At 64.0% G+C, this 115,343-nt stretch carries 98 protein-coding genes, 1 tRNA gene, 2 pseudogenes and 1 riboswitch (1 of these 102 running past the window's edge); of the genes and pseudogenes, 54 read left to right on the plus strand and 47 right to left on the minus strand.

What is annotated here, in order from left to right; translation table 11 throughout:
* The 8 genes from B4383_RS18295 to B4383_RS18330 form a co-directional block, all read right to left on the minus strand.
* Nucleotides 1–2,631: Eco57I restriction-modification methylase domain-containing protein (locus tag B4383_RS18295; protein WP_078321082.1), on the minus strand; the 2,631-nt coding region annotated here is incomplete at its 3' end.
* Entirely contained in the window at nt 2,618–6,283 is a 3,666-nt protein-coding gene (locus tag B4383_RS18300; RefSeq protein ID WP_078321083.1) for an SNF2-related protein, read from the minus strand. The genes B4383_RS18300 and B4383_RS18295, both read right to left, overlap by 14 nt.
* A gap of 251 nt (nt 6,284–6,534) precedes the next feature.
* Nucleotides 6,535–7,023 carry a DUF4411 family protein gene (locus tag B4383_RS18305; RefSeq protein ID WP_078292832.1) on the minus strand — a complete coding sequence of 163 codons (489 nt, stop codon included), beginning with the start codon at nt 7,021–7,023 and terminating at the stop codon, nt 6,535–6,537.
* Nucleotides 7,023–8,192 (minus strand): ImmA/IrrE family metallo-endopeptidase, encoded by a 1,170-nt coding sequence (locus B4383_RS18310; RefSeq protein ID WP_286150675.1) that lies wholly within the window; start codon nt 8,190–8,192, stop codon nt 7,023–7,025. Before B4383_RS18310 ends, B4383_RS18305 begins: the two co-directional genes overlap by 1 nt.
* A gap of 138 nt (nt 8,193–8,330) precedes the next feature.
* The gene (locus B4383_RS18315; RefSeq protein WP_078292831.1) at nt 8,331–8,975 is read right to left on the minus strand and encodes a hypothetical protein; all 645 of its coding nucleotides are present in this window, start codon (nt 8,973–8,975) and stop codon (nt 8,331–8,333) included.
* Nucleotides 8,976–9,150: 175 nt separating this feature from the next.
* A complete protein-coding gene (locus B4383_RS18320; protein ID WP_078292830.1) occupies nt 9,151–9,357 on the minus strand; it encodes a hypothetical protein in 207 nt (68 codons plus the stop codon).
* Nucleotides 9,358–9,396: 39 nt separating this feature from the next.
* On the minus strand, nt 9,397–9,765 hold the full coding sequence (locus tag B4383_RS18325; protein ID WP_078292829.1) for a hypothetical protein: 369 nt from the start codon (nt 9,763–9,765) through the stop codon (nt 9,397–9,399).
* 100 nt (nt 9,766–9,865) lie between these two features.
* A complete protein-coding gene (locus B4383_RS18330; protein WP_139360867.1) occupies nt 9,866–11,395 on the minus strand; it encodes a hypothetical protein in 1,530 nt (509 codons plus the stop codon).
* Between the two features lie 174 nt (nt 11,396–11,569).
* Here B4383_RS18330 and B4383_RS26740 point away from each other — a divergent pair.
* Nucleotides 11,570–11,637, plus strand: a tRNA-Phe gene (locus tag B4383_RS26740).
* Between the two features lie 90 nt (nt 11,638–11,727).
* Here B4383_RS26740 and B4383_RS18335 read toward each other — a convergent pair.
* Complete coding sequence (locus B4383_RS18335) at nt 11,728–12,171, minus strand: DUF2628 domain-containing protein (RefSeq protein ID WP_078292849.1); 444 nt, start codon at nt 12,169–12,171, stop codon at nt 11,728–11,730.
* 168 nt (nt 12,172–12,339) lie between these two features.
* On the opposite strand from B4383_RS18335, the gene B4383_RS26745 reads away from it, so the two are divergent.
* The gene (locus B4383_RS26745; RefSeq protein WP_176126681.1) at nt 12,340–12,513 is read left to right on the plus strand and encodes a hypothetical protein; all 174 of its coding nucleotides are present in this window, start codon (nt 12,340–12,342) and stop codon (nt 12,511–12,513) included.
* Between the two features lie 199 nt (nt 12,514–12,712).
* On the opposite strand, the gene B4383_RS18340 is transcribed toward B4383_RS26745, so the two are convergent.
* The gene (locus B4383_RS18340) at nt 12,713–14,170 is read right to left on the minus strand and encodes a PPE family protein (protein ID WP_078292828.1); all 1,458 of its coding nucleotides are present in this window, start codon (nt 14,168–14,170) and stop codon (nt 12,713–12,715) included.
* A 214-nt stretch (nt 14,171–14,384) separates the two neighbouring features.
* Nucleotides 14,385–15,275: an alpha/beta hydrolase gene (locus tag B4383_RS18345; protein ID WP_078292827.1), complete on the minus strand. Its 891-nt coding sequence runs from the start codon at nt 15,273–15,275 to the stop codon at nt 14,385–14,387.
* Nucleotides 15,276–15,382: 107 nt separating this feature from the next.
* On the opposite strand from B4383_RS18345, the gene B4383_RS18350 reads away from it, so the two are divergent.
* The 5 genes from B4383_RS18350 to B4383_RS18370 all read left to right on the plus strand — a co-directional run bounded on the left by B4383_RS18350 (nt 15,383) and on the right by B4383_RS18370 (nt 18,837).
* Complete coding sequence (locus tag B4383_RS18350) at nt 15,383–16,126, plus strand: 3-oxoacyl-ACP reductase family protein (RefSeq protein WP_078292826.1); 744 nt, start codon at nt 15,383–15,385, stop codon at nt 16,124–16,126.
* Nucleotides 16,127–16,154: 28 nt separating this feature from the next.
* The gene (locus B4383_RS18355) at nt 16,155–16,592 is read left to right on the plus strand and encodes an SRPBCC family protein (protein ID WP_078292825.1); all 438 of its coding nucleotides are present in this window, start codon (nt 16,155–16,157) and stop codon (nt 16,590–16,592) included.
* A 69-nt stretch (nt 16,593–16,661) separates the two neighbouring features.
* Nucleotides 16,662–17,261, plus strand: a complete 600-nt coding sequence (locus B4383_RS18360) for a TetR/AcrR family transcriptional regulator (RefSeq protein ID WP_078292824.1) — start codon at nt 16,662–16,664, stop codon at nt 17,259–17,261.
* The gene (locus B4383_RS18365; RefSeq protein ID WP_078292823.1) at nt 17,258–18,028 is read left to right on the plus strand and encodes a glucose 1-dehydrogenase; all 771 of its coding nucleotides are present in this window, start codon (nt 17,258–17,260) and stop codon (nt 18,026–18,028) included. Before B4383_RS18360 ends, B4383_RS18365 begins: the two co-directional genes overlap by 4 nt.
* Nucleotides 18,025–18,837, plus strand: coding sequence for an enoyl-CoA hydratase/isomerase family protein (locus tag B4383_RS18370; protein ID WP_078292822.1), 813 nt, complete (start codon nt 18,025–18,027; stop codon nt 18,835–18,837). The genes B4383_RS18365 and B4383_RS18370 overlap by 4 nt, the downstream gene beginning before the upstream one ends.
* On the opposite strand, the gene B4383_RS18375 is transcribed toward B4383_RS18370, so the two are convergent.
* The 7 genes from B4383_RS18375 to B4383_RS18405 form a co-directional block, all read right to left on the minus strand.
* Complete coding sequence (locus tag B4383_RS18375; protein WP_078292821.1) at nt 18,834–19,478, minus strand: TetR/AcrR family transcriptional regulator; 645 nt, start codon at nt 19,476–19,478, stop codon at nt 18,834–18,836. The genes B4383_RS18370 and B4383_RS18375 overlap by 4 nt on opposite strands.
* On the minus strand, nt 19,475–20,260 hold the full coding sequence (locus B4383_RS18380; protein WP_078292820.1) for an enoyl-CoA hydratase-related protein: 786 nt from the start codon (nt 20,258–20,260) through the stop codon (nt 19,475–19,477). Before B4383_RS18380 ends, B4383_RS18375 begins: the two co-directional genes overlap by 4 nt.
* Nucleotides 20,257–21,411 (minus strand): thiolase domain-containing protein, encoded by a 1,155-nt coding sequence (locus B4383_RS18385; protein WP_078292819.1) that lies wholly within the window; start codon nt 21,409–21,411, stop codon nt 20,257–20,259. Before B4383_RS18385 ends, B4383_RS18380 begins: the two co-directional genes overlap by 4 nt.
* Nucleotides 21,408–22,481 carry a thiolase domain-containing protein gene (locus B4383_RS18390; RefSeq protein WP_078292818.1) on the minus strand — a complete coding sequence of 358 codons (1,074 nt, stop codon included), beginning with the start codon at nt 22,479–22,481 and terminating at the stop codon, nt 21,408–21,410. Before B4383_RS18390 ends, B4383_RS18385 begins: the two co-directional genes overlap by 4 nt.
* A complete protein-coding gene (locus B4383_RS18395; protein WP_139360869.1) occupies nt 22,474–22,950 on the minus strand; it encodes a Zn-ribbon domain-containing OB-fold protein in 477 nt (158 codons plus the stop codon). The genes B4383_RS18390 and B4383_RS18395 overlap by 8 nt, the downstream gene beginning before the upstream one ends.
* Complete coding sequence (locus B4383_RS18400) at nt 22,947–23,402, minus strand: OB-fold domain-containing protein (protein ID WP_078292816.1); 456 nt, start codon at nt 23,400–23,402, stop codon at nt 22,947–22,949. The genes B4383_RS18395 and B4383_RS18400 overlap by 4 nt, the downstream gene beginning before the upstream one ends.
* A 113-nt stretch (nt 23,403–23,515) precedes the next feature.
* Nucleotides 23,516–24,478, minus strand: a complete 963-nt coding sequence (locus B4383_RS18405; RefSeq protein ID WP_139360870.1) for an ABC transporter substrate-binding protein — start codon at nt 24,476–24,478, stop codon at nt 23,516–23,518.
* 239 nt (nt 24,479–24,717) lie between these two features.
* Here B4383_RS18405 and B4383_RS18410 point away from each other — a divergent pair, with 239 nt between their 5' ends.
* The 6 genes from B4383_RS18410 (at nt 24,718) to B4383_RS18435 (ending at nt 30,786) form a co-directional block, all read left to right on the plus strand.
* Entirely contained in the window at nt 24,718–25,704 is a 987-nt protein-coding gene (locus B4383_RS18410; protein WP_078292814.1) for a hypothetical protein, read from the plus strand.
* 163 nt (nt 25,705–25,867) lie between these two features.
* Nucleotides 25,868–26,719 (plus strand): hypothetical protein, encoded by an 852-nt coding sequence (locus B4383_RS18415; RefSeq protein WP_286150679.1) that lies wholly within the window; start codon nt 25,868–25,870, stop codon nt 26,717–26,719.
* The gene (locus B4383_RS18420) at nt 26,716–27,480 is read left to right on the plus strand and encodes a hypothetical protein (protein ID WP_078292813.1); all 765 of its coding nucleotides are present in this window, start codon (nt 26,716–26,718) and stop codon (nt 27,478–27,480) included. The genes B4383_RS18415 and B4383_RS18420 overlap by 4 nt, the downstream gene beginning before the upstream one ends.
* Nucleotides 27,477–28,511, plus strand: a complete 1,035-nt coding sequence (locus B4383_RS18425; protein ID WP_078292812.1) for a hypothetical protein — start codon at nt 27,477–27,479, stop codon at nt 28,509–28,511. The genes B4383_RS18420 and B4383_RS18425 overlap by 4 nt, the downstream gene beginning before the upstream one ends.
* 43 nt (nt 28,512–28,554) lie before the next feature.
* Nucleotides 28,555–29,646, plus strand: a complete 1,092-nt coding sequence (locus B4383_RS18430; protein ID WP_078292811.1) for a CaiB/BaiF CoA-transferase family protein — start codon at nt 28,555–28,557, stop codon at nt 29,644–29,646.
* Between the two features lie 69 nt (nt 29,647–29,715).
* The gene (locus B4383_RS18435; RefSeq protein WP_078292810.1) at nt 29,716–30,786 is read left to right on the plus strand and encodes an alpha/beta hydrolase; all 1,071 of its coding nucleotides are present in this window, start codon (nt 29,716–29,718) and stop codon (nt 30,784–30,786) included.
* On the opposite strand, the gene B4383_RS18440 is transcribed toward B4383_RS18435, so the two are convergent.
* From B4383_RS18440 to B4383_RS26750, 3 genes are all read right to left on the minus strand, one after another.
* Entirely contained in the window at nt 30,775–31,953 is a 1,179-nt protein-coding gene (locus B4383_RS18440; RefSeq protein WP_078292809.1) for a pyridoxal phosphate-dependent aminotransferase, read from the minus strand. The genes B4383_RS18435 and B4383_RS18440 overlap by 12 nt on opposite strands.
* 54 nt (nt 31,954–32,007) lie before the next feature.
* Nucleotides 32,008–32,415 (minus strand): hypothetical protein, encoded by a 408-nt coding sequence (locus B4383_RS18445; RefSeq protein ID WP_078292808.1) that lies wholly within the window; start codon nt 32,413–32,415, stop codon nt 32,008–32,010.
* Between the two features lie 103 nt (nt 32,416–32,518).
* Nucleotides 32,519–33,001, minus strand: a complete 483-nt coding sequence (locus B4383_RS26750; RefSeq protein ID WP_286154545.1) for a hypothetical protein — start codon at nt 32,999–33,001, stop codon at nt 32,519–32,521.
* 183 nt (nt 33,002–33,184) lie between these two features.
* On the opposite strand from B4383_RS26750, the gene B4383_RS18455 reads away from it, so the two are divergent.
* The 6 genes from B4383_RS18455 (at nt 33,185) to B4383_RS18480 (ending at nt 44,279) form a co-directional block, all read left to right on the plus strand.
* A complete protein-coding gene (locus tag B4383_RS18455; RefSeq protein WP_078292807.1) occupies nt 33,185–34,393 on the plus strand; it encodes an acetyl-CoA C-acetyltransferase in 1,209 nt (402 codons plus the stop codon).
* Nucleotides 34,394–34,408: 15 nt separating this feature from the next.
* A complete protein-coding gene (locus tag B4383_RS18460; protein WP_078292806.1) occupies nt 34,409–36,574 on the plus strand; it encodes a 3-hydroxyacyl-CoA dehydrogenase NAD-binding domain-containing protein in 2,166 nt (721 codons plus the stop codon).
* A gap of 567 nt (nt 36,575–37,141) precedes the next feature.
* Complete coding sequence (locus tag B4383_RS18465) at nt 37,142–38,533, plus strand: condensation domain-containing protein (RefSeq protein ID WP_078292805.1); 1,392 nt, start codon at nt 37,142–37,144, stop codon at nt 38,531–38,533.
* Between the two features lie 51 nt (nt 38,534–38,584).
* Entirely contained in the window at nt 38,585–39,784 is a 1,200-nt protein-coding gene (locus B4383_RS18470) for a serine hydrolase domain-containing protein (RefSeq protein WP_078292804.1), read from the plus strand.
* Entirely contained in the window at nt 39,781–41,145 is a 1,365-nt protein-coding gene (locus tag B4383_RS18475; RefSeq protein ID WP_078292803.1) for a hypothetical protein, read from the plus strand. Before B4383_RS18470 ends, B4383_RS18475 begins: the two co-directional genes overlap by 4 nt.
* Nucleotides 41,146–41,147: 2 nt before the next feature.
* Complete coding sequence (locus tag B4383_RS18480) at nt 41,148–44,279, plus strand: MMPL family transporter (protein ID WP_078292802.1); 3,132 nt, start codon at nt 41,148–41,150, stop codon at nt 44,277–44,279.
* On the opposite strand, the gene B4383_RS18485 is transcribed toward B4383_RS18480, so the two are convergent.
* Complete coding sequence (locus tag B4383_RS18485) at nt 44,206–44,874, minus strand: TetR/AcrR family transcriptional regulator C-terminal domain-containing protein (RefSeq protein WP_078292801.1); 669 nt, start codon at nt 44,872–44,874, stop codon at nt 44,206–44,208. The genes B4383_RS18480 and B4383_RS18485 overlap by 74 nt on opposite strands.
* A 65-nt stretch (nt 44,875–44,939) precedes the next feature.
* Between B4383_RS18485 and B4383_RS18490 the strand changes: the two genes are divergently transcribed.
* From B4383_RS18490 to B4383_RS18510, 5 genes are all read left to right on the plus strand, one after another.
* Complete coding sequence (locus B4383_RS18490) at nt 44,940–46,421, plus strand: FAD-dependent monooxygenase (protein ID WP_078292800.1); 1,482 nt, start codon at nt 44,940–44,942, stop codon at nt 46,419–46,421.
* A gap of 22 nt (nt 46,422–46,443) precedes the next feature.
* Nucleotides 46,444–47,424, plus strand: a complete 981-nt coding sequence (locus B4383_RS18495; RefSeq protein WP_078292846.1) for an LLM class F420-dependent oxidoreductase — start codon at nt 46,444–46,446, stop codon at nt 47,422–47,424.
* A 397-nt stretch (nt 47,425–47,821) separates the two neighbouring features.
* Entirely contained in the window at nt 47,822–48,307 is a 486-nt protein-coding gene (locus tag B4383_RS18500) for an SRPBCC family protein (RefSeq protein ID WP_078292799.1), read from the plus strand.
* A gap of 23 nt (nt 48,308–48,330) precedes the next feature.
* Nucleotides 48,331–49,680: a PA14 domain-containing protein gene (locus tag B4383_RS18505; RefSeq protein ID WP_176126683.1), complete on the plus strand. Its 1,350-nt coding sequence runs from the start codon at nt 48,331–48,333 to the stop codon at nt 49,678–49,680.
* Between the two features lie 27 nt (nt 49,681–49,707).
* Nucleotides 49,708–50,823: an acyltransferase gene (locus B4383_RS18510; protein WP_176126685.1), complete on the plus strand. Its 1,116-nt coding sequence runs from the start codon at nt 49,708–49,710 to the stop codon at nt 50,821–50,823.
* On the opposite strand, the gene B4383_RS18515 is transcribed toward B4383_RS18510, so the two are convergent.
* Nucleotides 50,820–52,472 (minus strand): DNA repair helicase XPB, encoded by a 1,653-nt coding sequence (locus tag B4383_RS18515; protein ID WP_078292845.1) that lies wholly within the window; start codon nt 52,470–52,472, stop codon nt 50,820–50,822. The two genes, B4383_RS18510 and B4383_RS18515, sit on opposite strands and share 4 nt — an antisense overlap.
* Before the next feature lie 64 nt (nt 52,473–52,536).
* On the opposite strand from B4383_RS18515, the pseudogene B4383_RS18520 reads away from it, so the two are divergent.
* Nucleotides 52,537–52,934 (plus strand): annotated as a pseudogene (locus tag B4383_RS18520) (DUF2628 domain-containing protein).
* An 18-nt stretch (nt 52,935–52,952) separates the two neighbouring features.
* Here the strand turns inward: B4383_RS18520 and B4383_RS18525 are convergent.
* On the minus strand, nt 52,953–55,178 hold the full coding sequence (locus tag B4383_RS18525) for a helicase-associated domain-containing protein (protein ID WP_139360873.1): 2,226 nt from the start codon (nt 55,176–55,178) through the stop codon (nt 52,953–52,955).
* 63 nt (nt 55,179–55,241) lie between these two features.
* On the opposite strand from B4383_RS18525, the gene B4383_RS18530 reads away from it, so the two are divergent.
* The 4 genes from B4383_RS18530 (at nt 55,242) to B4383_RS18545 (ending at nt 56,825) form a co-directional block, all read left to right on the plus strand.
* Nucleotides 55,242–55,415, plus strand: coding sequence for a hypothetical protein (locus tag B4383_RS18530; RefSeq protein WP_099051525.1), 174 nt, complete (start codon nt 55,242–55,244; stop codon nt 55,413–55,415).
* Between the two features lie 80 nt (nt 55,416–55,495).
* The gene (gene moaC / locus B4383_RS18535) at nt 55,496–55,930 is read left to right on the plus strand and encodes a cyclic pyranopterin monophosphate synthase MoaC (protein ID WP_286143828.1); all 435 of its coding nucleotides are present in this window, start codon (nt 55,496–55,498) and stop codon (nt 55,928–55,930) included.
* The gene (locus B4383_RS18540; protein ID WP_078292794.1) at nt 55,915–56,400 is read left to right on the plus strand and encodes a MogA/MoaB family molybdenum cofactor biosynthesis protein; all 486 of its coding nucleotides are present in this window, start codon (nt 55,915–55,917) and stop codon (nt 56,398–56,400) included. Before moaC ends, B4383_RS18540 begins: the two co-directional genes overlap by 16 nt.
* Complete coding sequence (locus B4383_RS18545) at nt 56,397–56,825, plus strand: molybdenum cofactor biosynthesis protein MoaE (RefSeq protein ID WP_078292793.1); 429 nt, start codon at nt 56,397–56,399, stop codon at nt 56,823–56,825. The genes B4383_RS18540 and B4383_RS18545 overlap by 4 nt, the downstream gene beginning before the upstream one ends.
* A 67-nt stretch (nt 56,826–56,892) precedes the next feature.
* Here B4383_RS18545 and B4383_RS18550 read toward each other — a convergent pair whose 3' ends face one another.
* The 5 genes from B4383_RS18550 to moaA form a co-directional block, all read right to left on the minus strand.
* The gene (locus tag B4383_RS18550; protein ID WP_078292792.1) at nt 56,893–57,600 is read right to left on the minus strand and encodes a class I SAM-dependent methyltransferase; all 708 of its coding nucleotides are present in this window, start codon (nt 57,598–57,600) and stop codon (nt 56,893–56,895) included.
* A 5-nt stretch (nt 57,601–57,605) separates the two neighbouring features.
* Nucleotides 57,606–58,400 carry a class I SAM-dependent methyltransferase gene (locus tag B4383_RS18555; RefSeq protein ID WP_078292791.1) on the minus strand — a complete coding sequence of 265 codons (795 nt, stop codon included), beginning with the start codon at nt 58,398–58,400 and terminating at the stop codon, nt 57,606–57,608.
* Nucleotides 58,401–58,526: 126 nt separating this feature from the next.
* Nucleotides 58,527–59,633, minus strand: a complete 1,107-nt coding sequence (locus B4383_RS18560) for a transglycosylase family protein (protein WP_078292790.1) — start codon at nt 59,631–59,633, stop codon at nt 58,527–58,529.
* 10 nt (nt 59,634–59,643) lie between these two features.
* A riboswitch (cyclic di-AMP (ydaO/yuaA leader) is annotated at nt 59,644–59,821 on the minus strand.
* A gap of 291 nt (nt 59,822–60,112) precedes the next feature.
* Nucleotides 60,113–60,361 (minus strand): MoaD/ThiS family protein, encoded by a 249-nt coding sequence (locus tag B4383_RS18570; RefSeq protein ID WP_078292789.1) that lies wholly within the window; start codon nt 60,359–60,361, stop codon nt 60,113–60,115.
* On the minus strand, nt 60,362–61,354 hold the full coding sequence (moaA, locus tag B4383_RS18575; RefSeq protein ID WP_078292788.1) for a GTP 3',8-cyclase MoaA: 993 nt from the start codon (nt 61,352–61,354) through the stop codon (nt 60,362–60,364).
* Between the two features lie 92 nt (nt 61,355–61,446).
* Here moaA and B4383_RS18580 point away from each other — a divergent pair, with 92 nt between their 5' ends.
* Together B4383_RS18580 and B4383_RS18585 are read left to right on the plus strand one after the other, a co-directional pair.
* Entirely contained in the window at nt 61,447–61,860 is a 414-nt protein-coding gene (locus B4383_RS18580; protein WP_078292787.1) for a cold-shock protein, read from the plus strand.
* Nucleotides 61,861–61,888: 28 nt separating this feature from the next.
* Nucleotides 61,889–62,581 carry a DNA alkylation repair protein gene (locus B4383_RS18585; RefSeq protein ID WP_078292843.1) on the plus strand — a complete coding sequence of 231 codons (693 nt, stop codon included), beginning with the start codon at nt 61,889–61,891 and terminating at the stop codon, nt 62,579–62,581.
* Here B4383_RS18585 and B4383_RS18590 read toward each other — a convergent pair.
* Entirely contained in the window at nt 62,578–63,087 is a 510-nt protein-coding gene (locus tag B4383_RS18590) for a DUF2771 family protein (RefSeq protein ID WP_078292786.1), read from the minus strand. The genes B4383_RS18585 and B4383_RS18590 overlap by 4 nt on opposite strands.
* The gene (locus tag B4383_RS18595; RefSeq protein WP_139360875.1) at nt 63,084–64,751 is read right to left on the minus strand and encodes an MFS transporter; all 1,668 of its coding nucleotides are present in this window, start codon (nt 64,749–64,751) and stop codon (nt 63,084–63,086) included. Before B4383_RS18595 ends, B4383_RS18590 begins: the two co-directional genes overlap by 4 nt.
* Before the next feature lie 37 nt (nt 64,752–64,788).
* Here B4383_RS18595 and B4383_RS18600 point away from each other — a divergent pair, with 37 nt between their 5' ends.
* Nucleotides 64,789–65,526 (plus strand): DUF3027 domain-containing protein, encoded by a 738-nt coding sequence (locus B4383_RS18600; RefSeq protein ID WP_078292785.1) that lies wholly within the window; start codon nt 64,789–64,791, stop codon nt 65,524–65,526.
* Here B4383_RS18600 and B4383_RS18605 read toward each other — a convergent pair.
* Both B4383_RS18605 and B4383_RS18610 read right to left on the minus strand, forming a co-directional pair.
* Nucleotides 65,523–65,984 carry an SRPBCC family protein gene (locus B4383_RS18605; RefSeq protein WP_078292784.1) on the minus strand — a complete coding sequence of 154 codons (462 nt, stop codon included), beginning with the start codon at nt 65,982–65,984 and terminating at the stop codon, nt 65,523–65,525. The genes B4383_RS18600 and B4383_RS18605 overlap by 4 nt on opposite strands.
* 41 nt (nt 65,985–66,025) lie before the next feature.
* A complete protein-coding gene (locus B4383_RS18610) occupies nt 66,026–66,271 on the minus strand; it encodes a DUF2530 domain-containing protein (RefSeq protein WP_078292783.1) in 246 nt (81 codons plus the stop codon).
* Between the two features lie 80 nt (nt 66,272–66,351).
* Here B4383_RS18610 and B4383_RS18615 point away from each other — a divergent pair, with 80 nt between their 5' ends.
* From B4383_RS18615 to B4383_RS18630, 4 genes are read left to right on the plus strand one after another with little or no spacing between them, the layout of a single operon-like run.
* Nucleotides 66,352–66,783 (plus strand): MarR family transcriptional regulator, encoded by a 432-nt coding sequence (locus B4383_RS18615; RefSeq protein ID WP_078292782.1) that lies wholly within the window; start codon nt 66,352–66,354, stop codon nt 66,781–66,783.
* Between the two features lie 34 nt (nt 66,784–66,817).
* On the plus strand, nt 66,818–68,140 hold the full coding sequence (locus B4383_RS18620; RefSeq protein ID WP_078292781.1) for an MFS transporter: 1,323 nt from the start codon (nt 66,818–66,820) through the stop codon (nt 68,138–68,140).
* Entirely contained in the window at nt 68,141–68,953 is an 813-nt protein-coding gene (locus B4383_RS18625) for an RNA methyltransferase (protein WP_078292780.1), read from the plus strand.
* The gene (locus B4383_RS18630; protein WP_078292779.1) at nt 68,950–69,261 is read left to right on the plus strand and encodes a DUF2537 domain-containing protein; all 312 of its coding nucleotides are present in this window, start codon (nt 68,950–68,952) and stop codon (nt 69,259–69,261) included. Before B4383_RS18625 ends, B4383_RS18630 begins: the two co-directional genes overlap by 4 nt.
* A gap of 13 nt (nt 69,262–69,274) precedes the next feature.
* Here B4383_RS18630 and sepH read toward each other — a convergent pair whose 3' ends face one another.
* The 4 genes from sepH to B4383_RS18650 all read right to left on the minus strand — a co-directional run bounded on the left by sepH (nt 69,275) and on the right by B4383_RS18650 (nt 71,579).
* Nucleotides 69,275–70,093, minus strand: a complete 819-nt coding sequence (gene sepH / locus B4383_RS18635) for a septation protein SepH (protein ID WP_078292778.1) — start codon at nt 70,091–70,093, stop codon at nt 69,275–69,277.
* A gap of 269 nt (nt 70,094–70,362) precedes the next feature.
* Complete coding sequence (locus B4383_RS18640) at nt 70,363–70,839, minus strand: lipoprotein LpqH (protein WP_078292777.1); 477 nt, start codon at nt 70,837–70,839, stop codon at nt 70,363–70,365.
* A 90-nt stretch (nt 70,840–70,929) separates the two neighbouring features.
* A complete protein-coding gene (locus B4383_RS18645; RefSeq protein ID WP_078292776.1) occupies nt 70,930–71,238 on the minus strand; it encodes a DUF202 domain-containing protein in 309 nt (102 codons plus the stop codon).
* Nucleotides 71,235–71,579, minus strand: a complete 345-nt coding sequence (locus B4383_RS18650; protein ID WP_078292841.1) for a DUF202 domain-containing protein — start codon at nt 71,577–71,579, stop codon at nt 71,235–71,237. Before B4383_RS18650 ends, B4383_RS18645 begins: the two co-directional genes overlap by 4 nt.
* A 474-nt stretch (nt 71,580–72,053) precedes the next feature.
* On the opposite strand from B4383_RS18650, the gene B4383_RS18655 reads away from it, so the two are divergent.
* Nucleotides 72,054–73,277 (plus strand): bifunctional glycosyltransferase family 2/GtrA family protein, encoded by a 1,224-nt coding sequence (locus B4383_RS18655; protein ID WP_078292775.1) that lies wholly within the window; start codon nt 72,054–72,056, stop codon nt 73,275–73,277.
* Nucleotides 73,274–75,133 carry a glycosyltransferase family 39 protein gene (locus B4383_RS18660; RefSeq protein ID WP_078292774.1) on the plus strand — a complete coding sequence of 620 codons (1,860 nt, stop codon included), beginning with the start codon at nt 73,274–73,276 and terminating at the stop codon, nt 75,131–75,133. Before B4383_RS18655 ends, B4383_RS18660 begins: the two co-directional genes overlap by 4 nt.
* Before the next feature lie 60 nt (nt 75,134–75,193).
* Here the strand turns inward: B4383_RS18660 and serC are convergent, their stop codons facing one another.
* Complete coding sequence (gene serC / locus B4383_RS18665; RefSeq protein ID WP_078292773.1) at nt 75,194–76,309, minus strand: phosphoserine transaminase; 1,116 nt, start codon at nt 76,307–76,309, stop codon at nt 75,194–75,196.
* 213 nt (nt 76,310–76,522) lie between these two features.
* Here serC and B4383_RS18670 point away from each other — a divergent pair, with 213 nt between their 5' ends.
* Nucleotides 76,523–77,578 (plus strand): diiron oxygenase, encoded by a 1,056-nt coding sequence (locus B4383_RS18670; RefSeq protein ID WP_078292772.1) that lies wholly within the window; start codon nt 76,523–76,525, stop codon nt 77,576–77,578.
* Nucleotides 77,578–79,260 carry an FAD-dependent oxidoreductase gene (locus tag B4383_RS18675; protein ID WP_139360876.1) on the plus strand — a complete coding sequence of 561 codons (1,683 nt, stop codon included), beginning with the start codon at nt 77,578–77,580 and terminating at the stop codon, nt 79,258–79,260. Before B4383_RS18670 ends, B4383_RS18675 begins: the two co-directional genes overlap by 1 nt.
* A 13-nt stretch (nt 79,261–79,273) precedes the next feature.
* Here B4383_RS18675 and B4383_RS18680 read toward each other — a convergent pair whose 3' ends face one another.
* A complete protein-coding gene (locus tag B4383_RS18680) occupies nt 79,274–79,738 on the minus strand; it encodes a VOC family protein (protein ID WP_078292770.1) in 465 nt (154 codons plus the stop codon).
* Between the two features lie 46 nt (nt 79,739–79,784).
* Nucleotides 79,785–80,921 carry a citrate synthase 2 gene (locus B4383_RS18685; protein ID WP_078292769.1) on the minus strand — a complete coding sequence of 379 codons (1,137 nt, stop codon included), beginning with the start codon at nt 80,919–80,921 and terminating at the stop codon, nt 79,785–79,787.
* A 110-nt stretch (nt 80,922–81,031) separates the two neighbouring features.
* Here B4383_RS18685 and pdxH point away from each other — a divergent pair, with 110 nt between their 5' ends.
* Both pdxH and B4383_RS18695 read left to right on the plus strand, forming a co-directional pair.
* Nucleotides 81,032–81,679, plus strand: a complete 648-nt coding sequence (gene pdxH / locus B4383_RS18690) for a pyridoxamine 5'-phosphate oxidase (RefSeq protein WP_078292768.1) — start codon at nt 81,032–81,034, stop codon at nt 81,677–81,679.
* 5 nt (nt 81,680–81,684) lie between these two features.
* Entirely contained in the window at nt 81,685–82,338 is a 654-nt protein-coding gene (locus B4383_RS18695) for a GAP family protein (protein WP_078292767.1), read from the plus strand.
* Between the two features lie 20 nt (nt 82,339–82,358).
* Here B4383_RS18695 and B4383_RS18700 read toward each other — a convergent pair whose 3' ends face one another.
* The 4 genes from B4383_RS18700 to B4383_RS18715 are packed head-to-tail and all read right to left on the minus strand — an operon-like array spanning nt 82,359 to nt 89,839.
* The gene (locus B4383_RS18700; protein ID WP_078292766.1) at nt 82,359–84,128 is read right to left on the minus strand and encodes an AMP-binding protein; all 1,770 of its coding nucleotides are present in this window, start codon (nt 84,126–84,128) and stop codon (nt 82,359–82,361) included.
* Nucleotides 84,129–84,142: 14 nt separating this feature from the next.
* Nucleotides 84,143–85,309 carry an acyltransferase PE gene (pe, locus tag B4383_RS18705; RefSeq protein ID WP_078292765.1) on the minus strand — a complete coding sequence of 389 codons (1,167 nt, stop codon included), beginning with the start codon at nt 85,307–85,309 and terminating at the stop codon, nt 84,143–84,145.
* A 51-nt stretch (nt 85,310–85,360) separates the two neighbouring features.
* Nucleotides 85,361–88,384: an RND family transporter gene (locus B4383_RS18710; protein WP_078292764.1), complete on the minus strand. Its 3,024-nt coding sequence runs from the start codon at nt 88,382–88,384 to the stop codon at nt 85,361–85,363.
* Between the two features lie 33 nt (nt 88,385–88,417).
* A complete protein-coding gene (locus B4383_RS18715) occupies nt 88,418–89,839 on the minus strand; it encodes a condensation domain-containing protein (protein ID WP_078292840.1) in 1,422 nt (473 codons plus the stop codon).
* A gap of 299 nt (nt 89,840–90,138) precedes the next feature.
* On the opposite strand from B4383_RS18715, the gene B4383_RS18720 reads away from it, so the two are divergent.
* The 9 genes and pseudogenes from B4383_RS18720 (at nt 90,139) to B4383_RS18755 (ending at nt 108,615) form a co-directional block, all read left to right on the plus strand.
* Entirely contained in the window at nt 90,139–101,307 is an 11,169-nt protein-coding gene (locus B4383_RS18720; protein WP_078292763.1) for a type I polyketide synthase, read from the plus strand.
* Between the two features lie 88 nt (nt 101,308–101,395).
* Nucleotides 101,396–102,694: an MFS transporter gene (locus B4383_RS18725; protein ID WP_139360878.1), complete on the plus strand. Its 1,299-nt coding sequence runs from the start codon at nt 101,396–101,398 to the stop codon at nt 102,692–102,694.
* 10 nt (nt 102,695–102,704) lie between these two features.
* Nucleotides 102,705–102,920: a hypothetical protein gene (locus tag B4383_RS27210; RefSeq protein WP_286143821.1), complete on the plus strand. Its 216-nt coding sequence runs from the start codon at nt 102,705–102,707 to the stop codon at nt 102,918–102,920.
* A gap of 12 nt (nt 102,921–102,932) precedes the next feature.
* A pseudogene (locus B4383_RS18730) lies at nt 102,933–103,424 on the plus strand (DUF2252 family protein); the annotation flags it as partial.
* Between the two features lie 182 nt (nt 103,425–103,606).
* Nucleotides 103,607–104,584 carry a GlxA family transcriptional regulator gene (locus tag B4383_RS18735; RefSeq protein WP_078292761.1) on the plus strand — a complete coding sequence of 326 codons (978 nt, stop codon included), beginning with the start codon at nt 103,607–103,609 and terminating at the stop codon, nt 104,582–104,584.
* Nucleotides 104,581–105,360: a DJ-1/PfpI family protein gene (locus B4383_RS18740; RefSeq protein WP_078292760.1), complete on the plus strand. Its 780-nt coding sequence runs from the start codon at nt 104,581–104,583 to the stop codon at nt 105,358–105,360. Before B4383_RS18735 ends, B4383_RS18740 begins: the two co-directional genes overlap by 4 nt.
* Before the next feature lie 78 nt (nt 105,361–105,438).
* Nucleotides 105,439–106,716 carry a citrate synthase gene (locus B4383_RS18745; RefSeq protein WP_078292839.1) on the plus strand — a complete coding sequence of 426 codons (1,278 nt, stop codon included), beginning with the start codon at nt 105,439–105,441 and terminating at the stop codon, nt 106,714–106,716.
* 74 nt (nt 106,717–106,790) lie between these two features.
* A complete protein-coding gene (locus B4383_RS18750; protein WP_078292759.1) occupies nt 106,791–108,203 on the plus strand; it encodes a DHA2 family efflux MFS transporter permease subunit in 1,413 nt (470 codons plus the stop codon).
* A gap of 28 nt (nt 108,204–108,231) precedes the next feature.
* Nucleotides 108,232–108,615 (plus strand): MarR family transcriptional regulator, encoded by a 384-nt coding sequence (locus B4383_RS18755; protein ID WP_078292758.1) that lies wholly within the window; start codon nt 108,232–108,234, stop codon nt 108,613–108,615.
* Here the strand turns inward: B4383_RS18755 and B4383_RS18760 are convergent.
* The 3 genes from B4383_RS18760 to B4383_RS18770 are packed head-to-tail and all read right to left on the minus strand — an operon-like array spanning nt 108,608 to nt 112,991.
* Nucleotides 108,608–110,077: an NAD(P)/FAD-dependent oxidoreductase gene (locus B4383_RS18760; protein ID WP_078292757.1), complete on the minus strand. Its 1,470-nt coding sequence runs from the start codon at nt 110,075–110,077 to the stop codon at nt 108,608–108,610. The genes B4383_RS18755 and B4383_RS18760 overlap by 8 nt on opposite strands.
* A 26-nt stretch (nt 110,078–110,103) precedes the next feature.
* Nucleotides 110,104–111,423: an aspartate aminotransferase family protein gene (locus B4383_RS18765; protein WP_078292756.1), complete on the minus strand. Its 1,320-nt coding sequence runs from the start codon at nt 111,421–111,423 to the stop codon at nt 110,104–110,106.
* Nucleotides 111,420–112,991, minus strand: coding sequence for an APC family permease (locus B4383_RS18770; protein ID WP_078292838.1), 1,572 nt, complete (start codon nt 112,989–112,991; stop codon nt 111,420–111,422). The genes B4383_RS18765 and B4383_RS18770 overlap by 4 nt, the downstream gene beginning before the upstream one ends.
* 258 nt (nt 112,992–113,249) lie before the next feature.
* Here B4383_RS18770 and B4383_RS18775 point away from each other — a divergent pair, with 258 nt between their 5' ends.
* The 3 genes in view from B4383_RS18775 to B4383_RS18785 are tightly spaced (at most 25 nt apart) and all read left to right on the plus strand, a layout consistent with a single transcriptional unit that may run on beyond the window.
* Nucleotides 113,250–114,266 (plus strand): phosphotransferase, encoded by a 1,017-nt coding sequence (locus tag B4383_RS18775; RefSeq protein ID WP_078292755.1) that lies wholly within the window; start codon nt 113,250–113,252, stop codon nt 114,264–114,266.
* A 23-nt stretch (nt 114,267–114,289) separates the two neighbouring features.
* The gene (gene fabG / locus B4383_RS18780; protein ID WP_078292837.1) at nt 114,290–115,066 is read left to right on the plus strand and encodes a 3-oxoacyl-ACP reductase FabG; all 777 of its coding nucleotides are present in this window, start codon (nt 114,290–114,292) and stop codon (nt 115,064–115,066) included.
* 25 nt (nt 115,067–115,091) lie between these two features.
* On the plus strand, nt 115,092–115,343 hold the beginning of the coding sequence (locus B4383_RS18785; RefSeq protein WP_078292754.1) for a GntR family transcriptional regulator. 570 nt of this gene lie beyond the right edge of the window; only the first 252 of its 822 coding nucleotides appear in the window; its start codon is at nt 115,092–115,094; the stop codon falls past the right edge of the window.

The following is a 115,343-nucleotide window of genomic DNA, read 5'->3' on the forward strand; positions in this document are numbered from 1 at the left end:
CGGTTTAAGGTGCTCGAATGATTGCTCGCCATGAGGGAAGACAAAGACGGGCGTGTTGACTGCGGCAGTGACGGTAGGAAACTTGGCCTTCCAGCCACGCGTTAGTCGGTCGATCCCGGTAATGATTCCCTGATTTATAGATACGGCTGCTATGTTCCCGAGTGGCTCACCGGCGCCTGAGATTTTCCCTAGCGCCAGCTTGATGGCATCGACGTCGCTTACGAATCGAATGTACTTAGCATCACCGTCAAAAAGTTCAGCAACCGCGACATCCCTGTTACTCGCGAGGGTCGAGTTCGAGGCGAGGATCTCGTTGAGCTGCTTCTGATCAATCGCACCTACTGCGTTCGCAACCACCTGGTGACACTTGTAATCGTTATTATTCGAGCTCTTTTGGAGAACCGTGACCAGATTATGCTGGCCCAGAGCTGACTCGAAAACTTTCAGTTCATTGAAATTGATAAGCTGTAGTAGCTTAGTCCGCGAAGCCATGTCCTTACGAAGGCTGGACCCAAAAGTTGCCGTTGGATAGTAATTCGTCGTAATGAAGACAAGGACGCCTCTATCCCCTAGTACGTCAATGCCAAGGTGAAAGAAATAGTGCAGCATATCCGCGCGACCTTGATAGAACCGCTCGAAGATGCTGGACCCTGTTAAGGCATGGAACGTTGCCTTGTTCCCTTTCTCGCCGATGTAAGGCGGATTCCCAACGACGATGTTAAATTCCTTGATCCCAAATGTCTGCTTCGGGTGAAAGAACTGGGCAGGCTGAGAGAACTTGAACGGGTCGAAGCTACTGAGTTGGCGCGTCCGACGATCGACGTCGGATGCGAAAGACGGCTGGGTGAGCTTGTAATATTCACTTTTAAGTCTGGCCTTCTTTGAGGGCGACGATGTCTCGAAGAACGATGCCCGAATGTCTGCAAGCTTCTCATCCAGTTTCGGATCAACGCCAAAGTCGAAACCTTCATGCTCGACCGCGAGTGACATCAAGCTGTTGGCACATACAAACTTGAAGTCCAAGTTAGGTAATGGGTCGACGGTTTTGAGATCTGACTCGTCGACGGCAAGGGCCAACCAGGTCCGAAGTTTTGCAATTTCGACCGCCATTGGCTCGATGTCCACGCCGTAGATGCTGTTCTTGATAATACCGAGCTTGGTCTTGTACGGATCGAAACGAGTATCGAGGCGCTCCAGCGTTCGGGTAAGAAGTTGGACCATGCCGAGCGGGAACGCCCCTGATCCACATGCAGGGTCAAGAATCTTGACGTCGTCGATCGCGGCGAGGATTTGTGGCACAACAATTTTGACGTTGTCTTTGCCCCAGAGGTCGCGCTTGAAGTTGCTGTGCTGCTGCGCGACGTACGCGTCGGACGAATCCAGGAGCTTGTCAACGCCGGAGTTCCAAGACTCGTTGTCGAGCGTCGTGTACAGGTACTGGCGAAGCGCTTCCTTGCACATATAGGTAACGACTTCACGGGGCGTGTAGAAGGTCCCTTTCGCCTTGCGGGCGGACTCGCCAGTCTCTGTCCGCTGAGTAGCCAGAAGACTTTCAAAGACGAGGCCGAGCATCTCGGGGTCGATCGCGACCTGCTCGTAATCGGGGCTCGATTCGTCCGTCGTGAAGTTAAATCGATCAAAGTGCTCGTAGAGTCGTCCAAAAAAAGATTCAGGGAATACAACTACCTGGTCGGGCCAGTCGTTCGTGTGATATTCGAAAAGGCCGCCGTTCAAGTACGGGGTATCTACATCCACAATCGACACTCGGTCTTTGACAGGTGTGTTCAGGGTGTTGAAGAAGAGCTGTTTGAGAACTTCGTGGTAGTAATTCGTCGCCGTACGGCCGTCGACATCGAAGTACGCGGGGCCGTCTGCAATGAGTCCCTTGCGTCTTAGGAACCAGACGAACAGAAGTCGGCCAATCAGCCGGCTCGAAAAGAGTTTGGCATCTTCCTCGGGTCGCTCGGCTTCGATCAGCTTCTCTCGCAACTCGTCAAAGAACGCGGCAACGCCTTGGTAGAACTCCCTGTTGACCTCACGGATTTCGAGGGACTCCCACAGGGTCGTGTGAACGGCTTCATGGGTGGGGAGGTCGCCTGCACCCGACACCTTGGCCAGGATTCCTGCTTGCGTTGAAGTGAGCCGCTCACTCAACTCGACGACACGGAGGTTCCCCTCAAAACTCAGGACTACGAGTAGCGCCCTTGCGTCCCGGGTGAGGAAGAAGTCGATGCCAACCCGCCAGTCGCCGTTCTGTGTAAGCAGGCTGCTGTCCTCCCAATTGGGAGTGAGATGAACCGCGCCCGCGATGAGCTGCTTGCTGACGCGTTGACTCAGCTGATAAAACTTTGCCTCCACAAGTCTCGACGCGTCATCGAACAGTTGGAACGCCGCGTAGTGCCCTCCCAAATAGGGGTGGGGGACAAACCATTTGTCCATCTTGGAGTTCCCCAAGCCGAGGACGTCGAGGACCCTCGAATCTTGAATCTCGTCGAGGTCGATGTCTGCTGCTGCGGGCGTCACCAAGCCCATGAACATCTTCGCCAAGCGGAGTCCAGCGGCGAGCGACCCGCCTTGATCCATCTCGGCCAATAGTTCGTTGAACCCGCCAATCACGTCACTGTTGTGCATAGAACAAGACTCCGGTGATCTCGTCGATCTGGGTGTCCTCAATCTGCTTGTCCGCGAGCGCGGCGCTCAGCGCATCCATCGCGGCAATTGTGGCGCCGAGCAGTTGGCCGTGCTGCTTCATTTCAGAGCGAGCTTTTCGTGACAGGGCCTGCAGGTCGCGAACTTCCTTCTTGTTCGTCACCTTGGTCACGACTAGCTTCAGCAAGCCTCGTCCGGGCAGAACTGCTTCGAAGTAGCCGAGGGCCTCTTTCTCGAAGGGCTTCGGGCTGTAGGCGATAACCGTCTTACCCGCCTGAGCCTTGGCGGCCGCGTTGACTCGACGGCTAACCAATACGCGATCAACGCCGATCTTGTCCTGCCGACGCGCATTGTCGTCAGGCGCGACACGAAGTCGCTTGAGCGCTTCCGAGTCTCCGATCGATAGAGTTCGGTAAACGGGGGCGGCAGTATCTACGACCACGAAATGAGTGTCGGCAACTTCTGTGCCGGTCAACGTGGTCTGTCCCTGCACCTTGGCCAAGCCAAGCACGTGTCCGCTGCCATCCAGAGTCACCCCTTGTGGCAAGTAGCCCCACTTGCCGATAGGGATGGCCTTCACCCGCTCCACCTCATCGGGCTGATCCGCGTTGGCAGCTAGGAAAGCTCTGAGATCGTAGATGAAGTCGTCCTCGACGAAGAATCGGTCCTCTTCTTTCTCTAGCTTCTCCAGGGCATCTCCGGCACCGGACCCATACAGATCAGCAGTGTCGAACTCCGTAGCCTCCTGGGAGTTAGCGTCACCTTCCTCTTCGACTTCCAATATCTTGAGAAGCTCGGATTCGTCGTGGTGCTCAACAAACTCCTTGGCGTTGACTTGACCCTTCTCAAGGATGTCTTGGTCAAGCCCAATTGTGTGTCTGATTGTGTTGATCTTGCGATTAAGCCGGTTGAGCAGTTTGAGGTAGGCCTCAAGGTTGTCCTCCGGCTTCATGTTCGACACATAAACCTCGTCGAACTGTGACCCGAGGCGATTGATGCGTCCGTTGCGTTGGATCATGCGAACGGGGTTCCAATGAAGGTCGTAATTCACTAAGCATCCAGCGTCCTGCAAGTTCTGACCCTCACTAAGCACGTCCGTCGCAAAAAGATAGTTCAGCTCCGTTTCGCCTTCCTTGAGTTGATGTTTCTTAGCCTTCGGTGCAAACCTGCGTGTGACCTGATCGATGCCGGGCATGCCCCCGACGACGAAAGCGGCACCTTCGAGGAAATTCCTGTCTTCCAATAGCGGCGGTAGGGCGCCTTCGAGGTACTTGATTGTGTCGGAGAAGTAGCTGAATATCAGCACTTTCCTCTTGGCCGGATCGTCGCTCTTGGCAGTCTCGTCAAGGAAGGCTGCGAAGGCCTTCAACTTGTCGTCATCTGCAGCGATGGAGTTTAGGACTTCACTCAGCCGTCCGGCGATGGCGCGGTCGCGAGAGATGTCACGCTTCATCGCATCGAGGTCGTAAATCTCCGGATCTGCATCGATGAAGGCCGCCTCCAAGTTAAGCCCCGCTAGCTCAACGTCCTCGCCGTATTCTCCGATGATCGCGTCAATCTCTTTGAAGCTCAATATCTTTCCCTCGGCGAGGAACTTCTCGAACCGTGTTAGCCGGGTCAAATAGTTCCCAATACTTTTCCGGAGCGCCGCCTGGCTAGATTCCAATCGCTTCAGCCAGCTCACACGAAGGAGGTTATGAATGGCGAGTTGGCTTTGCACTCGGAACGACTCGTCGCCTTTGAGTCCCAAGGAGCGGATGTCTTCCACGGACTTGCCGTGTATCCGATGCTGGTAAATCTCGGGGCGATACGGCGTGAAGCCAAGCAGCAACACAATCTGAAACATATTGGCAAAGACGTTGCGCAGGTATTTGTCAGTTGTCGGAACACCACCCTTGGGTAATGCGTCGAGAGGATGCTCTGACCGCTGAGTCTGATCGAGGAGCGCATCGAGATCTAAAGTTCGGGGGTCGTAGCTCTCGAATGTAGTTAAAGCAGCCTCGATCGCGTTGTCGGCCGCGCTTTGTGCGTCGGCGCTGTAGTGATAGCCAATCTGCTCAACGACCGTCTCGGGAAAGTCGTGGTGGGTGCCGTCGGGGAGGACGATCCCGCCCATCTGCTTGACGCCCTGACGCGTCGTGCGTACGAGGTAGTGGCGCAAACCGGAAGCAACTACCGCGGAGATCGCATGCCAGTCGAACGGTTGCCCCTGCTGCTCGGCCCGTCGGATGCGACTCTGAATTTGCGCGAGTGCGTAGAAGAAGTCGGTCTTCTGTAGGTTGCCGTTGTCGTCGCGATAGTCGACGTTGATCGATTCGAGGCTACCTTTGCTGGCAAGCTGGATTTGGTTTACAAAGTCCATGAGGCTGTTGTTGATCGGCGTTGCTGTCAGCATGAGGACCTTGCTGTCTGGATTGGCGATGAACCACTCCAAAATTTGTTGATGCCTCTTCCCGCTCGCATTGCGCAGGTTGTGAGCTTCGTCGATGACGAACAGGTCGACTGACTTGTATTGGTCAAGTTCCCGTGCGCGGTCGATGGCGCCTGGATCCTGTAGGGAAATAACGTCGAACCCCTGGACTAGTCCAAATCTCTCGGCGAGATCTTGAACCCACTGAGTCTTCAGACTGGCGGGGGCGATCACATAGATCCGGGTTGCGCCCTTCTGCTTGTAGTGGTTGATGACTGCCCCCGACGTGATGGTCTTGCCGAGGCCGACGGAGTCGGCGAGCATCGCGAGGCCCATGCGTTCCAACTTGTTGATCAGTATCTGAGCATTTCGATACTGAAAGGAGAACAGCACGTCTTTCACGTCGGTGGCGAGCGCCTCGGGCGGTAGCAGCTCATCGGGATACACCTCCATCAGCGTCTTGATGTAGGTGTCGTACGCGCCGAATGTCAGGTCTCCGACAGGGGAATCGCCAAGCATCTCGGTGAAACGGCCATCCCACACTTCCGTCAGCTCGTCGCTCCAGAGGCTATCGAACCAGCTCAGATGTCCATGTTCGTCGGTATCCGCATACGGCTGAAACTTGACGAGCATGTGGTTGTCTTCGAGCGCATTTAGTTCTGTGTTGGTTGTTAAACCAGCCTTTGTGAAATTCGACGAGCCAATGATTCCCACGGCTCCGTTGCTGGAGTAGTCGCCAAAGATGTACGCCTTCGCATGGAGGAAAGACCGACGGTAGACCCGGACTTCGAGTCTTCCGTCAGCGATGAGCTGTTTGATCGCAACGACAGTGGAGCGTAGAGCGTCGTCGTTGAACTGGGTGAGGTCAAACGTGAAGTCCTCATCCGGGAATCCGGGATCTGGTACCTGGATCTTGAGCCGCTTGGCATTCCTGGGACTCAGCGGCTCTTGGCCTATGAGGAGGCGAATCCGCTCGAAGCCCTCGATAGCTGGGAGGATCTCTCGGGTACCGGGGAGATCCCAGTACCCAGTTGCGATAGACAGGTGATTGAAGTCACCTGCCACTTCGCGCAGGGTGGCAGCCAGTTCGACGCGACTGTTATCGATGATCCGCTTGTGTGTCACTGGTAGCCCCATCAATGCTTCGACGACGGTGTTGCCGCCCGAGGTCCAGCCTATTGGCGGACTGCGACAATGTCGGCCCGCCACGCGATCGCTGCTCATTCCTGCAGACCGCCCACGTCTGAGAAGTGAGCGACCGTGACCTCGGCCTGGCCTCGAACCATTGAGGACTGACAGCCCGCTACGCCAAGGCCTGCGAGATCAAACTAAATCCGAATGCGACAACCTGGCTCTAATGCCGGGTCAAGTCAATTTCGGGCTCTCGTCATAGACATTCGATGAGATGACCGGACTGCATGTCGGACAGTGACGCGTCGGCCGGTATGGCCACACGCGGGCTGGGCCACCCCAGGTCAGGTGCCTAGTTCCAACTTCGCTCCGGTGCGTCGCATCATCTCGAACGGGTCTAGGCACGTCGCACCGATCGCAGCGCAGGCGTCAGGGATCTTCACCCGCTTCCGCGAATTGGGATCCGGGCGTTCGTGCGTCACCAGGACGTGATTATGACCGCGCGCGTGGGCCACCAGCTGATAGTCGGCCTGGTTGCCAGCGAACCCCGCAAGCGCGGCAGGAGTGAACGGGCGAGACGCCGCCCACATGGTAAGCGCCGGGAAATGCGCCGTCGTGGCCTCATCGATTGGTTGAAAGAAGGAACCGTGCCCCTGCGCCCAGGCCGAGAGTTCGTCGGCTCCGCCAACCAGTTCCGTCTTCACCGCCTCGATGCTGCCCACCTCACCGGCGGCATGCGCGGCCTCAAGCCACTCCCAGAACCCCGGCGCAATGTCGAAGGCGTAGTAGCGATTTTTAGCTTCGATGAGGACGTTTGAGTCGACGAGGTACATCACCCGACCCCGATCTCGTCAGCCAGACGGGCGAATGTTTCGTGCTTCTTGGTTCCGAGGAGCTGGAAGGCGTTCCGGAAACTGGTATTCCCCTGGTAGGTGCTGGCGATCACCGCCCGGGCGAACTGGCGACTCAGGCGCAGTGGCTGGGTGTTGTAGTAGTTCCCCCCGGAGCTCTCTCCGCGGCGGTGCTTCGCTAGTTCGATGACGGCCTCCCGCTCTGCTTCGTATCGCTCCCGATAGTCGTCCCAGCCCAGGAAGCGTGCGTCGAACAGTCGCTTGAGAATCACCAGCGTGCTTACCCGGTACCGACGGGCTAGGCGCGTCAGCTCCTGGGGAGTCGGCTCGCCCTGATAATCGCGGCGGAGAGCCGCTTGTGGGACCAGGACCTCGGCGGCGACCCGGTTGCACCACAGCTCCTCGGTGACACCGTCTCGCGCCACCATCGCGGCGTCAGACAGGGCGCTGCCGCCGAGCCAGACATGGGCGAGTTCGTGGATCAGGGTGAAGATTTGCGCGGCCTTGGTGTCGGCGCCATTGACAAAGATCAGAGGCGCGATGGGGTCGGCCAGCGCGAAGCCGCGGAACTCCTCCGGGTCCAGGGCGCGGTGGGTGTCACCGCCGACAATGCCGTTCACCATCGCAAGCACACCGATGCCCTCGATGCGGTCGATCAGCTGCCGCAGCGCATCGTCGGAATTGGTGAAAACGCCTCGCCCAGTCAGTTCGAAGTCAAGGGCCTCACGAATCGCACGGGCGGCGTCCGCCGGGGGCGTATCGGTCGTCGCGGAACCAACGAACTCCAACTGGGGAGCGCCGTGATCGAGGGCATAGTCGCGGTACCAATCCTGCCGGGTCTGACAGACGTAGATCGTGTCCAGCAGGTCGACGGAGGGGCGGGGCACCGTGGCGTTGCCGACCGTACGCATGTCCGGGATGGGCACCGGCTCATTCGGTGGTTCAGGTAGGAACAGCAAGCCGAACGGGGTATGCGTTGCCTGCGCGAAGCTCTCCAGTTGCTTGAGGGTCGGTTGACGCTCACCGCTGATCCACTCGTCGAGCTTCGGGGCGCGGCGTTGGGTGGTCGCGTCGTCCCAGCCTGCGCGGTCAACGGCCCACTCCAGGAGGCTGGGGGCAACACTGATGCGTACTACCACGGTGCCCGCCACCTCCTTCCGTGCACGATGCCAGTGTGCCGCAGCCGACACAGCGGAGCGCGTCGACCCCGCCGATGAAATGCAACCGAGACGACTGACGTCGAAGTCCCAACCCACGCATCTCGCAGCGGGTCACGGTGACGTCGCCGGTCACGACAGCAGCGGTAACGCCGCTTCGATGATCGCTTTGCCGGCCTCGGTGCCGGCCGCCGTCGCGATCGCGGTAATTGCCGTGGTGGCCAGTGTCTTAATCCGGCCTGGAGACGGGGAGTCCGAGTTCGACTCGCCGCGGATCTCCGATACCAGCTCTTCGGCGTCGGCGCCGACCTCTTCATTGGCGATCGCGGGGAGTGCCTTTTCGATCGCGTCGGCCAGTGAGCGTGCCTGTTCCACCTTCTGCTTAATGTTGATGGTCTGAATGGCGCCCGGACTGTTAAACGCGATGGCGACACCGCTACTGCCCACGACGTGCAAGTAGGGATTCTCGACATCGGCTACGCCGGGCAGATCACGCACCGATTTGCCCGACGCCGCGTACTTTTCGCCGTAGGGAGTTAAATGCGGCCGCACAACGATCCTCTGCATGGTGCCGGTGCCGTCGACGTAGCTCTCATCCATGAGCCACTCCAGCGCGGCGTTCAACTCCTCGCGGGTGACCTCGGTGTCGGACCAAGAAGTCGCGGTCATGAACGGCTCGGGTAACGCCTCGGCGATGGTGGTCCCGGCGATGCGCAGCTCGTACAGCCACGCCAGCACGCCGTCCCGCAGATTCCAAAGACGCTCGGCCTTATTCATCCCGGTCCTCCTCCATGTGGTTCGGGGTCAGCATAAATGGGGGGTCCGACAACAGACGAGCCCCAGGACGGGGCGTCGCGACGCCGTCAACGCTACCGATTGGCCACATCCCACTGGTTGCCAAGCGCCCGGCATTCGCCCCTCGCGGTCGACCCGAGTTCCTCTTCCGCAGGTACTAACAGGCTGGCGTGAACCGCAAGGTCATAACTTCTTCCCTGTCGACCATTACCCATCCTCCTTTTACTCTGTCACCGTTGTTGCGCATCACTTTTGCTGCACCAAGCAGTGCCGCATTGAGGTTGGCGGAGAGGAGTGCCGTTCGTCCCTCGTCGTCGTAAAGCGCCCATCCCTCTGGGGTTTCGCTCAGCAGGTAGGTCACCATGACGAGAAGCTACTGCGCCACACCGACAATTGCCCGACTCTAGTCGCGACTAACACGTTCGGCGCCAGCGGCTTTCAGCAGCTGGTCCCGTGCGTCATAGAGCCCGTCTAGAGCAGACCTCAAGTCGAGAGCAGCATCAGCTAGTTGGTAGCGGGCCGCAGGATTGCCCTGTGTGGCGAGTATTGCGGTCGTAAACCTGAGCCTCTCCACGTACCGCAGAGCATCAACGGTGTAGCGGGCGGTTTGCATCGGGGTGGCGCCACCGGATCGTTCGAGGTGGATTGACATCAGCGCTGTCCAGTCGTCGATCGTGCGTACGTCGAAATTGTGCAGTGCGTTGAGCACCCATCCTTGCCAGGCCGGCGGCCGTTGTGCCGGTGAATGAAATTGTGCTGGGGCAGTAGTCATGTTGGGAACCCTAAAATCCGGACCTGCAGAGTAGCTACGCCCCAAACGATCAGAATTCTCGTGAGCTGACGCCAACAGTGCGGATATGTTCGGCGGCGTTTCATGATGGACGGATCGCAGACAATGCCGCCGCAAGCTGGGACGCGAATGCCGGGCCGTCATTCACCAGCGCGTAACCACCGGCCAGCCCGCCTTGATTGCAAAGAGTTCTTCGTCGCCGCACCCGCCGATAGGTTACGACGCCGGTATTGCGATTGACGCGGGGAACCCGACGAACAGCAGTGCGCGGCACCACCGCAGTGGGGAAGCGGCTCGCTGAGTCGCCATACACCGCTTGGCTGCGTGACCAGCGCCGCACGATTCGACGAGCCGCGATGTAGGCGTCCTGAGCGACCTCGACAACGGCGATGGCTTTCTTGAGTCCGTACACACCCCAGAATCGGCCAGGTCCGCGTCCGAGTAGTCGCCACTCTTCCGGCACGATGTGTTGATACTCTTTGTCGCCATTGAAGTTTGGCGATGAGTGCTTTGTGAAGTAGATGGCCAGGCGTTTCGGGTCGCAGGCCTTCAGGCCGTTGCGCACGTCGATGGCGGTCCCGGCGAGTAGATGGCGAGCCTTTTGCTCCGGGTCGGGGTGGTCGACGATCTGTGCCCAGGACTCGGACAGCCATTGGGCGAAGCCGCGCCCGGAGCGGCCCGGTGATGTTGGCGGCGCCATCCACAGGTGAATGTGCGGCGCACCGCGTCGCTGGAATTCGAGCTTCCAGATGTAGCGCGCCGGCTCTCCGTACTCACGTTGAAAGCGTTTGCGCCACAACACCATATGCCGTTTCACGCTGGCCCCATCTGGGGCCACGGCTTCCCAGTCGCCGGGGTAGGTGAGCGTGACCATCGCTGGGACACGGCCAGATTCCACCAGTGGGCTGTAGTCGAGTTCCGCGAAAGTGCGGCACATGGCCGACCGTGACTTTCGGGACCACTCGGTGATGACACCGCCGGAACTGCGCTGGTCGTTTTCCGTAGGACTCCGTCGCGTCAAAGACACGACGGCCTGATCACCGTCCCCGGCTGCGACAGCGATGTCACTTCTCACATGCAGCTTGGCGTCGTCAACCTCACGTTGGTGATGACCGACTGCTCGCTCAGCGGTTTTCTCGGTTCGGACGGGATTGGTCCATCCGAGCCGTACGACACCAGGACCGACGGTGATGCGGAAGCGTCCGGATTCAGGTTCGGTTCCTCGGCGCCCAGGACCACAGGCCCACGGTGCCGCTGGCTCGAACAATGCCGCAGCCGCACTGACCATCTCGGGGCTCGGGAACCGCAGCCCCAGAGCGTCGAGCGCTCGCAGCTCCCCGATCGCGATCCCGTCGAGCAAGGGGTCGCGGACATTTTCGGCACATATAACAAGCCCGCCGTCCACAGGCGGGGTGAGGTCCGGTGCCCCGGTCGACATCCGGCCGACCACTGCCGCTCTCGCGCCCTGCGGCCTGGCGGCCTCGGGCGCTCGCGGCCTCCCGTCAACCGAGGCACCGGCAGAACTTTGCCGAACTGCGGGATGTTTTGATGCCGGGTTCGAGCCCTGCGTCGAGGATGGCGATCCAGTGGCTGATGATGCGATGCTGGGCATCGGGATGCCTGCTCCCCGGAACCCCCGGAGCTGCCCACAACGCAAGCGGCAGCACGGAAGCTCCTGGTCGGGAGTGCAAGTACCGTGTCCGGTTTATGTCCGTTCGCCGGACAGACTGAGTACGTCAGCCCTGCTCAATGCGGCGCATAAGACGCATAGACGCAGATAAACCGCAGGTCAGTGGCTATCTCGTCCGCCTGAAAAGCGGAAGGTCGCCGGTTCGATCCCGGCCCTGGCCACCATGAGAGCCCGCTGGTGACAGCGGGCTTTTCTCGTATCTGGGGCATGCACGTCTGTGGGGCGTACACGGTCTTTTTCCGCTGTGGACAGACCTACTTGCGGCGCTGCGCCCAGGCTTCGCGCATCTCACGGTTGAACCGCCAGCCGATGCCGTCGAGCGGATTCCACGACCGGCTGCCCTTGACCCGGTGGCGGTAGTAGGCCGGGCCCGCCAGAATCATGTACACCGCGCCATTGGTGCCGAATCCTCCGAATCCCAGCCCAGGGAAGGCGAGGTACACCACCACCCCAAGGAACAGGCCTAACAGCATTATGGTTATGGCTTTCCGCCACATGCCCTTCACGGAGAAGTAGATGGGCCCGAAAAACAGTGCTGGCAGATTGATGGCCGACCGCATCCTGACCGCGAAAGGACGGGCTCTGGCCCCCGCGACCGCTTCCGGGGTGAACCGGGTGCCGTAGCGGTCGTAGAAATCGAACTTGAGCCGCCAGTAGGCCGAGAGGTCGCTGCGGTCATCGGTCGCCGTCACGGTCAGCAACCTAGCAAATTCGTACAGGTTGTTGCATAGTGCTGCGCTCTGTCACCGAGTCAGGCGCGCCGGCTCGCGCCGATTAGCCATAGGTCAGGTTGGACGCCGCAATGGTGTGCCTGTACGCCCCTTGTCTCCCGGCATGGCCCACACCCGTGATGTTTGCTGCCGCCTTTGAGTGCACTGGGCGGCGGTATCAAGCTCGCAGTGCGGGGCGCCACTTCAGTAACCGTCGTGGAGTTCGATGGCTCGATGAAGCGGTTCTCGGAGCCGGTGCTCGCGGTAATCGCTGCGCTTGGAGTTGTTGCCGGGGCCGTTGAGCGTGTGTTGGCTTCTCGTGGCGGCTAGAACAGTTGGTGGCAGCAGCTGAACGGGGGCCGCAGAGGTCGCTGCCGCTTGGGTCCCAGTTGTTCCTTCTGGAGCTGGCTCAGCTGCGGAACCGGCGCCAGTGCCTCGCGGTGGCGATTGCGGTGTGTGTGCCGCCAGCGATTATCGAGACTATCCTGCGTCGAATCGTTCTCAATGACCGTGGTCGCGGCGGTGGTGTTCAGCGCGGATCGATGCCATCCGGATCCCAGGTGTTCGGAATCATCGGCGCACGAGCCCCCTCGCTGAGATCATCACTGCGGCCCAATGTCGCCAATCCCGCGGCTGCCCTGTCTTGTCTGGATGCAGTACCGGTGAACCCCATTGGTCCGGCACCGCGGTGTGAAGCCGTCGCGGAAGGCTCATCCCTGTCAAAGGTTACGGTGGCGTCCATGTCCATGTATTCGACAGCGCGACCTTCCTGCTTGCTCCGATCGTGTCGTCGGCGTGCCTGTCGAGCTGCCGCTGTCGCAGCAGTCGCCGCCCGTTCTGATGCTGAGTTCCTGGCTGCAGCACTGGATCTCGTGTGAACCTGGCTCGCCAATGCCAATTCGGCGCCGATGCGGGGGCCGCCGCCGACGGCATAGGGGAAGGAGAAGCCTGGATCGCCGACAGGTGGTGGAGGCGACGGCGCGGGCGCGGTGCTGGTGACGGTTGACGCCCCGGTACCAGCGGGTGCCGGAACCGGAGCCGATGGCGATGGGCCGCTTGTCGGGGCCGTCCCTGCCGCCGCCGCTGTCTGAGGTTCCTCAATGGGACTCGGTTCGGCGACAAGAGCATCCGGAGACGGTTGGATGCCTGCCAGCCCGGCCAGCCCGGCCACCGAGGCAAGGCTGGCGATCGCCAGAGCCAGCGCGGGCTGGATCAGGGCGGGGGCGAACTGACCGATTGTCGAAGCTAGTTGTGCGGCATGAAAAGCCACGTCCGCCAGCACTAAAGGAAGGTTGGTCAACAGCGCGGCCGGATCGGTCAGCAGGTTGTTCCACAGCAGCTCAATATGTTCAACCATCTCACCGGCGACGTGCACCCACCACTCCGGGTCGGTGGGGTCCAGGTCCCCGTGACCGTGACCGTGGTCGTCGTCGTGCTCGTGCTCGTGGCTGTGCAGGATCGGCGGTGGCGGCGTAGCGGGCGGTGTGGACGCCAGCGCGACATCGGAGGCGGTTTGGTACGCCGCCATCGTGGTGGCGGCCTGGACCCACATGCGGACGTAGTCGGCCTCGGTGGCCACGATGGGAATGGTATTGATACCAAAGAAGTTTGTGGCCATCAACGCCGCGTGTGTGGCGTGGTTGGCGGCCAACTCGGCAAGGGTCGGCATGATCGCGAGTGCCGAGCTGTAGGCGCCGGCCGCGGCCCCGTGCTGAGCGGCCCGGCCACTGCTTTCGATGGCGCCTTGGGTCAGCCACTCCAGGTATGGAACGTGCGCCGCCACGTACATGTCCGCACTGGGGCCCTGCCACGCCGCCGCATGGGTAGCGGCCAGAATTGCGCGAAGTTCGTCGGCGGTCGCGGTGTAATGCGCACTCAGCGAAGACCATTCGGCAGCGGCGGCGAGCAGAGGCCCGGGGCCCGGACCTCCGCTGAGCAGGGCCGAATGCACCTCCGGCGGAGACGCCATCCACACCGGCATAGCCATCCCGCACCCTCCGCAGCACTAATGACAACGATAACGATATTCATTTATATTAGCGTGCGGGGTTCTAGGTCATGCCGGTACCCCGTAGGCGTTCGGTGCATTCCGTCCCAGATTCGACAAATCTGAAGCCTCGAGTATTAGAGAGCTGTTGTGGGCCAGCGATATTCAGAAATTCAGCAGATCGTTATCGCCGGCAGACACCGTTAGGCGTCGTTCAGACGAGCGCTTGCCGCAGGCTTCGGCAGGCCTTGGCCACGAAGTCCTTCGATACCTGCGCCCACGGTGCGAATCTGTCGAAACCGTGGAAGGCGCCCTCGACCACTTCCAGCTCGCACGGCACCCCGGCAGCTCGTAGGCGTTCGGCGTACGTGAGGTCCTCATCGTGGAACAGGTCTGCGGTCCCGATGCCCAGCCATGCCGGCGCCAACCCCGCCAGATCGGGGCGGCGGCCCGGCACCGCGACATCGGGGTCTGCGTCGCCCAGATATGAATCCCAGCCAAACCGGTTGCTTTTGTTGGTCCACATCCGCAGCGTGGTTTCGTCGACATCGGTGCGCGCGGCGGTGCGATCATCGAGCATCGGGTAGACCAACAGCTGCATGGCGGGGGCAACCTCTCCGCGATCGCGTGCCAGCAGCGCCAGTGCCGCGGTCAGTCCGCCCCCGGCGCTGGCGCCGCCGATGGCGATACGGGTCGGGTCGATCCAGCCCTGCACGGATAACCAGCGCAGCGCGGCATAGCAGTCCTCGATGGGGGTGGGGTAAGGATGTTCGGGCGCGAGCCGATAGTCGACGGATACGACGGGAAGCCCCGTCTCCCGCATCACCTTGCGGCAGAAGAGGTCGTCCTGGCGGGCGGTGCCCATCACGTAGCCGCCGCCGTGAATCCACAGCAGGGCCGGGGACGGTTCGTTGAGGTTCTTGGGCACGTGTGCGCGGACGGTCACGTCGTCGTTGACCGTCATGGTCCGTATCCCGAATCGCGGAAGCACCCCCGAGGCGCGGATAACAGCGCGTAGCGTCGACAGCGTTCGCGGAAGGCCGACCTGCCGTGGAAACACCTTGGCGGCCAAGCGGAGATTGGGATGAATGTCAGGGGACGACACACAGCGAGTATGCCGGGGGTATGGGCATACCGTGCACGAATCGGACAGGTGGGAATGTTTCGGACCCCGGTCCTCTTGTCTTGTGAGTACCGACCGAAGGGATCGACATGACTCAGCCACTCAAGGGCCGCCGCGCCTTCGTCACCGGTGGATCGCGCGGAATCGGCGCGGGCATCGTGCGCAGGCTCGCCGCGGACGGCGCGGAGGTCGTCTTCACGTTTTCCAGTTCCCCACAGCAGGCTGCCGAGGTGGTGGCCGAGATCGAGAAGTCCGGCGGGCGTGCCAAAGCCATCAAGGCCGATGTCGCCGACCCCGATCAACTTGCGGGCGCCGTCAACGAGGCAGCGGAACACCTTGGGGGGCTGGATATTCTGGTCAACAACGCCGGGATCGCCAGTTTTGGTGATATCGACACGGCCACCTTGGAGGACTTCGACAAGATCGTCGCGGTGAATGTGCGGGCCGTCTTCGCCGCCATCAAGGCCGCGTCCCCGCACCTGCAGGATGGCGGCAGGATCGTCACCATCGGAAGCATCAACGGTGACCGCTCGCCCACGGCCAACGCGTCGCTGTACTCGATGTCGAAGGCCGCCGTCGCCGGCCTCACCCGAGGGCTGGCGCGTGAGCTCGGGCCTCGCGGTATCACCATCAACAACGTTCAGCCGGGTCCCGTGGCCACCGATATGAACCCCGAGGACGGCGCGCTGGCCGAGATTCTGCGACCCAACATCGCGGTCGGGCGCTACGGCCACCCGCGCGATATCGCCAGTCTGGTGAGCTACCTGGCTTCCGAGGAGGCGTGGTACATCACGGGAACCGCCATCAACATCGACGGGGGATTCACCGTCTAGGGCTACGCGGGTCGCTAGGGTCAGATCCATGGCCACTAGCGACAGCCGGGAAATCGTCATCGAAGCGACCCCCGAACAAATCATGGACGTCATCGCCGATTTCGGGGTACTGCCGAAATGGTCTTCGGCGCACCAGAGTTCAACGGTGTTGACGACAGGGGAGGACGGGCGTCCGCATGAGGTGAAGATGAGGGTGAAGACGGCCGGTATCACCGACGAACAAACCGTTGCCTACAGCTGGGGGCCGGACACCGTCAGCTGGACACTGGTCAAGGCCAGCCAGCAGCGCCGTCAAGACGGCAAATACACGTTCACGGTCAAGGGTGACAAGACGCACGTCAAGTTCGAGCTGACGGTCGACCCGCTGATCCCCCTGCCCGGATTTGTGCTGAAGCGGGCCATCAAGGGCGCCATGGAAACCGCGACCGACGGGCTGCGCAAGCAGGTTCTTGCCACCTATCGATAGGGCCTTCCCTCCGCTGCCGCGCCCTAGTATCGTTATTTCCAATATCGAAACTAGGGGGATGGTCGGATAGTGGACAGACGTCAGGGTGGACGCCCCCGCGACCCCGACAAGGACGACGCGGTGCGCGAGACGGTGCGTCAGATGCTGGCCACCGAGGGGTATCAGGGCACCACTATCCCCGCGGTGGCGCGCGCCGCCGGAATCGGTGCACCCACCATCTACCGGCGTTGGCCCACTCAGGCCGACATGGTGGAAAGCGCGATCGCCCATCGCCCCTGGCCCGCGGCGCTGGCCGAGCCTGCCGAATTTGAGGATCACCTGCCTGTTTTGGTGCGATCCGTGGTCGAATACTTCGCCGATCCGGCCACCCGGGCGGCGATGCCGGGACTCCTCGTTGAGTACTACCGCGAACCGAGCCGGTATGCGGGTTTGGTGGAGCGCACCGAAACGCCTTTGCGCGAGGCATTTCGGGCGGCACACACCGAGGCTGTCGCCGTCGGCCGGTGCGCGGACCAGCCGGGGGCAGACGCACTCTTCGACACCATCGTGGGCATGGCTGTGTACCACGGCGTGCTGCGCGGTACTGCCGACGATGCGCTCATCGAACAGATTCTTGGCGTGGTGTGTGCCGCGAGTTTTGTGGATCAGCGAAAAGTTAGGGAACGATGAACCGGGAAACCTTCTCCAGCCTGTTCGACCTCACGGGGCGTACTGCGATCGTCACCGGCGGCACCCGCGGGATCGGACGCGCACTCGCGGAAGGCTATGCCTGCGCGGGCGCCAATGTCGTTGTCGCAAGCCGCAAACCAGAATCATGTTCCGAGACCGTCGAGCACCTGCGCGCGCTGGGTGGGCGGGCCCTGGGTGTATCGACACACACCGGTGACATCGAGTCCCTGGAACATTTGGTGCGGGCCACCGTGGAGGAATTCGGCGGTATCGACATTGTGGTAAACAATGCTGCCAATGCCCTGACCGAGCCGGTCGGTGCCTTCACCGTGGACGGCTGGGATAAGTCCTTCGGTGTGAACCTGCGCGGTCCGGTATTCCTGGTGCAGGCCGCGCTGCCGCATCTGGTGGCCAGCCCACACGCCGCCGTGCTCAACGTAGTATCAGTGGGCGCCTTCATGTTTGGGCAGGGAGTCTCCATGTACTCGGCGGCCAAAGCCGCCCTCGTCTCCTACACCCGGTCCGCGGCAGCCGAGCTCGCTTCGCAGGGTGTGCGTGTCAACGCACTGGCCCCCGGCGCGATCGATACCGATATGGTGCGCAAGACCCCGCCGGCGGAGGTGGAACGCATGGCGAATGCCAACCACCTCAAACGGCTCGGACTTCCCGACGAGATGGTGGGCACCGCACTACTTTTGACATCCGACGCGGGCAGCTACATCACCGGCCAGACCATCATCGCCGACGGCGGGCTGGTCGCCCGATGATCCGCACCGAGCATCGCGACAACGGAATCCTGGTGGTCACCATCGATCGTCTCGAGCGCCGCAATGCACTCGATCCGCAGACGGTGGCCGAGCTGCACTCCGTGGTCGACAAGGCTGACGGTGATCCGAAGGTCCGTGTGGTGGTCCTCACCGCTGTCGGTGCTTCCTTTTGTGCCGGAGCCGATCTGAAGTCGCTGCCCACTGATTTCACCAATACCGGTGTCACCTCGACGGCCGCGCTGCTCGGTGCCACTGACTCGGAGCTGGTCCGCACGCTTGCGGCCCAAGAGCTCATGGCCTCGCTATTTGAACGGATTCACCGGATGCGTCAGCCGGTCATCGCGGCCGTCAACGGGCACGCGGTCGGCGGCGGGTTCGCGTTGGCACTGGCCTGCGATATCCGGTTTGCCTGTCCGGAAGCTTCTTTCGGGGCCGTGTTCATTCGTCATGGGGTGTCCAACTGCGATATGGGCACCAGCTATCACCTGCCGCGGCTGGTGGGTGCGGCCCGCGCCGCCGAGCTGATGTTGACGGGACGGGTGTTCGGTGCCGACGAGGCCCTGCGGATCGGCTTGATCTTCGACGTGGTGCCTGCCGAGAACCTGCTCGACGCCGCACTGGCGAAGGCCGAAGAGATCGCGGTGCACTCACCCTTGGCGGTGTGGATGACCAAGGAGACGATGTGGCAGACGGTCGATGCGCCGAGCCTGCGACATGCACTGGATCTGGAGAACAGGACTCAGGTGATGTGCACTGCCACAGGGGAATTGCGCCGGTCCTTCGACGCATTCCGGGAGGGGAGCGCCTAGTCCTCTCTAGGAGGTCCGGCCAGGATGGCGGTCACCATGTCGACGAGCTGCGCATTCATCTGCTCGTCGTCAAGGTAGGTGCCGCTCAAGGACATCAGACGATTGGTGTGCGGAATATCGCCGAGAACCACACAGGTCAGCGTCACCGCGTGGGTGACGCCAAATCGGATTGACGGCAGTGATGCGTTCGGACGTAGCCGCACGATGAGTTCCTGGAGTCGCGCGGCCTGAGGCTGGAAACTCACGCTCATCGGGATCAACGCGGGATGGCCGCTGATGAGAAGCTTCCCCAAGGTGGAAAGCCATGCGGTTCCGCCTTCTTCGCCGATCTCCGCCAGCGGGACGACGATAGCCTCGGCGATGGCGCGCAGTGTCCCGGCTTTCTCGGCGACATCCAACAACGTGAACCGGCGCCTCTCTAGTTGGTTCAGGTACTTGTCGAGCAGCGCCTCGATGAGACGCTCCTTGGATCCGAAGTGATAGTGCACCGAGGCGACATTGGTGCCCGCAGCCGCCATGATCGCGCGCAGAGATACCGCGTCCACACCGCGCTCGGCGAACAATCGCTCGGCGGCACCGAGCAATCGCTGATCGGTGGAATCGTGCGCAATACCAGTAGGTTCCGCTGCGGTGTTGGTCATTGCCCGGTGAACCGTGCCTCTCGTTTCTCGTGGAACGCGGCCAATCCCTCGCGCGCGTCGGCGGAGGTGATCACCTGCCGGGTAAGCCGAGCCTCGATGGCTCGGGCGTCTTCCTCGGCGATCCATCCGCTGCGCACCACTGCCTCCTTGGCGTTGCGTACGGCCAGCGGGCCGTTGCGGACCACGCGCTCGGCGAGGCTGCGCGCCTTGTCCAATGCGGTGCCCGCCGGTGCCACGTGTCCCACCAATCCGAAATGGTATGCCTCCTGGGCGGTGAGTGGCTCGCCCGTGAGGATCATCTCCATGGCCTTGGTGTAGGGAATCTGGCGCTTGAGGCGGACCATGGACCCGGCTCCGGGCACCAGCCCGCGCTGTACTTCCGGAAGACCAAAGGTTGCGTTCTCGTCGGCAACACGGATATCGGTCTGCTGCAACATCTCACAGCCGCCGCCGAGGCACGCGCCGTTGACCGCCGCGATCAGTGGTTTGGTCAGGGTATGGGTGAGCAGCAGCCCCTTGCTGATGGCGGCGGGGTCCAGTGGCGGCGCTGAGCCGTCGCGGACCATCCAGCCGTCACTGAGATCGCCCCCTACGCAGTAGGCGGCGCCGGCGCCCGTCAGGATGGCGGCCCGGATCCCGTCGTCCGCGTCGATCTCGTCCCAGGCCTGGGCGAGCTGCCCGACCATATTGGTGGACAGTGCATTCCGCCGATGCGGACGGTTCATGGTCAGGATGACGATCGGGCCGTCACGCTCGACGAGAAGTTCTCGCTCGATGGTCATGGTCTCTCGCTTCCCACTACCCAGAGTGCGTGGAACTGTGATGCGCCGCCCATGGCGTGTCCTATCGCGCGTCTGGCGCCGTCGACCTGATGTTCCCCCGCCAGTCCACGCACCTGCAATGCCGCCTCGGCGAACCGAAGTAGGCCCGTCGCACCGGTGGGGTTGCCCGAGAGCACACCGCCGGAGGGGTTGATCGGATGTGTGCCCTCGAATGCGGTGTGGCCTTCATCGACGGCGCGCCAGCCCGCCCCCTCCGGGGCCAGCCCAATGTTTTCCATCCACATCGGCTCATACCAGCTGTAGGGGATGTAGAGCTCGGAGACGTCGACCTCGGCGGCGGGATCGGTGATCCCCGCCTCGCGATACGCCTCGGCAGCGCACTCCTGTCCTGCGCGCGGATTCACCTCATCGCGGCCTGCGAAATGACCTGTCTCGGTGCGCCATCCGGTGCCGTGAATCCAGGCCGGTGGTCGAGGGGCATGCGTGGCGAACAGCTCGGACGAAACGACGACGGCACACGAGCCATCCGATGACGGGCAGGATTCCAGGAACCGGATCGGATCCCACAGCATCGGTGAGTCGCGCACCTCCTCGACGGTGATATTGGGTTTGTGTATGTGCGCGTACGGGTTCCGGGTGGCGTTGAGGCGATGATTCACGGCGACCTGCCAGCCGATGTGCTCCGGTGCCTGTGAGCGGCGAATGTACTCACGGATTACCGGTGCGAAATGCCCGCCCGCACCGGCGCCCAGCTGTGCGCTGAACGGTAGCGGCCGTGACAGCGCCCAGGTGAAATTACCCTCGGACTCTTTGGAATACGCGACTACCAGCACCCTTCCGGCGAGCCCCGCCTGCACCAGGTGCGCGGCATAGATGGCCGCGTGCCCGCCTACACTGCCACCGGTGAACACCCGGGTGACCGGCAGGCCCCGCGCGCCCATCGCGTCGGCGAGGTACAGCTCGGGATTCATCACCCCGTCGAAGAGATCGGGAGTCTTGGCAAGCACGATCGCGTCGATATCCCCGAATGTCAACTCCGCATCGGCTAGCGCGCCGTCCACCGCTTCGCGGACCAGCGCCGCGATGCTGACCTCACGTTTCTTGGCCTGCTTGCTTTGTCCGACACCGACTACCGCAACACGGGCACTCATCCGCTCGCCTCCATCAGACACACCAGATTCTGCTGCAGTGCGGGCCCGTTGGTGGCATGGGCCAGTGCTCGGGTGGCCCGCCCCTGCATGATGGTGCGGGCCGATTCCCCGATGCGGATCAAACCGGTGGCGGAAGCGGGCGCACCCGCCAGCGGTCCTCCAGATGGATTGACGAGCGTGTTGTTATCGATGCCAAAGGTCTTGGTGAGCAATGGTTCCGCGTAGCTGTATTCGGTGTGCAGCTCGGCGACCTCCACACTTGAGGCCTCAAAACCGGCCATGGTGGCTGCCTTCTCGGCGGCGATCCGGGCCGAATCGAGCACCGCGAGGTCCCGCGAGCCGGGATGGTGCGTGTCCATCCGATGATCGATCGCACGTATCCACGCCGGTCGCCGAGCCAGGCGCCGTGCCACGTCGCCGGTGGCCAGGATGAGCACCGCCGCGCCATCGCCGATCGGTGCCGCATCGTGGGGGCGCAGCGGCGCGGCGATGTACGGCGCATCCAGCAGAGTTTCGACCCCTGGGGCACCTGCCTTGAGCGCAAAGGGATTTGAGAGTGCATCGGTCAGTGATTGGTTCACCACGTCTGCCATCTCGCGCTCTGTGGTGATACCGGCCTCAATGACGGCGGCCGCCTGTAGCCCGGCGATAGCATGCCGGTGCGGATGCAGGGGAGTCAGGTAATAGGGGTCCAGCGATGAGGGAAACACCTGGTCGAGGTCGGCGGGCAGCGCTCCCCGGCCGACGCCGTAGACCAATGCGATATCGCCATGCCCTAATTGGAGCCATGCCCACGCCTCGTAACAGGCCCACGCGGCGTCCATTTCGACGTGGGATTCCGATATCGGTGGCCAGGCGCCGACGGCGTCGAGTGATTCGATGTACGCGAAGGTGCGGCCCTCGAAGAAGTCATGGCTACCTGATGCGTAGAAGTCGATGTCCTCGCGACGCAGCTCCACCTGTTCAAGGGCGTGGCGGACCACGGGGAGCAGAATCTCGGCCATGTCGTCCTGTAGATTAGCTGCGGTACAAGTGGATTGAGTAAAGGAGACTACGGCGACGTCACGCATGGGCGGCCTCGTTCGATACCGGCTGGAAGTACCGGATGCTCTGCATGGTGGCACCAAGATCCTCGTCGGACACCCAGACCGGCTCGACCGTCATACCGATGTGCACCCCGTCCGGCTCGGTGTTCCCGATCATATGCATAAGCCTGGTGTCGGCACCGTGCAACTGGATGTGTGCCACCGCGTACGGCGGGGTGAACACCTGTCCCGGAAAGGGGAAGCTGACGATGCAGAAGGTCTGGACCGTACCGGTTCCCGCAAGTGGGTACGGTTCGCCCAGTTCGCGCAGACATCGCGAACAGAATTGCGGTGCAGGGCAGTACGCGCGTTCGCAGTCCGGGCATTGGCGCGCCAGCAGCCGTCGCTGCGCCAATCCACGTAGGAAGACCGAACGGCCGATTCCGGCGACGTACGTGTAGTCCATGTGAAACGGACTGGTGATCGAGGTAACGGGTACGGGCAATGTTCTCACTGCTGACCTATCGGTTCGAAGCAGACGATATCGGTGATGGCGCCGACGCGGTCGGCGCGCCATCGCGGGGAGACCGGAAGTCCCGTCCTCATCACCGCGGGGTCTCCGCCGACATCGACCGCGTGAAACATCGAGTTGACGGTTCCGTCTATGCGGATGAGTGCCCATGCGAAACCTGTTTTGATCTCGTCAACTGGTCGTGCAGGTACCCAGGTCCATTGCAGAACAACGCCCTTCGGCTCAAGCTCGACCAACTCGCCGGTGGCGCTGGCGTCCGTTGGGTCGAATTCGAGCACCGGGCATAACACTTGGCCATGGGCTGTCCGCACTCCGAACAGCCGCGCGTCGCGCAGACCGCCGAGGAAGGTGCCGATCTTGGGGCCGACGGTGCGTTCGAATCCGAACTCGATCGTGTACGGAGCGCGCAGGGATTCGGCGGATTGGTCGGTCACAGCCCTCCCGACAAGGTGTCTATCAGTTGATTCAATCGAGCGATAGGACCGTAACACGGCAGTGTTGGGGGCCACAGATCTTCGTCGACATGGATGCGACGAGGGGACAGCGGTTATCGCGGAGGAAGTGGCTTCAATGCCTTTTCGAGCTGGGGTGTGAGTTGTTCGAGGGCGTAGATCCGGGCCAACGGGCCGCCGAGGCGGAGCGCGTTCACCAGTGGGCTGTCCGCCGGGATGTAGACCGCGCGCCCTTCGGTGACTGCGCGCAGGCCGGCAAGGCCACCCATGGACTTCGCCTGCTGCTCGGTGGCTCCCACCACCACCAGGAGGTCCTCGTCGGCCTTGGTCTTCAACTCGCTATCGGGCACCGGGCCGGCGTATCGCTGGCTCAGGAAGCCCAGACCGTCGAAAACCGCTCGGCGCGGATCGCGGAATCCCACCAGGAAGGTCCCTTGTCGATCGGTGACCCAATCGACGACGGCGGTGCGGTTGACCCAATGCTGATGTCCGGTGCGTATCTGGTTGTAGCGAGTGCCGACCTCTTCGGATCGCATGCGCGCCTGATCGGACTTGCCGATGGCGCGACCGATGGTGAAGAGCTGTGTATACCAAGGCGTTTCAGCACGGTCGAGGCGGTCCTCTGAGACCACGGTTGGTGCGATCCGGGTCAGCCTGTCATAGGTGGGTCTGTCGATATCGGCGCCGGTGGCCAGGATGACGTCGGGCCTGGCCGCGGTGATGGCTTCGAAATTCAGCTCCGCACCAGAGACGACGGGGGGATGCGAGACCTCCGGAACGACCCAGGGGTACATGGGGTACTCCGGCAGTGTGGACCGGACGCCGACGGGTTTGGTGCCCAACGACTGCACGAGGTCCTGATCGTTCCATCCGAGTGTGACAACGCGGTTGGGCCGTGTTGGGAGGAACGCGCCGCCGTATTTGTGCGGGATGCTGAGTGGGAAGCCGTCGGGAGACAGTGTCGGGGTGGCGGCGGGCGGCGGAGTGTGATTGCGAGAACATCCGGTGAACGCCAGCAGCATCAGGAGCGCGGCTATCACGCGTCCGGCCGTTGCCATGCCGAGGAAGCTACCACCGGCCTGCGGCGATAAACGAATGTGCCCCAAATCGGCTCGGGGTGAATCGAACGAGCGGCCTCCGGGTTGCAGGCCCACCACCTGCGGGAACGCCACCAGGCGGGATGTCGTTTGCTGGACGTTGCCATTGACGCGTGGTCGGGACCTTCATACGTTTGCGCCGTTCCCAGCTCGTGCTACGGGTCAGAGCAACAGTGCAATAAGCCTGCAATAGGACACCGATGATTAAGCATCTCACCCGCCGCGCGACGATCGCCCTCGTTGTGGCAGCCGCGGCGATGTCGCCTGCCGCCTATCCGGCGGTGGCCGATACAGCGACGCCGCTCAACGGCCTGTTCGCGTTGGCGCCCGGAAGCTGCGCGGAGGGTCGGGCCACGGGCTCCTATTTCCGCATGATCTTGCCCGCCGGTGACGCGTCCGGGCCCTACCTGGCCAACGGTGATTCGACGTGCTCGGATAACACGGTCACCCTGCTGGCGCCGGGTACCGACGGTGGCCTGAAGTCGGGCGAGTATCAGCCGCAGCCCGGCAACGCATTCGACGGAAACGGAAATGCGTTGTCCGGCAGTATTACCCAGCCGGTCAAGTTCTACGGCGTGGGGTTTGCCACCGCGTCCAACCAGACCGACCCGCAGACCGGTCAGGGCACCGCCACGCCGCAGATCACAGTGAGTGGCAACAAGCTCGGCGGCGATCTCAGCGCTTTCGGCGTGACCTGGAACAACCAGGTGTTCAACCAGGGATCGCCGAAACCCGGTGGCGCATTTCCCGGCAAGACGACGCCGGTGACCGGCACCTATGACAGCGATACCGGAGCCTTCATCGTTGAGTGGACCAGCCAGATCGTAGGCGGTCCGTTCAACGACTTCACTGGGCTGTGGCACCTGGTCGGCAAGGTTGGGGGCGGCGCCGGTGGCGCCGCAGTGGCCGAACCGCCACCCCCTCCGCCGCCGGGTGCCCCACCTGCGGCGGATGCACCGCCCGCCGTGGCCGCGCCGGCGGCCCCTGGGCAGGTTGTTGTGCAAGCTGGTCAACAGCTAGCGGTACCGCCATCGCTGTCGGCCGGCCAACAGCTCATCGCGCTGCCCGTTGATGACAACCCGCGCACGATAACTCCGCCGTGGGTCATCGCACTGCTGGTGTTCGTGGCCATCGGTGGCGGAGTCCTGTTTGTGGTGGGGGAGCGGATCTTTAGCCGTGGGCGCTGAGCGGTTGGCTCAGACATCTCAGTCGGCCCTGCCTTCCTATGCCGATATCGTCGGTGAGGAAGCCGTCGTCGCTGAGGCCGGACCGGCCCCCGGACCCCGCTGGCCGTTTGTTGCGCTCATCGTCCTTGGTGTGCTGCTGTTCGTATCGCCGGTGGTCACCGGGATGTTCACACGTGCCGCGGGCGGTCAGCAGATGCTCACAGAGTTCCGCCCCTTTGTGTCGTCGGAGGTGCTCGCCAAGTTTCGCGGTTACCTCGACACCGTCGACGCCGCTCGTACCGACGTGCAGGCGACTCAGTCGGTCGCGGGTGGGCGCTACGAGCGAATGGATGTCTTTGTCGCGCAGTACCCGTCGATTCGACAGGATATGAACGGTCTGCTTGATGCGGTCGATGGTCAGGTGAACAACTACGGGCAGTTACGCGCCGTGGGTCCGTTCGACGTGTTGCCGTTTCTGCTGGCGGTGCCGGGGCTGGTTCTGCTCGGTGCGGGTGTGTGGGGCCTTCGGCGAACCCGCGACGGCGAAAATGTGTTCGGGGCAAGGATTCTCGCGGTCATCGCGGCGGCGGTGCTGGTCGCTGTGCCATGCGCGGACGGACTTTTTTCACGCGCCCCGGCGGGTGCCCAGCTCATTGACGCGTTCACTCCGATCATGACCCACGAGCGGGTGGCGGCGGTGCAACGGCATTTTGTGGTGCTGGTCGCGGCGGAAGGAGAATTGGACACCCAGTTCCTGGGAGATCTGCGACAGCATGATCCGGCCCGCGCAGTTCCGGGTATTGACGCCTTCGTTTCCCAATGGCAGCCCATGACAGCGGATTTCGCCTCGCTGATCGGAGTGATGGCCGACAACGTGGACAACTTCGGCAGGGTGGTGGCGCTCGATCGGATCACCGCCCCGATCGGATTCCGATCATTCGACTATTTCGGGTGGTTCTTCCTCGTGCCCGGTGTACTGGCGGCCGCTGCCGCTATTGACGTGAAAGGAGCCGCACGGTGGCCCAGAAAACGATGATGCGCAGCACTCTTTGTGCGGCGCTGGCGGCAGCGGTGCTGGTGACGGCTCCGGCCTGTGGGTCGGAGAAGCCGGCCGGGTCCCCGCTCACCGGGCTGCTGGCCCTGCAGCCCGGCACGATCGACGGGAATACGCTCAGCGGCACCTGGTTCAAGATGGTGCAACCGGGCGGCAACCCCCAAGAGGGCCCCTTCATGCCGAATGCCAATTCTCCTGTACCGCAGGGGGCTGCAACCCTGCTCGCGCCGGGCACCGATGGCGGGCTGGTCCTGGGCGACTATCAGGGTGAGCCGAATCCCGCGTTTGATGAGGCCACCGGCTACTCCCTGGCGTCCCGGGTAACCCAGCCGACGAAGTTCTTCAACATTGAATTCGGCATTTCCACCAATAAGATCGACCCGCAGACGCAACGCGAACTCTTGGCGCCTTCGGCCACGGTGTCGGGCGACAAGATCTCGGCTGATGTGTCCGCGTGGGCCGCTTCGTGGAACCGCCAGGAGTTCAATCAGGGTGCGCCCAAGCCGAAACCCAAAGAGCAGGCGCAAATTCCGGGTGAGGCACGTGCCAAGCAGGTGTGGGAGTTCGTCGCGGGGCGCTGGGTCGGCCGCGATTCCGTGGACGGCGAAAGTCTCAAGGCCACCGGTACATACGACAAGGACACCAAGCGGTTCACGCTCGATTGGACCAGTCTCATCGTGGGTGGTCCGTTCAACAGCTTCACGGGGGTCTGGCACCTCGAAGGCGTGGTGAAAGACCGATGAGTCCGACCCCCGAAGACGAGACGGCTCCGCTCGCTTCCGTGCAGCGGAGGCCCACGAAGGAACGCGTATTCGGCATTGCGGTAAGGACATTCGCCGCCATTACCGTGATCGGCAGCGTGGCCGCCATTACCCAGCTGTCGTATTCGCCTGCGCGCGCGCCCATCGTCGGGTATCAGATCGTGAACCGTGACGGATCGATTCCCGAAGGCGCTATCCCGATCCCGGTGCCGCCGCCGGGGCCGCAATTGATCGCGCCGCTACCGCGTCCCCAGGTGCCCTCGCATCCACCGGGGCAGGCCGCGGGACCATTTGGCGCCCTGCCGTCGGTGACCGACCGTGGGCTTCCGATCTCCGTCGCTCAGCCGTGCCCCTTCGGCTGGCCGGCACCTGGCCTGGACGAGCAGGGTGGATTGGCCTCGCTGATCGACGTGGCGCCGGCAGCGGGCGTGTTCTCCTCGGAGGCGTTCGCGCCGGCGACGGCCTATGAACCGATCCTGAAGATGATGGGACCCGTACTGGCGCGTATCTCTCCGCTGCTCTCCCGGCACCCGTGGGCGATCGACCAGTTCGTCACCCGATTCCAGACCGTCATGGTGCGTGTCCTCGAAGCGATCCTGCCGTACTACGGCCCGTACCGGAACGACGTGCTCAAGGCCGAGGGTGACCTCGCAAAGGCGTTGACGCCCTTTCTGGAAAGCCTGTATAACACGCCGACGGCGCAATGCCTCGTCGCCTGGGAGGCGCAGCGCATTCGGGATGCGCGTGGGGGCCGACCACCGGCGCTGCGGCTGCACGATCTGGGCAAGGTGATCGACCTGTACCGCGCGACGCATTGGCGTGAGGGTGACGACGATCCACCACCGGCCCCGCTGCCCGCATACGAGTTCACGCCGCCGCCCGCGCCGCCACCGGCGTCGGATGCTCCGGCGGCACCGAGCACGTCGCGACCGGTGATCCCCAACTTCCCGACCCCCACACCGGCCCCGGCGCCCGTGCAAACCTCGTCACCGGCTATCTCCTCGTCGCTCTAGCCACACTTCCCAACCAACGGGTTGACTGGTTAGGGTGACCCCCATGGCTGACACTGGCGTCAAGACAGGCCCCCTTGCGGGCGTAAAGGTGATCGAGCTCGGTGGCATCGGCCCCGGGCCCCACGCGGCGATGATGTTGTCCGACTTGGGGGCAGACGTCATCCGGGTCCGTCGTCCGGGCGGGCTTGCGATCCCCGCTGAGGAGACCGATCTCTTCCACCGCGGCAAGCGCCTGGTCAACCTGGACGTCAAGAAGGACCCTGAGGGGCTGCTCGCGCTCGTCGACAAGGCCGATGTCCTGCTGGACCCGTTCCGGCCCGGTGTGTGCGAGCGCATCGGGATCGGCCCCGAGCAGTGCGCCACGCGCAACCCACGGCTTATCTTCGCCCGGATGACGGGCTGGGGCCAGCACGGCCCGATGGCCGACCGCGCGGGCCACGACATCAACTACCTGTCGCTGACCGGCGCCCTGGGCTCGATGGGCTACAAGGACCGCCCGCCGATGCCGCCGATGAACTTGGTCGCCGACTTCGGCGGTGGCTCAATGCTTTTGGTACAGGGCGTCCTGGCCGCGCTGTACGAGCGTGAGAAGTCGGGCACAGGACAGGTCATCGATGGTGCGATGGTCGACGGCGTCAGCCAGCTGGCTCAGATGCAGTGGACGATGTACAACAACGGCCTGCTGTTCGATGAGCGTGAGTCTGGTCTGCTGGACGGCGGCGCGCCGTTCTACGGCACCTATGAGACCTCCGACGGCAAATACATGGCGGTGGGATCGATCGAGCCGCAGTTCTTCGCGATCCTGGTCCAGGGCCTGGGACTGGATCCCGAGAGCGTTCCGTTCCAGCTCGACAAGGCGCGCTACCCCGAGATGCGCAAGATGTTCGATGACGCGTTCAAGACCAAGACCCGCGATGAGTGGACTGAGATCTTCATCGGCACCGACGCCTGTGTGTCACCGGTGCTCACCTGGGGCGAGGCCAAGCAGAACGGGCATCTGCGCGAGCGCGGCACCATCGTCGACGTTAACGGAGTGACGCAGGCCGCGCCGGCCCCGCGCTTCTCGCGGACGCCCAGTGGGCCCATCGAGGCGCCGCCGAAGGACACGACCGAGCTCTCCGATATCGGCTGGTGATTTAGCCGAGATTGCTAGTACTAGGTACTGATAGTCTGCTCCAAAGCAATGACGCTACGAGGAGGCTCGATGACCAGCGCCCGACATGCCGCGGAATCCCGGCTGGCCGCCGTTACCTATGCGGGGCCGGAGTGGATGGGGAAGGCCAATTGGCATTCGGTGGCCGAGACGTACCTGTTCAAGGCGGTGGGCAAGCCGGGCCTCTACGCGTTGACCCGGCTGATGCTGGCCGTCAACCGTCGGTTCCCGGATGCCCTGTTGACCCGGCGATACGACGGACTGGAACGTCTCATGGGCTGGGTGCCGGGCGTGTCCGGAACCCGCACCGAGCATGTTCAGCTGCCGAATTGCGAGGCTGAATGGACGTGGAACGCCAAGAATGAGCCGGGGCCAGACGCCCCGGTGGTGATCTACTTCCACGGGTCGGCGTTCATCGCGTTGGGGATCAACAGCCATCGGCCGTTGGTGAGCCATATCGCGCGTGACTCCGGTGCGCGGGCGCTGAGCGTGGGTTACCGGTTGTGCCCGCGCAATCTGGTCGAAGATGCCGTCGCCGACGGCGTCGATGCGTACCGCTACGTGCTGAGTCAGGGTGTCGATCCGGACAACATCGTGCTCGCGGGTGATTCGGCCGGTGGATTCCTGGCGGCCATGATCGCTATTGCGGTGCGGGATCAGGGCTTGCGGCCGCCTGCGGGGTGTGTGCTCATCTCACCGGCAACCAACAATGATATGGAGCCGAAATACGCAGCCGTCAAACGTGTTGGCGATGCCATGTTCCCAGTGAACTTCCTAAAGATGATCAACGACGTGTTCCTGCTGCGCAATGGCGCGCGCGAGCCGGGAGCGTGCCCGGCCGACGCCGACCTGGCCGGACTGGGCCCGTTTCTGCTGCAGGTGGGTTCGCAGGAGGCGCTACGGCCCGACTCTGAACTGTTCGCGGAACGTCTTGTCGCAGCAGGGGTTCCGGTGCGGTTGCAGATCTTTGACCGCGCGATTCACGTGTTTCAGGTGTTCGCGGCGACCAACCCGGACGCCCGTCGCGCGGTGGGGGAGATCACCGAGTTCATCAAGATCCTGCCGGGGCTGGCCAAGGCGCGGCAGCGTCCAGACACGGTCGCGGCGGGCCTAACCTCCTAGTCGCGCCAGGCGGGATATCGCCTCGTCGATCACCGCGTCGCGTTTGGCGAAGGTGAACCGCACCAGGTGATTCCACTGATCGGCTGTTCCGGTATTGGGATCGCAGAAGGCGCTTACCGGAACCGCGGCCACCCCAACGGTTTCCGGTAGGCGCCGACAGAGCTCGGCGCTGTCGCTGAACCCCAGCGGCCGCGGATCCGCGCAGACGAAGTACCCGCCCTCACTACTGTGCACCTCGAACCCCAAGCCGGTGAGTGCCTCGGAGAGACGATCGCGCCTGCGCTGCAATGACTCTCGCAGGTTCTTTACCCAGGTCTGTTCGGTGTCCAGGGCCACCGCCACCGCGGGCTGAAAAGGTGCACCGCCGACGTAGGTAAGGAACTGCTTGGCGGCGCGCACGCCCGCGACCAATTCCGCTGAGCCACAAGCCCAGCCGATCTTCCAGCCGGTGCAGTTGAAGGTCTTGGCGGCGCTGGAGATCGTGACCGTGCGATCGGCCATCCCGGGCAGGCTGGCCATCGGGGTCTGCGTGCGCCCATCGAAGAGCAGCCGCTCATACACCTCATCGGAAATGACCAGCAGATCGTGCTCGACCGCGAGCGCGGCCACCCGTGCCAGCTCGGCGTCGGTGAACACCTTGCCCGTCGGGTTGTGCGGGGAATTGACGACCAGTGCCGCGGTCCGGGGGGTGATAGCGGCCGCGAGCGCGTGGGTATCCAGGGCGAAGCCCGCACCGTCGGGGACAAGCGGTACCGGGACACGAATGGCGCCCGCCATAGCCACCGCGGCCGCATACGAGTCGTAGTACGGCTCAATCAGAATGACCTCGGAGCCCGGCTCGACGAGGCCCAGGAGGGCACCCGCGATCGCCTCGGTGGCTCCGACGGTCACCAGAACCTGTGTATCCGGATCGAGCTCCTCGCCGTACCGGGCGAGCCGATCGGCGGCGATGGCCCGGCGCAGCTCGGGGGTGCCGAGCCCCGGTGGATATTGGTTGAGCCCGGAACGGATGGCCTGCTGCGCCGCGTCGAGCATGGACGCGGGGCCGTCTTCATCGGGGAATCCCTGGCCCAGATTGATCGCGTCGTGGCGGACCGCGAGCGCCGACATTTCGGCGAAGATCGTTGCGCCGAAAGGGCGCAACCGGTTGACGGTCTTCGGGTTCACGCTGATCCGTCTTCGGTGTTACCCGGCTTCATGCCGGGCAGCCTACCGCCGGATTTAGCAGCTGGGCGGTTCGAAGGACAGGTCGGTGTCGGGGATGGGGCAGAAGTAATGACTGAGGCCCGGATTGCCTCGGTCATGGCTGTCCACGAAGACCTCTACGTCCCGGTCCGCGCCATACACCCGGTAGTACGTGGTGGTGTCCTCGAGAAAGAAGTTCGCGATCGTGGTCACCAGTTCGGCGCCGGTGCCTGCGGCGCGGGCCTGGCGCATGCAGTCCAGATAGTTCGGTGGGATCTCGTGTGACGGCGGCAGCATGCGCAGCCTGCCGCAGTTGTGCAGCGCCGGTCGTTGCTCGAACGCGATGTCGGGGCTGAGCGGTTCCGGCTCAGCCTGCGCCAGCGGCGGACATCCTGCCGCGATGGCAGCCAGGATTACCGACGAGGTGCAGAGTCTTTTGAGCATCGCTCCAGACTTGTCGCCTTTGGGTCGATCGCGGAAGATTTCGGTGAAATCTCGTCGAAAAGCACCGCAAAGCGCCTATTCCTCTGGGGTCTGACCCCAGGGGTTACCGGTCGGGCTGCAGTTTGGGGTCGGGGCAGCTGGGGTCTGGCGAGTAGTCGATGGGTGTGGTCCAGCAGAAGAAATGACTCCAGCCGAAATTGCTGAACTGGTCCCCGCTGTGGTCCACAAAGACCTCGACCCTCTGCTCTGGGGAGAGCACGCGGTAGTAGGTGGTGACGGGATCTCCCTCGATCGTGGGCTGGACGATCTTCAGCTCGGCGCCTCTGCCCGAGTTTTTGCCGCTGTTCATGCAATCGCGTTGTGTGGCAGGCACCGCGTGATCACGAAAGCCGAAGGTGTACGACCCGCAGCTGGGTAGCGGGGTGCGATCGGTGAACGCGGATGGTGGCGACTGAGGGTCGCGATGATGCCATGGAACGCGACGACCATTGTCCCAGTCCCACGCCCACCACATGGCGAATATCGTCAGCATCGCAATAGACCCGATGAGCACGCGTCTTATCGACAACGACCGAGTCCACAGCACACTGTGAGCCTACCGGCACCATATTCCCAACCAACGGGTTGGGAGGGCTGCTTACCATGGGGACGCCACCCTGGTCTAACGTAAGGCTGTCTCGGCGAAACTGACCCGGAGTCAACCCGGATTCACAGGCCGCGGCGCTTGCACCACATGCCCCATACGCACCCCCTATAAGGACGTATACCCATGACTGAAGCATTCATCTACGAGGCCATCCGCACGCCGCGCGGCAAGCAGCGCGGCGGCGCCCTCAACGAGGTCAAGCCGCTGAACCTGGTGGTCGGGCTTGTCGAGGAGCTCCGCCGCCGCTTCCCCGACCTGGACGAGAACCTGATCAGCGACGTCGTGCTCGGCGTGGTCTCGCCGGTCGGCGACCAGGGCGGCGACATTGCCCGCACCGTGGTGCTGGCCGCGGGCCTGCCCGACACCGTCGGCGGCGTGCAGCTCAACCGCTTCTGCGCCTCCGGCCTGGAAGCCGTCAATATCGCGGCCCAGAAGGTCCGTTCCGGTTGGGACGACCTGGTGCTGGCCGGTGGTGTGGAGGCCATGTCACGCGTCCCGATGGGCAGCGATGGCGGTGCCTGGGCCTCGGACCCGGCCACCAACTACGACGTGTCCTTCGTGCCGCAGGGCATCGGTGCCGACCTGATCGCCACCATTGAGGGCTTCACCCGTGACGACGTCGACGCCTACGCTGCCCGCTCGCAGGACCGTGCCGCAGCTGCGTGGTCCGGCGGCTACTTCGCCAAGTCCGTGGTGCCGGTGAAGGATCAGAACGGTCTGCTCATCCTGGACCACGACGAGCACATGCGTCCCGGCACCACCGCCGCGGATCTGGGCAAGCTGAAGCCGGCCTTCGAGGGCCTGGCCGCACTGGGCGGGTTCGACGACGTGGCGCGCATCAAGTACCACTACGTCGAGAAGATCAACCACGTGCACACCGGTGGCAACAGCTCGGGCATCGTCGACGGCGCCGCTCTGGTGCTGGTGGGCTCCGAAGAAGCCGGTAAGTCGCAGGGTCTGACCCCGCGGGCACGCGTTATCTCCACAGCGATCACCGGTGCCGAACCGCTCATCATGCTGACCGGCCCGACCCCGGCAGCCAAGAAGGCGCTCGATCGCGCCGGCCTGACCGTGGACGACATCGATCTGTTCGAGCTCAACGAGGCGTTCGCCTCCGTGGTCCTCAAGTTCCAGAAGGACCTGAACATCCCGGACGAGAAGCTCAACGTCAACGGCGGCGCCATCGCCATGGGGCACCCGCTGGGTGCCACCGGCGCGATGATCACCGGAACCATGGTCGACGAGCTAGAACGCCGCGGCCTCAAGCGCGCCCTCATCACGCTGTGCGTGGGCGGCGGCATGGGCATTGCCACCATCATCGAGCGAGTGTAGGGAGAACCAGAACCAATGAGCGCAAACACAATTCAGTGGGAAAAGGATGCCGACGGCATCGTCACCCTTACCCTGGACGACCCCAACGGCTCGGCCAACGTGATGAATGACGACTACAAGCAGTCGATGGCCGCGGCCGTCAAGCGCCTTGTGGAAGAGAAGGATTCGATCACCGGCGTGGTGATCACCAGCGCCAAGAAGACCTTCTTCGCCGGTGGTGACCTCACCAAGATCATCCAGATCCAGCCCGAGAACGCCCAGGAGGCCTTCAACGAGGTCGAGGAGATCAAGAAGGACCTGCGCACGCTGGAGACCTTCGGTCGCCCGGTCGTGGCAGCCATCAACGGCGCCGCCCTCGGCGGTGGCCTGGAGATCGCGCTGGCCACCCATTACCGGATTGCCGCCGATGTCAAGGGATCTCAGATCGGTCTGCCCGAGGTATCGCTGGGTCTGCTGCCCGGCGGCGGCGGTGTTACCCGGGTTACCCGCATGCTCGGCATCCAGAACGGCTTCGTCACCGTGCTGGCGCAGGGCACCCGCTTCAACCCGACCAAGGCCAAGGAAGTCGGCCTCGTGGATGAAGTGGTCGAGCTGTCTGATTTGATCCCCGCCGCTAAGGCATGGGTCAAGGCCAACCCCGAGGCCGTGCAGCGCTGGGATGTCAAGGGCTACAAGATTCCTGGCGGCACCCCGGCCACCCCGGCGTTGGCGGCCATCCTGCCGTCGTTCCCGTCGAACCTGAAGAAGCAGCTCAAGGGCGCGCCGATGCCGGCCCCGCGGGCCATCCTGGCCGCAGCGGTCGAGGGTGCCCAGGTGGACTTCGATACGGCCAGCCGTATCGAGAGCCGCTACTTCACCAGCCTGACCACCGGCCAGGTCGCCAAGAACATGACGCAGGCGTTCTTCTTCGACCTGCAGACCATCAACGGCGGCGGATCACGCCCGGACGGCATCGCCAAGCGGGAGATCAAGAAGATCGGTGTGCTGGGTGCGGGCATGATGGGTGCCGGTATCGCGTACGTCTCGGCCAAGGCCGGCTATGACGTCGTCCTGAAGGACGTTTCGCTGGAGGCGGCTCAAAAGGGCAAGGCCTACTCGGAAAAGATTGAGGAGAAGGCTCTTTCGCGTGGCAAGACCACCGCGGAGAAGTCGGCGGCGCTGCTGGCCAAGATCACCCCGACCGCCGATCCTGCCGATCTGGCAGGAGTCGACTTCGTGGTCGAGGCGGTCTTCGAGAACACCGAGCTCAAGCACAAGGTGTTCCAGGAGATCGAGGACATCGTCGAGCCCAACGCGCTCCTCGGCTCCAACACCTCCACCCTGCCCATCACGGGTCTGGCGGCGGGTGTGAAGCGTCAGGAAGACTTCATCGGTATCCACTTCTTCTCGCCGGTCGACAAGATGCCGCTGGTGGAAATCATCCGCGGTGAGAAGACCTCTGACGAGGCGCTGGCCCGGGTGTTCGACTACGTGCTGGCCATCAAGAAGACTCCGATCGTCGTCAACGACAGCCGTGGCTTCTTCACCTCACGTGTCATCGGCACCTTCGTCAACGAGGCCGTCGCGATGCTGGCCGAGGGCATCGAGCCCTCGACCATCGAGCAGGCCGGCAGCCAGGCCGGATACCCGGCTCCGCCGCTTCAGCTGTCGGATGAGCTGAACCTGACGCTGATGCAGAAGATTCGTAAGGAGACCGTCGAGGCCGCCAAGGCTGAGGGCAAGGAACTGCCGGACGATCCGGCGGGCCGTGTCATCGACACGCTGGTCGAGGCGGGCCGTCCGGGCCGTCTGGGTGGCGCTGGTTTCTACGACTATGTGGACGGCAAGCGCACCGAGCTGTGGCCCGGCCTGCGCACGACGTTCAACACCCGCCCGGGATCCGACGCGGCCAACCCGCCGCTGCAGGACCTCATCGAGCGCATGTTGTTCGCGGAGGCCATCGAAACGCAGAAGTGCTTCGACGAGGGCGTGTTGACCTCGACCGCCGACGCCAACATCGGGTCGATCTTCGGCATCGGCTTCCCGCCCTGGACCGGCGGCGTGCACCAGTACATCGTCGGGTACGAGAGCCATGATGGTAAGGGCCTCAAGGGCACAGCCGGGTTCGTAGCTCGCGCAAAGGAATTGGCCGCCAAGTACGGTGACCGATTCAACCCGCCCGCATCGCTCCTGGACGCATAAGACAGGGTTCGACAATAACCTCAGCCGCTCACCCTTCGGGGTGGGCGGCTGAGGTGCGTTGTGGGGCCAAATTTTTCGTGAGATTCGGGTGCCGACGTACCCGGCTCGGTGTCAACAACCGTTGAACCCCTAGCGAATTCGGTAGTTTTAGAGATGGCAGTCAGAAATATCGCCCACGCCGCGTGGCGTACGCCACAACGTGGGTAGCCAAGGGTGGTAGCCCACAGAATTTGTGGGTCATCACGTAGGTTCTCTGGTGGCACTACAAACATAGTTATTGGTACTTCGCGTAGCCAGATATGAATTGCCTGGTCATGGGGTATTTCGATACGGTAGTTATATTTGCTGGCATTGGTTTACCGTAAGACTTTCGAGAAGTTGCTGTGACGAGGGGTAACGCAACGTTACCCACAGTTCACTCGCTATTTCTTTGATGGAACGTACCTTTGCGAGATATTTGTTCGCTACGCTACCCGCAATGAGTAATGTCTTTGCCGCTCGCATTGTGGCAGGTAGGTCGAATTTGGTTCGGCTCGTATTCAAGATCGCTGAGCAGGGATAGGGACGATGGTTGCACTCGGAACGATCCACGATTGGCGCCCCAAGCCGGGAACCGTCATCTCCTGGAGTGCTTCGCCACGCGCCCGCCAGGTCGCTGCGCAGGCCCCCGCCAGCATGGTCCCGCCGAGCTATCAACAAGCCCAGCATGTGCGCTCATACCGGGATCTGGCCCGCCAGGACCGCGAGATGGCACGGTTGGGCATCGGATCGTGGGACGTCCCCGGCGTCTGCGATATCGATGCGATGACCGCGGCGATCAACGCGCACCTGCGTCGGCACGACACCTACCACTCATGGTTTGAATTCGACACGGCTGACAACATCGTCCGGCACGCGATCGAGGATCCGGAGACCATCGACTTCGTGCCGCAGGATCATGGGCTGCAGGGGCCCGATGAGATCCGTGCGCACCTGCTGCGCACGTCGGGCACTCCGCTCTCGTGGGACTGCTTCACCTTTGGGGTGATTCAGCGCGCGGACCACTTCACGGTGTACATCAGCGTCGATCATCTGCATACCGACGGCATGTCGACGGGGATCATCTACGTCGAGATCCAGTTGATGTACGCCAGCCTGGTGCACGGGTCGGCACTGCAGCTTCCACCTCCCGCGGGTTATCTGGATTTCTCCGCCCGTGAACGTGCGCACAACCAGGCCATGACCTTGGACTCCTTCGAGGTGCAGACCTGGCTGCGGTACGCGCGGGACAACGGCGGCACTCTGCCGGACTTCGTTCTGCCGCTCGGCGACCGCTTCGTGCCGCACGTCGGTGGCATGGTCGCTGCTCCTCTACTGGACGCCGAGGAGACGGTGGCGTTCGAAATGGCTTGTGAACAGGCGGGCGTGCGCTTCAGTGGTGGGGTATTCGCGTGTACCGCATTGATCGACCGCGAACTCACCGGCGCCGATGCCTTCTATGGCATCACCCCGTATGACACGCGCAGCACTGCCGAGGAGCAGATGTCGGTGGGTTGGTATGCGAGCTTCATTCCCTTCGTGGTCGACCTGTCGGAGGCTTCCTTCGCGCGGGTCGCGCGGTCCGCGCAGAAGTCGTTCGACGAATGCCAGCCGCTGGCCAAGGTTCCCTTTGAGCGTGCATTGGAGCTCGCGGGTCCGGAGTCGGGGCTGACCGCCCCGGACTACGTGGTCCCGATGGTGTCCTTCTTGGACGCGCGCAAGATCCCGGTCAGTGCCGAATGGGATCGTATTAACGGCGGAATCTACGGGGACAGCCGTTCTTCCGATCAGGTGTGCATGTGGGTCAACAGGTTTGAGAACGAAACCAACCTGACGATCTCGTTCCCTGACAACGCCGTCGCCCGTGAATCTGTGTCGCGCTATCTCGAAGTGGCCCGCATGATTTACCAGCGCGTCGCGCAGTCACAGTTCGTTTCCTGAAACCGCGGCATCGCGGCCGCACTCGAGCAGCAGTGAAAGGTTGGGATTGTCATGAGCACAAGCCTTGACATCGCGGTGAATGGAACCAACTCGCCAGATTTCGACAATGTCCGGCGCGCATTCGCACTGAATTTCCTGGAGAACGACGAGCTGGGCGCCGCGGTCGCGATCTGGGTCGACGGTGAACTCGTCGTCAATCTGTGGGCGGGCTGGGCCGATGAGGCGCGCACGCGTCCCTGGACTGAGGACACCTTGGCGCCGGTCTACTCCGGGACCAAGGGATTGATGAGCACCTGCGTTCATATGCTCGTCGAGCGGGGCGTGCTGGATCTGCATGCGCCGGTCGCGCGGTACTGGCCCGAATTCGGCCAGGCCGGTAAGGAATCCATCACGCTGGCCATGGTGCTCGGGCATCGGTCGGGCGTGATCGGACCGCGCACCCGGCTGACGCCGGAGCAGGCCGCCAACTGGGACGAGGTGTGCGAGCACATCGCGAGGGCGACGCCGTGGTGGGAGCCTGGAACCGCGCAGGGTTACCACATGGCGACGTTCGGTTTCATCCTGGGTGAGGTCGTCCGCCGGACCACCGGTCAGACGCTCGGGCAGTTCCTGCGTACCGAGATCGCCGAGCCGTACGGACTCGACGTACATGTCGGACTGCCGCACAGTGAGCACCACCGGTGCGCGGAGTTGATCAACAAGCCGTACCTGCGCGACGTATTCCGCGGTGCTCCCGGCGAATTCGACTGCATGAGTGACCACCCGCTGGCGGGCCCGCTTATCTCGGGTGATTTCATCCCCGACGACGAGATCGCCCGTAAGGACATTGCCCTGTGGCGGGCGCTGGAGTTCCCCGGGACCAATGCCCACGTTTCGGCGCTGGGTCTGGCCACCTTCTACAACGCGATGGCGCTCGGCAAGCTGCTCAGCTACGACCACATGGATGTGGTGCGGGTGTCGCAGGGCGGGTTCGATCCCGATGTCGTGCTGGGCCCCCGGGTTGCCAACCACGGATGGGGACTGGGCTACATGCTCAACCAGCGCTGCTATGCCGGGCCCAACCAGAAGACGTTCGGGCACGGGGGGTCTGGTGGTTCGTACGCCTTCGTCGACCTGGAGCACCGCATCGGCTACTCGTACGTGATGAACCAGTTCGATGTGACCAAGGCTGATGCCGATCCACGTAGCGTGCGTCTGATCAATGAGCTCTACAGCACGTTGGGGGTGTCGCCGGCGGGAGAGTCGCTGTGACGGCGACGATTCCGGAGGTGCACGCCCCGCCGCGCACCACAACCCTGCCGATCTCTCATTTGGATTTCGTCGATCAGGCATCCTTCCTGGGGCTGCGTGCCACCGAGCTGTCCACGCTGGGACAGATGGTGTGGGTGTACGAACGCGATGTCGACGCCGACCGGTTGCGCAGATTCCATGCCAGCCTCGGCCAGGGATTGTTCGGCCGCCGGATCGAACGTTCCCGGGTGCCTTTTGGCCGTCATCGCTGGGTGCTCGATCCGGCGTGCCATCCCATCGACGTCGAGCTTGCGCCACTACCGCGGGCCGAACTGCAGGATTGGGTGCACCGGCATGCCCAGCTCCCCATCGATCCCGAGCACGGTCCGTCCTGGCGACTTGGCGTCACCCGGTTCACCGATGGTGCCACCGCGGTGAGCCTGGTGGTCTCGCACAGCATCGCCGACGGCGTGGGCATGTGCCGGGCCATCGCCGATGCGGTCAACGATGCGGCAGTCCCGCTGGGCTACGAGACACCACGGGCACGCAAGCGATTGCGTAGCGTGCGGGAAGACTTGCGGCGTACCAGGCGTGACCTGCCCGAGACCGCACGGGCCTTCCGTAAGGCCACCAAGATGTTGAGCGCGAGGCGCCAGGACATCAAACACGCGGGCCGGCCCGCGGCCGAGGTGCGTATCGAACAGATCCCGGCGGTGACCGTGTATCTGGACGAAACCCACTGGGACACACACGCGCGTGGTCGTGGCGGTACCAGTAACTCGCTAGTCAGTGCGTTCGCCGCTCAGCTCGCCCTCAAGGTGGGCAGGCTCGGCCCGGACGGCCGGGTGACTCTCTCCATGCCCGTCAATGAGCGTACTGATGGTGATTATCGTGCCAACGCCATGACCTCGGTGATGTTCGCGGTAGATCCGGCGGATCTGACCACCGATCTACGCGGAATCCGCAGTGCCACTAAAGAGGTGCTCTCCGGTCTGCAGGACGCACCCGACGAAAAGTGGGCGCTGTTGCCGCTGACTCCGTTCATCCCCAAGGCTGCCGCGCGCCGATTGGCCGATGTGGCACTGGAATACGGTGACTATCCGGTGGGGTGCTCGAATGTCGGGCCGCTGGACCCCGATGTGAATCGCCCGGACGGGACCCACGCCGATTACGCCTACTGCAGACTAGCCGAGCAGCGGGTGCGGCCGGACAAGGTGCTGAGCACCTACGGGCAGCTCTTCGTCGCATCGGGGAGAGTCAACGAAAGGATCTTCCTGGCCGTTGTCGCGTACCAGCCCGGTGTGATCGAGACACGCGCCGATCTGACCAGCTTGCTGACCGAGACGCTCGACGATTTCGGTATGCACGGGGTGATCGAGTAGTCGTGGCGGACAACACAGGTGGTATCTACGGACTGATCGCTCGGATCGTCCGGAAGGCCCCTGTCGCCGTCATCGGGGTATGGATCGGCCTGGCTGCCATTTTGGCGCTCACGGCGCCCTCGCTGCAGAAGGCCATCGAGGACCACCCGGTCGATCTGCTGCCCAAGGATGCTCCCGTCATGGAGACCACGCGGCAGATGGTCGAGTCGTTCCGGGAGTCCGGTGCGCAGAACATCCTGCTGATCGTCCTCACCAACGAGAACGGGCTGACACCCGCCGACGAACAGACCTACCGGGTTCTCGCGGCGCGAATGCGTGAAGACACTCGCGATGTGAGCATGGTGCAGGACTTCATCACCAAACCGATGCTGCGCGAGATGATGTCGAGCACCGATGGCAAGGCGTGGTACCTGCCGGTGGGGTTGCAGGGCGAGCTTGCCACCCCCGAATCCGGTAAGGCGTATGTGGGGGCCCTCAAGATCATCAAGGACGCCACCGCGGGCACCACGCTGAACGCCTTTACGACGGGGCCGACCGCCACCGTCGGCGATTTGACGGTGGTGGGAGAGCGCGACCTGCACAAGGTCGAAATAACCACGGCTGCTTTGGTTCTGCTTATCTTGCTGATCGTCTACCGCAATCCGGTGACGATGATGCTGCCGCTCATCGTGGTGGGTGTCTCGCTGGGCATCGCCCAGGCGGCCGTCGGGGGACTGGCGCAGATGGGTCTGAGTATCTCGAATCAGACGCTGACATTCATGACCGCGATGATGATGGGTGCGGGTGTCGACTACGCGGTCTTCCTCATCAGCCGATATCACGAATACGTCAAACAGGGTATGGATTCCGACAGTGCGGTGACCGCTGCGCTGGAATCCATCGGCAAGGTGGTCGCGGCATCGGCGGCGACGGTGGCGGTGACCTTCCTGGGTATGGGCTTTACCAAGCTGGGGATCCTGTCCACCATCGGTCCGGCGCTGAGCGTGTCCATCCTGATCGCATTCGTGGCATCGGTGACCTTCCTGCCGGCGGTGCTGATCCTGGTGGGGCGCCGCGGCTGGGTGAAACCGAGAAAGGCTTACGCCAACAAGATTTGGCACCGCTCGGGAATCAACATCGTCAAACGTCCGGGTACGCATCTGGCGGTCAGCCTGGTCATTCTGATCATCCTCGCCACCTGCGGGGCGATGGTGAAGTTCGGATACGACGACCGCAAGAACCTGCCCTCCTGGGCCGATAGTAATCAGGGTTACGCCGCGATCGAGAAGCACTTCCCGGTGAATTCAACGCTGCCGCAATACCTCTACATCAAGTCGCCTCATGATCTGCGCACCCCGCGCGGGCTGGCCGACCTGGAGCAGATGGCCGCGCGGGTGAGCCAGGTGCCCGGTGTCGACAAGGTGCGCGGTATCACCCGGCCCACGGGTGAACCGCTGGAGGAGGCCAAGCTCTCTTACCAGGCCGGTGAGGTTGGCGGGAAGCTGGGCGATGCGTCGAACCTGATCGATGCCCGCGCCAGGGACTTGGACAAGCTCGCCGCTGGTGGACACACGTTGGCCGACAAGCTCGGTGAGGTCCGCGACTCGGTGAAGAACTCGTTGGGCACTGCGCGCGCACTGGTCGAGGTGCTGGCCCAGCTGCGTGGCAGTGGGAGGACGGGCACCCTCGCCGATCTGGACTCGGTGGACAAGCTGGTCACCAGCATGCATTCCCTCGGCGATGCCATTGAGGCCAACGCCGAGGGTGCCAGTGAGGTGTACGGCTGGATCGAACCCGTCGCACGTGTGTTGGTCGGCAACCCGGCCTGCGAGATGGACCCCGCGTGCCGCTCCTCGCGAGATGAGATGAACAAGTTCCTGGAGACCAAACAGGATGGCACCAGGGACAGAATTGTCGAGCTCGGCCGTGAGTTGAAGTCCGTCGACAATGACAAACAGATCAGCTCGACCATTGCCCGGCTGCGCACCGCGCTGAACGCCATCGACACGAACCTGCGGCGGTTGGGTCTTTCCGACTCCTACGGCATTCAGCAGAAGTTCGCCGAAGTCCTGACCGGAGTCAACTCGCTGGCCGATGGCAGCGCACAGCTGGCTGAAGGTGTGCAGATGTTGGTGGACCAGACCAAGCAGATGGGCGGCCAGTTGGGCGATGCCTCAACGCTCTTGGTCGCCGCCAAGCGTGATGCGGCCCCCGGATCGATGTCCGGCTTCTACATACCGCAGCAAGTGCTCACTCAAGATTCCTTCAAGACCGCTGCGGCAGCGTTCGTTTCGGCCGACGGGCATGCGGTGCGCTATCTGGTGCAGAGCAACCTGAATCCGTTCAGTCCCGAAGCGATGGATCAGGTCCGTGCCATCCAGGATGCGGCGCACAGCGCACAACCCAACACGACGCTGTCCGATGCGTCCATCTCGATGGCCGGGTTGTCGGCGATGTACAACGACATCCGCAACTACTACAACCACGACTTGCGGTTCATCATCGTGCTGACGGTCATCGTGGTGTTGCTGATCCTCGTGGCGCTGCTGCGGGCGATCGTCGCACCGCTGTATCTCATTGGCTCGGTGATCATTTCGTATGCCTCGGCGGTGGGCATCGGGGTGATCGCATTCCAGTTCATCGGTGGACAGCCGCTGAGTTGGAGTGTGCCGGGCATGGCGTTCATTGTGCTGGTCGCGGTGGGCGCGGACTACAATCTGTTGTTCATCTCGCGCATTCGCGACGAGTCGCCCGACGGCATCCGCTCCGGGGTCATCAAGACGGTCAAGTCGACCGGAGGTGTGATCACCTCTGCCGGAGTGATTTTCGCGGCGTCGATGTTCGGCTTGCTGATCGGCAACCTGCAGTCGATGGTCGAGGCGGGCTTCATCATCGGGATGGGTCTGCTCCTGGATACCTTCCTGGTGCGCACCATCACCATTCCCGCTTTGGTGGTGCTGTGTGGGCAGGCCAACTGGTGGCCGTCGGCGATCGTGGAACCCTGGTTCCAGAAACATTTTTCGCGGTCGAAGGCCGATGTTCGGGATGTGGCGTCTGCCGAAGTGGACGAGGCCGATTGTCCTAGCGGCGATCCGTTACTCGAGGAGCCGCTGATTTCCGTTTCCCGCGAAGCCGAGCTCGCAGGCCGTCGATGATGATCGCGAGTCCGTCCTCGAAGTCGGCGTCGAAGTCGGGCTGGTAGAGCTCGGAAAACGCCTGTGCCACCATGGGATGCGCGATCAGGTCGACGTGCTCTCGCAGGTTCTCCTCGCTGTAGGGATTCGATTCCGGATACTCGAAGCCGTCGCGAGTCTGCTGTTCAATGGTAAATCCGATGGTGTAGTGAAAGATCGTCGGTGTCAGGCGCGCGGCGTCACGCAGGGTGAACCCGGCCTTCATCATCACGTTGAGCATGGGTTCGGTGATATCGGCCGCGCGCGCAGTGGCCGTGCCGGCGAGAATCCTGGCCCCCTGGTGATACCGCAGCATTTCGCGACGCAGTACGCGCGCGGCCCCGGCGAGGAATTGATCCCACTCGGGCGTCGATAGATCGAAGTTCTTCACGGCATCGCCGAACATCTCGTCGGCCATCGCGTCGACAAGGTCACGCCGGTTCTTCACATGCCAATAGAGCGCAGGTGCCTGAACGTCCAGGGCAGCCGCGACGGACCGCATGGTCAAGTTCTCGGAGCCGTGGCGGTCCAGCAAGGCCAGGCCGGCCCGCGCGATGGTTTCGCGATTCAAAATCACATTGACACCTTAACAGCGTTAAAGTAATTGTGGAGTCAATGCCAATAACGACGTTAAGGAGCACTATGACCGAGCATGCAGTGGTCGTCGCGGGCGGAGGCCCGACCGGACTCATGCTGGCGGGTGAGCTGGCCCTCGCCGGTGTCGACGTTGCGGTGTTGGAACGTCGGGACAGTCACGAGGAGGTGGGATCTCGTGCGGCGGGAGTGCATTCACGCACGATCGAGGTGTTCGATCAGCGAGGGATCGCCGAGAGGTTTCTCTCCCAGGGGATGACCGGCCAGGTGACGCACTTTTCAGGCATTTTCATGAGCATCGAGGACTTCCCCACCCGTCACCCGTACGCACTGGGTCTGCTTCAGCATTACACCGAGAAGACGCTGGCGGCCTGGATCGCGGAACTCGGGGTACCGATCTATTACAACGCCGAGGTGGTCGGATTCACCCAGGACGACTCCGGTGTGGACGTGGCGCTTGCCGACGAGCGTGCGATGCGCGGGCAGTACCTCATCGGATGCGATGGCGGACGCAGCGCCATCCGCAAGATCGCGGGGATCGGGTTTCCCGGCCATGACCCGTCCTGCTCGGCGATGCTGGTCGATGCCGAGATCACTGAGCAACCGCTCGAGTTCGGGCTGCTGCGCAAGCCCGGTCAGGCCTTCCTGGCCATTCTGCCGTTTGAGGAGGGGTGGTGCCGACTGGTCTTCAGTACCGACCTCTCCCGGCTCGGAACCGAACCGACCCTGGAGGAGGCGAAGGAAGCGCTCATCGCCATCGCGGGCACGGATTTCGGTTTGCACAGTCCACGCTGGATGTCCCGGTTCTCCGATATGACTCGCCAGGCCGACCGGTACCGTGACCGGCGCCTGTTCCTGGCGGGCGATTCCGCCCATATCCACTTCCCGTTCGGCGGACAAGGACTCAACACCGGTGTCCAGGATGCGGTGAACCTGGGGTGGAAGCTTGCCGCGGTGATCAAGGGAGAGGCCCCGGACGCACTGCTGGACACTTATCACTCCGAGCGCCACCCGGTGGCGGAACGGGTGCTGCACAACACCATGGCCCAGACCCCGCTGTCTGAGGCGAGCCCGCGGATCGATGCGTTGCGTGACATCGTGTCCGATCTGCTGGCCATGGAAGAACCGCGCAAGCGCATCGCCGGCATGATGAGCGGCCTAGATATCCACTATGAGGTCGGTAGGCATCAGGGCACAGCGCATCCACTGCTGGGTCGCCGCATGCCGGACCTCGACGTGGTGACCGCAGAGGGGCCGACGCGCGTCTACCCATACCTGCACACGGCCCGCCCAGTGCTGTTCAACTTCGGAGAGTCGCAGAGTCTGCGCCTCGATGGATGGGCCGACCGAGTTCAGCTGGTGGACGCGAAATACTCAGGTGCATGGGATCTTCCGGTGCTGGGCGAGGTGACGGCACCGGATGCGGTGCTGGTGCGCCCCGACGGGTATGTCGCCTGGGTGGGCGAGGGTTCCGACGCCGGCCTTGTCGAGGCCCTCACCCAATGGGTGGGATCGCCCGTCCCGGCGTAATGTTGCGCGGGTGGCCGAGACGCTGGAGTTCGGAGTCTTCATCCCGCAGGGCTGGCGCCTGGATTTGGTAGGCATCGCACCCGAGGATCAATGGACCGCCATGCGCGATCTGGTCCGCTACGCGGAGGACGGTCCGTGGGACTCGGTATGGGTCTACGACCACTTCCATACCGTGCCGGTGCCCACCGACGAGGCGACCCATGAGGCGTGGACGCTGATGTCCGCCTTCGCGGCCGTGACCTCGCGAATCAAACTGGGGCAGATGTGTACGGCCGTGGGATACCGAAACCCGGTGTACCTGGCCAAGATCGCCGCGACAGTGGACATCATCTCCGGCGGGCGCACCCAGATGGGCATCGGCGGCGGCTGGTACGAGCACGAGTGGCGCGCATATGGCTATGGCTTTCCGGGCGCCGCCGAGCGTCTCGGCAGGCTGCGCGAAGGGGTGCGCATCATGCGTGACGCCTGGCGCGACGGGCGCGTCTCTTTGGACGGCACCTATTACCAGGTCGATGACGCCATCGTCGCCCCCAAGCCCCTGCAGTCCAAGGGAATTCCGCTGTGGATCGCGGGTGGCGGAGAGAAGGTGACATTGCAGATCGCGGCGCGCTATGCGCAGTACACCAACTTCGGGCAGTCTCCCGAAGAATTCGAGCACAAGTCGAAAGTGCTTGCAGCGCACTGCAAAGACATTGGCACCGACTTCGATGCCATTGTCCGGAGCGCCAACATGAACATCGTCATCGGAGCCGATGACGCCGAGGTGGCAGATCGGCTGGCGGCCATCAGGGCGCGGCTCGTCCCGGTCATCGGCGAGGACGTCGCCCAGGTCACGGTCGGGAATCTTGCCGAAACGGCGGGAACCCCGGAACAGATCGCGGAGCGTTTGGCGGAGTTCCGCCGGCTGGGGCTGGGCTATGCGATATGCAATTTCCCGGAAGCGGCCTATGACCGTTCTGGAATCGACTTGTTTGTTCGCGAGATAGTCGCCAGCAGTTCATAGTTGAGTCGATTGGTCAGTCTGTCTATTGCAGATTCATCGCCGGAGAATATCGCTTGAACGAATGCCCTGGTGAATTGATTCAACCCGGGAGTACTTTGCGCGTGAATCGTTTTACGCCTGTTATCGGACAGGGTATTCACACGCATGAGAGTTCTGCGGTTCTTGGCTGTCGTGGCCGTCCTGGCGGCCATCGGGATAACATTTCCCTCTGTCTCGCCTTCTGGAAAACCTCCGGCGACTCCTTCGAGTTCTATTCGGTCTTACAGATGGGGCCGGGCGCGGCCAACCCGCTGTGGCGTCTACGGACATCCGGCTGGACGAGCAGGCCGATCAGGCCTGCGCCCAGCAGCAGTAGGGCCCATTGTTTACGACCCAACCGATACCGTAAGTTACGGGAATGCCTTCGCTTGACGCAGTCGATGAAGCCTTCCTGTCCAGCGCTCCCGTGAGAGCGAGCCACACCATCTCCGTACCGGTATCCGCCGACACGGTGTGGCGTGAGCTGACCAACGACACCACGCTGCGGTGGTTGGCTCCGGGTATCAGGGTCGTGTGGGGTAACCCGCGCGCCGGTGTCGGTGCTGTCCGCAAGATCGGGCCCGCTGTGGGTCCGAAGGTGAATGAGCACTACTTCCTCTGGGAGGAAGGACGGCGGAAGGCGTTCTACGTCACGAGCATGCCGGTGCCGGTGCCTGGCCTGCGTGCCTTCGCCGAGGACTATGTGGTGACTCCGACGGATCGTGGTGCCGACTTCACTTGGGCATGGGCCATCGACGGCACTGGCCCGATTCGCTATGCCACCCCCGCGGTGAGTGCCATCGTCGGTTTCTCGATGAAGCGCACCCAGAGATACTTCGACAAGATCGCCGCTGCCGGGAGGTAAGCGTTCGCCCGTACAGTGGATCCGTGCGCACGCTCGTCCTGCTTACGGTGATCCTGGTGGCGGCCGCCTGTGTGCCTGCCCGGAACGAGACGGATGCGGCGGCCCAAAACCCTTGCGATGTAGGTCAATACTGGACGCGCTACTACAACAACACTGATCATTCCGGCACCGCGGTGCTCGCCCGATGCGAGTACTCGGTCGGCGGGAACTTCGCGGCATCTCCAGCGCCGGGTGTGCAGGCCGACGGTTTTTCGGTCGATGCCGTCGGTTCGCTGCGATTCCCCGTGACGGGCGAGTACCAGATTGCCTCGATGAGCGGTGGCATTGTCGGGCGAGTGTGGCTCGATGACGAGCAGATCTTCGATCACGCCAACACCCGTGACTGGGGTACCGATCTGGCCACGCGCACCGTCCAGGCTGGTGTGCATGCGGTCCGGGTCAGCTACTCCAGCGCGAGTGGCCCTGCGGTACAAGAGTTCTCGGTGTCCCAAGTGGCGCTGGGCCCGGAGTCTGCGAACGGCAACTTCTTCGCGGCTAACTCATTCTTGAATCAGCCGCTGCCGCCGAACCCGGCGATCGACCCTCGGTCGGCGAAGTGGGTTGCCGCGCTGATGCATCATCCCGATGTCAAAGCAATCGACGTCAACGAGGACATCTGGACTACCGCCGTCTATCACGCACCTGCGGGCACTCCCACCCGGACGGTCGCCGTCCGCAACAGCGGGAAGTCGATCGACATCCCGTATCTGCCCCATTATCTGCCCACGCAGGATGTCGACGCGCATCTGGCAATCATCGACGACATCAACGGATGTGAATACGAGTTCCAGTCCTTCACACCGGATTCGATGTCGGCGATCGCACAGGCCACCTATCGGGTAGACACAGGATCGGGCGGGCATGTCAGTGGACCCGCGCATTCGGGAGGTGAGCTGTCCTACCTCGCGGGGTTGATCACGCCGGAAGACGTACAGGCCGGAGTGATCGATCATGCGCTGCGGTTCGCGATCCCGATCAACGCACCCGCCTACGTGTACCCGGGTACGCGGTCGGACGGCACGATTCCCGATGGGGTGCCCGAGGGGATCAGAATTCAGCTTGATCCGTCCCTGGACTTGCGAACGTTGAACCTGACCCCCTTCCAGCGGATGGTTGCGGAGGCGCTGCAGAAGTACGGGGCGTTTGACGCCGACGTCGCGAAGACCTTCTCGCTGACCGCGCGCAGCGTGATCGACGGCACCCGCTACTCCACCCGGATCGACGATCTGCCGCGGGAGCTCATCGGGCATATCCGGTTCCTGACGCCGTCGATCAGCTCCACGGATATCCAGCTCGACACCGCCGTGGACAACGGATGCCGGCAGCAACACTGATCTGGTAACGCTGATACCCTGCTTTCGGTGTCGCGACGGGCTGTGGCTGCTTACGAATCGTTTCTCGCTACGAAGAAGTTCGGGGCGCTGGACGGCTTGCGGGCACTGAGTGTTCTGGCGGTGATCTGGCACCATACGTCGGGAACGCCCGGTCCAAGGATCTCGCACAGCGGATTCATGGGCGTCGACTTCTTCTTCGCGATCAGCGGCTTTCTCATCACCACTCTGCTTGTCCGCGAGCGTGATCGCACCTCCGCCGTATCGCTGCGAAACTTCTACGCACGCAGGGCATTACGTATCTTCCCGCTGTACTACGCGGTGCTGGCCCTGTACGTCCTGCTGGTGTTCGCCACCGAACGCGATACGCCAAAGGGCGAGCGATTCTTTGGGGACCTGCCGGCATTCCTGACCTATACCGTCAACTGGTTCGTGGACCTGTCCACTGGCGCGTCGGTACCGTTCTATTTTTCCTGGTCGCTGTCCGCCGAGGAACAGTTCTATCTGTTGTGGCCGCCGCTGTTGGTCGGGGCCCTGGTGCTGAGCAAGGGAAAGGTCTGGGCACCGCTCGTGGTGCTCTTCGCACTGGTAGTGGTCTCGGCCGGAACCGGCGTCTTCTTCGATGCGCGGGTATTGCCGTGGCGCATCCTGGCGAGCTTGTCGTTGCCCATCCTTCTCGGAGCGGCTTTCGCGATCTTCGTCAACACCCGCCGTGGCTACGCGCGGGTCGCCGCGGTGCTGGGCTGGTGGTGGTCGGCCCCTGCGGTGTTTGCGGCGATGATTGCCGCGTTGTGGTTCGGTGCGCCACCATGGTCGATCCAGATCCTCATGGTCGTGGCCGTCGTCGCGGTTTCCATCCGCGAGAACACCCTCATGCATCCGGTACTGAGCTGGCGACCCCTCGCGTTCATCGGTGTGATCAGCTACGGCATCTACTTGATGCACATGTTGTGCGCCAATGTCGTACGCCGAATAGTCCACGAGGAGCAGGGGCTGACGCTCTGCGCGGGAACGACGATCCTCGTTATCGCCGTTGCCTATCTGAGCTTTCGATACTTCGAGACGCCCCTGTTGCGCATCAAGCGCCGCTTCGAATCATCCGCGGAGCGGGCCGGAGACCAACTCTCCAGGGCCTCGGACGGTTAACCGATCGCAGGTCCGAGAAGATCGTCGGCGTCGGTGATCCGATAGCCATAGCCCTGCTCGGCCAGGAACCGCTGCCGGTGTGCTGCGTACTCGGCATCAAGGGTGTCGCGGGATACCACCGAATAGAAGTAGGCCTGGCCGCCGTCGGCCTTTGGACGCAGCAGCCGCCCAAGCCGCTGCGCTTCTTCTTGGCGCGAGCCGAACGTGCCCGAAACCTGAACAGCCACAGCTGCTTCCGGTAGATCGATGGAGAAGTTGGCTACCTTGGAAACTACCAGGGTGGCGATCTCGCCCCGACGGAATGCGTCGAAAAGCGCTTCACGTTCGGCGTTCTTGGTAGAGCCCTGGATCACCGGGGCATCCAGCTCGGTTCCCAGTTCGTCGAGCTGATCCAGGTAGGCGCCGATGACCAGAGTCGGCACTCCGGGATGGCGGGCGAGAATCGACTTCACCACGTTGATCTTGGTGTGGGCCGTCGAGCACAGTTTGTACCGCTCGTCGGCCTCGGCGGTGGCGTAGATCATCCGCTCGTTCTCGGTGAGGGTGACCCGTACCTCGATGCACTCGGCGGGGGCGATCCAGCCTTGGGCCTCAATGTCTTTCCACGGCGCGTCATAGCGCTTGGGGCCGATGAGACTGAAGACATCGCCCTCGCGGCCGTCCTCTCGAATGAGGGTGGCGGTGAGTCCGAGGCGGCGCCGCGACTGCAGATCTGCCGTCATCCGGAACACCGGAGCGGGCAGCAGATGCACCTCGTCGTACACGATCAGGCCCCAGTCCCGGCTGTCGAACAGTTCCAGGTGGCGGTACTCACCCTTGGTGCGCCGGGTGATCACCTGGTAGGTGGCGATGGTGACCGGCCGGATCTCCTTGCGCTCGCCGGAGTATTCGCCGATCTCCTCTTCGGTCAATGAGGTTCGCGCGATGAGTTCGCGTTTCCACTGCCGCCCGGCCACGGTATTGGTGACCAGGATCAGGGTGGTCGCCTGTGCCTTGGCCATCGCGGCGGCGCCCACCAGCGTTTTACCGGCCCCGCAGGGCAGCACCACCACACCGGAACCGCCCGCCCAGAACGAGTCGGTTGCCATCTGTTGATAGTCCCGGAGCTCCCAGCCATCCTCGGCCAGGCTGATCGGGTGGGCTTCGCCATCGACGTATCCGGCGAGATCCTCTGCGGGCCAACCGATCTTGAGTAACATCTGCTTGACCCGGCCACGCTCGCTGGGGTGCACCTGCACGGTGTCGTCATCGATACGGGCGCCGAACATGGGGGCGATCTTCTTGTGTCGCAGCACCTCTTCGAGCACTGCGCGATCCAGGCTCACCAGCATGAGGCCGTGCGCGGGATGCTTGACGAGCTGGAGGCGCCCGTAGCGGGCCATGGTGTCGACGATGTCCACCAGCAGCGGCTGCGGTACCGCGTAACGGGAGAAGGTGACGAGGGCATCGACCACCTGCTCGGCGTCGTGCCCGGCGGCACGCGCGTTCCAGAGCGCCAGCGGGGTGATGCGATAGGTGTGCACGTGCTCGGGTGCGCGTTCGAGCTCGGCGAAGGGGGCGATCGCCTGGCGCGCCGCGTCCGCCTGGTCGTGATCGACCTCCAGCAGCACGGTCTTATCGGACTGGACGATCAGCGGTCCATCGGTCATTCGATCCAGGATAGTGATGCCCGGGGACATTGGAGGGTGCTGTGTGCCCTGGCAGATTGCTGCGGTGACGACACCTCAAGACCGCAGCACCCTGGCCGAGATTTGGCAGCACCGGTCCGCGTTCTACGACCACTACGCCGCGGCGCCGACGAAAGAAGGGGCGAATGCCATCTTCCGCGCGGGGTCGTTTTGGGAACGTATCCGGTTGACCAGTAATTTCCTCGCCTTTTCTTTGGTCCGATCCACTTCTTCGTCAAGGGAATGTGGCGCAAGGGCCTGGTGCTACTCGGGATCAGTGTCGGTCTCGGCGTCGTGCTGGGGGCGGTGGGCGCCTCCGGCAGCGTGACGCGCGCGTTCTCATTCGGCTTTGCTGCGCTGTTTATGGGCATCGCCAACCAGGCCTACTACTTGCACTGGGTTCGCCATAGCGAGTCATGGAATCCGTTCGAGGGCGTCCGCTGACGCGGAGCTGATCGACAGTCAGGACGGCGGCGAGACCGCGGTGATGCGGTGAATCGCGAAGTCTCGGATCCGCCCCGCCGCGGTGTCGAAGGCCGACAGCTGCCCACCACGCACGCTGATCGGATTGACCACTCGCGAGGACGCCACCCCGGCCGGGTCCACGTACCCGATGAGTACGCTGGTCTGGGCCTTGGCGGACTGCTGTAGCAGCGCCACCGCCTGCGACGGCTCGATGCGGATGCCGTCGTGATCGCCCGCCGCGCGCAATGCCTTGACCACTGCGGCGGCCGCGGGCTCACTGAGTACCGGTGGCGTCCAACCCATCCGGTGCGGCTGGGGAGTAACCCGGGCGCGGTGTGCCCGGAACTCCACGATGTTTCCGGTGGCATCCTCGGCGGCGGGTGCGAAGCCCGCCGCGCGCAGCCCAGCCACCAACTCGGCCAGCGGGGCCAACGACACCGCGACGGTGGGGGCCAGCAGCCGCAGCCCCAGATCCTCCGCCAGAACCGACGCCATCACCTGCGTCAGCAGGGCCACGTCATCGCAGCGCAGAAACGAGCTGGCCACGCCGGCCCGAAGCTGTCCGTGCCGTCGCGCGACATCGTCGATGAGATAGGTCAGCGATTGGGGGACAGGGGTTTTGGAGCGCGAACTGAAGAAGCTGTGCAGTGAGGTGGCGGTCCGCCCCGAATCCAGCGCACGCCGGATACTCGCGTCGCTGACCCGGAAAACACTGGCTGCACCCGCTGATTCGAGGTCCGCCATCGCGGCCAGCTCGAGCTCCACGTCGCGTGTCAGTGGGCCGGGCGCGACGACCGTCAGATCGGCCTGCACGAGGAAGTGGTCGATAGGAGCGGGTAACGCCTTCTCCATCGCGGCCAGCGTGGCCGCCTCGTCGCCACTGCTGTCCAGGAACGTACGCACGTGTGTCGTCAACGCGCCACGCCCGATCACACCCAACGTCGTCGCCTCGAATAACAGTGCCGTCACCGGTTCCACGCCCAGCCGTGCGCCCCAGCGCGGACGGCGCCACCGCATCACCCGGGATGTCTCTTCGGCCCGCAACCCCTCCCCGGGCTTCAGCTCGCCGAGGATCTCCAAGAGCAGCCTGCGGTCATGGGGTGCCGCCGTCGACCGTAGCGAATCCGAAAGGGCCGCTATCGGTTTGTCCTCGCTGGTGCGCTTGCCGATCAGATCGGGACGGGCCGCCAGCATCAACCACGCCGACATCAGCCGAAACCAGCGGGTCGCGGTCGGCAGCTCGGCGAAGCGGTCGGCCTGCGTGGTCGGCGCCCAGTGCCAGCCCTCGGCGTCGGTTTGCGCATCGGGGTCACCCACTGCGATCAGCTCGGCGGCCGCCAGCACCTCCAGCAGCAGCCCCATCCGGGTGTCGTCGATACCCGTCGCTTTCGCCAGCCTTTTGACCTCGCGCACGCCCAGGCCACCGCTGCGCAGCTGAGGAGCGGGGTTGACCCCGAGCTCATCGAGGAGCAGTCCCACCTCACGCAGCAGATCAAGTGCCGCCCCCGCGGCAGCGGCGTTGGCTTCGGCCTGGGTCGCCGTCGTCGTCTCGGTGGTCGGTGGCTGCAGCCGGTCGGGCTCCTCACCGCGGAGCAGCTGTGCCACGAACCGGGGCAACAGCACCGTCTCGTCGTCGATCCGCTGCAGCAGGCCGACCGCGAGCAGCCGCTGTACCGGACGATCTGCCGGAGCATCGGGTGCGGCGTCCCGAGTGCGGCCGATGGGAGATCCCGTGATGAGTGCCTGCAGCAGCTCCATTCCGCGCTCGTCGGTCGCCGCCAACGCGGCGCGGGCCGCGTCGTAGGAGTCGGGGGTCTGCTCGCTGATCACCTGCCCGACCACCCAGGGCAGCCCCAACCGTGTCTCTCCCGCCAGGTGCAGCTCGCGATTTCCCCACACCAGCGCCAGCTCGCGCAGCCGGTCCAGGGTGGCACGTACCTGCAGTTCAGTGGCGCGACCGTCGACCTGGGCGAGCACCTCCGAGATCGGAGTACCGGTGACGTCTGCACGAGCCACCAGCAGTGCATCCAGGACCGCCAAGGTCAAAAAGTCCAGGTTGTCGGTGGCCGCGCGTACCGATTGGCGCGACAGCGCCCGGCCCGCCAGAGCCGCCAGCGACCCCGGAGGTGGCGACGCCAAATCGGGTCGCAACCGGACCAGCCGCACCAACTGTTCGTCGGGCAGCTGGCGCAGCCAGGTATCCAACGCCGCATCGTCACTCATCAGACACCAGCGTAGAGGCGGGTTGGGTTCGCCGTTGTGCTCCCGGCCTGCCACAATGGCTTCGTGGCTGACAAGAAGCAATACGTCGACAACGGCTGGCCCGCACATGTGGACGGTGAGCACGCCGTCTCCGAACTCGCGGCCGACCGCACCGGAGCCCTGTCACCCTTCGGTGACATCGAGTTCCCGGTGCAGTCCGTGCCCTACGTGCACCCCGTCACCGTCATCAACAAGTAACGGTGTCCGACGGTCTTGGCGATAGCGGCTCATCACCGCCTGACCGTCTCTCTCATATAGACGAGCACGGGTCCGCACACATGGTCGACGTGTCGGCCAAACAGGCCACCGCCCGCGAGGCGGTCGCGGCCGGACGCTTCGTCACCACTCCAGAAGTCCTGAAGTTCCTGGCCGACGGCACGCTGCCCAAGGGTGATGCCATTGCCACAGCCCGGCTGGCCGCCATCATGGCCGCCAAACGCACCAGCGAGCTCATTCCGCTGTGTCATCAGATACCGCTCACCGGCATCGACGTTGACTTCGAGATCGAGGCCAGCACAGGATCCATTCAGATCACCGCCACCGCGCACACCAACGACCGCACCGGGGTCGAGATGGAAGCGTTGACCGCCGTGACGGTCGCCGGATTGACCTTGCACGACATGGTCAAGGCGGTCGATCCGGCATCGCGCATCGACGACGTCCGAGTGTTGCGCAAAGAGGGCGGCAAGACCGGAACATGGACCCGACCCTGAGGTCTGCGCGGGTGATCGTGGCCTCCACTCGGGCGGCCACCGGTCAGTACCCCGACAAGACCGGACCAGTTATCGTGGAATGGCTTGGGGCACAAGATTTCCATGTTGAGAAACCGATCGTCGTGCCCGACGGCGGCGCGGTGGGAGCGGCGATCCGCACCGCGGTTTCCGACGGAGTTTCGTTGGTCATCACCACCGGCGGCACCGGGCTCTCGCCCACCGATGCCACACCCGAACAGACCGCCCCACTGCTGGACTACCAGATCCCCGGGCTGGCCGACGCCATCAGACGCTCCGGGCTGCCGACCGTGCCCACCAGCATCCTGTCCCGGGGCGTGTGCGGAGTCGTCGGCCGCACCATGGTGGTCAACCTGCCCGGCTCCACCGGCGGGGTGCGCGACGGACTTGCGGTGCTCGACGGCGTGCTCGGCCATGCACTGGACCAGATAGCCGGGGGTGATCACGTATGAGTGCTAGCGTCTCCCGTGCGCTGGTGACCGCGGAACGCATCTCGCTGATCGAGCACGAGCACCTGGTCGATCACGAATCTGCTGGGGCCACAGTCGGATTCGTGGGCAATGTGCGCGACCACGACGGCGGCAAGACGGTGCTGCGGCTTGAGTATTCGGCACATCCGTCGGCCCAGCAGGTGCTGACCGATGTGGTGGAGCGCATCGCCGCTGAAGCAGAGGGCGTGCGCGCGGTGGCGGTGAGTCACCGCATCGGCGCCCTGACGGTCGGGGAGGCAGCCTTCGTGGTGGCGGTGAGTGCCGACCATCGACGGCAGGCATTCGTCACGTGCCAGCGCCTCGTCGATGACGTCAAGGCGGCGCTGCCGGTATGGAAGCACCAGTTCTTCGCCGACGGCAGCAACGAATGGGTGGGGTCGGCCTGAAAAATTCGGGCCCCGATTGGGGTCTGGTGTAGGCGGCGCGCGTACTCGCGGGCCGCCGGCTGTAGTCCTACGCCCGTTCGGCGATGACCGTGTACACGGGGATGTAGAGCAGCGGATCGTCGAGATCTTGTTCCAGTCGCTCTAGCCGCTCGGGGTCTCCGCGGTAGGTGCCGCGAATCGCGTTGAGGAACTCGGCCTTTGGTGCCGCCATTGTCGTCGGGTTCAGCTGCAGCACCGTCCATCCGTTGGCAGGCAGCACCTCTTCGATCTCCTCTGCCTGCTGTGCGTTCTGGAACGGGGTCGGGATGCCGTGCACGCTGGCCTGAGCGAAACACCATATATACCAACGTGCTCCGGGGCGTGCGGCCCGGTGCAGCGCGCTCGCGTACTTCGCGTGTCCCTCGTGATCGAAGCAGTGGTACACGCCGCTGTCGATTACGGTGTCGAACTGTGCATCCCAGCCGTCAAGTTCGGTGGCGTCGGCGACCTGGAAGTCGACGGTGACGCCGGCGGCGGCCGCCCGGCCCTTGGCCTGTTCGATCGCCGAGGGGGAGAAGTCTAGTCCGGTGACGTTAAAACCTTGCTGAGCAAGATAAATGGCGTTGTCGCCAAGGCCGCAGCCGACATCCAGGATGTCTCCGCGGATCGCGCCGAGCAGGGCCAGCTCCTTGATGCGTGGTTTGGCGTCCTTGGAATCCCACGGGATGATGGGCCCGCCGTCCTTGACGCTCTCTCGATACAGATCCTCGAAGATGTTCTGGGTTGGTGCGGTCATGATGTTCAGCCCCTTTCCGCGATGATATTGAAGAACGGCATGTGGATCATGTCGTCGTCTAGCTGCTGGAGACGCTCAAATGTCTTCTGTGCTTCTTCGGCCACACCCGGCCGCTGATAACGCTCACGCATACCGGCAGGCATCTGCTCCGGATCGATACCGGCCGGCGCGGCGCCGATGAATGCCGTCCGGGATCCGAGATATGTTGTCCGGCCGAAGTATTGGATGTTCCAGTTGGCTTCGGACAATACGCTCTTGATCTCTTCGGGATCTTGCACGCCGAACGGCATCGCGATGCCGTTCACGGTGCCATCGCCAAAGCAGGCGATGAACCAGCGCGCCCCCGGGCGGGTGGCCCGGTGCAGTGCCTTCGCGTACTGCTGATGGCCGTCGTGATCGAAACAGTGATAGACGGCGCTATCGATCACGGTGTCGAACTGTGCGTCCCAGCCGTCGAGCTTGGTCGCGTCGGCCACCTGGAGGTCGACTGTCACACCCGCGGCGGCGGCGCGTTGCTTTGCCTGTTCAATGGCCGAAGGGGAAAAATCCAGGCCGGTGACCGAGAGGCCTTGCTGGGTGAGATAGATCGAGTTCTCGCCGAGACCACAGCCGATATCCAAGATGTCTCCGCGCAGCGCGCCATAGGCGGCGAGCTCTTTGATTCGTGGTTGCGCGTCCCTGATGTCCCAGGGCACGCCCGCCGCGGGGGCGCCTTCGAACATGGGTTTGCCGTTGTAGACCGCTTCGAATGCTTCGTGACTGGGAACGTCCGGGGGAGTGGTCGGTGCCGTCATGACCACCAACGTACGCCTCGAAGCCGGGACGTCAACCCCCTTGACAAGGGGCCTACACTTCCCGTCGAAAAGGTTACCCCGCAACGACAATCGCCCCGACCGTGAGGGCCGGGGCGATTATCTAGGTACGGGTTAGCGCTGCGCCAGGGCGAGGATTGCGTCGCTGGCCTTGACATCCTGCGTCTGCATGGCGAAGACGATGTCCTTCAGGTAGGACACTCCACGACTGTCCTGGGGAGTGACATCGGTGGTGCCGGGAGGCAGGTTGTTGGGGTCGGGCAGATGCCGCACCACACCGGCGACGGCGTCAGGGTTCAGCGTGCCATTGGAGGCAACCGGACCGGCGTCGAAGGCGGCTTTGCCGGCGGCGAATCCGATATCCGCCGCGTCCGGGACACCCGCGGGAAGCGGGATCTCGGGAGCTGCCGCGGCGGGTGCCGGGGCAGGCTCGGGGGCGGGTGCCGGCTCGGCGGGCGCCGGGCCGGACTGGAACTCGTAGGGCAGGACCTGGTCCTCGGCGGCGGGGGCTTCGGGAGCCGGGACCTGCTCGGGGGCGGGTGCCTCGTCGACGACAGGGGCCTCCGGTGCCGGTGCGGCGATGACCTCGGGAGCCGGGGCTTCCTCGGCCGGAGCCACGGGCTCGGGCTCGGCCGGCGCGGGACCGGACTGGAACTCGACGTCCTGGGCCTCGGGGGCGGGCGCCTCTTCGGGGGCCGGGGCCTCCTCGACAATGGGCGCCTCGGGGGCCTCGGCAACGAACTGCTCGTCGGCTTCGGGAGCCGGAGCGGGCTCGGGGGCCGGGGCGGGCTCAGCGGCCGCCTGCTCCTCATGGTGCGCGGCAGGCGTGACGTTCGCGGCGGGGGCGGTCCGCGGGGTGGAACCGGACAGGCCACGGCCGCAGACTGGCCAGGCGCCACGGCCTTGGCCCGCGAGTACCTTCTCGGCGATCGCGATCTGCTGTTCCTTGGTGGCCAGGTGAGCGGACGGGGCGTACTGGCCGCCACCGCTGTTGATCCAGGTGCTGGGCGAGAATTGCAGCCCGCCCTGGTACCCGTTACCGGTGTTGATGGCCCAGTTGTTACCCGATTCGCAGCGCGCGACCTGGTCCCACTCGCCATCGGTGGCTGCTGCGGCCGTCGCGGCCATCATCAGACCGCCACCGACAAGGCCTGCACCTGCTACCGCGACCTTGGCCGCTTTAGCGCCCGCCTTGGTGGGCTTACTGTGCCGTCCACTCATATGTCCGTCGTATTCCTCTCTGTGACGCACCTGCGAGGTCAGCTGTCGGGTTCGAACGAGAGGTCGCTCGGCCCGGTTGCCCGGGCTTCACCCCAAGAACCATGGAGGTTCGTGCTGGAGATCGAGATCTCCGGCGGTTGGGTTCCCCGCCTCCGTCCCTTGGTTTACCGACGAGGTGCCACACCCGAGGGACGGAGCTCGGTGCGCGGGTATGGACTGCGGATGACGGTACGTGCCCGCGCGCATCTCGTCATGTTGGACATTCCCCGGTGTTTCGTCCACGACAGGGTGGGTTTATTCCCGCCAGTGGTGAGGTCTCCGCAGGTTATTGGGCAGCTCCACCACCCCGTGTCCGCGCCGTGACCATTCTGTGACCTTCGGATGTGTGTCGTAGATCACGAAATTGTCCGGGGATCTCTATATGCAACTCTCAGAGTTACCTTAGAGCTTCCTTAGGAAAAGGATAGGCCAGCGCACTTCTATCCTCCAGCGAACGGAGGAAGAACATCCACGACAGAGCCTGATTCCGGCCGGTGGGAGCGGTCGCGGACCGCCACGCCGTCATAAAGAAAGGAACAACGCGCCAATACGCGTTCCAGTTCCACTCCTTTGGTGGCCAGTTGACGGGTCAGATCGTTGAAAGAGGCCCCTGCGGGGAGCTCGACGGTCTCCTCCTGGACACCTGCGGCGGTCGCGGCCGCGGCGAAGTACCGGACGTGGATGCTCACCTAGCCGCCGATCGCGCTCATGGGGCGGTCTGGCTGCAGGAACGAGGGGTCGTTGATCCCGTGCCCCGGTTTCTTCCCCCACATGGCGACCTGCCACGCCGATGCCACCATCGCGTCGGTGGCGCCGGAGCGGAGCAGTCCGCGCAGGTCTGACTCTGCGGTGGCGAACAGGCAATTGCGCACCTGTCCGTCGGCCGTCAGCCGGGTGCGGTCACAGTCTCCGCAGAACGGCCGCGATACCGATGCGATGATCCCGACCGTGGCAGGGCCCCCGTTGACCAGCCAGCGTTGTGCTGGTGCGCTGCCACGGGGTGCCGGGTCCGTGCTCAGCGTGAACTGCCGACTCAGGGCGGCGTGGACTTCGTCGGCCGTCACCATACGGTCGCGGTTCCAGTTGTGCTCAGCGTCCAACGGCATCTGTTCGATGATCCGCAGCTCATATCCGTGTTCCAGGCTGAACCGCAGCAGTGCGAGGGCGTCCTCTTTGTACTGCTCGGGTGTCAAAACTGCGTTGATCTTTATGGGCGATAGTCCGGCGGCATCGGCGGCTTGGAGTCCGCTGAGGACATCGGATAACCGGTCGCGGCGGGTGATCGCGGCGAAACGATCGGCGTCCAACGTATCCAGCGACACATTGATGCGGTCCAGCCCGGCGGCGCGTAGCGCGGCGGCCTTGCGATCCAGGCCGACGCCGTTGGTCGTCATTGCGATATCGGGTCGCGGTGTGAGGGCGGCCACCGCGGCGACGAGTCGCTCCAAGTCCTTGTATATCAACGGTTCTCCGCCGGTGAACCGGACGCTGCGGATTCCCAGCTCGGTAACCGCGATGCCGATAAGCCGAACGTATTCGTCGGCGGTGAGTAGCGCGTCGCTGCGCAACCAGTCCAGTCCCTCTGCGGGCATGCAGTACGTGCAACGCAGATTGCACCGGTCGGTCAATGACACCCGCAAGTCGGTCGCGATGCGGCCGAACGAATCAATCAACGGGGTCATAAGTGCAGCGTAGCGACCACTTGCGCGAGCCGAGTAGGATGACCACTCACCGCGCCCTATTTGGGGCGCGTTAATCATGTGAGGTGAGTGCAGTGCCAACCGGCAAGGTCAAGTGGTACGACGCCGAGAAGGGCTTCGGCTTCCTGTCGCAAGAGGATGGCGAGGACGTGTACGTCCGGTCCTCGGCGCTGCCCGCTGGCGTTGAGGGGCTCAAGGCCGGACAGAAGGTCGAGTTCGGTATGGCCGCGGGCCGTCGCGGTCCGCAGGCGCTGAGCCTCAAGTTGATCGACGCGCCACCCTCGGTGCAGAAGACGCGTCGCGAGAGCAGTGGGCCGGTGAACCACAAGCACACCACCGACGAGCTCCACGGAATGATCGAGGACATGATCACCTTGCTGGAGGGCACGGTGCAGAGCGAGCTGCGCAAGGGGCGTTACCCGGACCGCAAGATCGCCCGCAAGGTCTCCGAGGTCGTGCGCGCCGTGGCCAGCGAGCTGGACGCCTGACCTGAGCTTCATCCGCGCCGAAGATGTGATCGCGGCGCTCGATGCCGCCGGCGATTCCGGCCGGGCCAAGAAATCGGCGCGGTTCTTCAAGACCGGGCCTGGTGAGTACGGCGAGGGCGATGTCTTCGTCGGCGTTTCTGTACCCGATCAGCGCAAGCTTGCGCGGCGATTCCGTGGCATCGGACGCGACGCGGTGGTGCGGCTGCTGGCCAGTGAGGTGCACGAACACCGCCTGACCGGGTTGATCCTGGCAGTCTGGGAGTTCACGCACGCCGAAGGTGTCGAATGCGAAGCCTGGGTGCAGATGTACCTGCAGCAGGTCTGCCACGGCCGGGTGAACAACTGGGACCTGGTTGACTCCTCTGCTGAGCAGATCCTGGGGGAATGGCTTGTCGGCCAAGACTATTCGCTGTTGTTAGAGCTGGCGGCCGAAGATGACCTCTGGCGTCGGCGGGTTGGCATCATCGGAACCTCCGCCTTCACCAAACGCGGTGATGCGCAACCCCTTCTCGCGGTGGCGCCGCTGGTCATCGAGGACCGCCGGGACCTGATCCAGAAGGCTTACGGCTGGATGCTGCGCGAGGCCGGAAAGCGCTGTGGTGCCGAGGTACTCAGTGAATACCTGGATGTGCATGCCGCGGCCATGGGTCGCACGGCGCTCAGCTACGCCACGGAGCATCTCGATGCCCAGGCGCGCGCGGAGTATCGCGCGCGGCGCTAGTCCTTCCAGGTAGTGGCTACGGACCAGGTGGCGCGTGCTTTGAAGACTTGCTCACCCAGTTCGTTGACACCGACCGTGGGCACTGCCACCTCGATACCCACCAGCTTCCTCCCTGCTTTGTCGACGGTCGGAACGGTGACCGCCGAGCGGTGATCCCAATAGATCACTTGGTCGCCGTACTTTGTCGACGGTGCCGCCAGATGGGCGTACGCCGCTGTGATCGCCCATGGGCCTTTGGAGATCTGTGAGTCGACCGAAAGCTGAACGAGTTCAGCATCATTCACGAAAAGTTCAACGATATGACCCGGCGGGTCGCATTTGGCGAGCGTTCTATCGCAGTAGAGCAGCGGGCCTACCCGCACCAGGGTGCCGTGGGTGAAAGCACTGATCTCGGGCCGCTCGTCCGGGCCTTCTCTATGCTCGCGTAGCTGCCAGGCGATGAACCCCACCATCGCGGCAGCGGTCAACACCAAGACGGCGGCGAGCGCCGCCAGTTTTGCCTTCACGCGACTACCTTGCCACCCTCTTGTTCGGCCATCACCGGGCGGTTGCCGCCCAGGCCCGGAATCAAGGAGACGCCGCGGAAGCTGGCCAGTGTCTGCGCCAGGCCGAGGAGGAGTACCGCCGATATCACCGTGAACCCGACCCATAGGTCGGTGTAGATCATCACGCCTATCGCGCCACCGAGCACCCAGGACAGCTGCAACAGTGCCTCGGAACGCCCGAACGCCGATGCGCGGGATTCCTCGGGCAGGTCGTCCTGCAGGGAGGCATCCAGTGATGCCTTCGCGATGGCGCTGACCCCCGATGTCACCAGTGTCGCGAACACCACCACCGCCAGGACCCCGGCGAAGGCCGCCGCGAGCGCCACCACAGTGACCGCGCTGGCGCACCGCACCACGAGCAGGGCGGGGCGGCCGAGCTTGAGCCGGGCGCTGGTGGCATTGCCGGCGAAATTCCCGATACCGGCGGCGGCGCCGATCATGCCCAGCATTGCGAGCTGTTGGAAGCCGTGCGCATCATGGGATTTGGCGACGAAGGCCGGATAGAGGGTGAGGAAACCGACCATCACCTTGATGGTGCAGTTGCCCCACAACGCGGTGATGATGTTGCGGCCCAGCGGCTGGCGGATCTTGTCCTGCTGCTTGTGGGAGCGGCGGAGCAATATCGTTGGGTGTTCGCCGTCGTCGCCGTGGTAACCGAAGGTCGTAGGCACCTCACCGGCGGTCACCTCGACCCACTTCGGGATGCGCATGGACGCCCAGGCGCCCACCGCTGCGGCGGCCATGACGGCGAAAAGTGCTCCGGGCAATTGGAACAGCCGGGTGAACGAAAGCTCGAAGGCTCCGGCGATCGCACCGCCCACAATGGTCCCGCCGACCAAGCCGAAGGTGGTGAGCCGCGAGTTGACTCGAACCAGGTCGATTGTCGGAGGCAGCACACGCGGCGTGACGGCGCTCCGCAACACGCCAAAAGACTTGGACAGCACCAGCATTGACAGCGCGCACGGATACAGCACCCAGGGCGGGAAGCTGCCGCTGGCACCGTCGTAGTTGGCGATCATGATGACGGCGAGCGCGATGCGCAGCCCAAACGATGCGGCGAGCGCGGCCCGGCGCCCGTGTTGCAGACGGTCGAGCGCGGGACCTATCAGCGGGGCGATGACCGCGAACGGTGCGATGGTGATGAGCAGATACAGCGCCACCTTGCTTTTGGACTCGGCAGTGGCGGCGGCGAAGAAGAGTGTGTTCGCGAGAGCCACTGCCATCGCGGCATCCACCGCGAAATTGGCCATGACCGGATAGGTGAGTGCGGTCAGGCCCGATTTGTCGGCACCGTCGGCCGTCGCGGCCTTGTGGAACAGCCCGTACATCCGGGAGCCCATTTGACGGCTGCGCATCGCGGCGACCCGGGTGACCGTCAGCTTCTGCGGGATCTCCTGGTCGGGTGGGGGCTGCCGTCGCACCCGCTCCCGGCGTTCATCGCCGAGTGGCGGCAGATACCGGTTCGATGAGCCGCTCGCGCGACGAGGATCCCGCTTGGAGCCGCCCGTCGGATAGTTGGCCATACCGGGGTGGGAGTTGGCGTCGCGCGCATCCTGATTACGGCGACGAGATGGGGAGTCACTACCGGATTGGCGGTTCCCGAACCGCGCGTAGTCGTCCCGCACGCATCAATTGTCCCCCACGGTGAGAAGATGGTCAGCGATGGACATCACTATCTCCGGCCGCGACGCTCTTTACACCTGTATCGACCAGGCTCGTACAGCCATCGTCGAGTTCAGTGGGGAGACCGTGGGCAAGTACCTCGGGGCCTCCTCCGAGAGCACCGATCTGCACGCGTTGACCCACCGTTTCGAGGCTGAGCTGCCGGGGTACCGCGGATGGCGTTGGGAGGTGGTGATGGCCGCCCCACCGGGCGCGACCGCCGCCACCGTCAGTGAGGTGGTCCTTGTGCCGGGCACCGAGGCGCTGCGCGCGCCGACCTGGGTGCCCTGGGATCAGCGCATCCGGCCGGGCGACCTTGGCCCTGGCGATCTGCTCGCGCCGCCGCCCAATGACCCTCGATTGGTCCCCGGATATACCGATAGCGGTGATCCACAGGTCACCGAGACCGCGGGTGAAATCGGGTTGGGACGCAAGCAGGTGCTCAGTCTGGCCGGGCGCGTCGACGCCGCGCAGCGGTGGTTCGAGGGCAACTGGGGGCCGGATAACGAGATGGCACGTGCCACCCGTCGGGTGTGCCGGTCCTGCGGTTTCTACCTGCCACTGGCCGGGTCACTGGGTGTCGCGTTCGGGGCATGCGCCAACTCGATGGCGGCCGACGGCCGTGTCGTGCATATCGAGTACGGCTGCGGCGCTCATTCCGATACGCCGCAGCCGGTCAATTCCGCGATGCCGTTGTACGAGCCCTTTGACGACGGCGTTCTGGACCTAGCGGACTAGGCGTTTTCCGCCGCGTCCTTGATCTTCGACAGCGAGGTCCGCATCCCTTCGAGGATCACCACGTCGAACACCTCGGTCCCTCCGAACATCAGGTTCTGCAGGTTGGTGGAGATGGCCGACCGCTTCTCGCCCAGCACGCGGCGCTCGGTCACCCTGGTACCGCCGGTCGCGGTGGGCTCCAGGTCATAGCTCCACTCGCTCAGGTTGTCCTTGACGTGCCAGGCCAGGCGCCTGTTCGGCTCGACGGCGGTCAGCACGGCGCGTGTCGGCCACACCTTCCAACCTTTGCGGTTGTAGTTGATGACGTTGGTGCCCGCCTGGACAGGTCCGCGCACGAACATCTTGCGAGTCTGCGGGCTCCATCGGGGCATGTTGTCGAGGTCGGCGATCAGTCCCCATACCTTTTCCACGGGCGCATTGATCTCGACGGCGGTTTCCAGCAGTGATGCGTTGGGCATGAGTTTGCTCCTCTTTCCAGGGTGTTTACGGGTTTTTTGAGCTACAAGCCGGTTTGCGCACCGCGTGAACCACGCCGTGCCGCGCGCACTTGGAGCAGGACGATGGCGGTGCCCAGCGCGCCGGTACCGAGTCCGGCGAGTGTGATGGGACGCCAGCATTCGAACGCGGGAATGGTGAAGGCAAAGATGTTGGCGATGAGCCACAGCAGGGTGCCTACGACGACAACCGGCCACGGATTGAGCAGTGCGGCCGGAAGCGGGGGCAGTTGGGGCGCGGGGGTATCCACTAGATGCGCAGCATACGTGGGAAGAACTACATCGGGCTAGGTCCCTGTGAAAGCCCTGGACGTGCCGTAAGGTTTGGGCCGTGAGCGACCCCGATGCCCGGCTGGCCAGCGATCTGTCGCTTGTTGTCATCCGCCTGGCCCGGCATCTGCGCTTTCGTCGCGCGGATTCCCCGGTCTCGTTGACACAGTTGTCGGCATTGGCAACATTGCTCAACGAGGGTGCGATGACCCCGGGCGCGCTGGCTGCTCGCGAGCGTGTGCAGCCGCCGTCGATGACGCGGGTGATCGCCTCCTTGGCCGAGCTCGGGTTGGTGGAGCGTTCGGCGCATCCGACCGACGGCCGCCAGGTAGTTGTCTCGCTGTCGGAGGCAGGCGCAGACATTGTGCTGGCCGATCGCAGCGCCCGCGAGGAGTGGCTGCGCGAGCACCTGGACGATTTCACCCCGGATCAACGCGCGGTGCTGCGGCAGGCGACCGACCTGCTCTCGGCGCTGGTCAATGAAAACGGTTAGCTGACAATCTCGTTAGTCTCTAAAATGATCTACCGTGGCTGACCGCGGCGGGATATTCGTATCGTTGCGCACACGCAATTACCGGCTGTGGATCAGCGGCCAGATGGTCTCGCTCATCGGAACGTGGATGCAGCGAGTGGCGCAGGACTGGCTGGTCCTGGACCTCTCGCACGGCAACGCCTTCTTGCTGGGTGTGGTGATGGCGCTGCAATTCGGGCCGACGCTTTTGTTGTCGGTGTGGGGCGGGATGCTGGCCGATCGCTACGACAAGCGACGGATGCTCATGGTCACCCAGGCACTGATGGCGCTGTTCGCGTTGACGGTGGGTCTCTTACAGGTCACCGGGCTGGTCCGGATCTGGCATGTGATGGCGGTGGCCTTCGCGACGGGATGCGCCGCGGCGATCGAGGCGCCCACTCGGCAGTCCTTCACGATCGAGATGGTCGGCCCGGAGCACCTGCCTAACGCGGTCGGGCTCAATTCGATGGTGTTCAACCTCGCGGGCGTCATCGGGCCGGCGATCTCCGGTGTGCTGATCGGGCTGGTCGGCACGGGTTGGGTCTTCCTGCTGAACTTCGTCAGTTTCCTCGGTGTGGGAATCGCGCTGTGGCGGATGCAACCAGATGAGCTGCACCCCAGTGATCCGGTTCCTCGCGCCAAGGGGCAGCTGCGCCAGGGATTCTCCTACGTATGGCACCGGCGCGACTTGTTCATGATCATGCTGACGGTGTTCCTGGTCTCGACCTTCGGGCTGAACTTTTCACTGACGCTCGCGGTGTTGGCGCGCGAGACCTTCGGTCGTGGCGCGGAGTCATACGGGCTGCTGTCGACGGCTCTGGCGATCGGCACGCTGTTAGGTGCCACTCTGGCCGCCCGGCGCACCGAGAAGGTGCACATGAATTTGTTCTACAGTGCCGCAATGGCTTTCGGAGTATCCGAGGCTGTCGTCAGTGCGATGCCCTCCTACGTGTCGGTGGCCATCGCACTCATCCCGACGGGTCTGCTGGCGCTGACGTTCACCACATCGGCGATGAATATCATTCAGCTGTCCGTAGATTCGCAGCTGCGAGGAAGGGTGATGGGCATCTACATGGTGGCTTTCCTGGGTGGCACTCCGCTGGGTAGCCCGTTGGTGGGCTGGCTGGCCGATCTGCATGGCGGACGGATGCCGCTGCTGATCGGCGGGGTGGTATCGGTGGCCGCCGGGCTGACATGCGCGGTGTATCTGCGCCGTCATCCGTGTCCGGTTGTCGCCGAGGTGGTTCCGGTGGCCGGCCAGATACGTCCTGGACTCATTGCGCCTGCTCCGGTCGCAACCCCGGTGTGTGAACCGACGCCGCTGGCGAAGCGGGTCTAGATGCTGGTCATTGACGTAGACAACGCTGCCGACCCCCGTTTGGACAGCTTCCGCGATCTCAACAGTGTCGACCGCAGGCCAGATCTGCCCAGTGGCAAGGGGCTGGTGATCGCCGAGGGTGTGCTTGTTGTGCAGCGCATGGTCGCCTCGCGATTCGCCCCCTTCGCGCTTTTGGGTACCGACCGTCGATTGACTGAGCTCGCCGGCGATCTCGGCCCCGTCGATGTTCCGTATTACCGGGCGAGTGCGGAGGTCATGGCGGAGGTCGTCGGCTTTCATCTCAACCGGGGGGTGCTCGCCGCGGCGCGGCGCCCGGTGGAGTTGTCGGCGGCCGAACTGATGCAGAACGCACGCACGGTGGCGGTGCTGGAAGGTGTCAACGACCACGAGAATCTGGGCTCGATCTTCCGCAATGCCGCGGGAATGGGAGTGGACGCGGTGTTCTTCGGCAGTGGCTGCGCCGACCCGCTGTATCGGAGGGCGGTGCGGGTGTCGATGGGACACGCGCTGCTGGTGCCGTTCGCGCGCCTTCCGGAATGGCCGAAGTCGCTGTACCGGCTGCGGGACAATGGATTCCGACTGCTGGCGATGACGCCGGCCGGGGACTCGCGGGCGTTGGCCGATGCGATGCCGCCGTTACAGGGGGAGAAGGTGGCGCTGATGGTGGGTGCCGAGGGCCCGGGACTGACCGATGTCGCATTGCGTGCCAGCGATTTTCGAGTACGCATTCCCATGGCTAACGGCACTGACTCGCTGAATGTGGCCACCGCCGCCGCGTTGGCGTTCTATGAGCGCGCTAGGCTCGCGCCATGACCGGCGATCCCCAGCCTGCGCGAAGAGTGAATGGCCCGGCGGACGCCGACACCCCGTGGGCCGAGGGCATCGTCTCGGCGATGTGTGTGGCCGTGGTGGTCGCGGTGGGTGTGGTGGTGCTGAGTCTCGGTCTGGCCCATGTGCATCCGCTATGGGCGGTTCTGCTCAATATCGTTGCTGTGGGTGGTCTTTCGCCAACGTTGTGGGGTTGGCGGGAGCGTCCGGTGTTGCGATGGTTCGTGCTGGGCATCGCGATCGGGATCGCCGGCGGATGGGTGGCCGCCGTGGTGACCGCCCTGATCACCTAGGCCGCGACCTCGCTTAGCTCTGGCCGCTGGAGCGAACGCCGAGCAGCACGTCCTCCCATGTGGGCACGGCAGGCTTGCTTCGGCGTGAGCGCCGCGGTGCGGGCGCCGGCTGAACGTTGGTGTGCTCCTCGGTCGCCACGGGTTCCGGTTCGCGAACCGGTTCGGACTGCGGTGCGGAGCGCGCGTTGAACAACTCCGGCTCGGGCTCGGGGAGGAGTGGAGCTACCGGCGCGACGGGGCGCAGGCTGCGGGTGAACGTCGGGTCGATGAGTTCGCGCGCGGAATCGTCGAGCGCGGTCACCGTGCCGCCATGGGCTCCGGGAGTGAACCGGAAGTGCGCTTTGTTGTCCGACCGACCGGCCCGCCACAGCAGCTGCACGGTCCACCGGCCGTCCTCGACCTTCCAGGCGTCCCATTCAATGCCGTCGGGGTCGAGTCCCCGCGCGAACATCGCACCGGCGACGGTATCGGCGAGCGTGTTGACCGTGGGGCCATCATGGCGAACGGGATGGGCCGCAGTGGCCATCTCGGCTGCGCGCTGCCGTTCCAGCAATACCGGATGGGCGAACCGTTCGATCCGCGAGACATCGACTCCGGCAGAGGTGGCGACTTGCTGGACGGTGGCGCCGGCCCGGATCCGGGCCTGAATTTCCCGGGGTCGCAACGAGCTCTCCATTTCGATCTCGATCTGTCCCAGACGGGAAAGATCGCGCCGGGCGGCTGCGCGGAGTCTGTCGTCGGCGTCGATGACGAACTTGTCGGCGCCATTGGCGTCTTGGCAGACCACTCGCTTGCCGTCGGCCGACAGTCCGATGACTTTCAGTTCGCGCACGATGTCCTCCTCGCCCTGGACTGGATGCTCCAGTTCTCAGGACCTTAGTGCAGGTAGAGGGCCATTCTGTGGTGACACGCGGGGGTGGGGGCTACTTGCTTTTTCGGAAGGTTCGCGCTATGTGACGCGTGTGGCAGATGTTGTTTGCCGCTGGGGCGCGCGGCTTGGCGCCGATAACGCGAATCGAGTGCGAGCCTGGCGCGGGTTCTTGGCGTGATTTCCCGCGGGAGGTTCGCACTCGACAGCGCGCTAGACCAAAACTAGGTGCCCTATGGGCAGGTGACCTCTATTTCGAATGGCTTGTTGGTGGGCTGCATGGGGTTGGCCATGTCCACCGCGATGGCGGTGCCTTCGATGTGGTATTTCTTGCCGTCCTTGGTGGCCTTCGCGCTCGCTCCGGGGGTGCCTTCGGAGAATGCCAGCGACTGACCACTGAGGCTGCCCAGGCCCGCGGACTTCACCGTCGGTGAATCGCCCTCCGTCACCACAGCGCCAAAGCCCTGTGCGCCGCTGCCGATGACGATGTTGACGTTGCCGTTCGAGGCCTGGCAGACGACAGCACCTTCGATCTTCTGCTCCTTACCGTCGATGACGACCTTGGCGCTGCTGTTGGTCGCAACCGCGCCTGCGCCGTTACTGACGGTGGTGCCCTTGGTCTCGGATTTGTCCTTATCGCTCGAACAGCCGACCAGACCTGCGGCGATAATCGCCGCGCCGCCGATGGCGACCACAAGCCCACGCTTCATAGCGTTCTCCTTATATGTGATGAGGGGTGGAGCCGAACAGGACAAAGTATGGGTCGGTAACGGGGCGGGGTACGCGGAACGCCGGTATACCTACGTACCCAGATTTGAGATATCGATTCCGGCCGACAGCAGAATCACCACTACCACGGTCAGGGTGGTCAGTGCGATGGGTTTGCCGCCGTGGTGCCAGTGCTCCCGGGCTAGCGCGTGATGGCGCACCGTGCTGATCGCGACGACGCCGAGCATGACCCCGGTGGCGATCAATGACGCTCCCGCGGTCTGTTTGTGGATGAGTGCGTGGGTGATGAACACGGCGGCGGTTCCCGCGGCCGCCAACCCGGTGCGAAGCCAGGCCAGTGCCGTGCGCTCTCCGGCGCGGGTCTCGTGGGCAGCCCTCATCGATAGAAGACCGCGATCGATGCCAGGATCGCGACCAGCCCGATGCTGACGGCGAGCAGAGGTACCAGCAGGGTGCCCTTGAGTGGTTGGTCCCGGTCCATCCGGTCCTTGACGTCACGCCAATGCACATATGCGCCAACCGACACCACCATGGCAAGGGCTAGGCAGGACGCTGCCAGGACATGCCGGACTCCGGCGTGGTGAAACGGTTGAACGAGAGTCTGGACCGCGACACCGCCGGCGAGCAATCCAAGCGCGGTGCGGATCCATGAGAGGAACGTGCGTTCGTTGGCCAGGGTGAAGCGGTAGTCGATCTCGGGGTCTTCAGGCGGTTCCGTCACCCCGCCCAACTTACCGAGCACCGCGCCGGCGTCGGCGCTAGTTGAATTCTTAATATCTATCACTTTGAAAACGGCCGAATTGATATTGATAGGTAATACGGATGCATGAAGGTTTTAGCTTTGGGTGCCGTCGGCACCCAAGATCAGTGCGATAACGCACGCCAGGGCGATGAAGAGCCGCTTGTTCCGGCGATTCGAACGATGGAAGGAGATATCAAAACTATTGAATACTGCACGACCGTATATGAAACAATAGATTATGGGTGCGTGATCAGGTAAGGCGTGCGCTGGGGGTGGGCCGTGTCAGCGCGTATAGGAATGCGTGAATGCCGCGGGTTTGAAATACCTCGGACGGTCGGAAACCTCATGGTGTGGGATGTCCGGGAGCGCGAAGCCGCGCGGCGGTAACCCCTCACAGGAAACTCACAGTGGCGACCCAGTCGCGTCGTAGCAGGGGACACCATTGTCACTGATGTGACCAGTGTGATGCAGCCGATCGAGACCGCGACGGCACCGACCGCAGTACTCGCGACGACCCTCGACATCGTGATCCCCGTGTACAACGAGGAAAACGACCTGGAACCATGCGTGCGCCGCCTGCACGCGTTCCTGGCCAACGAGGTGCCGTACACGGCGCGCATCACCATCGCCGACAACGCCAGCACCGATCGCACCCTGCAGATCGCGCATCGGCTTGCCGATGAGCTTGGCGGTGTTGACGTGCTGCACCTGGAGGAGAAGGGCCGGGGGCGCGCTTTGGCCGCGGCGTGGCTGTCCTCGGACGCCGAGGTTGTCGCCTACTGCGATGTGGACCTGTCCACCGACCTCAACGCGCTGATGCCGCTTGTCGCACCACTGATCTCGGGCCACTCGGATGTCGCCTACGGGTCGCGGCTCAACCGCAACTCCCGTGTGGTCCGCGGCCCCAAACGCGAGTTCATCTCCCGCACCTACAACCTGATCCTGCACGCCTCGCTGCAGGTGAGGTTCTCCGATGCCCAGTGCGGCTTCAAGGCAATCCGTACCGACGTTGCGCGCCAACTACTTCCGCTTGTCGAGGACAAAGAATGGTTCTTCGATACAGAGCTGCTGGTACTGGCCGAGCGCGTCGGCCTGCGCATTCACGAGGTACCGGTCGACTGGGTGGATGACCCGGACAGCCGGGTCGACATCGTCGACACCGTGCGCAAGGACCTGCTCGGGATCTGGCGGTTGGGCAGGGCGCTGATGCTCGGCACCCTGCCGCTGGACGAGCTTCGCCACAGCCTCGGCCGTGAACCGCTCGTCGAGGGTGTGCCTCCAGGAATGGTCGGCCAGCTGGTGCGATTCGGGATCATCGGTGTGGCAAGCACATTGGCCTACGCGCTACTGTTCCTCGTCTTGCATGGGACGGTGGGGGATCAGGCCGCCAACTTCCTGGCGCTGCTCATCACCGCGGTGCTCAACACCTCTGCCAACAGGTTCTTCACCTTCGGGGTGCGGGGGCGGCGCAACGTTGCCAAGCACCAATTCCAGGGGCTTGTCATCTTCGGGATCGGGCTGGCCTTCACCAGTGGCTCGCTTGTCGCGATGCACCACCTCGTTCCGGACGCCTCCAAGCATCTGCTGCTGATCGTGCTGACCGTGGCCAACCTGGTCGCGACCCTGGTCCGGTTCGTCGGATTGCGTTGGGTGTTCAGAAGTGCGAACGCTCGATGATCCGCGAGCGGATCAGCGTTGGTCTTCTGCTGATCGGCACCGCGGCCGCATACCTGGTCAACCTCGGCACCAACGGCTGGGCCAACTCGTTTTATTCGGCTGCGGTGCAAGCGGGTTCGGTGTCGTGGAAGGCCGCGTTCTTCGGATCCTCCGACGCCGCCAACTCGATCACCGTTGATAAGCCCCCCGCCTCGCTATGGCTCATGGAACTTTCGGCGCGCATCTTCGGGCTCAGTAGTTGGAGCATTCTGGTGCCCCAGGTGCTTCTGGGTGTGGCGTCGGTTGGCCTGCTGTACCTGACCATCCGCCGGTATTTCGGCCACCGGGCCGGTCTGCTGGCCGGGCTGGTACTCGCGGTGACGCCGGTGGCGGTGCTGATGTTCCGGTTCAACAATCCGGACGCGCTGCTGGTCTTCCTGATGATCGCCGCGGTGTGGGCGACGTTACGCGCCATCGAGGATGGCCGCACCCGCTGGCTGCTTCTGGTCGGGGCGCTGGTCGGATTCGGTTTCCTGACCAAGCAGCTGCAGGTCCTGCTCGTCATCCCGCCTATCGCACTGACCTATCTGGTCGCCGGACCCGTGGGCGCCGGGAAGCGCCTGGTACAGCTCACCGGATCGGCCGCCGCGGCGGTAGTTTCGGCGGGATGGTGGATCGTCACGGTCGAGCTGTGGCCACCCGGCTCGCGCCCGTGGATCGGCGGATCGCCCGATAACTCGATCCTCGAGCTCACCCTCGGCTACAACGGGCTGGGCCGCATCAACGGTGATGAGAAGGGCAGTGCCTCGGGCCCGCGCGATGAGATGTATGGCTTTGGCGGCCACTTCGGCAGCGAACCCGGGATCGGCAGATTGTTCCAACCGGCCCTGGGTGGGCAGATTGCCTGGCTGCTCCCGACGGCACTGGTCCTGGCGGTGTTGGGATTGGTGCTGCTACGCAAGGAATCCCGGACGGACACGCGTCGGGCGGTGCTGCTTGTCTTCGGATTGTGGGTGCTCACCACGGGCGCCGTGTTCAGTTACATGCAGGGCATATTCCACCCCTACTACTCGGTGGCGCTGGCACCCGCCGTCGCCGCACTTGTGGGCGCGGGCGGATTCCTGGCCTGGCAGGAACGCGAAAAATCCTGGGTAAGAGCATCTTTGGCGGCCACTCTGGCGCTTACCGCAGTGCTGGCCTGGATTCTGCTGGGCCGGTCAGCGGAGTTCCAGCCGTGGCTGCGGTGGGCGATATTGGCCCTGGGGGCGATCGCACTTCTCGGCATCGTCCTGAACAGATATCCCAAGGCTGTCGTCGCCATCGCGCTCATGGTGGCGCTCGCCGGTCCTATCGCATATTCGGTCCAGACCATCGCGACGCCGCACAGCGGAGCGCTTCCCTCGGCCGGGCCCGAGGTCAAGGGAGGCGGTTTCCCGGACTTCCCGGATATGCCCGAGCGAGAGCATCGTCCCGAATTCGAGCGCGGTTCCCAACGCGGTGGCGGCCTGCTGGATGGAAGCGATCCGGGCCCCAATATTGTTGCAGCTCTGGAGGCTAACGCCGATCGCTATACCTGGGTGGCCGCCGCGGTGGGCTCCAACCAGGCGTCTGGTTACCAGCTTTCCACCGGCCGGCCCGTCATGCCCATCGGAGGATTCAACGGGACCGACCCGTCACCGACGCTGGCGCAGTTCCAGCAGTACGTGGCCGACGGTCAGATCCATTTCTTCTTAGATGGGGGGCGCGCTAACCACGGCGGCGAGGGATTCGGCGCCCCCGGCAGTGAGACCTCGAAGTCCATTCGCGAGTGGGTGCAAAAGACCTTCGCCAAGCAGACCATTGACGACGTCGATATCTATGACCTGACGGCGCGGTGACTCCTGTCGAATGGGAACCTGCTTGCCTCGCGAGCCCACTCGAGGCAGGAAAATACTGAGTCAGAGGCGCTCGACGACCCAATCGATGCACTGCGTCAGCTTCGAGATGTCCTCGGGATCGATGGCAGCGAACATCGCCACCCGCAGCTGGTTGCGGCCCAGCTTGCGGTACGGCTCGGTGTCCACAACACCATTGGCGCGCAACACCTTCGCAACGGCTGCCGCGTCCACGTCGTCGTTGAAGTCGATGGTGCCCACCACCTGCGAACGCTGCGCCGGGTCCGCCACGAAGGGTGTGGTGTACGCCGTCGCCTCGGCCCAGGAGTACAGCCGCGATGCCGAATCGGCGGTCCGCTTGGTGGCCCAGCCCAGACCGCCATTGCTCAGCAGCCAATCGATCTGATCGGCCAGCAGCAGCAGCGTTCCGATGGCGGGGGTGTTGTAGGTCTGGTTCTTGAGGCTGTTCTCCACCGCGATGGGCAGAGACAGGATGTCCGGCACCCAGCGTCCGCTGCCGCCGATTTCCTCCACGCGCTCCAGCGCGGCCGGGCTCATGACCGCAAGCCACAGCCCGCCGTCGCCGGCGAAATTCTTCTGCGGCGCGAAGTAGTAGGCGTCTGCCTCGGTGACATCCACCGGCAGGCCACCGGCACCGGAGGTGGCATCGATGAGCACCAGCGCGTTCTCGGAGCCGGCCGGACGCTGCACCGGAACCATGACTCCGGTCGACGTCTCGTTATGGGCCCAGGCGATCACATCGGCTGACGGATCCGAGACGGGCGCGGGCGCGCCACCGGGATCGGCGGTCACCTTGATCGGATCTCCGACGAAGGGGTTCTTGGCCACGCAGGAGGCGAACTTGGAGCTGAACTCGCCGAAGGTCAAGTGCAGCGACTTCTCGCGGATCAGGCCGAAGGCGGCGGCATCCCAGAACAGGGTGGAGCCGCCGTTGCCGAGAATGACCTCGTAACCGTCGGGTGCGGAGAAGAGCTCCTTGAGCCCCTCGCGGACGCGACCCACCAGGTTCTTGACCGGCGCTTGCCGATGCGAAGTACCGAAGAGGGAGGCTCCGGCGGTCACGAGCGATTGCAGCTGCTCGGGCCGCACTTTGGAGGGGCCACAGCCGAAACGTCCGTCGGCGGGTAGGAGGTCAGCGGGGATGGTCAATTCAGCCACGACTACCAGCCTAAACGGTGGCCCAGTGAGACCTGTATCACACAAAACAATGCGTGCAGAGAACGTCACATGGGACGTTTCGTCCCAAACCTAGATAGGGGCTTCTCGCCCTGTCTACACTCGCCCAGAGCTTGTAGACTTCCAAGTAGCCCCAGAACGTAAAAGTTTGCAGGTCCGTTACCGCGTCTTTGGACGAATCAAAGGAGATAAGCCATGTCGCTCCGCGAGAAGCTCCGCGCGAAGAAGGAAGTACGCGCCGACGCGAGCTACGTCCAGGTGCTCGAGACCCTGTCGCACGGCTCCACGAACCGGAACTTCGATCCCTTCATCGATATCGACTGGGATAACCCGGAGTATGCCGTCGTCCCCAATGATCCGCGCTGGGTTCTCCCGCACCGGACCGATCCGTTCGGCCGGCACCCGTGGTACCAGGCGCAGCCGCTGGAGAAGCAGATCGAGATCGGCATGTGGCGTCAGGCCAACGTCGCCAAGGTCGGTCTGCACTTCGAGAGCATCCTGATCCGCGGCCTGATCCAGTACGCGTTCAGCGTCCCCAATGGCTCACCGGAGTTTCGGTACCTCAACCACGAGTCCATCGAAGAGTGCAACCACACCCTGATGTTCCAGGAGATGGTCAATCGTCTCGGTGTCGACGTGCCGGGTATGCCGCGCCTGCTGCGCTGGCTGTCCCCGTTCGTTCCGCTGGCCTCCACGCCGTTCCCGGAGATGTTCTTCGTGGGTGTGCTCGCCGGTGAAGAGCCCATCGACCACACGCAGAAGAACGTGCTGCGCGAGGGCGACAATCTGCACCCGATCATGAAGCGCGTCATGGAGATCCACGTGGCCGAGGAGGCCCGGCACATCTCGTTCGCGCATGAGTACCTGCGCAAGCGCGTTCCGGCCATGCACTGGTTCAACCGGTTTGTGTTGTCGATTGCCACCCCGATCACCATGCGGGTGCTGATGGGCGCCATCATGACGCCGCCGCGCAGCTTCGCCAAGAGATTCGACGTCCCGCAAGAGGTGATGAAGGAGATCTTCTGGAAGAGCCCGGCCTCGCGGCAGACCATGAGTGAGGTCTTCTCCGACGTCCGTATGCTGGTCAGGGAGACCGGGATGATGAACCCGGTGGCCAAGCTGGTGTGGCGAGTGCTGCACATCGATGGCCGTGCCGCCCGCTACCGCAGCGAGCCGCAGCGCGGTCCGCTGGTGAACTACTCGGCTTCCGAAGCCGCAGTGACTGATTCGCACAGCGCTGTTCCCGCCTGATGCCGCACGTCGTTACCCAGGCGTGCTGTAACGAGGGGTCCTGCGTTTACGCATGCCCGGTGAACTGCATCCACCCCACGCCTGACGAACCGGATTTCCTCAAGGCGGAGATGTTGCACATCGACGCCTCCGCGTGTGTCGACTGTGGTGCTTGCGTTGCCGCCTGCCCAGTGGATGCCATCAAGCCGGATTCGGTTCTCAAGGAAGAGCAGCTGCCCTTCCTGCGGATCAACTCCGAGTTCTATCCGCGGGAAATCCCCCGCGCCAGTTTGGCTCCGGTCATTCAGGCGCCGCCGGTCCGCACGACCGGCCGTGCGCTGAAGGTGGCGATCGTCGGCTCCGGTCCAGCGGCGATGTACGCCGCCGACGAGCTGCTGACCCAGCCGCACGTGAAGGTCAACATGTTCGAACGGCTGCCCGCCCCATATGGTTTGGTGCGTGCCGGGGTGGCTCCCGACCACCAGCAGACCAAGCGGGTGACGAAGCTTTTTGACACGATGGCCGCCCAGCCCAACTTCGAGTTCTTCCTGAATGTCGAGGTGGGTAAGGACATCACCCACGAGGAGCTGTTGGCGCATCACCATGCGGTGATCTACTCCGTCGGTGCGTCCTCGGATCGCCGCCTCAACATCCCAGGCATTGAGTTGCCCGGCAACGCCACCGCTACCGAGGTGGTCGCGTGGATCAACGCGCACCCCGACTACACAGATTTCCGGGTGAACCTCGATCACCAGCGCGCCGTTGTCATCGGTAACGGAAACGTGGCCTTGGACGTCGCCCGGGTGCTCACCGGAGACACCGATCGCCTTGCGCGCACGGATATTTCGGATACCGCGCTGACCGCGTTGCGCAGTAGCAAGCTGCGTGAGGTAGTCATCGTCGGGCGGCGCGGTCCCGAGCATTCGGCGTTTACCCTGCCCGAGCTGCTCGGTCTCGTTGGCCTCCCTGATATGACGGTGGTCATCGATCAGGAAACAGCGGACCTCGTCAACGAGGCGCTGCAGACGCACCTGGAGCCGTTGACGCGGCAGAAGCTGGAAGTGCTCAGCACCTGCCCGCGTGAGGCGCGGGAGCCTGGCGGCAAGACCATCCGCTTCGCGTACAACCGCACCCCCATCAAGGTGCTCGGGGACGGGCGCGCGGAAGGCATCGAGTTCCAGCACGGTGACGCGACGGACACCATCGAAGCCGGTCTGGTGCTTACCTCGATCGGCTATCGCGGTGTCCCGATGCCCGACGTGCCGTTCGACAACCAGCGTGCGATCATCCCGAACGAGCAAGGGCGCGTGACGGATCCGGACACCGGCAAGGCGCATCCCGGCACCTATGTGGCGGGATGGATCAAGCGCGGTCCGACCGGATTCATCGGGACCAACAAGTCCTGCTCGCAGCAGACAATCACCTCGCTGGTCGAGGACTACAACCACGGGCTGCTCGCCGATCCGGCACACCGGCTCTCGGGTCTGTCTAAGCTGATTCAGCGGCGCCAGCCAGCCATCGTTGGCCACGATGGCTGGCTGGCGATCGATCGTGCGGAGATTGCGCGCGGTAAGGGTGAAGGCCGTCCGCGTGACAAGTTTGTCTCGGTGCCCGAGATGCTCCGCGTTGCCGCGAATGCCCCACAGCCACCGTTGTGGCGCAAGGTAATTCGCGGGTCGGCGTTGGAAGACTTGCTGCGATAGCGGTTGTTCGGCGTTAGTCGACGCCGCCCGCGGCGTACTTCTTGAGGTCTTCGGGGTTGACGATCTTGACTGGTTGACCCAATGACCATAGGTGTCCGAACGGATCCTTGATGACACCGAAGCGGTCGCCCCAGAACTGGTCTTCGAGCGGCATCTCGATGCTCGCCCCGGCGTCGACGGCGCGACTGAACCAGTCGTCGACATTGGGCACCGTGAGGTGAATGGTCACCGGAGTACCGCCGAGCGCGGTGGGGGTGCTGGATTTGCCGTCGTTGTACTCGGGGAAGTCGTCGTTCATCATGATCGTCGTGCCGTTGATCTTCACGGCGGCGTGCATCACTTTGCCGTCGGGAGTCTCCAGCAAGCCAAGCTCTTCGGCGCCAAAAGCCTTCTTATAGAACTCGATCGCTGCGCGTGAGTCCTCGACGATGATGTATGGGGAAACAGAGGGCACTACGGGAGGTACTTCGGAGGTCATGTGACCCACCCAACCACCTCACGCGTAGTGACGCTAGGGCTTCGGGTTAAGCACCCACCCGAGAGCGCAGAAGCCCGAATCCTTCCACGGACTCGATGGAGCGCGGCCCCGGTCCGACATAGAGCGCGGCAGGACGCACCAGCTTGTCGAGACGCTTCTGCTCCATGATGTGTGCGCTCCAGCCCGCGCTGCGGGCACAGGTGAACATTGCCGGCATCATGCGGGTCGGTACCTGCGCGAAGTCCAGAATGACCGCTGCCCAGAACTCGACATTGGTTTCGATGACGCGATCCGGGCGACGTTCCCGCAGCTCGGAGAGGGCGGCTTGTTCGACGGCGGCCGCCACCTCGTAGCGCGCGGCGCCGAGACGCTTGGCCGTGCTGCGCAGCACGCGCGCACGCGGATCCTCGGCGCGGTACACCCGGTGGCCGAAGCCCATGAGCTTTTCGCGGCGGTCCAGAATGCCTTTGATGACGCCGCGGGCGTCACCCGTCTTTTCGGCCTGTTCGATCATCGGCAGCACGCGGGCAGGTGCGCCACCGTGCAGCGGGCCGCTCATCGCACCCACCGCACCCGAGAGTGCGGCAGCCACATCGGCGCCGGTGGAGGCGATGACCCGGGCGGTGAACGTGGAGGCGTTCATGCCGTGTTCGGCGGCCGACACCCAGTAGGCGTCGATGGCCTCGACATGCTTGGGGTCTGGCTCGCCCTGCCAGCGAGTCATGAAACGTGATGTGACAGTGGAACATTCGTCGATGACCTTTTGCGGCACGGCGGGCAGGGCGCTGCCCCGCGCGGACTGGGCGACATACGAGAGCGCCATTACCGAGGCGCGGGCCAGCTGATGGCGAGCGATGGAATCCTCGGTGTCCAACAGCGGCTCGAAGCCCCAGATGGGTGCGAGCATGGCGAGTCCGGCCTGTACATCGACGCGGACATCCCCGGTGTGCACCGGGATGGGGAAGGGCTCGGCGGGCGGGAGTCCCTGGCCGAACTTGCCGTCGACCAACAGGGCCCACACATCACCGAAAGTCACCCGTTGGGCGACCAGATCGTCGATGTCGACGCCGCGGTAGCGCAGGGCCCCGCCATCCTTATCGGGCTCGGCGATCTCGGTGGCGAAGGCGGTAACGCCCTCCAGCCCAGGTGCGAAATCCGCTGGTAGCGGCGCTGCAACCGTCATGATTCTCGACTCCCTACCTGTGGGTAACAACTCGGTAAAGGCGATTCTTGCACCCACAATTAAGGGTGATTCTTAGTTCGGTCGATCTCTCTTAAGTGCCCGCCTGTAGCGTGCTTTTCGTGACCGAATGGCTGCGCTCGGACTACCGTCCCGGAGAAAAGGACGGCAGTGGCGATCTGGATGTTGACTGGCTTGCCGATGGCTGGCTTCCCTTGCTACACAAATGGTTTGACCTCGCGGTGTCCTCGGGCATCCCTGAACCGAACGCGATGGTGCTCGCTACTGTCGACAACGGCCGCCCGGTGACGCGCACGGTGCTGTGCAAGGGCTTCGACTCCGCGGGTGTGACGTTCTTCTCAAACTACGACTCCGCCAAGGGGCGCCAGCTCGACCACGCGCCGTATGCCAGTGTCACCTTCCCCTGGTACGCGCTGGGGCGGCAGGTCCACGTGCGTGGCGCGGTGACAAAGGTCGATCCGGCCCAGACCGCCAACTATTGGACCAACCGTCCGCGCGGATCGCAGCTGGGTGCCTGGGCGTCTCAACAGTCCGCGCCCATCGCGTCACGAGAGGCGCTGTTGGCTCAGCTCGATGACGTCACCGCTCGGTTCGCCGAGGTGGAGTCGGTGCCGGTACCGCCGAACTGGGGTGGTTATGTGATCGCTCCCGACACGGTGGAGTTCTGGCAGGGCCGTGAGAACCGCGTTCACAACCGGATTGTCCTGCAAGACGGACGGATTGAGCGGCTGCAGCCCTGACACCTATGTGGATCACCCTGCTAGTGATGGCCATTGCCGTCAGCTTCGAGCCCTTCCGGCTGGGTATGACGGTGCTGATGTTGAGTCGGCCACGCCCACAGCTGCAACTGCTGGCGTTCCTGTGCGGTGGTTTCGTGATGGGAATGGTGGTGGGGCTGGCGGTGCTGTTCGCCTTCCGGCACGTCTCCACTGGATCGGCGCAGTTCACGTTGCCGCGGGTGCAGGTCGGTATCGGGGTGGCGGCGCTGCTGGTCGCCGCGTTACTGGCCTCGCGTGTGCGGGGTCCTGCCTCCAACGCGCAGCTGGACAAGGTCACCGGGCGTATCCAGTCCATCGCGACCGGCGGCTCGCTGTGGGTGGCCGCCGTCGCGGGGTTGGGCATCGCGCTGCCCTCGGTGGACTTCCTGGCCGCGCTTGCCGTGATCGTGGCCTCGGGCGCTCCACCAGCCACGCAGGTCAGCGCGCTGCTGATGTTCAACGTCATCGCCTTCGCGCTGATCGAAGTGCCGTTGTTGGCTCATCTTGCCGCGCCGGAGCGGACGGCCGAGGCGATGGCACGGCTGAACAGCTGGATACAGTCCAACCGGCGGCGCAACATCGCGCTGGTCTTGGCCTTGGTCGGATGCGTGTTGCTCTCGGTCGGGATTGCCGGCATCTGACGGCGTTCTACCCAACGAGGTCAGGCAACCCCGACGCGAGCGTCCGCGTCTAACCGGGTGAACTGGTCCTGGAGATACTGCTCGACACAGGCCGCGCGCCGGATCTTGCCGCTTGTCGTGGTGGGAAGTGACCCGGGCGGTACGAGAACGAGATCTCCGACATTCACGCCGTGCTCATTGGATATTGCCGAGGTGACCTCGCTCTTGATCTCCTCGAGCCAGTGCGTCGCCGCGTCGCCGGAATTGCCGCGCTTCTTGAGCTCGATGACGGTCACCAGCTTCTCGGTGCTGTCGAACGGGACCGATATCGCGGCGACTCGGCCACGCGTGATCTCTTGAACCGTGGCCTCGATGTCCTCGGGGTAGTAGTTACGCCCACGAATGATCAGCAGGTCCTTGATGCGGCCGACGATGAACAGCTCACCCTCGGAGATGAACCCGAGGTCACCGGTTCTCAACCAGGGCCCGTCCGGGGTGCCCGGCGACGGGTCGAGCACCGTCGCCCCGAAGCATCGCTGCTCCTCGGGTGACTTGCGCCAATAGCCGTAGGCGACATTTTCGCCGTGCACCCAGATCTCGCCGACCACGTCCGGTGCGCACTCCCGGTGGGTGTCGCTGTCGATGATCCGCACGGTGGGGGACTGCGGCACGTGGTATTTGACCAGTGCCGTGCCTGTCCCGGCCGGGCAACGCTGAACGCGGCCCGCGGACAGCTCTTCGACGTCGAAATGAGTCGCCGGCGTTGCCTCGCTCCATGTTCCGGAGGCCACGAAGACCGTTGCCTCCGCCAGCCCATAGGAGGGACGCATCATGCTGTCCTGGAAATTGAAGTGCGCGAACCGATCCACGAAGCGTCGCAGGGTGGCCTGCTCGACGCGTTCGGCGCCGCTGATGATGCCGAGCACCCCACCGAGGTCGAGCCCGGCCAGGTCGCTGTCGGTGGTCTTGCGGGCCGCCAGATCAAAGGCGAAGTTGGGCGCCGAGGAGAACGGATGGGGATTCTCAGCGAGCGCTCGCATCCACCGGGCGGGGTTTTCCAAGAAGGCCATCGGACTGGTCAACTGGGCGTGAAAGCCGCCCAGGATGGGCGCACAGACGCCCAGCACCAAACCCATGTCGTGGTAGAAGGGCAACCACGACACGATCGTGACATCAGACGGGATTTTGACCCCGGCGTCCGCGAAAAGGCTGCGCATCAATTGCTCGAAGTTCACCTGGAGATTGCGATGTGAAAGCTCGACTCCAGTCGGCGTTCGGGTCGAACCCGAGCTGTACTGCAAGTATGCGATGTCCGGCATGTCGGCCGGCACGATGCTCGGCCCGCCGTCGATATCGAGCCGCAACGCGTCGATGGCAATGATCTTGGGGGCGATCTCCAGGCGCGACTCATCGACGTAATCGCCGACGTCGCCGGCGACCGCCGATGTCGTGAGCACCACCGAGGGCGACGTGTCGTCGAAGACGGCACTCACTCGATCAAGACTTGAGCCGCGGTGCGGCAGCGGGAGCGGCACCGCGATCAGCCCGGCCTGCATGGAACCGAGGAAGGCCAGGATGTATTCGAGGCCCTGTGGAGCCAGGATCAGGGCCCTGTCGCCGACCGCCGCGTGCTGGCTTAGCTCGCGGGCCACATTGAAGGTGCGGCGTGACAACTGCGACCACGTGAGGCTTTCGGCAACACCAGCCGGGTTGTGGGTGTAGTCGGTGAAGGTGAACGCGAGGTCATCCGGCCGCAGGCTGGCACGTCCGTGCAGCATCGAGAGGATGGATGACTGGGTCGAAGGTGTCATGTGTTTGTCCGTACTTAATTGGGAGGGGTCGAGCGGGTGCCGTTGTCTAGCACGGCCAGGGCGCCGCTGGTGATCTGTGAAATCGGATCGGAGCCGCCGCCGAACGTCGCCTGATTGGCCGGCGCGGTGACTTTTGCGGGATCGAAGCCGCGCACCGGATCCACAGTGATCGGTGCCGTTGCCGGGTCATCGTTACGTGAGTAGCCCGCATCGACCCGCGGTTGCAGGATCGCGTCGAGCCTGTTCAGCGTTTCCTCCGGCACCCCGAGATACTTGAAGCCCAGCACTAGGGGAAGGTGTTGCTCGGGGATGAAGTAGGTCGTTGTCGACCCTCCCCGGGAGTTGAACTCTGTCCTGATGTTCTGCGCCGGAACCATTTCCGGGTTGGTGAAGGCAATCGCGGTGTGACCGGTGGCCAGACCCGCGATGGCGTTGGCGACCGCAAACAGGTTGTCCGGCCGGTCGGGCCAGTCCGCGATGCTGTCGTAGGCGGAGATGAACTGATCGGTGTGGTACTGACTTTCCACCGGCGCCGGTACGGGGTAGTCCATGAACGGCACGACGGAGCCGACGGGGAAGTTCTGCGTCAGGAAGCTCTCGCTGAAGGGGCTTTTCGCGATCGGGTCGCCGAACGTCGCGAAGGTCAGTGAATCCGGCGCCGGTGCGGTCGGATCGGTTGCCAACGCCGATTTGACGGCGTTGAGCACGAGCGCTCCCTCGGACAACCCCATCGCAGTTCCGGGACCGCCGGTGCGAATGGCGTTTTCGAGGTTGGGTTCTCCGATGTCGATCGACTCGCCGATGCTGGGACCATCCAGACCCAAGCCGGGCATGATCTTTTCCCCCACCGGACCGATTCCGGGGAACAGGCGCTCCAGAGTGTGGCCCTGCACCTGTCCCGCCGGGTACCAGATGTTTGCCCGCTTCATGCCTGGGAACCAGTCCTTGCCGGTCATCCGGATGTACTCGTCATAGGGGATACCGAGGACATGCGCGCCACCCAGGGCGTATGCGGTCCGGTCCGGCGACGCCGGAGCGGCCATCGGTACCCCGCTAGCCGAAATCCCGGGAATGGGTGGACCCGGAACCTGTGGGTCATCGGCCACCGCGGACGGGATGCCGAAACAGCCTGTCATGCTGGCGACTACCAGCAGGGCCGCTCCTGCGAGGAGGTCTTTCATCCGTGCTCCTGACCGCTCGGCTTCATTTCAGTCTCACATACATTTCGCGCGCTAGCTGCCCGCCTGCGTCGCCGGTTCGGAGGGTGGCGGTGACGTCACCGACGGTCTCCGACGCTTACTGGCCTGGGACGGCCACCAGTTGGCCCAGCCCACCAATGCCGCGATGGCGGGCACCGTGATGGTCCGAACGACGAACGTATCCAGCAGGATTCCCACGCCGATCACGAAGCCGCCCTGGACCACGATTCCAATGCTAGAGAAGAGCAGGCCGCCCACCGACGCAGCGAAGATCAGCCCGGCCGCCGTGATGACACCACCTGTGGAGTTCAGGGCACGGATGATGCCGTAGCGCACGCTGTTCGTGGACTCGTCGCGCATTCGCGATACGAACAGCATGTTGTAGTCCGCGCCCACCGCGACCAGCACCACGAAAGCCAAGGGCGGCACGGTCCAGTGCAACTGCTCGCCGAGCAGGAACTGGAATGTCAACACGCCGATCCCGATGGCCGCGAAGTACGAAAGCACTACCGAACCGACGAGATACAGCGGTGCGACGATCGCCCGCAGCAACACGATCAATGTCAGCAGGACGACGATCAGGGTCGCCGCGATGATGAACTGGATGTCGTGCTGGTAGTAGTCGCGCGTGTCGCGCAGCGCGGTCGGGAACCCGCCCATCGATATCGTGGCGTCGGCCAGCGTGGTGTTGGGCTGCGCGCCCTTGGCGACATCACTGATCTGGTTGACCTGGTCCATCGCCTCGGGACTGAACGGGTTGAGTTTCGTCTGAACTAAGTACCGCACCGAATGGCCGTCCGGCGAAATGAACGCCTTGGCGGCCCTCTGGAAATCTGGATTACTCAGCACCTCGGCCGGGATGTTGAAGCCCGCCTGTGATGGGTCCGCGGCGTTGGTCTTCATCGTCAGCAGGAATGACGACGCCTGGTTGAGGCCGTTGACGATCACCTTGATCTGCCCGACGAGTTGATCCACACCTCCAGCCACCTGCTGGCTGCCGCCGGCCAGCCGGTCGGCGCCCTGCCGTAACTGGTTGAGTCCGGCCTGCGGGCCGCCGGGCTTATCCAGGCCCATGGCCTGCAGCCCGTTCATGACGCTCAGAAGTGAAGTGTTCAGCTTGGTCACCGTCGCTGAGAGGGTTGCCTTGTTGCCCTGGGAGTTTCCGAGTTGATGAGCGAGCTGATTGATTTCGTCGAGGCGTCCGCTGTTGCGCTCGCCGACCAGCCGCTCGAACTGGCCGCGGGTGGTGGCGCAGGAGACATCGGCATCGCAGACCGGGTTGGCCTGTAGTGCGTTCAAGACCGGGTTGATCCAGGCGAACATGTCCTTCGCGGCGGAGAAGTTCCACCCCATGTCGTTGGCGAGCGCATTGATGGCGTCGACGAGCTTGGCGGCATTGTCCACGTTCCGCACCAGCTCGTCGCCGCCGGATTTGGTCTTCAGCGAGGCCGACGCGTCGAGCAGACTCTGCAGACCGGGGACGATCTTGTTGAGCTGGGTGCGCAGGTCGCCGAGGCTGCCGGCCAGGGTGTTGGCCCCGGAGGTGAGGCGATTCAGGTCGCTGCTGCGCTGACTGATCTGGTTGGAGCCGTCGGCCAGCCGGGTTCCGACGAGCCCCGCCTGATAGGTGGCCCTGAACTCCGGCGGTACCTCGCCCAGTGGGCGGGTGACGCCGCTAACCAGTCCCACCTCCGGCAGCTGGGCGATACGAGAAGCCATCTGTTCCAGGTCGGCGAGGGCCTGCGGGGTGCGCAGGTCACGCGGTGACTGGATGAGGATGTACTCGGGAATGGATTGGCTGAGAGGGAAGTGGCGCTCCAGCGCGGCGTACCCGACAGAACTCGGCGCCGACGGCGACACGGCCTTGCGGTCGTCATAGTTGTAGCGCGCGAGCAGGGCGCAGCTTCCCAGCAGGGCCAAAACCAGCACACTGGCGACCAGGTGGGGAATGGGCCGGCGCACGATGCGAATGCCGGACCGCCGCCAGAACTGGGCAGTGAGCTCGCGCCGTGGCCTGACCCAGCCGCGGGGCCCGGCGAGCACCAGGATCGCGGGCAGCAGGGTCATTCCGGACAGGTAGGCGACGCCGATCCCGATCGCCGACGAGATTCCGACCGTCTGGAAGACGCCCATCTTGGCGAAGCTCAGGAGCAGGAAGGTGATGCCCACCGTCGTGGCGGACGCGGTGATCACCTTTCCGATAGACATCATCGCGGCCCTGACCGCCTGGTCGTAGGTTTTGCCCGACCGCAGATAGTCGTGATAGCGACTGATGAGGAATACCGCGTAGTCCGTGCCGGCGCCGGCCAGGATCGCGCTCAGGAACACGATGGACTGGTTCGAGACGCCCGCGCCGGTCAGATGCGAGTAGGCCGCCACGACGGACTGCGCGATCACCAGTGACGACCCGATCGTCACCAACGGAAGCATCATGGTCAACGCGCTGCGATAGACCAGGAGCAGCACCGCGAGCACCAGGATGGCGATCGCGAGCTCGATCGGCAGACGATCCTGCTCGCCCGCGACGGTGAGGTCGGCGACAGTGGCCGCGGGACCGGTGATGTGCACGGTGGTCGGACTGCCGTCGATGCTGTGCTGGATGAGGCCGGTCACCCGGTTGTAGGAGTCGAAGGCCCTGGGCGTGCCCAACTCGCCCGCGAGGCCAATCGGCAGAACCCAGGTCTTGTTGTCCTGACTCGTCAGGAACTTCCGCAGTTCGGGCGTGCCGATGAAGTCCTGTACCGACACGACGTTCGTCAGGTCGTGCCGTACCGCGTCCACCACCTTGCGGTAGGTCGCCGCGTCGTCGGCCCCCAGTCCGTTCTCGTTGATGAACACGACCAGGAGGAGATCGTCGTTGCTCGATTCGTGGAACGCCTCGGTCATCTTCTTGGCGGCAACACTCGACGGAGCGTCGGCAGGCAGGATGGCGAGCGGATGCTTCTCCGCCATCTCGGTCAGTGAGGGGAAGGTCAATGGCAGAGCGATGGCCAGCGCGACCCAGGCGCCGATCACCGCCCACGGCCATCGCACCACGAAATCGGCTAGCCGCCGCATATCTTCCTCACCCTCACTCTGATGTTGCTCAAGCTACGCGACGCGTCCCCAGTGCCCGCTGTCAGCGACCCGCACGCACACCGACTTCATCGCCTCCATGTAGCGCAGAGATGACTTCTCGGCGATGGGGTTGTCGGGGTGCATGATCGCCATCGCAGTGCCCTCCCCGTAGCGGAATATGTAGATGGTCAGCTGATAGGAGAAGCGGCCGTCCGGATAGATTCCGATGTTGTCGGCAAGGCCCAGCTCGCCCGCCGCGAGAATGGCGTTGAGCGGAGCCGCACCCCCGTGGAAGAAGTTCGATACCGGAAAGTTCGGTTCCGGCCATTTCAGCCACGGTGCCAATTCCAGTACCCGGTAATACGGCACCCGGGACATGTCCAGACTCGAATCGAAGGCGGTCTGCGCGGCGTATGCGGCATCGTTGAACGAGGTTGCCGCGATCGGAACGGTGATCGGGATCAGGCCGGTAAACCAGCCTTGCGTCATAAAGTTGTCGCTAGCTGTACGGGAATCCCTCGGCGTCAGACCGTAATACGTCAGTGCCCCGGTGAATTCGTGCTCAACCAGACCGAGGCAGGCGAACAAGCCACCGACAAACCGTGAGCCGGCAGTCGAGCAGGCGGAGTCGAATCGATCGGTCTGCTCCGGGCTCATCAGAGACAGGGACGTCATGGTGCTGTTGGTTGCTTCCGACGGATTACCCAGTGGAAGCGGGAACTCGGGGAAGGTTCCATTGTTGTTCTCGGCAAAGTCAATCCACGCGCGCACCCCGGGGGAGTCCAGGGTCAATGCGGAGGTGAACTCGCGCTCGCGAGTGCAGAAGTCGTCAAAGCTGCCGGGATCGGGAAGCGTGAGAGGCTGGCCGCCTCCGCTCAACGCCGAGTACATTCCGTTGGCTTCCATCATGGTGGTGCCGATCAACGTCGCGTCGCCGTGCACGTGATCCATGGCGGCGAAGAACGTAAAGTGGTTCTCGCTCTGGATGATTCCAAAGGTGAAGCATCCCCATTCCAGTGGACTCGGTATATCGGTGACGTGGCTGCGTATTTCATCGACCGTCATATGCCCTTGCGTTACAGGCGCGAACTCGATCTCGCCTGGATCGCTGATGGAGTGCCTGATGAACTCCCCGTCGTCGGTGCGCTCGAACCAGCTGCGGAAGGTGTCGTGCCTACGCAGGTATGCGTTGAGGGCATGGTCCATCGCGGAGATATCGCACTGGCCCGCAACATCGCAGCTGGCGATAATTTGGCGGGAGAAGTTTAGGCCAGCTGCGTTCCGTTCGTAGTAGTTTCGCAGATGTTGACTCTGCATGTAGCTGACTGGCACCAAACTCACAGGTGCTTGCCGGGCCTTGTCCGCCGCGTCGGAGGTGGGGTGCCACGAGGTGACGGAGCCGGGGTTCAGCGTCCATTCATCAAGTGCGCCAACCGTTATCGTGCCTATGCGCAAAGCGCCGTCCTTTCGTTCGGCCGGCCCCGCTCCGGCATCTCTCATCGCTGGCCAACATACCCTCGGTTCGACCGCGTAACTGCCGGTCGCCTAAGACCCGGAAATCCCATGCGCCACATGGCGTACCGGGAGTAACTAGAACTTCTTGTCCTAGTTATTGTGAAGTTTGGGAACGCCAGTGCGCACGATACTTGTTCGGCTAGAGTCGCGTTCGCACCCACCGATGTCCCGAGTCACATTCTCGCCCGACGACGTCGAGGGCCACTCTCCCCCACCCGCCGACGCAAGGAGGCCTCAGCATGGAATCCGCTGACCATCCGATCAAGCCCGCCCCACGTTTCGCAATCATCGGATATGCAGCGCGTTTTCCCGGTGCCGCGAACACGGACGAGTTCTGGGACGTGCTGCGTGAGGGCCGTGACGCGATATCGGAGGTGCCCGCTGACCGGTGGGATGCCGATGAATTCTTCGATCCTGAACCCGGAGCTCCCGGCAAGGTCGTGACCCGTCGTGCGGGCTTTGTCGATGACGTGACGGGGTTTGACGCTCCGTTCTTCGGTATGTCGACGCGCGAGGTCAGGCTGATGGACCCGCAGCATCGACTGTTGCTGGAGATGGCATGGCGGGCGGTCGAGCATTCCGGAATCGCCCCAACGGATTTGGCCGAGACCAACGCCGGCGTGTTCGTCGGATTGGCCACTCATGATTACCTGGGAATGGCATCCGATGCGCTGACCTTCCCCGAGATCGAGGCCTACATGGCCATCGGTACCTCGAACGCCGCGGCAGCGGGCCGGATCAGCTACCGGCTGGGACTGCAAGGACCCTCGGTTGCCGTCGACACGGCGTGCAGTTCGTCATTGGTAGCAATTCATCAAGCGTGCCAAGCACTTCAGCTCGGAGAGTGCGACCTCGCGCTGGCCGGCGGTGCGAACGTCCTGCTGACTCCAGCGACAATGATCACATTCTCGCATGCGCACATGCTCGCGCCCGACGGCAAGTGCAAGACCTTCGACGCGGCCGCGGACGGTTACGTGCGTGGTGAGGGATCCGGTGTCATCGTCATCAAGCGCCTTGAGGACGCGATCCGCGACGGTGATCGGATCCGAGCCGTGATCCGGGGCAGTGCGATTAACCAGGACGGTGCATCGGGCGGGTTGACGGTACCCAATGGCGTTGCTCAGCAGCGTGTTATCGCCGATGCGCTCAAGCGTGCCGGTGTCGCGCCGAGTGACGTCGGGTATCTGGAGGCGCACGGCACTGGAACATCGCTGGGCGATCCGATCGAGGCCCAGGCCGCGGGTGCGGCGTATGGCATCGGCCGTGAAGCGAACGATCCGTTGTTGATCGGCTCGGCGAAGACGAACATCGGACATCTGGAGGCGGCCGCGGGTATCGCGGGTGTCATCAAGGTCGTCCTGTCGCTCGAGAACGAGTTGTTGCCACAGCACCGCAACTTTGAAAATCCGTCGCCGCACATTCCCTGGGACCGGCTCCCGGTGGCGGTCGTGAAGGAGGCCACCGCCTGGGAGCGCAACGAGCGGCCGCGCATTGCGGGAGTCAGCTCGTTCGGATTCGCCGGGACCAACGCTCACGTCATTCTCGAAGAGGCCCCCCAGCAGGCAGCGGCACCTATCGAGACCGAAACGGCCGGAGAGCCCCACTCGGATCTCGCCGGAGCCGCGGCTCCGAGATTCAGCATTCTACCGCTCTCGGCGCGCACGCCCGCCGCATTGGTGCAGGTCGCCGATCAATACCGCAACTGGTTGAACGCGCATCCGGAAGCCACGTTGGCGGACGTATGCCTCACTGCCGGAGTGGCGCGAGCACACCTGGAGCACCGGGCCGCGCTGGTGGTGAACTCGCGAGAAGCAGCCGTGGAGCTGCTCGGCGCTGTCGCCGACGACCGCCCGGCTCCGGGCCTCGGTCGTGGCGAATCCTACGACGCGCCGAAGACCGCATGGCTCTTTACCGGTCAAGGCAGCCAGTACCCGGGCATGGCCCGGGAGCTGTTCGATACCGAGCCGGTGTTCGCCGAGACGCTGAAGCAGTGCGCGGCAGTTGTCGCCGACGTGCTCGAAAAGCCTTTGCTGGATGTCATTTTCGATGTGGACAGTCCGGAAGCCGATGAGACGTTGCGGCAGACCTCCTACGCGCAACCCGCCTTATTCGCGGTGGAGATGGGCCTGGCCCGGCTCTGGCAATCGTGGGGCTTCGATCCGGACGTGGTGTTGGGTCACAGTGTCGGCCAGTACTCGGCGGCCTGCGTCGCGGGTGTGTTCAGTCTGGAGGACGGCGCGCGGCTGATGGCCGAGCGTGGCCGCCTATTCGGCAGCCTGCCCGCGGGTGGCCGGATGGCGGCGGTGTTCGCCGCTGCCGAGCGCGTGGAGGGCCTGACCGACGAGTTCCCCAGCCTGTCGGTTGCGGCCTACAACGGTGCTAACACCGTATTGTCAGGTTCCGCAAAGGATCTGGAAAAAGCGGTGGCGGACCTGGTTACCGAGGGCGTGCGATGCGATTTCCTGGACACCAGTCATGCGTTCCATTCAGCCTTGCTTGACCCGATCCTCGATGAATTCGAATCATATGCGGGTCAGTTCAATTACAAGACTCCGCAACGGATTCTGATCGACAACAGGACCGGGTCCGCACTCGGTAGAAGCACGAAACTTGATGGCGCGTACTGGCGTCGACACGCGCGCCAACCGGTGGAGTTCGCCAAGAGCGTGCGCACCCTCGCCGACCTGAACTGCAAGGTGTTGTTCGAGATCGGCCCACAACCGGTGCTCACGGCCGCGGCCTTGCGGGCGTGGCCCGACCCGGCCACCGCTCCGCGGGCCATCGCGTCGCTGCGTCGTAACACCGCGGACCACCGACAGATCATCGAAGCCGCTGCCGACGCGTACGTCCTGGGTCACGTGCCCAACTTCGGTGCGTTCCGCCACGGGCACGCGCGAAAGCTCGACCTGCCCACCTATCCGTTCGAGCATCGGCAGTACTGGTTCGGTGATAAGCGAGACGCTAACGGACTCGACACCTCGAATCAGCAACAGCGTGCAGGCGGCCCGCGCACCGAGACCGTTCGGCTGCTCGAGGACGGAAAGATCGAGGAACTCGCGAATCTGCTCGGCGGTGCCGGTGGTGACCAACAGACCCTTGCCGTGCTGACAAAGCTGGCGGCACAACATAACCAGCAACGCACCACCCACACCATCGCGGATGACCGTTACCAGTTCCGCTGGGATAAATCGCCCACGCCACTGTCCGGTGCGGAATCCGGTGCGGGCATTACCTGGATTCTCGTAGGCGAGGTATCCGGAGCGGCCGCACCGCTGGTCGAGGCGCTGACTGCGCGTGGGCACCAGCATCGAGTCCTTGGGTTGCCCGCGTCCGACGCCGACGAGCAGCAGCTAGCCGATGCGTTGCGCGCTGCGGCGGCCGGCGCCTCGGCGCAGGAGCAAGCGCTACGCGTCGTGCACGTCGGGGCCCTTGACGCGGGTCCCCCCTCGGCGCGGTCTCTGCTACGGATCCAGCACCAGGTGCTGGCCGGAACACGGCGACTCTTCCGGGCCGCGGCCACCGTTGAATTGCGTTCTCCCATCTGGTTGCTCACCCGAGGTGCACAGCGAATCACCGACGCCGACACTGTGGCGCCGGAACAGAGTGCCCTGTGGGGATTCGGCCGTGCGGCAGCGCTGGAGCTTCCGCAGGTGTGGGGTGGGCTCGCCGATCTGGCTGACGCCAGTGCTGACGAATGGTCACAGTTCATCGCTCGGGCCTCCGCGTCGGCCGACGCGTCCGTCAGGGAAGACCAGATCGCGCTGCGCGATCACGCCGTCTACGTTCCCCGGCTGGTTCGGCGAGAGGAACTGCCGAGCGGCAAACCGCTGCAAGTGCGTGACAACGCAACGTATCTGGTAACCGGTGGACTGGGTTCGATCGGACTGGAGATCGCCGGATACTTGGCCGCGCAGGGTGCCAAGAATCTGGTGCTGACGAGTCGGCGTGAACCCGGCGAGGCCGCGCGCCAGCGCATCGACGCATTGGGCGCGCAACACGGCTGCCAGGTCCGGGTCGTCACCGCCGATGTCGCGGATGCGCACGATGTTGCGCGCCTGCTGGCAGGTGTGAAGGCCGAGCTGCCGCCGTTGGCGGGCATCGTCCACGCTGCGGGGGAGATTGGTACGACCCCGCTCAACGACCTCGACGACGCCGAAGTGGATCGCGTATTCGCCGGTAAGGTCTGGGGTGCGTGGCATTTGAGCGAGGCTGCGGCTGACCTGAAGCTGGACTTCTTCATCAGCACCTCCTCTATCGCCTCGGTCTGGGGTGGCTTCGGCCAGACCGCGTACAGTGCGGCCAACGCCTTCCTCGACGGGCTCGCCTTGCGTCTGCGTGAGCAAGGCATTGCCGGAACCAGCGTTAACTTCGGTCCGTGGAGTGCGGGCATGGCGGACGCCGAATCCCGTGCGCGACTGGAGCAACGTGGGATCAAGACGTTGTCACCGGCCGATGCGTTGGCCGGCCTGGCCGACGTCGTGGCGGCCTCCTCGCCGCAGGGCGTCATCGCCCGTATCGACTGGGCCAGATTCCTGCCGCTCTACCAGCAGGCAGGAAGGCGGGCATTTCTGGCGGAGCTGGAGCGCGAGGTGCCCGCGCACCTGGCCGCATCGCCGGCGGTCACGCAGTCGGGCAGGACGCAGTTGGTCGAGCGGCTCGCAAGCGCTCCCATCCAGCAGCGCAAGAAGCTGTTGACCGACTACCTGCGCGACGCGGTGGCTGAGGTGACGCGCGTGGACGTATCGGAGATCCGCGAGGATGCCGGGTTCTTCGACCTCGGCATGGATTCGCTGATGGCCGTCGAATTGCGGCGTCGTATGGAACAAGGTGTGGGCAAGGAGATACCCGTCACCCTGGTGATGGATCATCCCCGCATTTCCGATGTCGCCGACTATCTGCTCGGCGAGGTGCTTGGGCTCAACGAGCAGGTCAAGTCCGAGCCTCGGCAGGCGGCGTCGACACGTACGGACGAACCGATTGCGATCGTCTCGGTGTCATGCCGATTCCCCGGCGCGCCAGATCCGGAAGGTTTCTGGGACTTGCTGTCCGGCGGTATCGATGCGATCCGGGAAGTCCCGGAAGATCGTTACGACATCGACGAGTTCTACGACCCGGATCCGGAGGTCGCGGGCAAGACCTACACCCGCTTCGGCGGATTCCTCGACGGCATCGATGGGTTCGATCCCGAGTTCTTCGGCATCTCCCCGCGCGAGGCCGTCTGGATCGAGCCGCAGCAGCGGCTGATGCTCGAAACGGTGTGGGAAGGTCTGGAGCGGGCCGGATACTCCCCAGCCGCGTTGCGCGGTAGCCGAACTGGCATCTTCGCGGGTGTGGGCGCCAATGAGTACGCGCACCTGCTGTCGTCGGAGTCGCTCGACAAGATCGAGCCCTACTTCATCACCGGCAACGCGCTCAACGCCATCTCCGGTCGCGTTGCCTTCGCGCTGGGATTTGAAGGACCGGCGGTGGCTGTCGATACCGCATGCAGCTCGGCCCTGGTGGCCGTTCACCAGGCTGTCCAGGCCCTGCACTCCGGCGACTGCGACCTGGCGGTGGCCGGCGGTGTAAACGTTCTGCTGAGTCCGGTGACGGTGATCGCCGCCTCACGCGCCAGGATGCTGTCACCGGTCGGTCGATGCAAGACGTTCGACGCGTCCGCCGACGGCTACGTGCGCAGCGAAGGCTGCGGAATCCTCGTGCTCAAGAGACTGAGCGACGCCCAGCGCGACGAGGACCGAATCCTTGCCGTGATTCCCGGCAGCGCAGTGAACCAGGACGGCGCCTCCAGCGGCCTGACTGTGCCTAATGGCGGTGCACAACAACGACTTATCGGTGCTGTGCTGGACCGGGCGGGTCTGGTGGGCGGGGACATCGACTACCTCGAGGCGCACGGCACGGGCACTCCTCTGGGTGATCCGATCGAGGTACAGGCAGCCGCGGCGGCTTACGGCGGCTCGCGTGACGCGGACCGGCCGTTGCTCATGGGATCGGTGAAATCCAACATCGGTCACACCGAATCGGCCTCCGGCGCGGCAGGTCTCATCAAGGTGGTGCTGTCCCTTCAAAACGGGGTGCTGCCGCAGAGCCTGCACTTCGAGAAGCCCTCTCCGCACATCCCGTGGGACTCGTTGTCGGTGCGGGTGGTGGACAAGGCCATTCCGTGGGAGGCCAACGGCAGGCCGCGTCGTGCCGGTGTGAGTTCGTTTGGCTTCACCGGAACCAACGCACACGTTCTCATCGAGGAGGCCCCGCAACGGCCGACGGGCGTGGATGGGGACGCCCCCGACGCCCCGGATGCCGCGCCGGAACCGCAGGGCGACCAGGTGAGTGTGCTCCCGCTGTCCGCGAGGTCACCGGAGGCGCTGGTCGCGGTGGCGCAGCGTTACGAGTCATGGTTGACCGCCCATCCCGATGTCGACATCGAGGATGTGTGCCTCACTGCCGGGAGAGGCCGGTCGCACTTCGAGCATCGCGCCGCGCTGGTTGTGGATTCGGTGGCGGCCGCGCGCGAGGGTCTGGCCGAGTTGGTCCAGAACCGACTGCGCCCTGGTGTGGTCCGTGGCGAGCACACCAATCATCCGACGACGGCATGGCTGTTCACCGGGCAGGGCAGCCAGTATCCCGGTATGGCCCGTGAGTTGTTCGACGCCGAGCCGGTTTTCGCCGAGACGGTGACGCGTTGCGCGGAAGCGGTCAAGGACATCACGGCGCGGCCGTTGCTTGAGGTGATGTTCGCCACCGATCGCGAAACCGGTGGAGAAGCCGGAAAAGTCCTGCGGCACACGTCCTACGCGCAGCCGGCGATCTTCGCCGTCGAGATGGGTCTGGCCCGGCTCTGGCAGTCATGGGGCATCGAGCCCGATGTGGTGCTGGGACATAGCGTCGGCCAGTACGCGGCCGCCTGTGTGGCCGGAGTGTTCAGCATCGAGGACGGTGCGCGACTGATCGCCGAGCGCGGCAGGCTGTTCGGCAGTCTGCCCGCGGGCGGTCGCATGGTGGCGGTGTTCAGCGACGCCAAGCATGTCGAGCAGATCGCGGGCGAGTTCCCGCGCGTATCGATTGGTGCCTACAACGGACCGAACACCGTGCTCTCGGGTCCCGGCGAGGATGTGGAACAGGCGGTCGCGCGGTTCGAGGGAGAGGGCATCCGCTGCACGTGGCTGGAGACCAGCCACGCCTTCCATTCGGAGCTGTTGGACCCTGTTCTCGACGAATTCGAGTCGTACGCAGCGCAAGTGCAGTTCGCCACCCCGACGTTGCCGTTGGTGTGCAACCGCACGGGTGCCGTACTGACGGCACAGACCCCCATCAATGCTCAGTATTGGCGTCGGCATTCGCGCCAGCCGGTGCAGTTCGCCGAGAGCGTTCGCACCGTGGCCGCGCTGGGGTGCTCGGTGCTGATGGAGATCGGCCCGCAGCCGGTGTTGACCGGCGCCGCGGTGCAGGTTTGGCCGGAGCACTTGGCCGCGCCTCGGGCAATCGTCTCGCTGCGCAAGGGTGTCGGCGACCGGCGTCAGATCGCTGAGGCGCTTGCCGCGGCGTACGTCGGCGGTCATCGGCCCAACTTCGCTGCGCTGGAACGTCACCCCCGGCACACGCTGGAGTTGCCGACCTATCCCTTCCAGCGCCGCCGTTTCTGGCCGAAGTCGTCCGGTGCCGCCATCGAAGGCGGAGGCGGCTTGACCGCGGGCATCCTGGGTAGGGGCGAGGATCTCGCCTCCGGAGATTCCGTGTACATCAGCCGGTTGTCGGTCAGGTCGCAACCGTGGCTGTCCGACCACGTCATCTACGGCACCGTCGTAGTCCCCGGCGCGACCTATGCCGCGATGGCGCTGGCTGCCGTTGGCACTCCGGCACGGGCCAAGGATGTGTTCTTCTACGAGCCGATCATCCTGCCGGAGAAGAGCTCCCGTGAGGTGCAGCTGACTCTGCATCCTCTGGAGGATGGCAATGGGTCGAAATTCCAGGTGCACAGCCGTCCCTACGGTGAACGCGACGTTGACTGGTCGTTGAACGCCGAGGGCACCGTCGTCACCGGTGTCGGCGACGACGGTGACGTGCCAACGTCTGAGGCTTCCGAGCCGGCGGAGCCCATTGATGCGGCCATCGAGCGGATGGAACGCATGCGTCCGATGGAGCTCTTCGAGATCTTTGCCGACCTGGAACTGGCCTGGGGCCCAACCTGGTCCGGTTCTCTGAAGTCGCTCTGGCTCGGTGAGGGTGAGGCGATCGGCGATGTCCTTGTCGGCGAGGAGCTCGCCGAGCAGCTGGGCACCGAGCCGATGCATCCGGTCCTGATGGACCTGTGCACCGGCGTAGCCTTCCCGGCGTTCCCTGCTCTGCTCGCCGCAGAGCAGGGTGTCAACGACCTATTCCTGCCCCTGCGGTACGGACAGGTGACGTTGAAAGAGAAGATGCCTCGGCGCTTCTACTGCCGTGCACGCTGGCACCAGAGCCCACTGGACAGTGAGACGCAGGTCTTCGATCTCGATTACCTGGATCGGGATGGCCGTCACCTGGGTGGGATTAGCGAGTTCACCGTCAAGCGTGCGCCGCGCGAGGCCCTGCTGCGCGGGCTCGGCGGCGACGCCACCCGCTTGCTGTACACCCTTGGCTGGCACGAGGTTCCGATTCCGCCCGTGGAGGACGCGACGGGCGAGACAAGCGGCACCTGGCTGATCGCCGGATTCGACGAGCTCGCCGCCAAGGTGCCGGGCTGCATCCCGTTTGACCGCACGACCGATCCGGAATTGCTCGGGCAGGTGCTGGAACAGGCCAAGGAGCGCGGTGTGCCGTTCTCCGGTGTCGTCTGGCGTGCCGCAGGGCCGGGCGCGGAGGAAGGCGCCGGTTTCTCGGACGCTGAGATCGCGCGTCTCGAAACGGAAATTACCAACTTGCTCAGTGCCGTGCACACAGTGCAGAACGGTTCCCAAAACGGTGTGAAGCTTCCACATGGTCTGTGGATCGTCACCGAGCGGGCCGTGGCCACTGAGTCCGGCGAGCCGGTCGATCCGGTGCAGGCGTCGCTGTGGGGATTCGGGCGCACCACAATCAACGAGGAACCGGCGCTACATGCCAAGCTCGTCGATTGCGATGGCTCGCCCGAGGCCGTGCAGGCGCTGGCGAATCTGTTGGCCACGCCGGTTGAGGAGTCGGAAATCGCTGTGCGGCAGGGCAAGCTGCTGGCATCCCGGTTACTGCCGTGGTCGCGGAGTGGGAATCTCACGGTGCCGCGCGGGAGTGACTACGCCCTGTTGCCCACCGAACGTGGGGCCATCGACAACCTGCGGATCATCGAAAAGGAGGTGCCGGCGCCGGACGAGGGTTACGTGCAGGTGCGGGTGGAGGCCGCAGGTCTCAACTTCCGCGACGTGCTCAACGTGCTGGGTCTGTACCCGGGTGATCCCGGCCCGATCGGCGGCGACTTCGCCGGTGTTGTTACACAATTGGGTGAGGGCGTGACCGAAGTCGAGGTGGGCCAGCGGGTGTACGGCTCCATGCAGGGTGCCTTCGCCAGCCGGTTCAACGCTCCGGCCCAGTTCCTGGCGCCGATTCCCGACGGGGTCAGCGCGGTCGAGGCCGCCACGATTCCCGCCGCGGCGCTGACGGTGCGGCTGGCATTCGACTGGGCGCAGCTCAAGCCCGGCGATCGGGTGCTGATCCATGCAGCCAGTGGTGGCGTGGGATTGGCCGCCATCCAGATGGCGCAACAGCAGGGTGCTGAGGTCTATGCGACGGCGAGCACCTTCAAGCGGGCAACGGTGCGCAAGCTCGGTGTCAAACATGTCTATGACTCGCGCACAACGGATTTCGCTGATCAGATTCTGGCGGATACCGACGGCGCTGGCGTCGATGTGGTGCTTAACAGTCTGACCAGTGAAGGTTTCGTCGAGGCGACCGTGCGTGCCACCGCCAAGAACGGTCGCTTCGCCGAGATCGCCAAGCGCGATATCTGGACTACGGAGCAGATGGCCGAGGTCCGACCCGATATCGCTTACGAGATCGTCGCGTTGGACACGGTGATGTTCCAAGAGCCCGAGCGAATTCGCGCCTTGCTGACCGAGGTGTCGGATGGGCTGGCCAAGGGGGAGTGGACGCCACTGCCTGCCGAGATCTACCCGTTGACGGAGGCCAGGACGGCGTTCCGGCGCATGCAGCAGGCCCGGCATATCGGCAAGATCGTGTGCCAGATGCCGAATCCGCTGGCACCGCGGCCGGATCGGACCTACCTGATCACCGGTGGTCTCGGTGCGATCGGTCTGCACACCGCGGGCTATCTGGCTCAGCTTGGTGCCGGGGACATCGTGTTGACCAGCCGCCGCGCGCCCGATACAGACGCGCAGCGGTTGATCGAGGAGATCACCGAGCGTTCCAAGACCCGCATCCACGTCTTCACCGCTGATGTCGGTGAGGAGCCCGAGGTTGCGAAGCTCCTGGAGCGGATCCGTGCGGAGCTGCCGCCACTCGCGGGCATCGCGCATCTGGCGGGCGTGCTCGATGATGCGCTGCTCGGGCAGCAGAGTGCGGAGCGGTTCCGGACGACGTTGGCGCCCAAGGCCTTCGGTGCGGGATACCTGGATAAGTTGACGCAGGACGACGAGCTGGACTTCTTCATCGTGTCCTCCTCGGTGTCGAGCCTCTTCGGTTCACCTGGTCAGTCCAACTACGCCACGGCCAACGCATTGCTTGACGGCCTGATCGCGCAGCGCCGGGCACAGGGCCTGCCGGCCACCGGTGTCAACTTCGGCCCCTGGGGGCAGGGTGGCATGGCCTCCTCGGAGGCGGCGACCGCGAACATCAGTGCGCAGGGCCTGATTCCGTTGGATCCGTCGGCGGCGCTCGCGGCACTCGCGGAGGTCATCGCCAACGGCACCGGACAAGCCACCGTCATCAAGGCCAACTGGCAGCGAGCCGCCAAGGTGCTGGGCAGTTCGCGTCCGCCGATCCTGGACCTCGTCTTGCCGAGTGCCACCGGAGAGGTGGCCGGCGACAGCGAGTTGCTCAAGCAGCTGATGGAGATCCCGGTGCCGCAACGGGCCGGATTCGTGACCGAATTCCTGCAGCGCGAGGTACAGAACTTCCTGCGACTGGCCCAACCGCCGGCCGCGACGAGTCGGTTCCTTGATCTCGGCACGGATTCACTGATGGCGATCGAGCTTCGCAACCGGCTGCATAGCCAGTTCGGCGGCAAGTTCACCATCAACGCGACTGCGGTGTTCGACTACCCGACCATCGGTGGTCTCGCCGAGTATCTCGTGGCTCAGCTGCCGGATGCGGAATCCGAATCGCAGGAGGCGCAACCCGCTGCCGAGTCGGCTGAGGCTGACTCCGAAGCGGCGACACCTACGACACCTACGACACCGACGACACCTACGCCACCTGACGCAGTGTCCGAGCCGAAGGAGTGATCCGGCGGCCTCCCGGGTACGTTAGCTAGCCTGGACACCTCGGTGTCAGTTAGCCGATAACGAGGGGAGCGGGTGCGGTCTGAGACGATTGTTTGCGGACGTCACCCCGCTTCGGAACGCTGATTTCCGGCGCTTGTGGCTGGCCGGTGTTGTCACTGTCATCGGTGCCGGGCTGACGCTGTTCGCGGTCCCAGTACAGATCTACGCGCTCACCCACAGCTCGGCGTATGTCGGGCTGACGGGCGTTTTCGGTCTGGTGCCGTTGGTGGTGTTCGGTCTGTGGGGCGGTGCGCTGGCCGACCGGATGGACCGACGGACCCTGCTGATCATCACCGCGACCGGGTTGGGCGTCTCCTCGGTACTGCTGTGGCTGCAGGCCGCGTTGTCGGTCAACAGCGTGTGGGTGGTGCTGTGCCTGCTCTCGGTGCAGCAGGCCTTCTTCGCGGTGAACTCTCCGACGCGCGCCGCAGCGATTCCCCGGATGCTTCCGCTGGATCAGCTGCCTGCCGCCAACGCGCTGAACATGACCGTCCAACAGCTCGGGTTTATCGCCGGACCGCTGCTGGCGGGGGTGCTGCTGAAGTGGGTGGATCTATCCACGCTGTATCTGATTGACGCGATCGCGTGCGTTGCGCCCATCTGGGCGACTATCCGGCTGCACAAGATGCCGCCGAGCGGCGTGTCAAAAGACCTGCGAGCCAATACCTCCGGTCTTCGTGACGTACTCGAGGGTTTCCGCTATCTGGCGGGACACAAGATCGTGCTGATGTCCTTCGTGGTAGACCTCATCGCCATGATCTTCGGGATGCCGCGAATCATGTTCCCGCAGATTGCCCACGAGGGATTCGGTGATCCCGCCGATGGCGGCACCGTGATCGCGCTGCTGTCGGCGGCAATATCGGTGGGCGCAGTGATCGGCGGAGTGTCCTCCGGCTGGTTCCAGCGGATCGATCGTCAGGGTTTCGCGGTGGTGGTCAGCATCGTGGTGTGGGGCCTGGCGATGGTGGGCTTTGGGCTCACCGCGCATGCTCCGCTGCTCTGGTTGGCTCTGCTGTTCCTGGTGATCGGCGGCATCGCGGACATGGTGTCGGCGGCCTTCCGGTCGACGATTCTGCAATCGGTGGCGACTGACGATGTACGGGGCCGGTTGCAAGGTGTGTTCACGGTGGTGGTCGCCGGGGGACCGCGGGTCGCCGACGTGACGCACGGCGCGGCCGCTGCCGTGGTGGGTACGACGGCAGCCGCTGCCGGTGGTGGCGCCCTCGTGGTGGTCGGGGTGATCATTGCCGCGCTGCTCGTGCCGATGTTCGTGCGGTTCCGGACGTCGGACGAGATCACCGAGGACGATGCGAGCCAGGCCAACCCGGACCAGATACAGCCCCAGTAGGTTTCACCCTATGGATGCTCTGTCGTCCGAGGTTCTTCGGCGGCTTCCGCGGGATAAGCAGCTTGCTCTCGGTCGCGGGCTGCGCGATGGCATGCCACGGCGACGGCTCGGGGAACTCTCCGCCGAGCCGGGGCGAGATCCGATAGCGTTACTTGCCGCACAGAACAAGGCCAGGATTCCGTCCTTGGTTCCGGTGCGCAGGGAGCGAATGTCGGAGTCGCCGTAAGCGTTTTACCGAGGCGCGGCCGCGGTGATGGCGTCCGATCTTGCCGGCACGGCCTCGACCGGGGTACTGATTCAGACCTGCGGTGATGCGCACCTGTCCAATTTCGGGCTGCGCCTCGCGTGACCCGCCGCTGTCGTTCGACGTCAACGACTTCGACGAAACCGCGATCGGTCCCTGGGGCGGGATGTCAAGCGCCTGGTCACGAGCGTGGCGATCCTCGGTGACGAATTCGGGATGTCGGGCGATGCCGTGCGCCAGACGGTCATCAAGACCGCCGCCGCGTACTGCACCCGGATGAACGAATTGGCGCAGATGTCCGCCCTGGATCGGTTCTATCTCAAGACGACCGCGCTGGAGGTGCTGGATCTGGTCTCCCGGCTGTCCAAGAGCGCGTCCAAGTTGGCGATCGACACGGTCGCCAAGGCGTCCCGCAACACGTCGCTCCGTGCACTCAGGAAGCTGACCGCGACCACCGTCGATGGCCACGACCGGATCGTCGAGTAGCAGGACATCGCGGTCCGTGTCCCGGAGGTGGGCTTATCCGAGGCCTACACGCAGCTCAACTGTGCTGACCACCAGCGGCTGCTCGCGGCGTCGGCGGCGCAATGGCTGCCGAACTCCTGATGTCCTAATTTGTGGGACACCTGACCTGGACGCCATTGTCCAGGTGGCGAAGACTGAGAAGCGTGACGCGTTCGGTGGTGATCCTGGGATTCCCGGGGGTTCAGGCCCTCGACCTAGTAGGGCCCTATGAGGTGTTCGCGACCGCGTCGCAGTACTTGACCGGTACACCGGGCTACGACGTGTCGCTGGTGTCGAGCGGTGGCGCCCCGGTGTCCACGGGTTCGGGGATGGAGCTGTTTACCCATCCATTGCCCGACTCCGGTGCGGGATGTGACACGTTGCTCCTGCCCGGCGGCATCGGTGTTCCCGCGGTCCAGGGGGACGCCGCCCTCATGGAATGGATCCGCGCCTCGGCCCGCTCTGCACGACGGGTGGTGAGTGTCTGTAACGGTGCGTTCCTGGCGGCCTCGGCCGGCCTGCTCGACGGCTGCCGAGCCACCACGCACTGGGCGATGGCCGAAACGCTTGCAGATGAATTCCCAAGCATCACAGTGGATCCCGACCCGATTTTCCTACGCAGTTCGGACAAGACGTGGACGGCGGCCGGCGTGACCGCGGGTATAGATCTGGCGCTGGCCCTCGTTGAGGACGATCACGGCGCAGAGGTGGCGCAGACCGTCGCGCGCTGGCTTGTTCTCTACCTGCGCCGCCCGGGCGGGCAGTCCCAATTCGCGGCCCCGGTGTGGATGCCGCGGGCCAAGCGAATGCCGATCCGGGACGTGCAGGAGGCCATCGAGGCGCAGCCCGGAGGGTCGCACCGGGTGCCCGAGCTGGCCCGTCTGGCCGCGATGAGCCCGCGGCATTTCACGCGTGTGTTCACCGCGGAGGTTGGCGAGGCACCGTCGGCCTATGTCGAGCGCATCCGCTCCGAGGCCGCTCGCCGCCAGCTCGAAGAGACCGACGACACCATGGTGGTGATTGCGAACCGCTGTGGATTTGGATCTGCGGAATCCTTGCGCCGCAACTTCGTTCGCCGCATGGGTGTATCGCCCGATCAGTACCGCAAGACCTTCCACCGCACCGAAAGGATTCCCCTATGACTTCCGCTCCGACGCAGATCGCGATCGTGCTGTACCCGGATTTCACGGCACTGGATTTCATTGGCCCGTACGAGGTCCTGCGCTTCATGCCCGATACCGAGGTCCGGTTTGTGTGGCATCAGCCCGGGCCCGTCACCGCTGATTCCGGAGTGCTGGTCATCGGCGCCACGCACTCGTTCGACGAGACCCCCGCACCGGACGTCGTGCTGGTACCCGGAGGGCCGGGAACGACCATGGCCGCGCGCGACGAACCGCTCCTGGAGTGGTTGCGCCGGGTGCACTCGACGGCCACCTGGACCACCTCGGTGTGCAGTGGTTCGGTGGTGTTGGCGGCGGCTGGTCTGCTCGAGGGCCACCGGGCCACCTCGCATTGGTCGACCCTGCCGCTGCTGAAGCCGTTCGGGGTGACCCCGGTTGGCGACGAGCGCATCGTGCGCAGCGGTCGCGGGGGTGTGGTTACCGCGGCGGGTGTGTCGGCGGGTATCGATCTGGGGCTGTGGCTGGCGGGCCAGATCGCCGGAGAGGAACGGGCCAAGGCGATCCAGCTGAGCATCGAGTACGACCCGCAGCCGCCCTTCGACTCCGGGCACATGTCCAAGGCCAGCGCCGCCACCAAGGCCACCGCGACCGCAGGGCTGGCCAAGGACACGTTCCGGCCGGCAATCATCGCCGCGGGGGCGATGTTGTTGTGGGATGGCGCGCTCGCGACGGTGCGCAGGAGAGGGGACCGACGCGGGTCGCTCCGCAGCCGTGTCGACCCCCGACCTCGACCCTGACCAGGCGCCCTGAAGGCGGAGCGACTACCTTCTCTATGAACGTTCTCATGGAGCCGCTGAACCTCAGAAGGGATGCCTGTGGCCGACAACAATGATTTCGCTACTCTCCAGTACCCCGGAGGCGAAACCAAGCTGGATATCGTCCGCGCGACCGAAGGCTCTGATGGCTTCGCGCTGGGCAAATTGCTGGCTGATACCGGCTACACCACCTTTGATGCGGGGTTCGTCAACACCGCATCGACGAAGAGCGCCATCACCTACATCGACGGCGACGCGGGCATCCTGCGCTACCGCGGTTACCCGATTGACCAGCTGGCGGACAAGTCCACCTTCATTGAGGTGAGCTACCTGCTCATCTACGGCGAGCTGCCCACCCCGCAGCAGCTGGAAGACTTCACCACCAAGATCCAGCGTCACACCCTGCTGCACGAGGACCTCAAGCGGTTCTTTGACGGCTTCCCGCGCAACGCGCACCCGATGCCGGTGCTGTCGAGCGCCGCGAACGCGCTCAGCGCCTACTACCAGGACTCGCTGGACCCGCATGATGACGCGCAGGTCGAGCTGTCGACGATCCGGTTGCTCGCGAAGCTGCCGACGATCGCGGCCTACGCCTACAAGAAGTCGGTCGGACAGCCGTTCCTGTACCCGGACAACACGCTCACCCTTGTCGAGAACTTCCTGCGGATGACCTTCGGTCTCCCCGCGGAACCGTACGAGGTGGACCCGGAGATCGTCCGGGCTCTCGACATGCTGCTGATCCTGCACGCCGACCATGAGCAGAACTGCTCGACCTCGACGGTGCGGCTGGTCGGCTCTTCGGATGCCAACCTGTTCACCTCTGTCTCCGGTGGTATCAACGCGCTGTGGGGCCCGCTGCACGGTGGCGCCAACCAGGCGGTGCTGGAGATGCTGGAGCGCATTCGGTCCGAGGGCGGCGACACTCACGACTTCGTTCGACGGGTCAAGAACCGCGAAGACGGCGTCAAGCTCATGGGCTTCGGGCACCGCGTCTACAAGAACTACGACCCGCGTGCACGCATCTGTAAGGAGCAGGCCGACAAGATTCTCGGCAAGCTCGGCGGCGACGACCAGCTTCTCGAGATCGCCAAGGCCCTCGAGGAAGCGGCGCTCACCGACGACTACTTCATCGAGCGCAAGCTGTACCCGAACGTCGATTTCTACACCGGTTTGATCTACCGGGCGATCGGGTTCCCGACCCGCATGTTCACCGTGCTGTTCGCGCTGGGTCGTCTGCCCGGCTGGATCGCGCACTGGCGTGAGATGCATTCGGAGCCAGGTAAGATCGGCCGTCCGCGCCAGATCTACACCGGCTATGGAGAGCGTCAGTACCCGTAGCGTTCGCTCGTGAGATGACAAAGCTCACATAAATCTGTTTGCACCGCTAACAGTTGTAGTTTCACAATAGTCATGTGGAACCTGCTGTGGAGGCATTGAGCGAGCGCCGCAAGATCGTCATCCTGGGATCTTGCTGCTTGAGTCTGCTCATCGTGTCGATGGACTCCACCATCGTGAACGTCGCGCTGCCGACCATCCGTGCCGATTTCGGTGCCAGCACCTCACAGCTGCAATGGGTCATCGACATCTACACCCTGGGGCTGGCCTCGCTGCTCATGCTCTCCGGAGCCGCGGGGGACCGGCTGGGGCGCCGGAAGGTCTTCCACATCGGGCTGTCGATCTTCACGGTGGGCTCACTGCTGTGCAGCGTGGCGCCCACCGTCGGATTGCTGATCGCCGCGCGTCTGCTGCAGGCGGTGGGTGGCTCGATGCTCAACCCGGTTGCGCTGTCCATCATTTCGCAGGTGTTTACCGGCCGCGTGGAACGCGCCAGGGCGCTGGGATTCTGGGGCGCGGTGGTGGGGATATCGATGGCGCTGGGCCCGATAGTCGGCGGGTTTCTGATCGAATGGGTGGGCTGGCGAGCCGTCTTCTGGATCAACCTGCCTGTGTGTGCGCTGGCATTCGTGCTGACGGCGATCTTTGTGCCGGAGAGCAAGTCGGCGACCATGCGCGATATCGACCCGGTGGGGCAGGTGCTCGCGGTGCTCTTCCTGTTCGGCATCGTGTTCACCCTCATCGAAGGGCCGTCGCTGGGATGGGCCACACCACAGCTCATCGCGGTTCTGATCACCGCGCTGGTGGCGTTCGTGGTATTCCTCAGGTACGAGTCCCGGCGGCGTCACCCCTTCATTGACTTGCGCTTCTTTCGTAGCGTCCCGTTCGCTTCGGCCACTCTCACCGCGATATGTGCGTGTGTGGCCTGGAGCGCGTTCCTGTTCACGATGTCGCTGTACCTGCAGGGGGAGCGACACTTCTCGGCGATGCACACCGGGTTGGTCTATATTCCGATTGCCATTGGGGCGCTGGTGTTCTCGCCGATCTCGGGCCGCATGGTGGGCCGGTTCGGAGCGCGCCCGTCACTGCTGGCGGCGGGTGCCCTGTTCTTCACGGCCTCGCTGCTGCTTACCCAGGTTTCGACGGTGACGCCGATCTGGGAGCTCCTGGTGGTTTTCGCCATTTTCGGCGTGGGCTTCTCCATGGTGAACGCACCGATCACCAATGCGGCGGTCAGCGGTATGCCGCTGGATCGGGCCGGCGCGGCCTCGGCGGTTACCTCCACCAGTCGTCAGGTGGGTGTGAGTATCGGTGTGGCACTGTGCGGTTCGATCGGCGCTCCTGCGCTGTGGTTCATGTGCGCGGGCCTGGGGCTGGCCATCGCTATGCTCGGTATCGTGTCGACTTCTCCGTTCGCGCTGCGCTCGGCGCAGCGACTCGCGCCGCTTATCCAGAGCGCTCCGGCACGGGAGGTTTCTCGTGCCGGATAGGCCCCTCGCGGATGAAGTGTGGCGCGCCATGGCGAGCCTGGTGCTGGACAATCGTGACGGCTGGCGACGGACGGTCGTCGAGAAGACTGGACTTCCCTTCAGTCGTGTGCGCATCCTGCGAAGGCTTGCCCGCCAGTCCATGACGGTGAAGGCAATAGCGGAGGCCACGGCCCTGGATGCGCCGGCGGCGACGGTGGCGGTGAACGATTTGGAGCAGCGTGGGTTGGTGGTGCGTCGCATTGATCCCGACAATCGCCGGTGCAAGCGGGTGTCGTTGACCGACGAAGGTCAGCAGCTGATGGCGGTCATTGCCGCGATGGATGATCCTGCACCGGCCGGTCTGGCGGCGTTGAGTGAGGCTGAATTGAAGAGATTGCGGGCGATCCTGGAGAGGGCGGCGTCCTTCAGTTAGCGCCCAGCACTGCCATCGCGGCATGGTATCCGCCGAGCCCCGATACCCCGCCCCCGCGGCGGGAACCCGAGCCACAGAGCAGAATCCGATCGTGATCCGTGGCGACGCCCCAGCGGCGCGCGGGTGTATCCAGCGGTTCGTCATCCTCTGCGAATGGCCACTGCAGTCCACCGTGGAAGATGTTTCCTGCCGTCATGCCGAGGGCGCGCTCCAAGTCTTCGGTGGTCTTGGTCTCGATACACGGGTTTCCCTGCGAGTCGGTGGCCAACACCTCGGTGATCGGCTCGGCCAGTACCGAGTTCAGCGATGCGAGCACGGCGGCCTGCAGTTCTTCGCGAGTTGCCCTCAGCCCATGCGCAGTGTGTAATCCGAACACCGTCAGCGTCTGCGCCCCCGATGCGCGTAGTTCCGGCGACAGAATGCTGGGATCGGCCAGCGAATGACAGTAGATCTCGCACGGCAGCGGGTCTGGGATCTCGCCCGCGCGCGCCTGCCGGTAGGCATTGTCCAGCTGCGTGTAGGTCTCGTTGATGTGGAAAGTTCCGCCGAAAGCCTGCGCCTGCGTGACTTTCTCGTCACGCAGCCGCGGCAGACGCCGCAGGAGAAGGTTGACCTTGACCTGTGCGCCCGGCTGACCATCCGGAGGATCTTCTCCGAGCAGGCGGGCCAATACCGCGGGTGTGACGCCGCTGAGAACATGTTCGCCGATGGCGATGTGCTCGTCCTCCCCGATTCGGTAGTGCACCTCACCGTCGGGATTGACGGCTAAAACCTCTGCTCTGGTGCGTAATTCGGCACCATGGCGGCGTGCAGCGGATTCCAGCGAGCCAGTCACTGCGCCCATGCCGCCGATGGGGACGTCCCAGGGATTCATCTGGTGATAGAGGAAGCAGATGTTCTGCTGCAGCGACGGGTCATCGGCACCGGCGAATGTTCCGATGAGCGCATCTGTCAGGAGGACCCCGCGCTGGAGGTCATCGGGTGTGGCCGCGCGGATCACCTCGCCGATGGGCGTCTCGATCAGCTCGGACCAGGCGCCGGTGCGCAATTGATGGCGGGTGGGCAGCGGCCCGAGCATCGATTCCCACACAGGCTCTGTCACCGAGGCGCACAGCGCCCCGAACTCGGCGAAATCGTCTGGACGGGCGAGAAATCCGCTCCGGCCACCGGTTGATGGGTCCGGTGTGTACGACGCGTATTTACGTCGCGCCAGCTGTACCGATAGGCCCAGGTCGTCGATGATCTGGCGCGGGAGCAGGCTGACCAGATATGAGTACCGCGACAATCGGGCATCGACGCCGTCGAATGCCGGTGCCGAGATCGCCGCACCGCCCAGCACGTCGAGCCGCTCCAGGAGCAGTACCCGCTTGCCCGCCCGTGCCAGATACGCGGCGGCGGTCAGGGCATTGTGCCCGCCGCCGACGATCACTGTGTCAAATCGGTCAGATCCCGTGATGGCCATGGGAGGACTGTACGACCTGCCGGGGATCAGACGGCGCTTTTCAGGACGTCCTCGAACTCGGTGCAGAACCAGTCCACGTCCGATCGCGAGAACACCAGTGGGGGTCTGACTTTCAGCACGTTGCCATCCTGGCCGCAGACCGAGACCAACACCCGCCGATTTCGTAGCGCATTCACGATGCGCAGCGCGCCGGAACGGTCGGGGGTGCTGGAAACGGGGTCGACGACGACCTCGACTCCGGTGTACAGACCGGCACCCCGGATGTCACCCAGCTCGACGTGACGCGAGGCTATGGATCGCAACTCAGTGCGCAGCATCGCACCTACCTCTGCGGCATGCAGCTGTAGCTTTTCATCTTCGATGACATCCAGCACGGCGGAGGCCGCGGCCATGGAGACCGGGTTTCCTCCGAAGGTGTTGAAATAAGGTACTTCCCGAGAAAACGGAGCGAGAATCTCGGAAGTCGCCGCCATCGCCGAAACCGGAATGCCATTGGCCATCGGTTTACCCATGGTGACCAGGTCGGGTACTACACCGTGACGAATAAACCCCCACATGGCCTCACCGGTGCGGGCGAATCCTGGCTGGACCTCGTCGGCGATGAGTACACCACCTGCCTTGCGCACAATCTCCGCCGCCGGCGCCAGTACCGACGCGTTGGGATAGATCCCATCCGAGGAAAAGATGGTGTCCACTACCAAGCAGCTGAAACCATGATCCGCGGCACGTAATTCATCAATGGCAGCCGATACGGAGGCGGCGAATGTGGCGGCCAGGTCGCCCGCTGATGTCCGATAGCTATCGGGTGCCGGTACCACCCGCACGTGCGATCCGAGGGAGCTCCCACCGAGTGATGGGGAGATGGCGGTGACCGCCGCGGTGTTTCCGTGGTAGGCATCGCTGGTCACGATGACTCCCCTTGCTCCGGTGTACATCTGCGCCACGCGCAGCGCCAGGTCGTTGGCTTCCGATCCGGTGCATGCATACATCACCTGGTCGATGGCGCCGGGCATGGTGGCAAGTAGACGTTCCGAGTAGTCGACGATGCCGTCGTGGAGATACCGGGTGTGAGTGTTGAGCGTGGACAGCTGCCGGGTGACTGCTTCGACGACGTGGGGATGGCAGTGGCCGACGCTCGCCACGTTGTTGTAGGCGTCCAGATACCGGTTGCCTTCGGCATCGAACAGATGGCTGCCCCGTCCGCGCACCAGGTGTACTGGCCGCTCGTAGAACAGCCGGTATGACGGGCCGAGCATCCGTTCTCTCGCTGCGATCAGCGTTTCGATGGCCGGATCATCGTGTTCCCCCGCGTAGCTGTTCGAGTCCATGATGTTGGAAAAGCTCATCGTTCGGGTGCCTCCTCCAGGACGGTTCTTCCGAGGTCTTCGTAGCGGTCCGGTGCGGTGTACTTAAGGGCGAGAGCCAATGCGATACCGCCGATTCCGGTGGCTGCGACCACCCAGGGAATCGACGCGAAGATCCAGTCGCTGGCCGCGGTGCCGGCCGCGAACGAGGCATGTTTGGCCAGCAGGTAGACGACGTAGACCATGCCCAGCCCGCCCAGTAGCGGCGCCACCAAGGTGCGGAACCAGTGTGCTGTTTCTGGGTGATTCCGCTGCACATGAAAGTACGAAATCACTGCGAAAGCAGTGAGTGCCTGGACGATCAGGATCGCGGTCGTACCCAGGAGAGCCATCAGCCCGTAGAGCCCGGTGTAGGGATCACGGTGGGTCAGTGCGAAGAAGAGCACCACCACTGTGGCGAAGGCGGTTTGGACGAACCCCGCCACGTGTGGTGAGCCATGAGCCGAATGAGTGGCTCCGATGGTCCGGCGCATCCCGGGTATGACATTCTCGCGTCCGATGGCATACAGGTAGCGAGCCGCACAGTTGTGGAAGGCCATGCCGCAGGCGAACGAGCCAGTCATCAGGAGCACCTTGAACAGGCTGACTGCCCACACCCCGAGGTGGCTCTGCACCGGGCCGAAGAAGATGTCACCGGCCGTCGATGAATCTTGCGCCAGCGCAACGGCATTGTCGGGGCCGGTGCCCACGATGGCGAGCCACGAAACCAGGACGTAGAAGATTCCCACACCGACTACTGAGGTCACTATCGCAATAGGGATGATCTTTTTGGGGTTCTTGGACTCCTCGGCATACATCGCGCTGGACTCAAACCCGACCCAGGACCAGAACGCGAAGAAGAGGCCGACGCCGGCAGAACCCGCGACCGCGATTGGGCCCGCCGGGCCATGGACCACTCCACCGAGATCGTGAAAGCCGTTGAGGGGATTGAGTGATCCCCAAGACCAGCCCTGCGGCCCGCCCCCGGTGAACAGCACCGACAGCGCCAGCAGCGCCAGCATGAAGATCTCGGTCACCAGGAAGACACCTAATACCCGCGCCGCGAGATTGAGGTCGAAATAGGTGAGCACCGCGTTGGTGGCCAGCATGATCAGCGCGAAGACAATCCAGGGAACGTTGGCGTGGAACAACGTATGGAAGAGGTCGTTCGCGAAGAACGAGAAAATTCCGACCAAGGATGCCTCGAAGACCATATAGGCCAACGTGATCAGGAATCCTGAACCCAGTCCGACGACGCGGCCGAGGCCGTGCGAGATGTATCCGTAAAACGCGCCCGTCGCGACGATGTGTCTGGACATGGCCGCATAACCGACAGCGAAGAGCGTGAGCACGATGGTGGCCACCAGGTATCCGGCGGGTGCGTACGCCCCGTTGCCAAATCCCACCGCCATGGGCACGTTGCCGACCATCGCGGTGATCGGCGCGGCGGTGGCCACCGCCATGAACAGCACTCCCATCAGGCCGACGGCATTGGGTTTCAGGCGCTGCATCCCGCCGGGTTCGGTGGTGGTTTCGGTGGCAGTGGTGGTGGGGTCGATGGTGTCGCTCACAGAAGATCCCTTCTCCATATTTGGTCTGGTTTTGGCCGGTTCTCCGCGACCGGCGAAGCCTGGGCGATCAGATCAACGGTGCTGTTTTGGTGCGACGGCGTTATTTATACCCGTACTAGTTCCCAGGTTGAAAGGAAATCAGAGAAATCGCCCGGATTGGTTTCGGTGATGTTTCGAGCTGGGTCCGTTCCGGTTCATTTGAGTTAAATGGTCCTATTTGGTCCGCTCAACGGTCGCTTATGGTGCACACTCGAAACCATGCCGGGATTACCGTCGAACCACAGCGCGTTCGCGCAAGCCGCCCTTCCGGAATACGGTCGCGATCCGCAAACTCCGTTGCGGCTGTTGAGCCTTTCCGAGAACGCCACATATCTGGTGGATGATCAGCGACCAATCGTGCTCCGGGTACATCGGCCCGGGTACCACACGTTGCCCGCGATTCGTTCGGAGCTGGCCTGGATGCGGGCGCTTCGCACTGAGACTCCGGTCGTCACACCGGAACTCGTGCAGACTGCGAATGGATCGGATGTGTTCGCCGTCGCCGTAGGCGGAACCACATTGCACGTCGATGCCATGGGTTATGTCCCCGGCTGCACCGCGGAGGAAACTTCCGGTGTTGTTGGGTACGGGAAGCTCGGCCAACTGACCGCACACATGCACGACCACGTCCAGCGCTGGCGTGTGCCGCAGGAGTTCACCCGGTTTCGTTGGGACCTGGACTCGATGTTCGGCCCACAGGCGCGCTGGGGTGACTGGCGGCAGGCCCCCGGGATGACCGACCGGGACCGGATGGCGATCGACGCCGCGGTGCAGGACATGGCCCGTAGGCTCGGCGAATACGGTTACACCCCAGACCGATTCGGCCTGATACATGCCGACATGAGGCTGTCCAATCTTATGGTTGACCCGGCACGGCCGGGGTCTGACATCACGGTCATCGACTTCGACGATTGCGGGTGGTCCTGGTTCATGGCGGACCTCGGCGCCGTGGTGTCCTGGGTGGAAGACACTCCGGAGGTGGAGGTAGCGGTTGCCGAATGGCTCGATGGCTACCAGCGAGTGCGCCGCCTCTCCGATGACCATCTCGGCATGATCCCGGTTTTCGTGATGCTGCGGCGGGTGATGCTCACCGCCTGGATCGCCTCGCATGCCGATGCCGACGCGGCGATCAGGGTCAGTAACGGATTCGGGGCTCGCACCGCCCTTCTTGCACAGCGATACCTCGGCGACCGGACTTGGTTGCGGGAAGCAGTTTTCGGTCGTCGAGTCGGCTAACCCGGCCGCAGAGAGGAAACATGATGTTCGATCTGTCCACCAAGTCGGTGCTGGTGACCGGCGGCACCAAGGGGATTGGCCGCGGCATCGCCACCGTGTTCGCGCGGGCTGGGGCCAATGTTGCGGTTGCCGCCCGATCTTCCGATGAAACCCACTCGATAGCAACGGAATTGGATGAACTCGGTGTCGGTAATGTCATAGGTGTCCGCTTGGATGTGTCCGACCCGGGCTCGTGTGCGGATGCCACGCGAACCGTCGTCGACGCCTTCGGCGGGCTGGATGTGCTGTGCGCCAATGCGGGAATCTTCCCCGAGGCGCGACTGGACATCATGACCCCCGAGCAGCTCTCCGAGGTGCTCGATATCAACGTCAAGGGCACCTTCTACGCCGTGCAGGCCTGTCTGGATGCATTGACCGCTTCCGGTTGCGGTCGCGTGGTCCTCACCTCGTCCATCACCGGGCCTGTCACCGGCTATCCGGGCTGGTCGCACTATGGCGCGTCGAAGGCTGCGCAGTTGGGTTTCATGCGGACGGCGGCGATAGAACTGGCGCCACGGCGCGTGACGGTGAACGCGATCCTGCCCGGCAACATCCTCACCGAGGGGTTGGTGGATATGGGCGAGGAATACATCGCAGGGATGGCGCGCTCGATTCCCCTGGGAACGTTGGGCAGCCCCGCCGACATCGGGCACCTGGCGGCCTTCCTGGCCAGCGATGAGGCCGCATACATCACGGGTCAGGCCATCGTGATCGATGGCGGGCAGGTGCTGCCCGAATCGCCGGAGGCGGTTAACCCGTAGGCGCGCTTGCGGCGATACTGAGCAGATGGAGGAGTCGGAGGGCGGCCCGGTAGCCGAAGACGTGCGGCGTCGAATCCTGTCGATGCTCGCGCAGGGCACGCTGCACCCGGGCTCGCGGTTGGGGTCCGAGCGCGAGATGGCCGAGCGATTTGCGGTGTCGCGTGCGACCGTGCGCAGTGCTTTGGTGCCGTTGAGTCGGGCCGGAATCCTGGAACGCCACACCGGCCGTGGCGGTGGCACCTTCGTGCGAGCCGATGTGGTGCAGCGCAATGTCGCC

This window comes from Mycobacterium sp. D16R24, assembly GCF_002013385.1.
Lineage (GTDB): Bacteria > Actinomycetota > Actinomycetes > Mycobacteriales > Mycobacteriaceae > Mycobacterium.

Excerpts from the sequence above, each read along its gene's own strand:
- B4383_RS18375 (WP_078292821.1), bottom strand. The coding sequence starts at position 19,478 with ATGACCAACACCGCAGCGGAACCTACTGGTATTGCGCACGATTCCACC.
- B4383_RS18755 (WP_078292758.1), top strand. The coding sequence starts at position 108,232 with ATGGCGAGCCTGGTGCTGGACAATCGTGACGGCTGGCGACGGACGGTC.
- B4383_RS18695 (WP_078292767.1), top strand. The coding sequence starts at position 81,685 with ATGTGGATCACCCTGCTAGTGATGGCCATTGCCGTCAGCTTCGAGCCC.
- B4383_RS27210 (WP_286143821.1), top strand. The coding sequence starts at position 102,705 with ATGGATGCTCTGTCGTCCGAGGTTCTTCGGCGGCTTCCGCGGGATAAG.
- B4383_RS18640 (WP_078292777.1), bottom strand. The coding sequence starts at position 70,839 with ATGAAGCGTGGGCTTGTGGTCGCCATCGGCGGCGCGGCGATTATCGCC.
- B4383_RS18405 (WP_139360870.1), bottom strand. The coding sequence starts at position 24,478 with ATGGCAACGGCCGGACGCGTGATAGCCGCGCTCCTGATGCTGCTGGCG.
- B4383_RS18740 (WP_078292760.1), top strand. The coding sequence starts at position 104,581 with ATGACTTCCGCTCCGACGCAGATCGCGATCGTGCTGTACCCGGATTTC.
- B4383_RS18340 (WP_078292828.1), bottom strand. The coding sequence starts at position 14,170 with ATGGCTATGCCGGTGTGGATGGCGTCTCCGCCGGAGGTGCATTCGGCC.
- B4383_RS18455 (WP_078292807.1), top strand. The coding sequence starts at position 33,185 with ATGACTGAAGCATTCATCTACGAGGCCATCCGCACGCCGCGCGGCAAG.
- B4383_RS18680 (WP_078292770.1), bottom strand. The coding sequence starts at position 79,738 with ATGACCTCCGAAGTACCTCCCGTAGTGCCCTCTGTTTCCCCATACATC.
- B4383_RS18490 (WP_078292800.1), top strand. The coding sequence starts at position 44,940 with ATGACCGAGCATGCAGTGGTCGTCGCGGGCGGAGGCCCGACCGGACTC.
- B4383_RS18525 (WP_139360873.1), bottom strand. The coding sequence starts at position 55,178 with ATGAGTGACGATGCGGCGTTGGATACCTGGCTGCGCCAGCTGCCCGAC.
- B4383_RS18425 (WP_078292812.1), top strand. The coding sequence starts at position 27,477 with ATGAGTCCGACCCCCGAAGACGAGACGGCTCCGCTCGCTTCCGTGCAG.
- B4383_RS18605 (WP_078292784.1), bottom strand. The coding sequence starts at position 65,984 with ATGCCCAACGCATCACTGCTGGAAACCGCCGTCGAGATCAATGCGCCC.
- B4383_RS18370 (WP_078292822.1), top strand. The coding sequence starts at position 18,025 with ATGATCCGCACCGAGCATCGCGACAACGGAATCCTGGTGGTCACCATC.
- B4383_RS18325 (WP_078292829.1), bottom strand. The coding sequence starts at position 9,765 with ATGACTACTGCCCCAGCACAATTTCATTCACCGGCACAACGGCCGCCG.
- moaC (WP_286143828.1), top strand. The coding sequence starts at position 55,496 with ATGGTCGACGTGTCGGCCAAACAGGCCACCGCCCGCGAGGCGGTCGCG.
- B4383_RS18710 (WP_078292764.1), bottom strand. The coding sequence starts at position 88,384 with ATGCGGCGGCTAGCCGATTTCGTGGTGCGATGGCCGTGGGCGGTGATC.
- B4383_RS18435 (WP_078292810.1), top strand. The coding sequence starts at position 29,716 with ATGACCAGCGCCCGACATGCCGCGGAATCCCGGCTGGCCGCCGTTACC.
- B4383_RS18550 (WP_078292792.1), bottom strand. The coding sequence starts at position 57,600 with ATGACCGCACCAACCCAGAACATCTTCGAGGATCTGTATCGAGAGAGC.
- B4383_RS18390 (WP_078292818.1), bottom strand. The coding sequence starts at position 22,481 with ATGCGTGACGTCGCCGTAGTCTCCTTTACTCAATCCACTTGTACCGCA.
- B4383_RS18420 (WP_078292813.1), top strand. The coding sequence starts at position 26,716 with ATGATGCGCAGCACTCTTTGTGCGGCGCTGGCGGCAGCGGTGCTGGTG.
- B4383_RS18760 (WP_078292757.1), bottom strand. The coding sequence starts at position 110,077 with ATGGCCATCACGGGATCTGACCGATTTGACACAGTGATCGTCGGCGGC.
- B4383_RS18315 (WP_078292831.1), bottom strand. The coding sequence starts at position 8,975 with ATGAATAAGGCCGAGCGTCTTTGGAATCTGCGGGACGGCGTGCTGGCG.
- B4383_RS18560 (WP_078292790.1), bottom strand. The coding sequence starts at position 59,633 with ATGAGTGGACGGCACAGTAAGCCCACCAAGGCGGGCGCTAAAGCGGCC.
- B4383_RS18355 (WP_078292825.1), top strand. The coding sequence starts at position 16,155 with ATGGCCACTAGCGACAGCCGGGAAATCGTCATCGAAGCGACCCCCGAA.
- B4383_RS18470 (WP_078292804.1), top strand. The coding sequence starts at position 38,585 with ATGAGCACAAGCCTTGACATCGCGGTGAATGGAACCAACTCGCCAGAT.
- B4383_RS18320 (WP_078292830.1), bottom strand. The coding sequence starts at position 9,357 with ATGGTGACCTACCTGCTGAGCGAAACCCCAGAGGGATGGGCGCTTTAC.
- B4383_RS18720 (WP_078292763.1), top strand. The coding sequence starts at position 90,139 with ATGGAATCCGCTGACCATCCGATCAAGCCCGCCCCACGTTTCGCAATC.
- B4383_RS18670 (WP_078292772.1), top strand. The coding sequence starts at position 76,523 with ATGTCGCTCCGCGAGAAGCTCCGCGCGAAGAAGGAAGTACGCGCCGAC.
- moaA (WP_078292788.1), bottom strand. The coding sequence starts at position 61,354 with ATGACCCCGTTGATTGATTCGTTCGGCCGCATCGCGACCGACTTGCGG.
- B4383_RS18645 (WP_078292776.1), bottom strand. The coding sequence starts at position 71,238 with ATGAGGGCTGCCCACGAGACCCGCGCCGGAGAGCGCACGGCACTGGCC.
- B4383_RS18630 (WP_078292779.1), top strand. The coding sequence starts at position 68,950 with ATGACCGGCGATCCCCAGCCTGCGCGAAGAGTGAATGGCCCGGCGGAC.
- B4383_RS18700 (WP_078292766.1), bottom strand. The coding sequence starts at position 84,128 with ATGACACCTTCGACCCAGTCATCCATCCTCTCGATGCTGCACGGACGT.
- B4383_RS18460 (WP_078292806.1), top strand. The coding sequence starts at position 34,409 with ATGAGCGCAAACACAATTCAGTGGGAAAAGGATGCCGACGGCATCGTC.
- B4383_RS18350 (WP_078292826.1), top strand. The coding sequence starts at position 15,383 with ATGACTCAGCCACTCAAGGGCCGCCGCGCCTTCGTCACCGGTGGATCG.
- B4383_RS18540 (WP_078292794.1), top strand. The coding sequence starts at position 55,915 with ATGGACCCGACCCTGAGGTCTGCGCGGGTGATCGTGGCCTCCACTCGG.
- B4383_RS18660 (WP_078292774.1), top strand. The coding sequence starts at position 73,274 with ATGATCCGCGAGCGGATCAGCGTTGGTCTTCTGCTGATCGGCACCGCG.
- B4383_RS18430 (WP_078292811.1), top strand. The coding sequence starts at position 28,555 with ATGGCTGACACTGGCGTCAAGACAGGCCCCCTTGCGGGCGTAAAGGTG.
- B4383_RS18330 (WP_139360867.1), bottom strand. The coding sequence starts at position 11,395 with ATGCCCAGCATCGCATCATCAGCCACTGGATCGCCATCCTCGACGCAG.
- B4383_RS18500 (WP_078292799.1), top strand. The coding sequence starts at position 47,822 with ATGCCTTCGCTTGACGCAGTCGATGAAGCCTTCCTGTCCAGCGCTCCC.
- B4383_RS18410 (WP_078292814.1), top strand. The coding sequence starts at position 24,718 with ATGATTAAGCATCTCACCCGCCGCGCGACGATCGCCCTCGTTGTGGCA.
- B4383_RS18775 (WP_078292755.1), top strand. The coding sequence starts at position 113,250 with ATGCCGGGATTACCGTCGAACCACAGCGCGTTCGCGCAAGCCGCCCTT.
- B4383_RS18445 (WP_078292808.1), bottom strand. The coding sequence starts at position 32,415 with ATGCTCAAAAGACTCTGCACCTCGTCGGTAATCCTGGCTGCCATCGCG.
- B4383_RS18380 (WP_078292820.1), bottom strand. The coding sequence starts at position 20,260 with ATGACCATCGAGCGAGAACTTCTCGTCGAGCGTGACGGCCCGATCGTC.
- B4383_RS18545 (WP_078292793.1), top strand. The coding sequence starts at position 56,397 with ATGAGTGCTAGCGTCTCCCGTGCGCTGGTGACCGCGGAACGCATCTCG.
- B4383_RS18600 (WP_078292785.1), top strand. The coding sequence starts at position 64,789 with ATGGACATCACTATCTCCGGCCGCGACGCTCTTTACACCTGTATCGAC.
- B4383_RS18465 (WP_078292805.1), top strand. The coding sequence starts at position 37,142 with ATGGTTGCACTCGGAACGATCCACGATTGGCGCCCCAAGCCGGGAACC.
- B4383_RS18515 (WP_078292845.1), bottom strand. The coding sequence starts at position 52,472 with ATGACCGATGGACCGCTGATCGTCCAGTCCGATAAGACCGTGCTGCTG.
- pe (WP_078292765.1), bottom strand. The coding sequence starts at position 85,309 with ATGAAAGACCTCCTCGCAGGAGCGGCCCTGCTGGTAGTCGCCAGCATG.
- B4383_RS18300 (WP_078321083.1), bottom strand. The coding sequence starts at position 6,283 with ATGAGCAGCGATCGCGTGGCGGGCCGACATTGTCGCAGTCCGCCAATA.
- B4383_RS18305 (WP_078292832.1), bottom strand. The coding sequence starts at position 7,023 with ATGTACCTCGTCGACTCAAACGTCCTCATCGAAGCTAAAAATCGCTAC.
- B4383_RS18765 (WP_078292756.1), bottom strand. The coding sequence starts at position 111,423 with ATGAGCTTTTCCAACATCATGGACTCGAACAGCTACGCGGGGGAACAC.
- B4383_RS18385 (WP_078292819.1), bottom strand. The coding sequence starts at position 21,411 with ATGAGTGCCCGTGTTGCGGTAGTCGGTGTCGGACAAAGCAAGCAGGCC.
- B4383_RS18685 (WP_078292769.1), bottom strand. The coding sequence starts at position 80,921 with ATGACGGTTGCAGCGCCGCTACCAGCGGATTTCGCACCTGGGCTGGAG.
- B4383_RS18415 (WP_286150679.1), top strand. The coding sequence starts at position 25,868 with ATGTTCACACGTGCCGCGGGCGGTCAGCAGATGCTCACAGAGTTCCGC.
- B4383_RS18365 (WP_078292823.1), top strand. The coding sequence starts at position 17,258 with ATGAACCGGGAAACCTTCTCCAGCCTGTTCGACCTCACGGGGCGTACT.
- B4383_RS18675 (WP_139360876.1), top strand. The coding sequence starts at position 77,578 with ATGCCGCACGTCGTTACCCAGGCGTGCTGTAACGAGGGGTCCTGCGTT.
- B4383_RS18625 (WP_078292780.1), top strand. The coding sequence starts at position 68,141 with ATGCTGGTCATTGACGTAGACAACGCTGCCGACCCCCGTTTGGACAGC.
- fabG (WP_078292837.1), top strand. The coding sequence starts at position 114,290 with ATGTTCGATCTGTCCACCAAGTCGGTGCTGGTGACCGGCGGCACCAAG.